This window comes from Nocardiopsis sinuspersici, from assembly GCF_001998325.1.
Taxonomy (GTDB): Bacteria; Actinomycetota; Actinomycetes; order Streptosporangiales; family Streptosporangiaceae; genus Nocardiopsis; species Nocardiopsis sinuspersici.
This window is the reverse complement of sequence record NZ_MCOK01000001.1, coordinates 5,389,047-5,504,389: the sequence shown is the minus strand read 5'-3', so window position 1 is coordinate 5,504,389 and position 115,343 is coordinate 5,389,047. Positions and strand designations below refer to the sequence as shown.

Here is a 115,343-nt window from a genome sequence, read left to right as displayed (position 1 = left end):
CGAACTTCGGGCACCGTGTCCGGAATCGGCAGCCCGACGGCGGGTCGGCCGGGCTGGGCACGTCGCCGGTGACGACGATCCGCTCCCGCGTCCGCTCCTTGACCGGGTCGGGCAGCGGGATGGCCGAGATCAGCGCCTGCGTGTAGGGGTGCGCGGGCGCCCTGAACAGCTCCTCGGTCGTCCCCGTCTCCACGATCTTGCCGAGGTACATCACGGCCACCCGGTCGGCGATGTGCTTGACCACCGACAGGTCGTGCGAGACGAACAGGTACGACAGGCCCAGGTCGTCCTGGAGGTCCTCCAGCAGGTTGATCACGCCCGCCTGGATGGACACGTCCAGGGCCGAGACCGGCTCGTCCAGGATGAGCACCTTGGGGTTGAGCGCCAGTGCGCGGGCGACGCCGATGCGCTGTCGCTGACCGCCCGAGAACTCGTGCGGGTAGCGCGAGCCGTGCTCGACGTTGAGGCCCACCAGCTCCAGCAGCTCCCTGACCCGCTTCTTGGCCTCGCCGTTGCGCCGGCCGTGGATCCGCAGCGGTTCGGCGACGATGTCCGAGACCGTCATGCGCGGGTCCAGGGAGGCGAACGGGTCCTGGAACACCAGCTGGAGGTCGCGGCGCAGCGGCCGCAACTGGCGCTGGGACATCGAGTGCAGCGGCTGCCCCCTGTACTCGACCTCTCCCGACGTCTGCCTGATCAACTGGAGCATGAGCCGCGCGGTGGTGGACTTCCCGCAACCGGACTCACCGACCAGGGCGAGCGTCTCGTGCTCGTACAGGTCCAGGGAGATCCCCGAGACCGCCTGCACCTCGCCGATCCTCCTCTTGAGCAGGCCCTTGGAGCGGATGGGGAAGTGCTTCACCAGGTCCCTGACGGTCAGGATGGCCTCCCGGCCGCTCCCGTCGGCGGTGTCCCCGGAACCGTCGGCCCGGGCGAGCGCCCGCTCGGCCTGTTCGGCCCGCTCCTCGCTCTCCGCCACGGACTCGGCGGTGCCACCGGTGTCGGCGGTGCCACCGGTGTCGGTGGTTTCGGCCCCCACCGCCGTTCCCCTGAACAGGTCGGTGGGTTGGGCGCCCTCCAACTCCTCGCTGAAGTGGCAGGCCGCCGTGTGCGCGCCGGTGTCCTCCACCGGGACGCGGACCCGCTCCCCGTTCTCGGCCGTCGCCAGCAGGCTCGGCTCCTGCTCGTGGCAGAGGTCCCTGGCCATCGGGCAGCGCGGCGCGAACGCGCACCCCCCGGGCAGGGTGAGCAGGGAGGGCGGGGTCCCCAGGATGGGGGTGAGCCGCTCGTTCCGGTCCTCGTCCAGCCGGGGCAGCGACCCCAGCAGTCCCAGGGCGTAGGGCATCCGCGGCCGGTAGAAGACCTCCTCCACCGGTCCCGTCTCCACGAGGCGGCCGCCGTACATCACACCGACCCGGTCGACGTGCCCGGCCACCACGCCCAGGTCGTGGGTGATCAGCACCAGCGCGGCGCCCGTCTCCTTCCGGGCCGACTCCAGGGCCTCCAGGACCTGTGCCTGGACGGTCACGTCCAGGGCCGTGGTCGGCTCGTCGGCGATGATGACGTCCGGCTCGTTGGCCATCGCGATCGCGATCACCACGCGCTGGCGCATACCGCCCGACAGCTCGTGCGGGTACTGCTTGAGCCGCTGCGCCGGGTTGGGTATGTCCACCAGCTCCAGCAGCTCCAGCGCACGGGCCATCGCGGCCTTCTTGCCCACCTTGTGGTGCGCGAGCACGGCCTCGGCGATCTGGTAGCCGACCGTGTACACGGGGTTGAGCGAGGTCAGCGGGTCCTGGAAGATCATCGCGATCCGGTTGCCGCGGACCTTGCTGATCTCGGCGTCGTCGAGGCCGACGACCTCCTGGCCCAGCACCTTCGCCGATCCCTCGACGCGGGCGTTCTTGGGCAGCAGTCCCATGATCGCCATGGAGGTCACGGACTTGCCCGATCCGGACTCGCCCACGATCCCCAGCGCCTCGCCCCGGCGCAGGACGTAGGACACCTCGCGCACGGCGGGCAGCGGCCCGTCGTCGGAGGGGAAGGTCACGCTGAGGTCGCGGACCTCCAGCACCACGTCGCCGGTTCCCGGCGAGGAGGTCTCCTCGTTGCTCATGTGCTCAGTCGTGGTCATCGCCGCACCATGCTCTGTCGTGGGTCGAGGGCGTCGCGGAGCCCGTCGCCGATGAAGTTGATCGTCAGGCAGATCGCCAGCAGCATCAGACCCGGCGGATAGAACAGCCAGGGCCGCGTGGAGACCGCCGTGCGCGCGTCGCTGATCATCTGGCCGAGCGAGATGTCGGGCGGCTGGATCCCGAACTGGAGGAAGGACATGCCCGCCTCCAGCAGGATCGCCACGGCGATCAGCAGGGTGGCCGCGACGATGATCGGTCCCGCGGCGTTGGGCAGCAGGTGGCGCACGATGATCCATCCGGGCGAGGCTCCCGACGCCCGCGCCGCCTCCACGTACTCCTGCTCGCGCAGGGACAGGACCACACCGCGCACCACACGGGCGATCTGCGCCCACGCGAAGAAGCTGATGATGAGGGCCACCGCGTACCAGGTGGTCCCGCCCCGCACGTTGCCCGCGATCGCGGCGACCATGACCAGCAGCGGCACGATCAGGAACACGTCGACGACGCGCATCATGAGCCCGTCGACGCGGCCGCCGTAGTACCCCGCGGTGGCGCCCCACAGGGAGCCGATGACGGTGCCCAGGACCGACACCGTGAACGCGACCTTGAGCGTCTGCTGGGTGCCGCGCATGAGCTGGCCCAGGACGTCGTGGCCCGCGGTGGTGGTGCCGAGCGGGTGGTCGGGATTGGGCGGCACGCTCGGCGGGACCTCCAGGTGGACGGTGTGGTCCCACCGCCAGAGGAGGGGTCCGACGAAGGTGAACAGCACGATGACGACCAGGACGGCCAGGCTGATCATGGCGGCCCTGTGCCGGAGGAACCGGGACACGATCATCTGGAACTGGGTGCGTTCGGCGCCCCCGACGCTCTCGGCGTCGGCGCTCCGCGGCGCTACGGGCGCCTTCTTCTCACTCATAGCGAATCCTCGGGTCGAGCACGCCGTACAGGAGGTCAGCGACGAGGTTGGCCAGGATGACCGTGACACCGCTGAGCAGCAGCCACGCCATCAGGGCGTACGAGTCGTTCGTCTCGATCGCGTTGACGAAGAACTCGCCCAGGCCGCGCCACTGGAAGACCTGTTCGGTCAGGACCGTACCGTCGATGACCCCGGCGATGCCGACGGCGACCACCGTGGTCAGCGGGATGAGGGCCGTGCGCAGCGCGTGGCGCCGGACGACGACGCGGTTGGGCAGGCCCTTGGCCTTGGCCAGGCGGACGTAGTCGCTGTTGAGCACCTCGAGCATGGCGGTCCGCTGGTACCGGCTCCACGACGCGAAACTGGTCAGCATCAACACGATCGTGGGCAGTGTCATGTAGGCGAGGGCGTTGGTGATCCTGCCCCACAGGTCCTCGCCCTGCGCCTGGTACAGGCCGTCGCCGATCGTGGCGAAGACCTGTTCTCCCACGAGGTCGTTGAAGCTGACACCCGCGTGCTGCATGATGCCGCCGAACCAGAAGACGGGCATCGACAGGGCCAGGAAGCCGATGAACGTGAGCGTGTAGTCGATCTTGGAGTACTGGCGCATCGCGCTGACGACACCGGCCAGGATGGCCAGGCCCAGCGCGAGGAGCATGGCCGCCCCCACCAGGCGCAGGGTGACCCCGAGGCGCTCGGCGAGCTGGGCCCCGATGTCGTAGCTGTTGCTCTGCGTGGAGGGGCCGAACTCGCCTTGGAGGAGTCCGATGTCCCCGTGGCCGCCGATGCCGGTCACCCAGAGCCAGTAGCGCTCGGGCATGGACCGGTCGAGGTAGAGCCGCTCCTCCTGGAGCTCGATGACCGAGGGGTCCGGAGGCGGCTGCTGCATCCTGAGCTGCGTGAGGGGGTCACCGGAGACGTCGATCAGCACGAACGTGAGCACGGACGCGAGGATCAGGATGGGTATCGTGCCCAGGACGCGCCGCACCGTGTAAACGAGCATGGGTGTGATCCTTCAGGGGTGAACGAGGACCGGCCCGGATCCGGGAGGATATCCCGGACCCGGGCCATGTACCTGAGCCGAGTTACTCGGCGATGTCCCACTCACCGATGTTGTAGGTGGCGCGGTAGCTGGACTGGAGGTTGTCCTCGACGTTGGCGAGCCGCTCGCTGGCGAAGAAGTAGTTGGGCTCGGCCATGATCGGGAGCACGTAGGCCTCCGGGACGATGGTCTCCACCGCCGTGTTGGCGTGCTTCGCCGCCTCGTCCAGGCCGGAGGCCGTGGCCGAGGCCTCGGCCGCCTTGTCCACGTCCTCGTTGGAGAAGCCGCCGAAGTTGCTCTCGCTCTCGGAGTGCCAGAACTGCTCGGCGTTGGAGGCGAAGTACTGGCTGCCGCTCCAGCCGAACTGGACGATGTCGAAGTCCTGCTCCCCGAGCATCGTGCCCAGGTCGTCGGTCATCTCGATGGTGGTCTTGACGCCGATCTCGTCGAGCTGCGCCTGGATCAGCTGGAGGGAGTTGCTGCGGGTGACGGTGTCGGTGCTGCGCAGGCGGAACGGACCGACCTCCTCGCCGTCGAGCGTGAGGGTGTCGCCGTCGAGCTCGTAGCCGGCGTCCTCCAGGATCTTCTTGGCGGCCTCGATGTCGCCGTCGCCCTGGGTGGTGTCGGAGAGGTGGTCCTCGAAGTACTCGCTCTGGCTGCTGAAGATGTGGTTGTTCTTCAGCTCGTAGTCGGGGTAGGTGGAGCCGAAGTTGCGGCTGGCGATCTCGTCGCGGTTGATCGCGGTGAAGACGGCCTTGCGCAGCTCGACGTCGGAGAGCCACTCGTTGTCGACGTTGATGTCGACGTGCTCCCAGATGTTGCCCTCGGCGATGCTGAGGGTCGCCTCCATGTCCTGGAGCTGGGTGACGATGTCCGCGCTGTACTGGGCGGGGTTGGCGCCGTCGATCTCACCGTTCTGGAAGGCGGGGATGAAGGTGCCCTCGTCGGTGTTGTACGGCATGACGATGCGGTCGAGTGCGGGCTGCGTCTCGCCGAACCACTCGGGGTTGGGCTCCTTGACGACCTGGTTCTTCAGGTCGCCGTCGACGATCTTGTACGGGCCGCCGGACCACTCGGGGCGCGTCTCGTGCAGCCAGGTGAAGTACTCGCCGAGCTGGTCGGGGTCCTCGACGTCGAAGCCCTGCTCCTCGGCCAGGTGCGCCGGGTAGAAGCCGCCCGCCACGCTGTGCGCGTCGAACATGCCCTTCCACTCGGGGTTGGCCAGGCCCTCCTTCAGCTTGAAGGTGGCGGTCTTGCCGTCGACCTCGACCGTGTCGACCATGTCGGCACCGGTGGTGCCGCGGGAGTCACAGGTGGTGCAGTAGCCCTCGTCGGGGGACGCGGACATCATCATGGTGACCCGCAGGTCCTCACCGGTCATCGGCGTGCCGTCGCTCCACACGGCGTCCTCGGCGAGGGTGAAGCTGAACTCGAACGGACCCTCGTCGGGGTTGTCGTTGATGAGCTCGGGCTCCTCGGCGAGGACGTCCATGTTGTACTCGTACGTCGCGTCGGGCTGGTACTGCCCGGTGAAGGGGATGACGCCGGAGAGCATCTGGATCACGTAGACGCTGCCGCCGGCGCTGCTGATGGCTCCCCAGGCGGCGGGAAGGCTGTTGATCACCCATGTGACCTCCTTCTCCTCCTCCGCGCCGTCACCGCCGCCGCCGGAGCAGGCGGTCAGCGCCATCAGCGCGGAGAGTCCCGCCGCCGCGAACGCGAGCGTCTTCCTTCGTTTGTGCATCAGTTACACCCTTGATCACTAATACGAGCCCGACCCCGGGGCTTGTGTGGTTCGCACACGCCCCGCAGAAATTAGGCGATTAGTCGTTCAGAAGACCATTGAGCGAAATGTCTGTATAGCCCCACTGCCGGATTCGTGACCCATCCGCAACCGGTTCGCGCTCATCGTCCCCCGGCAGCCGGCGCACCCCGCCGACGTCGGGAAACACCGTCGTTACCGCAGTTCAGGGGCCGGGGCCGGGGCGCACTCCCGCACTCCCCGATTCGGACAAGCCAGAAATACATTGCGGGTCGCTTACTTTGGTCAACGGTGTTTATAGTAAAGTAAACGCCGTTTAACTACACAACCGCCCCAGTTGACTACACAGAGGGAAACGGACAAAATACACCAAAGCTCACATATAACATGCAAGCTTCACCACGGGGCCCCTGGTGCTCCAGTAGTCAGTTCTCGGCGCACTTCGATGCGTGATTCATAGGATGATCTGATGATAATCAGATAGAGCTGACATAGAGCACGAAAGGTGCCAAAGCACGTAGATCCGGGTTGAAATCTGCGTACCCGGCTGTCCGAAACCACCGTGCGCGCAGCATCGGAGCAGATAAGGTTTCGTACGGCGATCGCCGTCACCCCACACGCAGTATCCAGCGAGAGAGGCCTCTGCCGTGTCCGAAACAGTCCGCCTGGTCTGCCCCGCGGGCCGCAAGCACGTGGAACTGTGGGCTGGTTACGCTCTGGTGGCACTGGGCGCCGTGGCGGTCGCGGTCGACCCCTCGCACTGGGCCAACGTCACCCTCGGCGTCCTCCTGGTCCTCGTGGGCGCCGCACTGGCCGTGCACGGCCACATGATCAAGTCCCCCGTGCTGGAGGTCTCCGACGGGGAGTTCCGCTACGAGCGCGGCCGCTACATCGTGCGCGTGCCCTTCCACGACATCGGCTCCTACCACGTCCTGCCGGGCCGTATCCGCTCCCTCGGGCTGTGCGACACCGCGGGCCGCCCCAAGCGCTTCCCCTCGCTGCAGAACCGCCGCACCTCGCGCGCGTACCTGCCGCTGACCGGGATGACCAGTCCGGCCAAGGTCGAGTCCTTCATGGCGGTGGCGGGCATCCCGCCGCGCAAACGCTCCCTGACCTCCTGAGGGCCCGCCGACGGGATCAGGGCAACTTCGGGCACAGCGGACAATTACTCACCACACGCCCCACGGACATACCACCGCAAGCCCGTGTCCTCTACTCTCGATGGGGTGAAGCAGTCCAGAATCACCGCCATCCTGACCGTAGCGGGGATGCTCGCGGCCATGTGGGTCTTCGAGGTCCTCGACAGCCTCCTGCTCCGCGGAACGCTCGACCAGCGACTCGGCCTGCGCTCCTGGGACTTCCAGGGGCTCTGGACCATGTTCACCGCGCCGTTCATGCACGGCAACCTCGAACACCTCATCGGCAACTCGCTGCCGTTCCTCGTACTGGGCGTGCTCGTCGCGTTCAGCGGCCTGGGGCGGTTCCTGCTCACCACGCTGATCATCGTCGTCGTCAGCGGCGTGGGCGTGTGGCTGTTCAGCTCGCCGACCTCCCTCACCGTGGGAGCGAGCGGCCTGGTCTTCGGCTACTTCGGCTACACCGTCCTGCGCGGCATCATCGAGCGCAAGACCGTCGACATCGTCATCATGATCTGCGTGGTGCTCTTCTACGGGACGATGATCTGGGGGGTCCTGCCCCAGTACCCCGGTGTCTCCTGGCAGGCGCACCTCTTCGGCTTCCTCGGCGGCCTGCTCGCCGCGTACCTGCTCCCCAAGCGCGAGAGGAGCAGGCAGCTCAACCAGGGCTACGGAGGCGCCCAGGGCGGCTACTACGCCCCCTGAGGCCGGCTCCGGCCCCGCTCGGGGCCGAGGACGCGCGAACGGGCCGCCCCCGCGAAGGGGAGCGGCCCGTCGGTGTTCACGGTCCCCGGTCCGGGGCCGGTCCCCGGAGGTCACACGAGGACGAGGACGTCCGGGAGCCGGGGCGGAGCCGGCCCCCGGAGTGAACCGGGGCGCCCGGCTCCGGGGCGAAGCGAAGCCCCTCCAGGGCGAAGCGAAGCGGAGCCCCGAAGCGAGCAGAGCCGGGCGCCGGCGGGGTCCTGGAGGAGCCGGAGGCGGGTTCGCGAGGAACGAGCCGACCCACCGGAGGCACCGAAGGTTCCCGCCCCTGTGGCGCACGGATCCGGGGCGAAGCGAAGCGGAGCCCCGAAGCGAGCAGAGTCTAGAACTCCAGGCCCTCGGCGTCCTCGCCCAGGGTGCGCTCCAGGAACTCGGGGTTGTCCGCGAGCCAGGCGCGGGCGCCCGCCTCGGGGTCGTCCTCGTGCTCCTGAAGGGTCAGGACCTCCAGAGTGGCCAGTTCCTCGTCGTTGAGCTCGAAGTTCTCCATCCAGCCCGCGAGCTCCGGGTAGTCCTCGCCGAAGCCCGTGCGGCCGACGGCGTGGATCTCCTCCGCGCCACCCATCAGACCCTCGGGGTCCTTCAGGTCCTTCAGGTCGTACTGGGCGTAGGCCGGGTGCGGACGCCAGAGGGTGACCACGATGGGCTCCTCCTCGGCGATCGCCGAGTCCAGCTCGGCGAGCATCGCGGCGGTGGAGGAGGTGACCAGTTCGAAGTCCTCGTCCAGACCGTAGCCCGGCATCGCTTCGTTCTGGGTGGTGGAGGTCAGCCCGGCGCCCGGGTCGATACCGATGATCTGGCCGCCCAGCTCGTCGGCGTGGTCGGTCAGGTCGGGGATGCTGTTCACGTCCTCCATGTAGGAGGGCACGGTGAGGGTCAGCTTGGCGTTGTCGTACCAGACGCCGAGGTCCTCCAGGCTGTCCCCGTAGTCCTTCCAGTAGTCGGCGTGCGTGGTGGGGAGCCAGGTGTCGAGGAACAGGTCGACGTCGCCGTTGGCCGCGCCCTGGTACATCGGGGCGACGTCCACGTCGGTGACCGTGACGTCGTAGCCCTTCTCCTCCAGGATGACCTTCCACATGTTCGTGGTGGCGATCGCCTCCTCCCAGGCGATCAGCGCGATGTTGATCTCCTTGTTCTCCTCGCCGCCGTCCTCGGGGCCGGTGAGGTTCTCACTGCTGCCGCCACCGCCGCAGGCGGTCAGGAGGAGAGCGGCGGTCATGCCGGCCGCGGAGAGGGCCGTCATTCGCTTGCGGCTGTACATCGTGGGAGTTCCTTCCCTCGGGGAATTCTGTGTGCGGACCCTGGTGTGCGGGGTCTTTGTGCGGGGCCCTGGTGTGCGTACGCGCCCGGGTCAGGCGGCCGATGCGCGCGGACCGTTGCGGGTGACGGCCACGGTGAGGCGGTCCAGGAAGATGGCCAGGATGACCACCGCGATACCGGCCTCGAAGCCGAGGGCGCCGTCGTTGCGGGTGATGCCCTCGTAGACCTCGCTGCCCAGGCCCCCGGCGCCGACCATGCCCGCGATGACGACCATGGACAGGCCGAGCATGATGACCTGGTTGACGCCGGCCATGATGGTCGGCAGGGCCAGCGGCAGCTGGATTCCGGTGAGGATCTTGCGGCTGGGGGCGCCGAAGGACTCGCCCGCCTCCACGAGCTCCCGGTCGATCTGGCGGATGCCCAGCTCGGTCAGGCGCACGCCGGGCGGCATCGCGAACACGATGGTGGCGACCACGCCGGGCACGGCGCCGATGGAGAAGAAGAAGATCGCCGGGATCAGGTAGACGAACGCGGGCAGCGTCTGCATCAGGTCCAGGATCGGCTTGGCGATCTTGCTGACCAGGTCGCTGTATGCGGCCAGGATGCCGATCGGGATCGCGATGGCCACGGCGATGGCGCTGGCCACGAGCACCAGGCCGAGCGTGTCCATGGCGTTGGTCCACTGGTCGACCGACGCCACCAGGGTGAGCGCGACGAGGCCGAACAGGCCCATCCGCCATCCGGCCACCGAGAACGCCAGGACGCTCAGCAGCAGGATCATCACCAGCGCCTTGGGGTTCGTGACCAGGGCGGGGAGGACGAGCCAGCCGAGCAGCACCAGCACCAGCCAGCCGCCCGCGACGACGCCGGTGCGGACGCGGGTGCCCTTGTCGAGCGCGCCCAGCACGGCGACGGCGACCAGGAAGAGCAGCGAGATGCAGAAGTAGGCGTCCACGTACTGCTGGTCGAACAGGTTCATCGCCCACAGGAAGACCTGCGGCGGCAGAACGTTGATGACGGTGTTACCGAACGCGAACTGCGCGTGCAGGACGTAGAGCGCCGAGACCGCGGCGACGATGGCCGCCAGCGGCACGCGCCGGGTGCGCAGCAGCGGGACGGCGATGATCACGGCGGCGATGAAGGCGAGCTGTCCCGCCGCGGGTTCGGTGAAGAACCCGGACAGGACCTCCACGGCCCAGCTGACGAACACGGCGATGGCGTCGAAGACGGGGCCGAAGTTGTTCTTGAGCCAGGAGTTGAGGGCCTCGAATCCGTCACCGATCGGCAGGCTCGGCGGGAAGTCGACGGGTGTCACGACGTCTCCTTTCCGGTCGCGAGCGCGGCGAGTACGGAGTGGCGCGTCACCGTGCCCAGCACGCTGCCGTCCTCGTCGACCACTCGGAGGTGGTCGGAGGCGGCCGCGCTGGCGTACAGGTCGGCGACCGGTGTGTCGGCGCTGACCTCGGGCGTGGAGGTGTCGGCCGAGGGCGCGTCCGGGTCGATCACCGATGCGGCGGTGAGCACGCGGGTGCGGTCGACGTCCTCGATGAACCGTTCGACGTAGTCGTTGGCGGGTTCGCTGAGGATCTCCTCCGCGGTGCCGACCTGGGCGACGCGGCCGTCGCGGAGCACGCAGATCCGGTCACCGAGGCGCATGGCCTCGTTGAGGTCGTGCGTGATGAAGACGATGGTCTTGCCCAGGCTCGCCTGGAGCTCCAGGAGCTGGGTCTGCATGTCCCGCCGGATGAGCGGGTCCAGGGCGCTGAAGGCCTCGTCCATGAGGATGATGTCGGTGTCGGCGGCCAGTGCCCTGGCCAGGCCCACACGCTGCTGCATACCTCCGGAGAGCTGCTGGGGGAGCTTGTCCTCCCAGCCGTCGAGACCCACCAGTCCGAGGGTCTCCTTGGCCTTGCGGACGCGCTCGGCGCGCGGCATTCCGCGCAGCTCCAGCCCGTAGGCGGCGTTCTCCAGGACCGTGCGGTGGGGCAGGAGGGCGAAGTGCTGGAAGACCATGCTGACCTTCTCGCCCCGCAGCTTCAGGAGGCTCTTCCTGTTGAGGGCGGTGATGTTCACGCCGTCGACCTCGACCGTCCCCGCGGTGGGTTCCAGGAGGCCGTTGAGCATCCGGATCAGGGTCGACTTCCCCGATCCGGACAGGCCCATGACGACGAAGATCTCGCCTGGTTCGACCTCGAACGACACGTCGACGACGGCCGCCGTCACGTCGAGGTCGGCGATGGTGTCACGGTGGCTGCCGTCGGAGAGCCGCTCGACGGCGGCTCCCGACTGTCTGCCGAACACCTTGTACAAGTGGTCTGCGCGTACTGCTGGCACGGTCTCCTCATGAGGGCTGTCCCGGCCGCGGGGCGCGCGGGGCACAGTTCGCCCCTTCGCCGGCCCGCGGTTGTCACAGGTAGTCGGCCCGCGCAGAGCCCTTTGCGTGCCCCTCACCAGGGCGGAACCGCTACCTGGTTCACGTCACAGGGCGCAACCCTACAGAGGTGCATACACGCAGTTCAGACGGCATGTAACCGGCAAATAACATGTTTAACCCGCATAAAAACCGTCTTCCGACCTGTGGCGGCGGATGCCGACTCCGCGAAGTGCCTATATGTGATCTATGCCACAGGCATGCATGAGGTGACCTTAGTCACATAAGAGAGACATGCGGGACATGCGACAGAAAGTGTCAGTTCATAACCGTACCGTAAGCGGTTTTTCCTGTCTTCCCCCGACTACTCCGGGTTGATACGGGTGCGGATGAAGTTCTGGTGGGACCTGGACGGCGTCGGCCCGCGTTGTCCCTGGTAGCGGGACCCGTAGCCCGCGGAGCCGTAGGGGTGCTCGGACGGGGAGGAGAGGCGGAACATGCACAGCTGACCGATCTTCATGCCCGGGTAGAGCTTGATCGGCAGGGTGGCCACGTTGGAGAGCTCCAGGGTGACGTGTCCGGAGAAGCCGGGGTCGATGAACCCGGCCGTGGAGTGGGTGAGCAGTCCCAGACGCCCCAGGGAGCTCTTGCCCTCCAGCCGGCTGGCGATGTCGTCCGGGAGGGAGACGACCTCGTAGGTGGAGGCCAGCACGAACTCGCCCGGGTGCAGGACGAAGGCCTCCTCGCCGTCGGTCTCGACCAGACGGGTGAGGTCCGGCTGCTCGGCCGCGGGGTCGATGTGGGGGTACTTGTGGTTCTCGAACACCCGGAAGAAGCGGTCCAGCCGCACGTCGATGCTGGAGGGTTGGACGAGTCCGGGGTCGAAGGGGTCGATCCTGACCCGCCCGGCGTCGATTTCTGACCTGAGATCACGATCGGAGAGCAGCACGCTCCGAACCTATCGCCTGGGGCAACGCTACGTAGTCGCGAGTCCCCCGCCCGGGCCTGGCCCGCGCCGACTTGCCCACGCGGTCCGGAGTTGGGCTAGGATGACATGCGTTGCCAGCCGGTACTCCCGGCGGGTGCGACGCGGATGTAGTTCAATGGTAGAACTTCAGCTTCCCAAGCTGATAACGCGGGTTCGATTCCCGTCATCCGCTCCAGACACACAGACGGCCAGGTCGTTCGGGGTTCTCCGAACACCTGGCCGAACTGCTTTCCGGGGGTTGGTCCCGGTCGCCGTGCCACACACGTGCCACACGCGCGGACGCCGACCTCAGCGACGGGCACCCGTGGGCGGCGGACCGTCGCCGTCATCCTCAGCCCGGTTCGCCCTCAGCTCCTCGGCCACCCTCTCCCCCAGCCTGTCCGCGATCTCGCGTTCGCGTTCGTCGCGCGCGTGGAGGTAGATCATCGCAGCGCGGGCACTGGAGTGGCCCATCCGCCGCATGAGTTCGCGCACGGAGGCACCGGCCTCGGCCGCGTAGGTGTTGCCGGTGTGCCGAAGGTCGTGGAGGTGGACGTCCTCCAGGCCCACGGCCGCGCAGGCGTCCGCCCAGTACTTCGAGAAGTTGCCCCGGCGGAGCTGGTTGCCGCGTACGCCGACGAACACGAACCCGTCCGGTCCGGGTGCCGAGTACTCGTCCAGGTGTCGGCGCAGGTCCGGGACGACCAGTTCGGGGAGGGACACCGTCCGGTGGCCCGCCCGGGACTTGGGTTTGCCCTTGTAGAGCCCGCCCACGTCCGAGACCGTCTCGCGCACGGTCACAGTCCGCTTGTCCAGGTCGAGGTGTCGGCGGCGCAGGCCCGCCAGCTCTCCCCATCGCAGACTGCCGAACGTCGCAAGCAGCACCAGCGCTCGGTACCGCGGTTTGATCGCCTCGGCCAGCTCGAAGACCTCGGACACCGAAAGCACCGGGCGTTCCTCGGTCTCCTCCAGGCCCGCGCCGTCGATCTGGCAGGGGTTCTCGCGGATCAGCCTGTCCTTGACAGCGGTGTTCAGCACGGCCCGCATCAGCCGGTACGCCTTGGGAATCTGGGCCTTCCCCCTCTTGCGCCGGAGCCGGGAGGAGCGCCAGCGGCGGATGTCGGCCTCCTTGATCTCGCTCAGGAGCATGTTGCCGAACGTCGGGGCCAGGTGGAGGCGGAGCAGGTCCTCATAGGTGCGCCTGGTCTTGCGCGTCAGGTCGCGGTGCTCGATCCACTCGGCCGCGTACTCACCGAAGGGCAGGGCGCCGGCCTCGGGGGCGAACCAATCCCCCTGGGCGATCTCCGCCTCCTTGAGCGTCAGCCAGCGCTGCGCGGCCTTCCTGGTGGCGAACGTGGTCGGGGCCGGTCGTGTGCGCCCGTCCGGACTGCGATAGCGGACCTGGAAGCGCCCCGAGGACAGAGGGCGGATGTTGCCGAAGGCCCGCGTCTTCCTGCCCGGCATCAGGCCGCCCCTCGTATGCGCAGACTGACCGGCTCGACGGTTCCGGCGGTGATGAACTCGTCCAGCGCCGATTCCGGGATGCGCACGTGACGGCCGACCTTCACGAAGGTGATGCGCCGCTCCTCGATCAGGCGACGGGGGTAACGCTCGGAGGTGTTGAGGCGTTCGGCCGCCTGCGCGACGGTCAGGAGACGGCCGGTCGGACGGGTCTTCTTGCTGGCCATCAGGCAGCCCTTTCCGTTGCCGAGGGGACGGGGGTTCGAACGGCGTCGAGTTGGGCGCGGCGTTTGAGGGCTTCACCCACCGCGCGGAGGAGGCGTTGTTCCCGGGGTGCCACGTCGGGGTCGGTGGGTCTGGCCAATTCCCACTCGAAAGAGCCCGAGGAGACCGAGGCCAGCACCGGAGGCCCGTTCTCCTCGTCGCCCTGGTCCTCGTCGGTGGCGGGATCGACGCCGAGGGTTTCCAGAACCCAGGCGAGCCGGTCCGCCTTGTGGTCAGCGAGCGTCTTGCCCGACCACTTGCGCGAGACCAGGACGCGGCGGCCCGCGTAACCCAGGTGTTCACGCCGGTGGGCTTTGGACCGGCAGAACCCGGGGCGAAGGCCCGCTTTGGGCTGGTCGGGTTGGATGCCGTAGCGCAGCCAGTTGGAGCACCGGGGCGAGCACGGCTCAAAGCGGAGAGCATCCAGGAGCCGGTCCACGTGCTGTTCCTGCGAGATCGTTTCGATGGTGTGGCAGTCGGCGATGTCCTTGGTCAGGTACTTGGCCAGGTAGCGCACACACCGGTTGGCGTCCTCGGAACCAGCCACGACCCCTTTGGCGTCCACCTGACGGCCGAACCGCACCACATGGAAGGGTTCCGCGTCCGGGTCATCATCGAGGGCATCCAGCGCCTCGTCCCACGTCGGAAGCACTTCGCCCGTGGTGGGGTCGAGGTAGGTCCCGGTGTCCTCGTCCCACGCGGGCAGGTGGTCGCCCTCGAAGCGGACCGTGTCGGCGGCAGGCCACCACACCTGGTGATAGGTGGCAGCAGCGATCTGGCGGAGTTCGGCCCGAGGAATCGTGCCCCGGGTGGCCATGTGCAGGTGCGGTGCCAGCCGTCGTTGGGGTTCCACGGCGGCGAAGTACTGGACATCGAACCCCGCGACGCGGCGAAGGTTCTGCACGAACCGGTCGATGAGTTTGGAGAAGTGCAGGGTGTCCCGTGCGGCCCGCCGGTAGTCGTACGTCGAGGGGTCGACCGGGGTTCCGTCCGAGCGCACCCGCCCGTAGGAGTCCAGCGTCAGGGTGATGAACAGCGAGGGCCGAAACACCTTGCCCGAGGCAGGGTCGGTGAAGGCCCGCCCGACCGTTTTCCTCGTCATGGGTCGCTTGGGCAGGTCGGGCACGTCCTGACGGCGTTTGGTGGAGCGAATCCGCCGCGCCCCCGACGAGCCCGAGGAGTCTGCGGAGCGGGTGATGGAGCCGCGTAGGCCGGAGGCGGTGATCTCCTCGTCCAGGTCAGTGATCGCCGCATCCAACGCGGAGAGCTGTTCGGGATCAGCGGCCCCCGTGGTGGCGAGGCGATCCCGTTCGGCGGTGACCATCGCCCGCTGTTCCACCCAGGAACGCTGTTCCTCGGACGGCGGGTCCGGTTGCACAACGGGTTCCTCGGCCAGGTGCCAGCCCTCTTCGCACTGGGTGCGCCGCAGCGACCTCTTGCGCTTGGCGCAGGCCGGGCAGCGGGATTCCAGGGTGGACCCGCAGGGGACGTCGATGACCTCGGTGGCACCGGTGGCGATGTTGGTGCGTCGGAGGGACACGGGGCGGATGCACACTCCGTGGTCAGCGGCGACCTGTTCGGCCACCTCACGGGCGAGCGGTTGCGCGAGGCGTTCGGCCCGGGTGGACTTACCGGTAGGAGTCGGCATCAGCCCACCCCCACAACCACAGAGCAGGAGCCTCCAACTACATGAAAGCTTCCTGGGAACCACTGTTGCTGTTCATGGCCTTGATCAACCTGGGAGGTGTGATCCTGTCCTTCGTGGAGGTGCTGGCCTTGCCAGGATTCATGTTCTTCAGCAACGCCTGGATCTTCTTCATACTGCTGAGCAGGATGAGGAAGCAGGCGAAACAGCACGCGCCTCACAACGTCCCTCCTTCAGCAACCCCGTAGCCGTCCGCCATTGCGGTGATGTCCCTGTCGCAGACGTAGGCAGCGCGCACCCGCACCGGAGTCGGGGAGCCCTCCAGACGGACGTAGGCCACCCCGGGAAGGGTGGGGTCGATCAGGTGGGCTTCTGCCCCGCGTTCGCGTGCTCCTTCGCCGAGGACCATGTCCACCTGTGATGCTTCGTCCAACCTCAGGGCGACTTTGTCGGGGAAGAAGTTGCGCAGGTTCATGACCTCCTTGCGTGGGTCCTGCAAGGCGGCCAGGACGGCGAAGCCGACCGAGCGGCCCTGTGAGGTCAGGGTGGCAATGGCGTTCTCCGCACGGCGGCGGATGTCGCGGTCGGGGTGGTAAGCGGTCAGAAAGGCGACCTCGTCCAGGAGCACGGCCACGAACGGGTCATCGGTGGTCGGGACGTGGGAGCGCTGTTTTCCGGCGTAGCGTTCGGCCCGCTCCTGCATCGAGGCCACCGCCTTTTCGAGGAGCGCCACCGCGGATTCGCCGGTGTCGGCGTAGCGGGCGAACAGGTCCCGCCCGTAGGCCAGTTCCATGCGTTTGGGGTCGATCGCCCACACCTCGGCCGTTCCATCGGCCAAGGCGGGGAGCATGGCGCGGACGGTGGACCAGATCACCGACCCCTTGCCGGCCCCGGTCACCCCGACCACGAGCACGTGGGTTCCGTGCAGCCGCAGCAGCCACGGGGAACCGTCCTCGCGTCGTCCCACGGGCAGGGCGTTGAGGTCCACGTGGTGGGTTATCGGGAAGGCGTCGAGAGGTTCGGCCAAGGTGTCGCGGCGGGGGAACTCCAACGTGATGTCACGCGGGCCGTTGACCACGACGCGGCAGGAGGGGGCGGCGAAGCCGTGCGCCAGCTCGGTGACACGGTGTTCGAAGTCGGCCGGGGAGGTGCCCGCGACGAGGGAGACGCGGACGTAGTCGGCCCAGGAGTTGCACCGGACACGTCGGATGCGGGGCAGGTAGCGGCGTTCCTGGTAGGACTCGGCCAGCCCGGAGATCACCAGGACCGGTTGCCAGTGTCGCTTGTAGACGAACAGGTGCCGCCACCAGGCCAGCAGTCGGAGCGTGACGCAGGTGCGGTAGGAGTCGGGCCAGGTCCGCCACCACACCAGGGACACCACGGAGGCAGCGGCCCACAGTCCGGCGAGGCCGGGCCAGTCCAGCCACCGCCAGGCCCCCGCCGAGGCGGTCAGGCAGGCGACCATGACGGGGAATCGGAAGGGCAGGGTGGCCAGGAAGCGGACCAGCCGCCATACCCAGGAGGCCAGCACGACGATGCCGGGGGTTTCCACGATCGGCGTGGTCCACCGCACCCCCTGCGCGGGCGTGGGCAGGGTCGGGGAGGACTGAGCGGCCCCCACCTTGGGTTGGCGCATCATGACAAGCCACCCCGCTTCTCGTTCTCGATCTGGGCCAGGAGCCGGTCACGGTCAGCGCGAGCACGGGCGGCGAAGACCGCAGCCGCAGGGTTCTCGTCCCGGTCGGTGAGGGTGGCGAACACTCGGGCCTTGAAGTCGAAGAACTCCGCACGCTCGGCGTCGGTAGCAGGCGGGGGGTTGGTCGCGTCCAGCAGCAGGCGGACCAGTTCCGGGCTGCTCAGCCCGGACAGGTCACGGGGGTCATCGGACATACTGAAGACACCTCTTCACGAAGCTTGTGCAAGGGCTTGGGGAGGGGTTCAAGGGGCGGCCGAGGTGCGCCAACACCAGGCCGCCCCGCTTCTTATCTGGGGTGGGTCAGGCGGCGTCCTTGGCCGCCGGAGCGCGACGACCACCAGCACCGCCGGGAGCCTTCACGCCACGGGCCCGCAGCGAGTACGCCACCCGGGGACGACGCCCGTTGTCGTCGACGTAGGGCATGACCGCCATCGCCTCGAACTCGATCGGCCGGAACGGCAGCCCGGGAACCTCGTCCGGCAGGGTTGGGCAGACCTCGGCGGCGACCTTGACCTTCACCGACTTGGCCTTGCCCCGCGCTTCGGGGTCGGCATCGATCACGTCCACCGCCCACAGCGGCAGGCCCGTGTCCTTGTCGAGCTGGGGCCGCTTGGTCTCGAAGTCGGTGATCGCCTCCACCCCCAACGCGAATGCACCATGCGGGAACACCGTCCCGAACGCGACGGGCAACGCACCCTGAATAGCCATGGGATGAGTCCTCTTCTCGTTGTTCGTGCTGTTCACGACCCTCGGCACGACCGACAGGCGATCGCCTCAACCGAGAATCGATACATGTATAGCATGTATCTAAGTTGGCAACCAGTGGTAGCCGCACGCTCCTGTTCGTCGCTGTCGCATCCGTCGCCGCTCTCGGGTGGCGGCGAGGGTTCCACCATCCCTGGCAGGGCCGGGACGGGATCACTACATGGCTGGACGTGTTCAGGACGTCTCGATAATGTGAGCGCGTCCCCAGACATCCAGCGAACCCCCGAGGTACATGCCGAACGAGAGGTTGCGAGCCGCGCTCCTCCAGCGCGGAGCCACCCCGGCCACTCTGGCCGAGGAGATCGGCGTGGACGCCAAGAGCGTGGAGCGCTGGATCACCCAGGGGCGCACCCCCTACCGCCGTCACCGCTACGCGGCAGCGGCCTACCTCGGCGTGGAGGAGACCTACCTCTGGCCCAAGGCCCTGTCCCCCGAGCAGAGCAAGGCCGCCTCACAGAGCGAGATCGTGGAGATCTACCCGCACCGGTGGAGCGTGCCGAACGATCTGTGGCGTCGCATCTTCGAGAACGCCCAGCAGGAGATCTCGGTCCTGGTCTTCAGCGGGTTTTTCCTGGCCGATGATCCGAGCATGATCAAGCTGCTGGCGGACAAGGCCAAGGCGGGGGTTCGTGTGCGCATGTTGTTGGGAGAACCCGACAGCGAGGCGGTGGCCCAGCGCGGCCGGGACGAAGGCTTGAACGAGCTGTTCGCGGCGAAGATCCGCAACGTCATCGTGCTCTACCGGTCGTTGCGCCAGGTGGAGGGCACGGAGTTCCGTCTCCACGGGACGACGCTGTACAACTCGCTCTACCGCGCCGATGACCAGTTGATCGTGAACACGCACGTCTACGGCGCGATGGCCTCGGAGGCCCCCGTCTTCCACCTGCGCAAGATCCCGGGCGGGGAGATGGTCAGCACCTACCTGGAGAGCTACGAGAAGGTATGGGGCGAGGCGACCCCACTCGACTGAGGGAAGAAGCCCATGGGCAAGAGGATTGACTACTACGACGACCCCCAGGCCCCGACCGCGAACAGCCTCGTCCCATCAGTGAACGTGTTCGTGGTCAACCACCGCGACGAAGTCCTGATGATCCGCCGCACCGACAACGACAACTGGGCCGTGCCCGGAGGCGCGGTGGACCTGGGCGAGTCCGTCCCGCAGGCCGCAGTGCGCGAGACGCTGGAAGAGACCGGCGTGACTTGCGAGATCACCGGGATCGTGGGCATCTACAGCGACCCGAGGCACATCATCTACTACACCAGCGACGGCGAGGCGCGGCAGGAGTTCTCGTTGGTTTTCACCGCCAGGCCGCTGGCAGGCGAACCGGCCCCGAGCGACGAGTCCAAGGAAGTCGTCTGGGCCCCCAAGGTCGAACTATCCGGGTACCGGATGGACCGGTCCATGCGGATGCGGGTGGACCAGTTCCTCAACGGAGGCCCTGCCCACATCGGGTGAGCGGTCAGCCGACCAAAGAGTGTCGTACCACCCCATTAATGTTGCGGCATGACACAGAACACATGGCCACGAGACAGATACACCGGCGCTGGTGGTGGGCTTTACACAGGAGCAGGTGGCGGCCTCTACACCGGGGCTGGTGGAGGGGCTTCCTCCGGGCCGGGTGGAGGTCTGTACAACGGACCCGGCGGAGGCCTCTACAACGGACCCGGCGGAGGTCTGTACAACGGACCCGGCGGAGGCCTCTACAACGGACCCGGCGGAGGCCTCTACAACGGACCCGGCGGAGGCCTCTACAACGGACCCGGTGGAGGTCTGTACAACGGGCCGGGTGGAGGTCTGTACAGCGGGGCCTGTGAGAGTCCGTATCGGAGCAACCAGCCGCCGATGAAATTCTTCATTGACTACCTGGAACGAAATGGGATGCATAATTATGCACGAGTACTGAAGCAGGCACACGGAATCGGTTAGGCGCCTAGAACCAGGACTGAACCCGAGAGAACCCAAGGGGGATTCTTGCCATTTTCCGACTGGCGCGAAGCGAATCGAATTCTTTCAAAGAAGATCCTACCTGTCTCCGATGAGCAGAGGAAGCTTGCCAATTTTGCGAACCTAGACTTGAGTCAGGTCAAGTTCCATATTGTCGCAGCAGCCATGCTAGAGGATCATCTGCACCCGATGATCTGGGGTGAGAATGGGTTTCAAGCTGCGACATCCCGGCAGCATGAGTTCCTTGCCGACCTGGGCTCTTGCGCCGCAGGAGACGCATCCCTGTCCACTAGACAGGCTTCCGCTTGGATCCAACTCCAACTGGCCTTGCTTAATATAAAATCTCTAGAATCCATGAAGCTCTTCACGGGAGACGTGGTCACCGAGAAGGATTTTGAATCTGCCGACGACCTAAAGTCCCAGTTGCTTCAATATAAATATACCGTTTCTAGAATTGGTCGAGACGGCCGAGTTTACTTCAAAGACGGTGGCGGAAAGTCGGCATGGGCCTATAAGTTGAAAAAGCATTCCGGGGGCTAAATGATAGTTACACCTGGAAGTGGGACAAACGTGCTTCTATATTTTTCACTGATGCCACCAGTACTGGTGAAGCGCGCGTGATGGAGCGGTGGACCAGGTCCTCAGGGGCGTAGCGCTCCAAGATCTCCGACAGGCGCCGTTCCACGGGCAGGTGTGTGCCGTCCGGGCCGGTGGTCATGTCCGCGTAGGTGAGCGCGTCCAGCAGGTCATCCGGTGGGGCGTCGAACTCGTCCTTGAGTGGAGCGAGCAGGCCCCGCTCCTCGGCTTCCACCACGGCGCAGGAGTGGTAGGCCACCAGGGAGACCAGGGCTTCATCAGCCTTCTGTGCCTCGCGCAGGTACCGGGCTCCGTCGAGGGGGTGGAAGCCCGTGGTCGCCAGGTCCGGGGAGTACCCGATGTCGTGCAGCCAGGCGGAGGCTTCCACCAAATCAGCATGTGCGCCGAGCACGCCTCGGAGAGACCGCGCCTGTTCGGCTACCCCCTGGGAATGCGCCCAGCGTCGGGGAAGCGGCTGTTCGAGCAGTTCTCGCGCGAGATTCCGCGCCCAGTGAACATGTCCCACATGTACCAGGCTAACCCGCGGTCGTTTCGGCCCCTTTGACGAACCGGCCCTTGCCGTGGACCGCGACGACGAGCCCCGTCCCTTCCAGCTCGGAGAGGGCCTGACGAGCCGTCCCGCGCGACACCGAGTACTGGCGGACCAACGCGGCCTCACTGGGCAGGGCGTCACCGGGGGCGAGGTCCCCGCTGGTGATGCGCTCTCGCAACTCGGCGGCGATGCGCCGGTACTGGGCAGACGGTGCGTTCGCAGGTGCGCTCTCACGCTCCTCGGTGGTACACACGACACGACCGGTCCCCGGAAGAGCCTTGATCAACCGCTCCGCCTCCAGTTCGGCCAAGGCGCGACGCACGGTGGTGCGGGAAACGTTGAACTCCTGGCGGAGAGCCGCCTCGGAGGGAAGCGCGTCACCCGGGGCGAGGTTCCCCGAAGTGATCCGCGAACGCAGAGCTTCCGCGATCTGGTGGTACGTCCCCCACGGGGTGCGCGGACTCAAGCAGGTTCCTCCGGGGTGAGTGCCAACATGCGACGGTTGCATTTTTAGACGTCAGAAAATCAGTATGCGCTGTCTGTTCGTACAGTGCGGACTGTACGTACAGACGTCCGCCGGTGCCGACCCAACCCGAGGGCCTTCCCCCGGTCGACACCAGCAGACGTCCCAACCGCAGAGCCAGCGTTAACGCACGAAGACGGTGGCACTGGCCTACGGTCGGCCTTTACCCCTGCCGTTAGCCAGTTTCGGCACGCGACTCGGTTGCGCGGAGGCGCTCGCTAGACAGCTCGGAGTTGCCGATCCCCGGAGGCGGATACTCCAACTGGTGGACGAAGACCTCCACGTCCTCCTCGATCAGCGTTGGCGCGTGCGTGATCTCGTGACGGATGGCAGTAGCGATCCACAGGCCCCCGTGGCGGCGGATCGACCACTGCTGTGCGTAGTGGCGTTGCAGGACATGGAGCAGAGTGTTCGGAACATCTCCAGTACTCATGCGGCGACAGCCTCCAAGCGAGAGATCTCCAAGAGCAGTTCCAGACCAAGCTGGGACCGGTCGGCCAGCTCCACCGGGCGATGCCTCGTGCCGTGCAAAACGTAGGGGCGGACCAGCCGCGCCAGTGGCGCAACGGGATGCTCTGGAGGTGGAAGAGTGAACGGGAGTCCCGTGCACGGTGTGGGCTTGGCAGCCCGAAGCCGTGTGGGTCCGCGTGTCCGAAGGTGTGGGATCAGGTTCCGCATGGTCACCCCTGGTCAGTCCGGGTGAGACTCACGGCGAGACGGAGGGAAGCGCCGGAGCCCTCTTACATGCGGAAACAATGCTCTGAGTGAGCGGACATGTGTACCACGTATCGGACAACTTGAGGGACGTCTAGGGACGTCTTCTGTTATCGTCGGGTTCCCGCACCCCGGAGGGCACCGACGTGAACGTTGCACTGCGCAAGGCACTGGCCGCGTCCCGACTCACCGAGATCGACGTGGCAGCACACCTCGGAGTCGATCCCAAGACCGTCCGCCGGTGGCTCTCCGGTCAACGGCCCTACCCCCGTCACCGCTGGGCTTTGGCTGATCTCCTCCAGGCCGAGGAAGACACTCTCTGGCCACCAAGCAGCCAGGAAGACGAAGCACACGCACCCGCGTCCAAGCACGTTCAACGTGTCTACGCACACCGCTGGCAAGTACCAAGAGAAGTGTGGTGGGACCTGTTCAACTCAGCGGAGCAGGAGATCGGCATCCTGGTCTACAGCGGCCTTTTCCTCGCTGACGACGCAGGCATGTTGGAGGTGTTGAGAACACGTGCCCGAGACGGCGTCAGCATCCGGATCCTGCTCGGGAACCCCGAGTCCAAACAACTTCAACAGCGAGGAGAGGATGAGGAGATTGGGGATGCTTTGCCCGCAAGGGCACGTAACGCCTTTTTGCTCTTCCGCCCACTTCAGGACATCGACGGCGTCGACGTTCGGACACATTCAACAGTCCTGTACAACTCCGTCTATCTGACGGAGAAGAGAATTCTCGTCAACCAACACGTCTACGGACTTCCAGCTGCGAAGTCCCCCGTGGTCGAAATCGATCGGGCCACTTCCCCAGAAATGGCCAAGGTCTACGTGCATAGCTTCGATCTTGCATGGAATACCGCAGGACCCATAGATCCATGATTATAGCAAAGGAATCCACTAATCACTTTCCTCTTTGGTATGATCTTGAAAAATGGGATAAAATGATTCGGCTCTAAATGTCCTTTCCATTGCGTCATGGAACACTAATTTATACCCACGCATCTTCCCCTGATTGAGGGATTTTGGAACATGAAATCCAAGCCGCTTTGATGTCGATCCCCCGGGTCCAACCTCAACCGGAAAATCTACTGGTTCAGACACGGAGTCTCTTTCTGAATCAGGGAGGTCGTGGCCATAGGGAATTACGAAATAGACTAGCATCCCATTTCCTTGATCGTAAAGCACTTCTAATTGAGCATCTGTCACCGAATTTGCTGACGTTGAGGGATTTCGGATTTTAACATCCAGGAGAAGGACCCTACCATCTTCGATTTCTTTGATGACTTGCTGACCAAAACTTGCACTCATTTGAATTTTACTTCGTGTATCTTGGTCGCGAAGCATTCGGAAGCTGCCATGGGCGACGATCGCAGAAGTCCCAGCAAAGAATGCGGAAAGCAAGGCGATTGCCAGGGAGATTAGAGATATCCATTCCTCTGTGCTTCTGACGCAGTCCAACATGAGAACGCCTTTGTGTTAATCCCTATAGAATTGCCGAATTGGGCTGTATGGGATCAAGGCGACGGCGCAAGCGCCGTCGCTGCGGCCCCGGCCGCCGCTCGGGCTGCGGGCTGCCGCCCGGTCCCGAGCGCACGGCCGTCGGCCGTGCGCTACATGGCTTCTCTCGGATAGGTCCGTACAGCGAGCGTGGCCAGAGCTACCCGAGAGAACCAAGTGATCCAGGCCATACCCTCTGCGCAGGAGTTTGAGTACCAACGGTTAATGACGCGCTCAGGTCCCGAGGCACCCGATAGCGCGACTCGAACTGTCTGGGGTGACCGGCCCCGGCGCTATCGGGCACCTCGGACCGGAACCGTGGTTGAACGCCACTGGGGTTGCTGGAGCGGCAGTGAAGGCAACAGGGAACCCGCATCGCCAGCGCTACGAAGCACTCCCGGCGTGCCACACACGTGCCACACGGGGCGGTCAACGGCGGGGAACCACGGGGAATCGCGGGTATACGGGCCGCGTCAGCGCAGGCAGACGAGTCACAAGGTCAGCCGCCAGAGGCGTTCTCGGCTTCCCAAGCTGATAACGCGGGTTCGATTCCCGTCATCCGCTCCAGACACACAGACGGCCAGGTCGTTCGGGGTTCTCCGAACACCTGGCCGCACTGCTTTCCGGGGGTCTGTCCCCGCCGCCGTGCCACACGCCCGAACACGGCAGACCGTCGCCGACCCCACCTTCCGACGCGCTCTCGTTTTCGGCGGCCTGTCCGGCCACCTCACGAACCAGCGCTTGCGCGACCCGTTCGACCCCGGTTGTCTTACCGATAGGCCCCCCGACAGTGAAGGCGCTCCCATGGACACAGATGACTGGAGACCCATAGTCACGAGCATCGGCATCACAGCCGCCATGGTCATCGTGATCGCTCTACCCATCGCCCTGCTGACCGACTGGCCTTTCTGGGTGCACCCGGTGATCGCGGGAACCATCGGCGGCATCGTCGGTCCCACCGTGAGCTCCCGGATCTGGTCTCAGCGAGAACGCCCTCGGAACCGCCCTCCACAGGACCATGCCGACCGGTAGCCGTCCGCCGGGGCGGGGAGCATGGCAAAGGCGGCGGGCCGGCGGACCACCGAACCTCCCTCGGGCCTCGGGCTGAACAGTCCCCACAACCACAGAACGGAAGCCCCACCATATGAAAGCTTCCTGGCAACCACTGCTGCTGTTCATGGCCTTGATCAACCTGGGAGGGGCGGTTCTGGCGTTCACCGAGGCTCGGGTGTTCCCAGGGGTCATGCTCCTCGGCAACGCGGGATCTTCTTCACGCTGCTGAGCAGGGCGAGGAAGCAGGCGAGGCAACAGGCACAACACGTCGCCGTTCCCGTGCCGGGAGCCGGAGGCGCGCCGGTAGGCGCACGGAGCCGAGGACCCTCATCGCACGACGCTCCCCGGCTCCGGCCCTGAGCAGGCCGGGCGGCTCCCAGGCACAAGCCGTCGGCCCCGTGCCCGGCGAAAACGGGTTGTCGTTCCATGTGCCGTGCTGAAGACTCCCGTCCCATGGAGGGTTTTCATCCCACGACCGGTTTCGGGCCGGACACGGCACGGCGCTACGACGACCGCCTCCGCGGCGACGAAGAGGCGACGGCCTCCTTCCTGGCAGAGTACGCGCGGGACGGGAGGGCCCTGGAACTCGCGATCGGTACCGGGCGTATCGCGCTTCGGCTGGCGGAACACGGTGTGCGGGTCGACGGCATCGAACTCTCACCGCACATGGTGTCCAGGCTGCGCGAGAAGGCAGGGGGCGACGGCCTTGACGTGGTCCTCGGTGACATGGCGTCTGAGACCACAGGCAGGACCTATCCGCTCGTCTACCTCGTCTTCAACACCCTCTACAACATCCTGACCCAGGAAGGCCAGGTCGAGTGCTTCGAGAACGCCGCCCGCCACCTGGGCGAGGACGGGGTGTTCGTGGTCGAGGCCGCTCCGCCCTGGGCATGGATCCGGGGTGAGCAGTTCGTCAACGTCGAGCGCGTCACCTCGGGGTCGGTGACCCTCGACGTGAACCGGTACGACCACGTCACGCAGATGCTTGACGAGAGCCATGTGAGCCTCAGTACCGACGGGATCGACCTGGCTCCCATCTCCTGCCGCCTCGTCTGGCCCTCAGAGATGGATCTCATGGCCCGGTCGGCCGGTCTGCGTCTCGTCGAGAGGTCGGGAGGGTGGAGCGGCGAGCGGTTCGACGCGTCGAGTCCTTTCCACGTCAGCGTCTACGGTCGGGCCTGACGTGGCGGCTGGATCGGGGCGCCGGTTCGTTCCATCGCCCGGATGCCGCCATCCGAGACGGGAGGTCCCCCGTCCACGCGGGCGCGGGCGGGAGGACCCGTTACTGCGACAGCCGCGTTCTGGCCTTGTGAGCAGCCAGTAGCGTCCCACCGGCAACGGCGATGCGGGCGGCGTTGACCCGGTACCAGGTCCGCAGCAACCGGTCCCGCTCATCCGCGCCGAGCGGCTGGTCACCGAAGAACAGCCTCAGGTTGACCGCCCGGACGAGGTACACGCTCGCCGCGCTGCCGGCGATCGAGCACGCGGCCGCCGTGGCAAGCCACGACCGGCTCTCCCGCCGGTCCCAGCCGCAGGCCGCCGCGGCGAGCACGGCCGGGGTCGTGGCCGGCATCGCCGCCGCGTAGTAGCGCACGGGACTGCCGGGACCGAGCGGCGACAACGCTCCCCCACGGCCTGGAACCCCGTCATGCCGCCCGAGGAGGTCGGGAACCCTCACGACGGCCTCATAGAGGTTCCCGAAGAACCAATGAGCGTGTCCGGCCTGAGCCAGCCCCAGAAGTCCGGCGGCGACACGGTGACGAGGCGACGGGCCATGTGCGGGCATGGGACGAGTATGTCAGAGGCCCGCGGAGGCACTCCGGAGGCGGCTCCACCGGGCCGCACCACCCGAACCGCCGCCCTCCGCCGCCTTCCGTCGCGAACTCCGACGCGCCCGAGGAGGCGAGCGCCACCGGCCTGCCGGCGACACCCCATGTGGTGTTCGACGGATCGCCGCACCGTCTCCTGCCGTGCACGGTCCTGGACTGGTAGCGGATCCCGTACCGGATACGCGCCGTCCGTGTCCTCGTCCGACACGCGTACCTGGTCAGACCATGGGCGCGTTTTGGCGGGGGCTTTGGGGGCAGGCGGAACGACAGGAGGTGGCCCCATGGAGACCGGAACCATTGTCATCATCGCCATCATCGTGGTAGCGGTGGTCGTCATCGCCGGAGGAATTGCGATCGCTGCGCGGTCCTCCCTCCTTCCGGGTCGGCGCACCACCCGACTGAAGAAGCGTTTCGGCGCGGAGTACGGCTACGCCGTGGAGGCCCACGGCGACGAGGCGGCCGCCGAACGCGACCTGTCCGAGCGGCTCCGCCACCGTAAGAACATGAAGCTCCGCGAGCTGAGCGACCAGCAGCGCGCGGCGCACACCGACACGTGGACCGTGGTGCAGCAGGAGTTCGTGGACGACCCCGTCCACTCCATCCGCAGTGCCCGCGGCCTGGTGGAAGCGATCATGATCGATCGCGGCTACCCCGACCACCCGTCGGGCGCCGATGACCCCACGGGCTTCGAGTCGCGCCTCAGGGACCTGTCGGTGGACCACCCCGACGCGGTCGCCGAGTTCCGCCGCGTGCACGCCGCCGGGCGTCCCGTCGAGGCGGACCCGACCGGCACCGAGCACATGCGTGAGGAGCTGGTGGCCTACCGCGGCCTGGTGGAGGCCCTGCTGGGCGAGCTGCCCGCCGCCGACGGAACGAACCACCGGACCGCACCGCGGCCGAGGGACGCGACGGAGCAGCAGCAGCGGGACCGGGACCCGAGGACACAGCGGTGAACGGCTCCGACGGCGCCTTGGCGCACACGGAGCGGGAACACCGACGACGAGACGAGGAGGCCGAGATGGTCGAGCGCGCGACGCGCTCCGAAGAGGACCGGGGGACGCGACCGGACGGGTACCGGTCGGACGCGGCCGAGGTGCCCGGGCCCCGAACGGACTCCGGCGCCCCGGGTGCGGTGGCTGTCGACGCGCAGGTGACCGATCCCGCGCGGGGGCGCTCCACCGCCGCCACGGACCGCGGGCCGTGGCGGCTCGGGCCGCGCGGTATGGATCCCGAGTCGGTACGGAAGCGCTGGAGTGAGGCGCAGAACAGGTTCGTCGACGATCCCCACGAGGCCGTGCGCGAGTTGGACGCTCTGGCCACGGAGGTCGCCGACGCCGTGGTCGCCGAGATCGAGTCGCGTCGCTCCGCGCTCCGGGCCGCCTGGAACGAGGACGGGGGCGCGGACACCGAGGAGCTTCGGCTGGCCCTGCGCGACTACCGCTCCTTCGTGGAGCACCTGGTCGGCGGCCGCGCCTGACCTGGGGCGTCCGCCGTGAGGCGCACTAGGCCTCCGTGACCGGTCGGCCGCGGCCGGGGAACTCCGTTCCTCGCGCCCCGGCGACCGGCGCGGTGGCCGCTGGAGGTCCTGGCCCCATCGGGCCGGGGCCTCCGTTCGTCCGGGACCCCTGTTCGTCCGTGGCCGTTGTGGCCGTCCGGTCGTGCGTTGTGCACGGTCCTCTCACAGCGGGGCCCTCGTCCGTCCGTGACGCACGGACCTCGGTCCCCTTCTCCGGATCTTCCCCGGATTCCGCTTTCCGCCGCAGCCCCGGTCGGCGACCCGGTCGGCGATCAGAATGCCGTGGCACACGTTGGCGGTGTGAAAGCGGAGGATCACCCCTATTTCATCCAGGGTCGCTCCGCATATTTTGGGAACTCTTTTCGGTCACCTATACGCCACGTATTTCGGCCACCGTTTCATGCGCCGAATACGGAGTGCGGTCCCGGACGGGAGCACCGCGGCACTCGGCCGCGAGCCCGTCCGGGACCGCTCTCGGAGTCGTACGGACGGCGGGTCTCCTCCCTGGCCCGCCGACACCGGTCCGCGTGTCGTGCACTCCCCACATGTCCACGACGACCGGCGTGGACCCTCCGGCGACTCCGAGGGGACGGGTGCCCGGCCCCACGGGGCGGGCACCCGGTTCGGGGGTTCCTAGACCAGGCCGTCCAGCAGGTCGGCGTCCTCGGTGTCGAGCGCCTCGCCGGTCAGGCCGCCGGTGGCCTCCTCCAGGCCGTCGGTGGCCTCGTCCACGGTGCCGGTGACGTTCGCGTCGGCGACCCCGCCGACGGTCTCCTCGACGGCGCCGCCGACGGGGGCCTCGGGCAGGGCGCCCGTGTCCACGTCGGCCGCCTCGGTCACCTCGGTCACCTCGGAGGCCTGGGAGACCTCGGCGGTCTCCGGCAGGTTCCCGACCGCGCCGTCGACCGCGCCGTCCGTGGGCAGGTCGGCGATGTCGATGACCTCCAGGTCGGCCGGGCTCACGTCGTTCGCCAGGTCCCCGGCACCGACCAGGGCGAGGCTCTCGACGCCGTTGAGCCCGGCGCCGAGACCGCCCACGGCCTGCTCGGCCACGGAGCCGAGCTCGTCGGCCACGGCCCCCGCGTCGCCCTGGGCCTCGTGCACGACGAACACGACCGGGACGAGGGTCTGCCCGGCGATCGTGGTCGCGTGCTCGGGGGCCGCACCGGCCTGGCCGAGCACGTCACCGGTGGCGACCGCACCGGTCACGTGGGAGGTGGTGCCCAGGGCGGTCGGCAGGACCGTGTGCTCGACGTGGGTCCGCGTCGGGTGGAGGGCTCCCCGGGCGCCGGCGACGTAGTTGTCGGCCTCGACCTGCGGCACGTGCGCCCGGGGAACGGGCACACCGGAGCTCCTGAGCCGGCCGTGGGCGGAGCCGAGGACACCGTTGGCCGCCGGCACGGCGCCGTTCAGGGAGGGCAGCGCGGCGGCGGTCGGGGCGGCCTGGCCCAGCTGGCCGAGGTGGCTCAGCGCGACGCCCCGGACGCCGTCGATCTCGGCGATCTCGGCCAGGGAGGCCAGCTCGGGGACCTGACGGAGTTCGGCGGCGCTCAGGACCCCGCTGTCCAGGACCTGCCCGAGCCCGGGAGCCCCGACCTGGTGCACGCGGGAGAGCCCGAGGCCGTCGGCGGGCAGCGCGGTACCGGCGGGCAGCACCGTGTTGGCGGGCAGCACGGTACCGGCGGGCAGCGCCGTGTCGGTGACGCCCGCGACCTGGGGGAGGCCGTTGGCCGGGAGGGTGGCGGCACCGGCCGCCTGCCCCGGGACGTCGCCTCCCAGCGCGCCGGTGACGTCCTTGACGGGGTCGGCGGACGCGAAGCCGCCGCTCAGGGCGACGAAGCCGGCGGCGCCCGCCGCGATGAGCAGGGTCCTGGCCTGGATACGGGTGTTGCTGGTCATGGGGATCCTTCCGGATTCTCGTGTGCTTCCGACTGGTCGGCCCGGGAGCATGCGGTGCTGCCCGTGGCCGGTGTGGTTCTCGACGGGGGATGTCAGTCCGTGGCCTGTGCCGGCCGCCGACTGACGAGAACTCCGCTGTCTTCGGGGAAAGCGGGGCTCACGACAGTCCCCAGCGCGTCCGGTCGGTCACGGACCGTGGGAGTCCGTGCCGGGTCTGGGAGAGGGCGTGTGCCGGCGTGGTGTCGCGCTCAGAGGCGACGGCGAAGACGGATCCCTAGTCGGGAGCGAAGGTCGGCTCGTCATCGGCCGCGCTGGGAAGCGCGTGCGAGGCGTGCCGTGCGGCCTGTGTCGGTCCGGGTTCCGGAAGGAGGGAACCTGCCGTGGTCAGGAAGCCCGCGACCACGGGAGCGGAGGCGCCGCTCGTGGCGGCGGAGTCCATGGTGATCGTGACGGCGGGGTCCGTCGTGGGCGCTTCCGCGGAGGGGGCTCCGTCGGTGGTCGCGCCGCCGGAGACGGCCTCGTCGGAGGCCGGGAACGGGAGCTCGGCGACCGCCCGCACGCCCTCCCGCGCGTCCGTGGAGTCCACGGGCTCGGTGCGGATGCTCTCGGCGCCGTGGTTCCCCGGCGCCTCGCGGCCTTCGGCCGACGCGTACACGGGCTCCCCGTGGCCGGACGGGCCGGTGGTGCCGAGCAGGGAGCCGACGCGGCCACCGAGTCCGGTCGCGGTCCCGTTCACGGCCCGGTTCAGGTGCCCGACCACCTCGGCGTCGCCCTCGGCCGTGTGCCGCGCGAGCGCCTCGGAGGTGTCGTGTCCGACCTCGGTGAGCCGGTGTCCCCCCTGCACCCCGGCTTCGAGGTGCCCGGTGGCGTGGCCTACCGGATAGACCGACTCGACGGGTCCGGTCGACGCCGCGGGCCGGATCGGCTCCTCTTCGGAAACGGCCGTCCCGACCGGCTCGGCCGACTCCGTCGCCACGACAGGCTCGGCCGGCTTCGTGGCCCCGGCCTCGGACTCCTCCGGTGCCTCCGGCTCCGCGCCGGGGAGCGCTTCCGTCGCCTGCTCGGCCGTCTCCCCCACGAGCGGGGCGTCCTCGGCCGCTCCGAGCGCCTCCGCCTGCTCGACGGTGCCCTCGGCCTGCGGCAGCTCGTCGGCCTGGGCGAAGGAGGTGCCGAGGAACCAGACCGCACCGATGGTCCCGATGAGGAGCCCGACGAGCGTGAGGGCGCGTCGAGCCGACGCGGACGCCACGGCGTCGGCGCCGGGGGCGCCGAGGAAGCCATGAGGTCCGGACATCGGAATTTCCTTCCACCGAGGGAGCGGTGCGAATACGTGGGGGAAGGGGGAAGGCCAAGACGAAACGGGAGGAATGGCGTGATGGGCGTGAGCCCATCTCATCGGGACAAGGCCCGAAATGACCGTCATCGTCTGACCGGAAATGACGCTATCACGCTGTGCCCCTCCGAACGCAAGCCGTGAACACGTCTTTTTCGGATCCGGTGTTCGGCCGTACGAAACCGGGACGCACAGGCCCAAAGGGAATGGCGGACAACCGGCACGGCGAGGACATGACCCATGCCGTGACCTGCCCTTTTCCTGGATCCCGCACGGGACCGCCCGGAGGGCTCCGAGCGGTCCCGTGGCCCTCGCGTGCTCCATGCTCACGGAAGGCCGGCCGTGCGCCCCGGCTCTCCCGTGCCCCGCGGGAGGCCCCGGTGGGCGGAACCTCCGCAGGTGGAGGGGGAGCCTGGAGACGTCCGGACCCCGCGTGAGCTGTAGCATCGGGGCCGGATTCTCCCCTGCCCGCGTGCTCCCCGCTCCCCCGGAGAAAGCCGTGCGGCGGGGCCTGCGACACATACGGGACACACACGGGAACGGACGTTCATGGACGCTGAAGAGACCCAGGTCTTGACCAGGACCGGCGAGTTCACCAGCACCACTCTGAGCTGGGACACCGCCGTTCACGGCCGTGTCGCCGCGGCGGTCGACCGCCTCACCGGTCCGCTGAACGAACTCATCGAACGCGACGCCAACGACGGCGACACCCGCATGCTCGTCGCCGACTTCTTCAGCGTCGGACTGAACTTCAGCAAGTACCAGGACATGACGACCGAGTACCGGACCAGCGGTGACTCGATCGACTACGCGATCGTGCTGGACGGCAAGCTCTTCGCGCCCGTGGAGGTGCGAAGGGTCGGCCAGGAGCTCGACCAGCGCAACATCCAGGTCTCCCGGCGCGTGGCCGCGGAGGAGGGCGCCGAGTGGGTGATCCTCACCAGCGGCCGCCTCTGGAAGGTCTACCACCTGCGCCCCGACGACAAGGGCGGCAACCGGCCGGTGGAGGTGATCAGCGTCGACCTCACGGACCCGGACGCCTACCAGCACAACATCGACGCCCTGTTCCACATCACCCGCGAGGCCGTCGACCACGGCCGGCTGGACGCGCTGCGCCGCTGGAAGGAGGCCGTCGAGGCGGCCCCGCTCGCGGAGGTCCTGCGCGGCGACGCCGTCGTCGAGGCGGTCCGCGCCGAGGTGCGCGCCGCCACCGGCCACCAGGGGCACACGGGCGACGCCGAAGAGGTGCGCCGCGCCCTGGTCGAGGAGGTCGTCGCCCGGGGCCTGCTCTCGGGCTGACCCCCTCGCCCCACCGCTTCCGTCCTCGGCCCCGTCTCCCGCACCGCCACCCCGCGCACCCGGTCTTCCCTGGTACGCGGGGTGTTCTGCTTACCCCCATTGACATGTGTGATGGGCGACACAAGAATGGTCATACTTTTGGGAGCGCTCCCAGTGCTTCCGGCCGCTTACCCCCCAGCGGAAGGACCCGACCCCCTTGAGCCCGGCACGAAGGAACACGGCGACGGTGCTCGGCACCGTCGCCGCACTCAGCGCGAGCCTCCTCGCGGCCTCCCCCGCCCAGGCCGACGACGCCCCCGTCGAACAGGTCACCAACGGCGACTTCAGCGACGGCACCACCGGCTGGTGGGCGACGGAGGGGATCGAACTCGCCGTCAACGACGACGGCGCCCTGTGCGTCGACGTACCCGGCGGCACCAGTGCGGCATGGGACCAGATCGTCGGCCAGAACGACATCCCCCTCGTGGCCGGGGAGTCCTACTCCCTCACGTTCACCGCCTCCGGAGCCGACGGACTCCCCGTCCGCGCCCTGGTCCAGGAGCCCGTGGACCCCTGGACCACCCATCTGGACGAGCGCCCCGTGCTCACCGAGACGGCCACCGGGTACGAGTACGTGTTCACCGCGTCGACCGACATGGAGGACGCCCAGCTCGCCTTCCAGATCGGCGGGTCCGAGGAGGCATGGACCTTCTGCCTGGACGACGTCTCCCTCCTCGGCGGCGCCGAACCCCCGGTCTACGAACCCGAAACCGGTCCACGCGTGCGGGTCAACCAGGTCGGCTACCTCCCGCAGGGACCCAAGAACGCCACCGTGGTCACCGAGGCCGAGGAGGCCCTGCCCTGGACGCTGGCCGACGCCGGGGGCGCGGTCGTGGCCGAGGGCAGCACCGTCCCGCACGGTCTGGACGAGTCCTCCGGGCAGAACGTGCACACCGTCGACTTCAGCGACTTCACCCGGACGGGTGAGGGCTACACCCTGACCGCCGACGGGGAGACCAGTCACCCCTTCGGCATCACCGCCGACCCCTACGCCACCCTGGCCACGGACGCCCTGGACTTCTACTACACCCAGCGCAGCGGCATCGAGATCCTCGACGAGCTCGCCCCCGGGTACGGCCGTGAGGCCGGGCACGTGGGGGTCGAGCCCAACCAGGGCGACACCGAGGTCACCTGCCACCCCTCCTCCCCCTGCGACTACACGCTCGACGTGTCCGGCGGATGGTACGACGCGGGCGACCACGGCAAGTACGTGGTCAACGGCGGCATCTCCGTCCACCAGCTGATGAGCGTCTACGAGCGCACGCACACCGCGCCGACCGGGAGCCCCGACCGGGTCGCCGACTCCACCCTGGCCGTCCCCGAGCGGGACAACGGCGTGCCGGACGTCCTGGACGAGGCCCGCTGGGAGATGGAGTTCCTGCTGTCCATGCAGGTCCCCGAGGGCGAGGAGCTCGCGGGGATGGCGCACCACAAGGTCCACGACGAGGCCTGGACCGGTCTGCCCCTGCTGCCCTCCGAGGACCCCCAGCCCCGCTACCTGCACCCGCCGTCGACGGCGGCCACGCTGAACCTGGCCGCGGCCGCCGCCCAGTGCTCCCGCGTGTTCGCGCCCTATGACGCCGGCTTCGCCGCCGAGTGCCTGGATGCGGCCGAGACCGCCTGGGACGCGGCCGGGGCCCACCCCGAGCGCTACGCCGCCGAGGGCGGCCAGGGCGGCGGCCCCTACGGAGACGGCAATGTGGCCGACGAGTTCTACTGGGCCGCCGCGGAGCTGTACCTGGCCACCGGGGACGACGCCTACGAGGAGGCCGTGACCTCGTCCGGGTCGCACACCGCCGACGTGTTCTCCGGGCACGGCTTCAGCTGGCAGAACACCGCCGCGCTGGGCCGCCTCCAGCTCGCCACCGTGCCCAGCTCCCTGGACGGCCGCGACGAGGTCCGCGCCTCCGTCGTCGAGGGGGCCGAGCAGTACGTCAGCGCCCTGGAGGCCAGCCCCTACGGCATCGCCTACGCCCCCGAGGACGGCGCGTTCGTCTGGGGCTCCAACAGCCAGATCCTCAACAACCTGGTGGTCGTGGCCAGCGCCTACGACATCAGCGGGGACACGCGCTTCCGTGACACCGTCCTGGAGGGCATGGACTACGTCCTGGGCCGCAACGCCCTCAACCAGTCGTACGTGACCGGGTACGGCGAGAACGCCGCGATGAACCAGCACAGCCGCTGGTACGCCCACCAGCTCGACCCGGATCTGCCCAACCCGCCCGAGGGAACCCTGTCCGGCGGGCCGAACTCCCAGCCCTCCACCTGGGACCCCGTGGCCCAGGCCAACCTGGACGGGTGCGCCCCCCAGTTCTGCTACATCGACGACATCGAGTCGTGGGCGACCAACGAGCTGACCATCAACTGGAACGCCCCGCTGGCCTGGGTGGCCGGGTTCGTCGCCGACCAGGGCGACGCCTCCGTGGCGGCCGGGGCCTCCTGCGAGGTCGACTACGTGGTCAACGACAAGTGGCCGGACCGCTTCAACGCCCAGGTGACCGTCCGCAACACGGGAGGCGAGCCCGTGACGGACTGGGAGCTGGAATGGTCCTTCACCGGCGCGCAGACCGTGGAGCACCACTGGAGCAGTGAGCTGACACAGTCCGGGCACACGGTGACCGCCCGGAGCCTGGACTGGAACGGCGACATCGCCCCCGACGGAGAGGTGACGTTCGGCTTCGTCGGCGAACTCCCGATCGGGGCCAACCCCGTGCCCGAGAGGTTCACCCTCAACGGCTCCGTCTGCGGCTGACCCCCACGGGCGGGCGCGAAGGGCGCCCGCCCCGCACACCCCCTCCGGGAAAGAGGACGGGGCCCCGCAGGAGAGCGTGGGGCCCCGTCCGCCGTCTTCGGCGGCACCCCGCCGGGCCTCCCGCGCGGTGCCCGGGCACTCCGCGGGGCGCCGCGCGCGACGGCGAGCGCCGGCTCCCCCGGCCCCTACTCCAGCGGCACCCTCAGGATGCGGTCGTCCTCCGCAACGGGATTGCCGAGAGCGTCGAGGTTGCTGGTGGTCAGCCACAGCCCGTCGCCGCCCGGAGCGGTCGCCACCGTGCGCAGGCGGCCGTACTCCTCCTGGTAGTGCGCCACCGGTTCGCCCAGCCCGTCCTCGGTGAGCGGCACCTCCCACAGGCGCTCGCCGCGCAGCGCGGCCACCCACAGGGAGCCGCCCGCGATCGCGGCGCCGCTGGGCGAGGCCTCCTCGGGACTCCAGGTCACCAGCGGGTCGACGTACTCGTCCCCGCCGCCGGGGCCCTCCACCTCGGGCCACCCGTAGTTGTTGCCCGCCTCGATCAGGTTGATCTCGTCGAGCTTGTCCGCGCCGAACTCGGTGGCGTACAGGTTCTCCTCCCCGTCCCAGGCCAGGCCCTGCACGTTGCGGTGTCCGTAGCTGTAGACGCGGTTGTCGAAGGGATTGCCCGGCGCCGGCTCCCCCTCGGGGGTGATCCGCAGGATCTTGCCCGCCAGCGAGTCGATGTTCTGGGCCAGGCGCGACCGGCCCGCGTCCCCGGTGCCCACGTAGAGCATGCCGTCGGGTCCGAACTCGATCCGGCCGCCGTCGTGGTGGGACGAGGAGGGAATGCCGTCGAGGACGACCTCGGCCTCCCCGAGCTCCCCGCTCCCCGGGTCGTACTCCATCCGGCTGATCCGGTTGTCGGACTCCGAGGTGTGGTAGGCGTACAGATACGGCTCGTCGGGGAAGTCCGGGTGCAGGGCCAGCCCCATCAGGCCGCCCTCCCCGACCGGCGAGACCCCCTCGACGGTTCCGACGTCCGTGACGGCGCCGTCCCCGGACACGCGGACGATCTCGGCCAGGTCGCGCTGGGAGACCAGGGCGGAGCCGTCGGGGAGGAAGGCGACCCCCCACGGCACCTCCAGGCCCGTGGCCACCACCTCGGGCTCTCCGGGATCGACCGCGGTGGCGCTGGCGGAACCGCTTCCGTATCCCCCGCCCCCGTTCTCCTCCGTTCCTCCGGTACCGCCCTCCTGGCCGCCGCATCCGGCGACCAGCACGAGGGCGCCGAGGACGGCGGCCACGCGGACCGCCGGTGTCCCGTTCGCTGCGGGTCCCATGTCCGCTCCCTTCCCCCGTCGTGTCCTGCCCGGGTACTCTCACGTACCTCCGCGCTCGCTGCGCTCGGTGTTCTCATGCCCCGCGTACAGTTCCTCGAACAGGCGCGCCATGTCGGTGAGCATCGCGCTGTGCACCGACCACAGTTCCTCGGTCCCGTACTCGTCGATGCGTTCGCGCGTCTGCGAGATCCTCTGGAACGCCTCTTTCAGACAGGACTCCAGATCGGGTGAGTACGTCTCGCGTTCGGGCTCGTCGGCGTCGTGCACGGCTTGGAAGGCGTCGGCGGCCGCGTCCAGGACCGGGGCGAACGCGCGCAGGAAGGCGTCGCTCGGCTCGGGGAAGCTGGAGTGGGAGGAACGCGCGAAGGCCAGGGTGCGGGTGAGGGACTGCAGGTGCCGCGAGGCCCGTCTCAGGCCGGTGATCCAGTCGCGGTAGGCCACCGGCCTGTCCTGCGGAGGGGGCCCGCTCACGAGTGTGCGCGGGTTCAGGCGCGTGCGGTACTCCTGCTGCGCGACCGTCTCCTGGGCGTTGTGCGCGGTGTCGTCGAAGCGGCTCGCGGTGCGCTTCCAGTAGTCGGCGTCTTCGAGCCCGTCCCTGCCCTCCCGGAACCCGTCCGCCATCTGCCGGGAGAGGTCGCCCAGGGCCTCGGCGAAGTCGAGCACGGCGTTCTTGGCGTCACGGAAGCGGATCGCGGGGGCGAAGACCGCGTTCGTCACGACGGCGGTCGCCGTCCCCACCAGGACCATGAGCAGCAGCGCCCCCAGGTTCGCGAGGCTGCCCGCGGTACCCCCGGCGAGTGCGAACGCCGCGACCACGGCGATCTGCTTGCCCTGTTCCCCGAAGACCGAGAGCTGTCCCACCAGCAGCGCGACCAGCACGACCAGCGCGAACAGCCAGATGCTCCTGCCGATGGGGATCCCGCCCGCGCCGGCGATCAGCGCGCCGAGGAGGACCGCGGCCACGTAGCGGCCGGACTGCAGCACCGACCCGTACACGCTGGGCGTCACGACCAGGAGGGCCGAGAAGGGCGCGAACCCGATCTGGGAGGAGCCCCCCACGAGCGAGCCCAGCACCCAGGCGACGGTCGAGGCGATGACGCTCTTGAGGATGATGACGGCGGTCTCGCGCTCGTATCCCCGGTACGCGAGGGCCCGGCGCACTCCTGTGAGCCAACGGCTGTCGGCCACGGCCTCCCTCAGCCGATCGATCATCGTCCCCCTCCACTCCCCTGGTGCTCTGCTTCGGCCGGTTTCCCTCCCGCGGCCGGCGCGGTGGCCGGGAGCCGGGCCGCTGACGGGCGCGCCGCCGAGGGGTCCGGCTCCGTCGGCGGTGGCTAGTCCCTCTCCTTCACCAGCTCGACTCCGTCGGCGCCCGCGAGGGACTCGGCGGCCTCCGGCCACCGCATGGGGGGCGGCATGGGCTGCCGCCCGCGCACCCGCGTCAGCTCGCGGTGGAACCGGGCGAAGACCGCGAAGTCGCGGGGGAAGGCAGACGGATCCGTGCCCAGGAACGAGCCCACCTTGGTGGCCCGGTCCAGTACGCGGGCCCACTCCTCGGCCCGCGCCAGTCCCACCGAGTCCACGCCGTGGGAGAACAGGGCCATCCGGATCTCCTCGTAGTCGGGCACCCGGTCCAGGTACTCCTCCAGGTTCCGCAGTGACGGCTCCTTGTTGAACACCGTCCAGAAGGGGACCGAGCCGGTGCGCAGGGCCCAGTAGGGCTCGACGAGCATGAAGGACTCCACCAGCAGCCGGTCCGGCGGCAGGCCCCGGCTCCGGTACCAGTCGCGGTACAGCTCCGCGACGGCCGGGCTGGGCGACTCCGGTTCCGCGTAGCGCAGCCGCCGCAGCGTCCACCCCTCCTCGTCGGCGAGTTCGCGCAGGTCGTCCATGAGCTCGGGGGCGAACCCCCACTCCGCCTCGGGGCCGTCGCCGTCCGGCTCCGGCCCGTCGAACTTCGTGTGGTCCGACCCCTGGGCGCGCAGGAACTCGCGGACGCGCTCGCTGCCGTACCGCAGCTCCTCCGGGGCGGCCCCGCCGAAGCCCCCGTGCTGGAAGACGTACCGGTCCGAGACCCGTGTGGTGGGCCACCGCAGGGCGCAGTCCGAGACGACGAGTGTGCCCCCGGGCACCAGACGCGAGCGCAGGAAGCGACGGTAGGCGTCGGGCAGCCGCAGCCACTTGACCCGGAAGTAGCACATGCCCGAGATCATGAGCCGGTCCTGGTTGGGGTCGTGCATGTGGTGCAGCCGCCAGTCGGGGTTGGCCCGCACCAGCTCCTCCCCGGTGGATCGCATCCTGCGCAGGTCGGCCGACGCGTCATCGGGGGGTACGCCGCCGCGGCGGACCGGGATGAGCAGGGTCTGCGGGAGCCACGGTGCCTCCAGCGCGGCTGCCAGGTGGGTGAGCGCCCCGTTGGAGGAGCCCACGAAGGCAACCTCGGACTGCTTCCCCGGGTAGTGGCCGGTGACCCAGGAGGCGAGCTCGTCGGAGTCGATCTCACCGACGCGCTGCCGCGGGACCGCCTCCGACCAGCCCGCCGCGGCGTAGACGCGTTCCTTCAGACGTCGGGGGGCGCGGTTGGCGGCCTGTGCGGCGAGCGCGACGGCTCCCTCCAGCGTGCCGGGCGCCTCCCCCGCGAGCGGGACGTCCCCGCCCGCGTTGTAGGACGACAGCGTCCGCAGCAGACTGGTGGCCGAGTCGAAGCCCGCCACGGACCGCTCCGGTGTCATCCGCCCGCGCCGTCTCATCGGACCGCCTCTCCGACGAAGTCGTGGACCAGGTCGGCGACCCGCCCGGGGGCCGCGGCGGTGAGCGCGTGGGGCTGCCCGGGAACGGTCACCAGACGTCCCCGGGGCAGCAGGCGGGTGACCTCCTCGGCCCAGTGCCCGGGACAGAGGGGGTCCTTGGTCCCGCGCAGGACCAGTGCGGGCCGCCCGACCTCGGGCAGGACCCGCTCGATCCGGTGGTCCCGGCTGGCCAGCCAGCTGCGGAGGACCCGGAGCGGTCCCGCCCTGCGGTAGTCGGTGACGCCGGAGACCACCAATGAGGGGCCCTCGCGGAAGTTGTCGAGCATGAGGCGCGCGGCCAGCACGGGCAGCGAGCGCAGCCGCGGGTCGACCGTCGGCCCCGCCAGCACCACCGATCCCACCTCGCCGGGCGCGCGTACCGCCGCCTCGACGACCACCTGGGCGCCCATGGAGACCCCCAGCAGGCAGGGCTCTGTGAGCCTTTGGGCCCGGACCCAGTCCAGGAGGGCCTCGGCGAGGCCGGTGACCGTGGGATCACGGTCCGGTGCGGTGCTCTCCCCGAACCCCGGCAGGTCGACGGCCCAGGCCTCCATCCGTCCGGAGAGGGCCCTGACCAGGGGAAGGGTCTGCTTGGAGGAGACGCCCGCGCCGTGCACGCAGACCAGCGGCGGCCCCTGCCCCGGTACACACCACGAGACCATGGTTCCGTGTACGAGCTCGTCCGTTCCCCGCCGCGGCTCCATACATCCCCCGGTTCTGCTCCCCGTGTCCTTCCGCCGGTGTGGTCCTCCCGCCGGTGTGGTGGTCACGACTACCCACGGGCCTCTCCGCCAACCCACGCCCGTGTCGGGCGTGTGGGAACGCGCGCACCGGTCAGAGGGGATACACGGCAGGTGCATGTGTGAAGGGAGCCAGGAGATGACCCGGAAGCCGGATTCCCCGCCCAAACGCCCCTGGATCAGGGGTGTCGTGCGCGGGGCCACGGGTGCGATGGCCATGACCGGTATGCGGCAGGCCGAGGTCGGCCTGGGATTCGTCAAGCGCACACCGCCCGACGCCATCCTGAAGGAGGGCGTGCCCGCCGTCCTGAAGAGCGTCCCCAAGAACCGGAGGAAGGCCGCCGTCGAACTGGCGCACTGGGGGTACGGGGCCACGGCGGGTGCCCTGTTCACCCTCCTGCCGAGGAGGCTGCGGCGTTCTTGGCTCGCCGGTCCGGTCTACGGGGTGATGGCCTGGGGGGCGTTCGAGCTGGTCATCGCCCCCGCTCTGGGCCTCGCCCACGCCCGTAGGTCCCGCCCCCAGGAGAGGGCGGCGCTCCTCGCCGACCACGTGGTCTTCGGGTTCGTCATCGGGGAGCCGCCCGAGGCCGAGGTGGCCGGGACGGAGGGGCCCGAGGACGCCCGGGGCGGTGGGGACACCGAGGACACCGGGGATGAGCGAGGCGGTGGGAAGCGGGAACGCCGCAAGCACAGGGAACGCCGTCGGCACGGTGAGCGCCGCGTGCGCGGTGAGCGCCGTCAGCACGGGGAACGGCGCGAGGGCGGAGAGCGCGGAGAACGCCGCGGGCGCGGGGAAGGCGGGGAACGCAGCAAGCACAGGGAACGCCGCGGGCGCGGAGAACGGCGCGAGGGCGGAGAGCGCCGCCGGTCCTGACGGCGGGGACGCCGGAAGGAGGCGGGGACGCCGGAAGGACCGGGCGGCCCCGGCGTGCGGCTCCGCGAGCTGCCCGCCTCGCCCCGGACGATCTTGCTCTCGGCGTCACTGTCGGACGTCGAGAGTGGCACTGGGAGCAAGATCAACGGGAGAGGGCACCCGGCGCCCTACTCCTGCGCCTTCTGCAGGCGTACGTACGCCAACTGGAGCCAGTCGGACACGGCCACGGAGCTGAACACCGCTCCTGCTCCCCTGGTGGCGTTCGGCGCGAACACCAGGCCGAAGGCGTACGCGGTGGCGATCCACTGCGCGGTGCAGAACGGGCAGGTGACCAGTTCACCGACGGCCCGGCGTCCGCCCTGGCCGCGTACCTCCTCGGCCAGCTCGGACGGCGCCGAGACCCCCTTGAACCGGGTGAAGAACGCCCGGAGGGGGCTGGTGACCGGGTCCTTGGCCACCAGGCGGGACAGCTTGTGCGTGGTCAGCGCCATGAGCACCAGGTCCCACGGGCCCACGTTCGCGGCCGCGCCGCCCCGGCGGGACCTGCGCGCCGCGAGCAGCCCCGCCCCCGCCAGGGCCGTGTAGACCGAGACCGTGGCGGCGTATCCGAAGAGGGGTTGATCGCTGTCGCCCCGGTAGGCCTCCGCCTCCTGGTGGAGCGTCTCCTTGATCTCGCCGGTGGTGTTGTCAGCCATCGCCTCTCGTTCCTCCTTCGTCGTCCCGCTCCGCTGCCCGGCCTGTCGTGCGTCCGGTCGTGCGGTGCGGCGCCGCCCGATGCGGCGCCGCCGGCGTGGTGGGCAGCGGGTGCGGTGAACGCGGGTACGGCGTTGCGGGAGGAAGCCGTGCTCGCCGGTGTGCACCGCGCTTCGCCCCGCCCGTCCCTCCGGACCCGTGCTGCCGTTGAGGGTTCCCTTCCGCTGGCGACTGCCCAGGGACGCCCACCGGGAAACAGCGGTTCAGAAGCTTGCCGTGACGTGTACATAACGGATGGTGCTCCCGGGTAGCGGGGACGGAGGGAGCAGCCGAGAGGCCGTGTCGACCTTGCGGGGAGGTGGCCGAGGTGGCCGGGGAACCGAGCAGCCAAGTCGTGGTGATCAGCGGGGCCAGCGCCGGAGTCGGCCGGGCGACCGCCCGTGAGTTCGCCAGGAAGGGATACGCCCTGGCCCTCCTCGCGCGGGGGCGGGCCGGGTTGGACGCGGCGGTGGAGGAGGCCCGTGCCGAAGGGGTGCCGGCGATGGCGGTGCCGGTGGACGTGACCGACGCCGGCGCGGTGCGCGAGGCCCTGGCACGGGTCGAGTCCGAGCTGGGACCGGTGGACATCTGGGTCAACTGCGCTTTCGCCTCGATCATCGCTCCGTTCATGGAGATCGAACCGGAGGAGTACCGCCGGGTCACCGACGTCTGCTACCACGGCTACGTGCATGGCACACAGGCCGCCCTGGAGCGCATGCTGCCCCGGGACCGGGGCGTGATCGTGCAGGTCGGGTCGGCCCTGGCCTACCGGGGCATCCCCCTCCAGGCCGCGTACTGCGGGGCCAAGCACGCGATACGCGGGTTCACCGACTCGGTGCGCTCCGAACTGGTCCACCAGGGCTCGCACGTCAAGGTGACGGAGGTGCACCTGCCCGCGGTCAACACCCCGCAGTTCACGTGGGTGCGCTCGCGCGTGGGGGGCCGTCCGCGCCCGGTCCCGCCGGTGTACCAGCCGGAGGTGGTGGCCGATGCGATCGTCTGGGGCGCCGAGCATCCGCGGCGGCGCCGGTACTGGGTGGGGGCCTCGACGGTGGTCACCGTCCTGGGGCAGCGGCTCGCGCCGCGCCTGGTCACCTGGCAGCAGGGGCGCAGCGGGTTCAAGGCCCAGATCCGCGACCTCCGGCCGCCCGAGCGGGACAACCTGTTCCAGCCCCTGGACGACGAGCGCGACTACGGCGCGCACGGCGAGTTCGACGGTGAGGCGCACGAGTCCAGTCCTCTCCAGGAGATGAACCAGCGTCGCCGCACCGCGGCCCTCGTGGGCGCCGCGGGTTTCGCGGCCGGGGCCGTGGGCTTCGCGGTCACCCGGGGCAGACGCCGGCGGGTCTGACCGCGTAGAACGAAGCCAAGCGAAGGGGGAAGAGATGGCTGAGCACGATCCCGTCGTCGAAGAGGTGTGGAACGACTTCCACTCGGTGGTGAACATGACCGGCCAGGAGTTGCGTGAGTGGCTGCTCACGAACGCCTCCGGTGAGAACGCCTTCAGCAACGACCCCGCCCACCCGGTGTGGAGGAGGGGCGAGGCGATCGTGAACCTGCTGAACAAGCGCCAGGTGGACGTGACCAAGGACGACGTCGAGCTGATGCGCGAGGTGTCGGAGTTCGTCCGCGACCGGTTGGCCGATCCCCACCGAGAGGACGCGGAGTGGCGGCACCGACTGATGTCGGTGGGACACGACCCGCTCAGCCCGGACTCGGCGCGGCCCGACGAGGAGGAGGACCTCGAGAGGTAGCGGGAGAGACGACGGGGACGACACGACGGGGACGACGCGGTGTCGGGGCGGGCGCGGTGCCCGCCCCGACCCGTGTGCGGCGCTGGTGGCGCCGGACCGTCACGGCCTCCGGCTCACCGGGATACGTCCGACGGCTGCACGGTCCGCCTCCTTCCGAGGACCAGGACCACCACCGCCGCCAGGAGGGCCGCCCCGCCCAGGGCGGGAGCCACCAGATGGAACGCGTCCGTGAACCGCTCGCCCTTCAGACGTCCTCCGGTGAGCACGGCCAGAGCGGCGCCGACGGCGGCGAGGGCGACCGTCTCCACGGTGATCCGGGTCGCGTTGAACACCCCGGCCGCGACGCCCGTCCGTTCGACGGGCACCACGCCCATGGCCATCCCGTCCACGGTCCCGTTGGTGAGGCCCACACCTGTCCCGATCAGCAGGAACGGTGCCAGCAGCCGCCACGGGCCGGTGTCCGGGCCCAGCGCCAGCAGTCCCATGGCACCGGTTCCGCACAGCAGGAGGGCACCGACCACGACCGCCGTGTGGGGCAGGCGCGCCGCCAGCTCCGCGCCCAGTGCGGGCAGAGGCAGCGTGGGAAGCGTGAGCATCAGCAGCCACAGACCGGCCCGGCCCGCGCCCAGGCCGACGACGGCGATCAGGTACGAAGGCAGGTACACCAGCAGCGGCACGAGCACCGCCATGAACGCGGCGGCGGCCAAGGCGTAGGCGACGAACCCGCGGTTGGCCAGCAGTCCCAGGTCCACCAGGGGTTCGCGTGCGCGCCGCTCGACGAGCACGAAGGCGACCACCAGGGCCGCCGACACCGCCAGTCCCCCGAGCACCGTGGGAAGCCCGTACCCGGGACCCTCCACCAAGACGGCGATCAGCGTGAGCAGCGCACACGTGAACAGGGCGGCTCCGGACCGGTCCACGGGCCTGCCGGTACCGCGCGAGGCGGGCACCAGGGGCACCAGGACGAGCACCAGTCCGGCGACCGCCGCCGGAAAGGCGAAGGCGGCACGCCAGCCGAGGGTCTCGACGATCAGGCCGGCGACGGCCGGGCCGAAGGCGGTGCCGGCCCCCAGGACCGTGCCCAGCAGGCCGAAGGCGCGTGTACGTGCCGGGCCGTCGAAGGCCGCGGCGATCATCGCACTGCCTCCGGCGACCGCCGCCGCGGCGCCGACACCGCCCGCGGCGCGCAGCAGGTTCAGGACCACGATGTCCTGGACGAACAGGCACAGGAGTCCGCTGACGCAGAACAGGGCGAGGCCGAAGGAGTAGACCCGGCGGCGGCCGACCGCGTCGGCGACCGACCCCGCGCACACCAGGAAGGCCGCGAAACAGGCGTTGTAGGAGTTGACGACCCACTGGCCGGCGGACAGGGTGCCGCCGAGATCTGTCTGGATGGAGGGCAGCGCCACCGAGGCGCCGGTGATGGCCAGCGGGAAGGTGAGTGTGGAGAGCAGGACGGCGAGGAGCAGTACCCCGCCGCGTTCGCGTGTGGACAAGAAGGGGCTCCGTGGCATCGGAAGCGGAGCCGGGCAGCACGCGGTGCCGCACCGGCATGGTCGCTGATGCGGCGGAGAACTCTGGGGTCGGCCGCCGCTAGGCGGCCACGTCAACCGATTCGGGCACGGACGGGAGCCTAGTCGATTCCCGGCTCACCGAACCAGCGGGTTCTCACGCTCGGAGGGACGGCGACCGTGCTCCACGACCGTCGCGAACGAGATGCCGACAACCGTGGCCGCACCGGGTCCCTCGCGCCGGTGAGGCCGCTGTGTGGCCGGAGTGGTCCTGGTCCGACGGTTCCGCCGGTTCAGCAGGTTCAGCCGAACAACCCGGTGAGGTGCTGGGCGAGGGCTCCCGATGCGGCAGCGAGGGCGTGGCAGGCCACCGTCCAGCCGACGCGGCGGCGGGGTTCGCGATGGCTCGTTGGACGGCGGGAACGGTCCGGCCTGCGCGGGAGCGGCGGCACGGGACACTGGCTGGGCGCCCCTTCACATACGTTCGTACCGGAGCGGGACTCCACGCACCGACGCCTGAGGTTCCTGTAGGCGGTTATGCCGCTGCGTCGAGTACCTCGGGCACATACAGGAGGCTCCGCCGTCCGGTCACTCGACTGCTCTCCCGACAGCGCCGATGCCCGAAAGAAGCGAGAGATCCCGTGTCCAACATCTTCACGAGCTTCCTGCGTGTCATCTCCCGTCCTGGTCGGAGTATCGGTCGCGACGAGGCCGTATGGATCATCGACCGGGTGCTCAACGAGCGCGGGTCGTACAACGTCCCGGTGGTGGTCCGGCGGACGGACGACGGAAGTCTCCTCGATATCCAGGCCGGCTGCGGGAAGAACCCGGGCTTCTACGACTTCTGGGAGGACCACCGCGACCAGTACGCCTGCATGTGGGAGCGCTTCTTCGACGATGGCGGTTTCCAGGACACCATCACGCACTTCGGCCAGGAAGGGGAGACCAGGCACGGCGCGTTCTGGTACGGGTTCGACGAGGTGCGAGTGCTCGGAGCTGCCGACCGCCTTCCCGACCTCGGCATGCCGTCCGTCTCCTGGGAGCCGGACGGCGACGGCGCCTGGCGTGTCGGCGTCACCGGCCGCTACCAGACCGGGAACGACCGGACCGACATCGAGAAGGCGGGGCCGTGCTCGACGGAGGTCGAGTGGGACCCGCCGGTCATGGACGTGGCCCCCGGCGGACTCGCCACACCGACGACTCCCAGTTACTGGAACGCGGAGATCATGGGGATGGAGCCGGACGGGCTGCACGGATTCGTGGAGCGCGGCTACCACGGCTCCGCGAGGGAGTCCCGTGTGGAGCGTGTGGAGCTTCTCTGGCGCGGACGCGTGGTGCACCGGGCGCAAATGGAGTACGACGCCCAACTCGATGAATACGACTGGGAGCAGCGCAGCGCCGACGACTGGGACAACTGCCTGAGCCCGGACTACCTTGCGAGCACGCGGAGCGCACGGCAACTCCGGCAGCACACCTGAGAAGACGGCCCGTGCGGTCGGCTCGCCTCGTCCGCTGTCACGCGCACCGGCCCGCTGGCTCGGAGCGGGAATGCACGGGCCGGAAGTCGAGCCGACTCAGACGATTCTGTCAGTGAGGTCGGGGGCGCGGCCGTCCACGATCTCGTAGGGTTCGGGGGTGCCTGGATGCCGTAGCCCTCCACAACACCGAAGTAGGTGGTTTCCCCTGGATTGGTTTCGGACCGCAGGGTGGACTCGACCTCCTTAGAACTACTGAAAGTCGTGGAGCGTTAGAGGCGTGCACCTCTGGATGAGGAGCGCCGGAGAAGGCGTAGCACGCCCAGACGTCGTGGTGAACGGCCACCTCCACAGCAACGTCCTCGAACAGCGGCGTCGTCTCCAGAAGGACGAGGCCGGCTTCCGTGTGAGTATCCCCCCAGGCGTCAATCCACGTACCACCACCGTGCGCCCGCAGCAGCTTCACCTGTGCGTCAGACGTATCCCGCGGACGTGAAGCCAGGATGCTCTGAGCACACTCAGGCGTGTTGACGGCTCCGGCAACCGGGACGGTCCGGTAGGCATCGGGCCTGCGGCTTCGGGGATGCTCCCAGCAAAACTCGACGGCTTCGACCTTCAGCAATCCGTGGCGGCGGAGGATCCCGGCGACGGTCCCCAGTGCGGAGAGGCATTCGAAGACACCTGCCTTCTCGCCCGTGCCGACGAACCACTCCCATGAACCGACAGCCTCCGGTGCTCTCAGGAGTTCACTCATCAACCACCCTCCTTGGAGATCTGCGCGCTCCGAGGAAGAACGATCACCTCATCAAACCACCACCCCCTGCCAGGTAGACCGGTGTCTCAGACAGGGGTTACTTCCGGAGAGTCCTGCGAACGAGAGGACGGTCGTTCTCATCGAAGCGGGCACCAAGCTCCCACGTTGTCCTCTGCACGAGGAGATCAAAGAAGAACTGAACCCTTTCAGGCCTTTCCGTCCATGTTGTTCCGTACACGTCTATGGAAGTCACGAAACCTTCGTATCCATCGAATTCTTCTACGTCTACCGCAAGGTCGCCAAACATATCCGAGATATCACTGAAGTAGAACTCGAAGACATCGCCATTCACTTCTTCAGAAGTGACTTCCGGGAAATCTCTAATCTTCTCGACGACTTCATTGACCCCTGCGGATACCATGATTGTTTCTACTTTCGCCACTGTCATCCCTACGGCCAGACGATGACGAAACCGCCACCGATAACGATCAGTTCGTCCAGGTCTCCACCATACCTGCGGAGTGGTGAACCCAATGCCGCCATGGAGTCTTCCTGACTCATCCCCGAAGGTCGCAGGTCAAGGACTAGACGACTTGACTGTTTACGTCCTCCCTTGATGTTCGATCGGATGGCGTTCGCGGACGCCGAGTCAAGAGTCTTAAATTCAACAGTGTGCCCGGTTCCTGAAATGACAGCTTCGGGCGACTTTTTGCCAGCCTCCGTGGACTCTGCCACCGATTGGACCTGAATCCCATATTCTTCAAGAAATTCTGCGATTTCCTTTTCCTTGGATTGGAAGTACTCCCAACCCTCACCGATCCGGCCTTCTCTGTGGAGATCTTCCACTGTGGGCTGACTGTAGCTCGCGGGACCAACGTCTTCAGGCCGAGGGACTCGACCGTCAAGTTCTACCTTGTCGGGAAAAACATCCAGCAGCCTCTCCGGGTTACCAGCTCCCGTATCGACTTCCTCATCGCCTGCGGCTTCGTCATCGCGCCCGTGGCTTTCGTCGTCTGCATTACCGTCGCCTCCGGTGCCGGTGCGGTCCTGGGGCGGATCGTCGCCACCGCCGCCGCCATCGCTGCCGCCGCCTGTGGCGGGTTCGGGGCGCCCCTGTTCCTCGCGCGGCCCGCCCGTACCCTCCTGCTCATCGTCGCGGCGCTGGGTCGGGTCGTCATCCTGACTGTTCTCGACATCCTCATCGCGACGCGGGGGACGCTCCCCGGGATCGTCCTCGCCGCGGGGCGCCTCGGTCTCACCCCGTTGGGACTCGCTCTCCGGACGCGGGGGCGAGGACGCGGCGCCGGGCTTCTCCTCGGGTCTGCTCGGCGCGTCCGCGACCTCCCCGTCAGGACGGGGCTCGGTCTGGTCGCCCTCGCCGCTCGGGCGGTCGGGTGGTGTGCCGCTGTCCTGGGGCTGTGGGGTGTCACCACTCTGCGGCGTGGTCGGCTTCTGAGAGGGCCGTTCGCCACCGGAATCGGGCGCGGGGGTGGAGGGCGTGTCCGGCCGGGGCGAGGGTGAAGGGTTCTCGCGGAACCGGTTCGGGTCCAGCAGCGACTCCCGCAGCACCGTGAGCGGGTTCTCGAAGCGCTCACCGGTGGGGCGGCTGCCCTCCCCGGCGTTCGGCAGCGGGCTGCTGGGCCACTCCCCCGTCCCCGGGCCGCCCTGCGACGTGGACTTGTCCGAACCGCCGGAGCCGCCGAAGTCACCAGAGCCCTCGGAACCCTCCGAGCCGTCGGAGGGCATACCGCCGGAGCCGCCCACACCGGTTCCGAGGACGATCTTGGCGAGCTTGAGGGGAAGCCCGCCGGTCATCAACGCCACGTTGGCGCCGATGGTGGTGTTGGAGTAGGCGGTGCCGTCCTCGCGCGTGGACCAGGCGGTGTGCCCCTCCCACAACTCGTCCTTGCTGGCGTCGAGGTTGTCGGTCCACCGGTCCCATCCCGCGCCCCACCCCTCCCGGCCGCCCGCTCCGGGGTCCCACAGCCATCCGTGGTCGTCGTGGATACCGATGAGGGCGGCCGCGTCCATCTTCGCGTCGTCCCAGGCCGCCTTGGCGTTCTCCCAGCGACCCGATGCGTCGAAGCGCCACCCGTTCTCGGGGTGCCAGTACCCGAGCTTGGTCGTCAGCCCCACCGCCGAGCCCCACAGCGCGTCGGTGACCACCGTGTCCCAGAGCGCCTGGCCCTTGTCGTTGCCCCAGTCCATCTGGGAGGGGTGGAACTCGCTGCCCGCCCACGCCGCGGCGTCGTTGGCGAAACTGTTGACGCCCTCGAAGCTGAAGGCGGTCTCCAGGGAGAGATCGCGCTCGCCGGCGTCGGTGGGCAGCCCGTAGACGAGCACGCCGTCCCCGCCCGCCTGGCCGGGCGAGGCGTAGGCGGGACCGCCGAACACCGCCGAGATCCGGGAGGCGCAGTCGTTCTCGGCCTCGTTGAACGTGGCCCAGGCGGCGTTGACCGCGTCCTTGAGGCGCATGTTCTCCGTCAGCGCCCACTCGTCGGTCTCCTCGTCCTCGGTCAGCCACCACACCTTCTCGTCGTGGTGCCGGTTCCAGAAGCCCTGGGCCTCGATCCGCAGGGTGTTGAGCGACCTCCGCGCGGTCTTGGCGGCCTCGGCCAGGTCCTCCAGCGCGGCGGCGACGGTGGCCAGGTCGCCGGAGATGTCCTCGCCCTTGGTCACCACCGGGTCCATCTTGGAAAAGAGCGCCTCGCTCTCGGGGGCCTCGTAGTGGGCCTGGAGGCCCCGCCAGGTGGAACGCATGTCCTCGGCCCCGCCGAAGAGGTCCTCACCGCCGGTGCGCAGCGTCTCGGCCGCGTAGTTGAGGGACCACACGTCGGTCAGGGGATAGGGGATGGCCTCGGGGTCGATGAGCGTGAACATGTTCGAGTCCACGCCGTCCTGGGGCTGGGTGGGTTCGAAACTCACCAGGGGGCCTTCCGTGGGGGCGGGGAGGGACAGGGAGGGATGGGGGAAGGGGCGGTGCGGGGAGGGACGGAGCGTCGGGTCAGAGGTCGAGGTTGTCGCCGGTGCCCGCCTGCCGCTGGGCCTCGGCGGCCATCTCCTCCTGGCCCTCGTTGTAGGCCAGGGTGGCGTCGTTGGCTCCCTGGAGACAGGAGAGGCTGCGGGTGAACATGGCGTCGGTCTTGCCGGTGAAGTGGTCGAGGAACCCGGCCAGGGCGGTCTCCACGGGCGGGCTCTTGGCGTTGTTCAGCGCCATGTCGATCCCGTCGGCGGTGGAGTCGATGGTGGCGGAGAACCCGCCTCCCTCCAGACCGAGCTGGTCGCCGAGGCCGGTCAGGACCAGCGCGACCCCGCCCACGTCGATGTCCCACTTGCTCATCGGTCGTCCCTCCCCGCCGGGGCGGTGAACCTGTGCGGGCGGAACGCGGCCCCGGGGTCGGCCGCCGAAGCGGAGGCGGCCGAGCGGTGGGCCTCCGCCATGCTCTGCTCGGCGACGTGGGCTTGGAGCAGGTTCAGCGAGGCACGCACGCCTTGGACCGTCCTGGCCATACGTTCCCCGACGGGCTTGACGGAGGTCTCGTCCGGTTCCGGTGCGGTGGGCGGTGCCCGTCCCGCCGGATCCTCGTCAGCGGGCGCCGAGTGACGGGGTCGTCGGGGTCCGGCGGCGGGGACACTCTCGGCCGACGGCTCGACCAGCTCGAACTTCATCCGGCGACACCTCCTGCGTTCGTTTCGTCGACATCCCACGCCCCACGGCCTCAGGGCACGGCTGTAGCAGTATGCGCATACGGGGTGACACTTCACGATCGGTTTTGGTTCGGGGGAAAACCGCGTTCGCGGTGATCAGGAGGTGGATTCCCGGCCGCCGGGCGAGAACGCGCAGATGAGGACGATGCGCGTGACACACGTCACTTTCACCGCACGGGAGAAAAGGCCCGGGCAACGGGGCCGTGTACGAGGGCCACGCACGTCCCTTTCCCGGAGGTCACTCCCGTCTCCTTGTCACCCTCGGGAGGCCGCGGTCAGGTAGGCGGTCTGCCTCCGCGTGAGCTCCAGTGCCCGCATGGGCGCGGCCGCGTCCTCCAGCACCGGGTACCAGGCGGCACGCTCCTCGCCCTCGCCGACGAGCGTGCCCCTGATCGGTCCCGCCTGGGCGCGGCCGGCCCCGACCCGGCGCAGGCGCTCCGGTCCGATCGCCAGCCCGACCGGAACCGCGGGTCCCGCCCACACCGGCACGTAGGTGGTGTCACCGCGCCCGGGAAGGCGGCGCACCCGCAGGCTCTCCAGCAGTCCCTCCTCCGCGAGCGCCTCCACCAGCTCCGGGAGCGCGTCGAAGGGCACGGATCCCTCGCCTTCGAAACCGACCACCACGGAGATCCTCTCCAGGGCGTGGGCCCCGCGCCAGGTGAGGCGGATCTGCCCGGAGAGGGGATGTCCCAGGCCCAGTGGCCCGGACAGGTACAGGATCGACGGCTCGGGCCTGCGCTGCTGGACGAAACCGGACAGCCGCTCGCGGTCCCAGGCCATGAGCGCGGGCTCGTACGGGCCCCACCCGGAAGGCGCGGTCCCGGCCAGGTGCTCGGCGACGACCTCCGCCGCACGGCCCGGACGCGGGGTGAGCGGGTCGCGGTGGAGCACGGACACGTCCACCACCAACTGCGTTCCGGCGGTCTCGGCGAAGTCCGCGAGGAAGCCCGGAACCGGCTCGGCGCCCGGTTCCTTCCCGGCCCAGTCCACCCCCGCCGGCTCCTTGGCCGGAATGAACCCGTACTCGGTGTCCCAGTGCACCGGAAGCCCGGTGATGCCGTCGTGGCAGTCACCGTCCTCGCCCCGTACCACCCAGCGCCCCAGCGGTCCGGCCAGGAAGGTCCGGGCCCCGTAGGTCAGCCGCGACGTCGCGGGGGTGAGCACCTGGAGCGTCCTCTCCCCGGTGTGCGTGGCCACCGCGTCGCTGAGCCAGGAGTCGAAGGGCACCACCGCGCGGTCCTGGACGACCAGGAGGGCTCGGGCCGCGGTGCGGTCGACGGCCGGGTGCCCCGGTTCCTCCCACAGGCCGAAGTCGGCCCCGCCCGAGGTCCACACCGCGCCTCCGAGCCGCAGCGCGAGCCCGTCGGCGAACCGGTGCGCCACCTCGCGGCCCCGCGCGTCGGGGCGGGCACGTGTCTCCACCCACCAGAACGTGTCCGGCAGTCCCGCCACGACCTCCGCACCGAGCAGGCGCACGACGTCGTCGGGGCGCTCCACCCGCCGCCCGGGTTCGAACGTGGCCAGGAGGTGACCGTCCCCGTCCCTGATCTGTAGGACGTCGGTGTCCCCGTGCTGGTGCAGCCGCAGCTTCGGGTCGACGTCTTGCAGGGCGTCGGCGACCGCCGGCTCGTCGGGTCTGTCGGCGACCAGGGCCACCACGTCGTAGCTCAACGGTTCTCCCGGTTGGAGGGTGGAATGGAGGGCGGGACGAAGGGGGCGGCCGGCGCCGCTCGGAGCGGACGAGGAGCGGGTCACCGTTCGCGGGCGAGCATAGCCAGTACGTCACCGACGAGTGGCTCCTACCCCCGTGCCGCTCTCCTGACCGTCCCGCCCCGGCCCTTCTGCCTCCCACCCGGGGCTTGTGGGACCGATCCGGGCCTGTGAGAGGCGCACGAGGCGCATGAAACGCACGAGGACCGGTCGCCACCCGTGGGGAAGCCGGAGGGCGGGCGGGGACCGCCACGGCCCCGCCCGCCCGGATCAGGCGTCCTGGTGCTTCTCTACCCAGGACGTGAGGGGTTGCCCCTGGATGGCCGCCGCCATCAGCTCGGGGAACGCGTCGGGGGTACAGGCGAACGCGGGCACCCCCATCTCGGCGAGCGCGGACGCGTTCCGGCGGTCGTAGAACGGCGCGCCCTCGTCCGAGAGGGCCAGCAGTACCACCACCTGGACCCCGGCCGCCTTCATCGCGGCCACCCTCCTGAGCATCTCCTCTCGGACACCGCCCTCGTACAGGTCGCTGATCAGCACGAACACCGAGTCGTTCGGCTTGCTGATCAGCCCCTGGCAGTAGGCGATGGCCTTGTTGATGTGCGTACCGCCGCCCAACTGGGTCCCGAACAGCACCTCGACCGGGTCGGTGAGCTGCTCGGTCAGGTCCACCACGGCGGTGTCGAACACGACCAGGGACGTGCGCAGGGTCTTCATGGAGGCCAGGACCGCGCCGAACACGCTCGCGTAGACCACGGAGGAGGCCATGGAACCGCTCTGGTCGATCGCCAGCACCACGTCCTTCTGCACCCCGCGGCTGCGGCGCCCGTATCCCACCAGGGTCTGCGGCACGATCGTGTTGTGCTCGGGCAGGTAGTGGGCCAGGTTGCGGCGGATGGTCGCGTTCCAGTCGATGTCGGCCGCCCGGCGCGGCCGGTGCGTGCGGGCCGAGCGGTCGATCGCCCCCTGCACCAGGGACCGCGTCTTCTGCGCCACCCGGCGCTCCAGGTCGTCGACCACGCGGCGCACCACCGCGCGGGCGGACTCGCGGGCCTGGTCGGGCATCACCCGGTTGAGGGAGAGGAGGGTGCCGACGAGGTGCACGTCCGGCTCGACGGCCTCCATCATCTCCGGCTCCAGGAGGAGCTGGTGCAGGCCCAGGCGGTCCATGGCGTCCTTCTGCATCACCTGCACCACGGAGGACGGGAAGTACTCCCGGATATCGCCCAGCCAGCGCGCCACCCGGGGCGCCGAACCGCCGAGTCCGGCGCTGCGCTCGCCGCTGGAGGACCCGTTCCCGGAGCCGTCGCCCCGGTTGTACAGCGCCTCCAGCGCCGCGTCCATCCCCTGGTCTGCGGTGCTGAGCCCGGAGGGGCACTGCGCCTCCCGGCCCAGCACCAGCCGCCAGCGGCGCTCCCGTTCGTCCACGGCGTTCATCCGCGGCTCCTTCCGTCGGTGAGGATGGCCAGCGCGGTGGCCAGGGCCGGGGCCGCGCGCTCGGTGTCCACGTCCACGCGGACCTGGACGCCGCCGTCGGCGGCGGGCTCCGACCCGAGCCGCAGGGCGGCCGCGCCGATCTCCTGGCGCTCGGGGCCGTCGAAGGCCCCGAAGGTGCGCCGCAGCAGCGGGAGCACGGCGGTGAACCGCTCCTCGGGCAGGGCGAGCAGCCAGGTGTCGATCAGCCCGAGCAGGTGGTCGTCGTGCACCAGGATCAGCCCGCTGCCCTGGAGGAACCCCTCCAGCCACGCGGCGGCCGAGGAGGGCTCGGCGCCCGGGGACATCGCCAGGCCGAGGCGGCGGCGCAGTTCGCCGGCCTCCAGCAGCCCGGCGTCGGACAGCATCCGGTTGACCCGTCCGGCGATCCGTCCCGGCAGGGTGTCCCGCCCGGCCAGGGTGACCAGGGCCGCGGTCCAGGCCCGCGCGCCCTCGCCGCCGAGGAGGGTGGCGGCGGTGTGCGTGGCGTCGATGAGCTTGACGAACCTCGCCGCCGCGTCGTCGTCCAGGCCGTGCACCGCCGGGACGAGTCCGACGCACACGCGGCGCAGGATCTGCTCGGCGACCGTGCGCAGGTGCGCGCCGTCGGTACCGCGCACGTCCCCGTACCGGGCCGAACGGGCCAGCGGGGGCAGCGCCTCCATCAGGTGGGTGACGTCGCTGTCGGTGGCCGCCCGGTCGGTGAGCAGGGACAGCACCCTGGGCAGGGCCCCGCCCAGGTCCGCGAACAGGCACCGCTCGGTGAGGGAGGTCAGCGCGGGCAGGGACGCGCCCTCGGCGAGGTCGGCCGCCCTGGCCGTGGCCGCCAAGGCCACGGTGGTGCCCCACCGGCTGGCCTCGATCAGCGCCACGTCCATGTCCGGGTCCCAGCGCAGCCGCCACGACTCCCGGAAGGTGCCCTTCTGCCCGCCCTCGGGCGAGCGGGGAACGCCCCACTCGACGCCGAGCAGCCGCAGCCGGTGCAGCAGCACGCTGCGTTCGCGCTGGCCGTCCTTGCGCAGGTCCAGGTCGACGTCGCGGTCGAAGGGTTCGGCCTTGAGCCGCAGGCGCTTGCGGATCGCGATGAGGTCGCGCTGGAGCGGGACCATGGGCGTGGACGGGGGCACCGAGCCCATCCGCTCGCCGAGGGCCATCCTCCGGTGGACGAGGGCGGCCCGCGTGGGCTCGCCCTCGCACAGGACGGCGGTGAGCGCCTCGGACACCTCGTCGAGTCCGGCGAGCGGGCGCCCGCGCAGCACCGCGAGGCTCTCGGCCAGCCGCACACCCTCGATGACGTGCGAGGAGGACACCGACAGCCCCTCGCCGCGGAGCATGCGGGCGGCGTCGGTCAGCCACCGGTGCACCGGCAGGTCGGGCGCGGTGAACAGGTGGTGGTACCAGCCGGGCGCGGCGACACCGGCGCCGTAGCCGCTGGCGGCCGCCAGGCGCCCGTGGGTCCACGGAACCCAGGTGGCGGTGACCTTCACCTTGGGCATGCCCCTGAGCAGCGAGGCGTCGTCCTTGACGGAGTAGTCGGCCAGGTCGCGCAGGGCGGGGGCGTGCCAGGCGCCGCAGACCACGGCGACCCGCTGGTGTCCCTCCTTGAGGGTGGCGCGCAGGGTCTGGCGCATGTACGCCTCCCTGCGCGCGTCCCTTCCCCGCTCGGGACCGGACTCGGCGCGGACGGCGGCCATGGCGTCGGCGATCGCGGGGAAGGGGGAGGGCTCCCCGTCGCGGCGCTGCTCGATGACGTCGTCCCACCAGCGTTCGGCGTCGTCGTAGCCCGCGGCCTCGGCGAGCACTCCGAGGGGGTCCAGCCGGACCCGCTCCGGTTCGCCCACCTCGCCGTTCTCGGTCTCCTTCGCGTCCGGTCCGCCGGACGCGGCGGCCCCATCGACGGAGCCGGCCCCGGCGTCCTCCTGTCCGGCCCCGGTCCGCTCCCCGGTCCCGCGTCGGCCGTCCTCCTGCTCGGCTCGCGCGTTCTCCTCCCCGGCCCGGCTCCGCTCCTCCGCCTCGGCGATCCGCTCGGCGAGGGTGTGCGCGGCGGGGAGGTCGCAAAAGCGCACCGGCACGTCGCCGGCCACCGCGTAGCGCAGCGCCTCCCACTCCGGGGAGAAGCTGGCGAAGGGCCAGAACGCCCAGCCCGCGTCCGTCCGCGCTCCGCTCCCCTCCCCCGCCTCGTCGCTCCTGGGCGTGTCGGCGAGGTAGGCCAGCAGTGCCACCGGCGGCTCCAGTTCGCCCACCAGGGAGGTGAGGGCGTCCGCCTCCGGCGGCCCCTCGATCAGCACGGCGTCGGGCTTGATCTCCTCCAGGGCCGCCCGGACGGCCCGGGCCGAACCCGGGCCGTGGTGCCGCACGCCCAGGACGTGCAGCCCGCTCGTGTCCAGTCGGGGTCGACCCATCAGGCGCCCACCTCGCGGCAGGCGCGGTAGAAGTCGCCCCAGCCGTCGCGCCCGCGCGCGACGGTCTCCAGGTACTCGCGCCACACCACGCCGTCGGACACCCGGTCCTGGACGACGGCGCCCTGGATGCCGGCGGCCACGTCGGCCGGACGCAGCCGCCCGTCGCCGAAGTGCGCGGCCAGCGCGATGCCGCTGGTGATCACCGAGATCGCCTCGGCGGTGCTCAGCGTGCCGCTGGGCGACTTGACCTTGGTGCCGTTGTCCTCGGTCACCCCCGAGCGCAGCTCGCGGAAGACGGTGACCACCCGCTGGATCTCGGTGAGGCTGGTCGGCACCTCGGGCAGCTCCAGGGAGCGGCCGAGCTGCTCCACCCTCTGGGTGACGATGCGGACCTCGTCCTCGGCGCTGTCGGGCACGGGCAGCACCACGGTGTTGAACCGGCGGCGCAGCGCGCTGGAGAGGTCGTTGACGCCCCGGTCGCGGTCGTTGGCGGTGGCGATGATGTTGAACCCGCGCCGGGCCTGCACCTCGATGCCCAGCTCGGCCACGGGCAGGGCCTTCTCCGACAGCACGGTGATGAGCCCGTCCTGTACGTCGGAGGGCATGCGGGTGAGTTCCTCGATGCGGCCGATGGAGCCGCGCGCCATGGCGGTCATGACCGGGCTGGGCACCATGGCCGCCTCGGAGGGGCCCTCGGCGAGCAGCCGCGCGTAGTTCCAGCCGTAGCGGACGGCCTCCTCGGAGGTTCCGGCGGTGCCCTGGACGAGCAGGGTGGAGTCACCGGAGACCGCGGCGGCCAGGTGCTCGGACAGCCAGGTCTTGGCGGTGCCGGGGACGCCGATGAGCAGCAGCGCCCGGTCGGTGGCCAGGGTCGCCACGGCGACCTCGACCACGCGGCGCGCGCCGATGTACTTGGGGGTGATCTCGGTGCCGTCGGGCAGGGTGGTGCCCAGCAGGTACCGGGTGACCGCCCACGGGGAGAGCCTCCAGCCCGGGGGGCGCTGCCGGTCGTCGGTCTTGGCGAGCGCCTCGAGCTCGGCGGCGTAGGTCTGCTCCGCGTGCGGGCGCAGGGCCTGCGCGGCGTCGGTCTGGACGGAGGGGGCGGAGGTGGTCAACTAGAACTCCCTGTGCATGTCGAGCCGGAACCGGAGGGTGTCCCGGAGCCGGAGGTAGGTGTCGGCGGAGGAACCGTCGATCGGTGGCTGTTCGTGCAGGTCGGCGAGGTGTTCGGGGGGCATGTGCTCGGCCGCGGCCCCGCAGACCTCCTGGTAGCCGTGGGGGTCGTGCTTGGGCCGCGCGGTGTGCAGCAGCCCGACCACCCGGGCGCTCAGCTCCCGGGTCCAGGGGCCGCGTGTGGCGCGCAGCAGCTGGGCCCAGCGGACGAGGGAGGCCTCGGCGCCGTCGAGCACACCGCACACGTGCGCGCAGCGCTCCTGGACGGGCAGCAGGTCCAGCAGTTTGTCCAGTTGGAAGGAGCCCCGGTCGCGGGCGGCCCGGAGGCCGAGCGTCCCGAGGACCGCCCTGGCCCACTCCGTGTCCCGCTGGACCGTGACGGCGTTGACGAAGGCGTCGAACAGTCCGTCGGATCTGGCCGCCTCTCCGCCCGCCGCCGCGAGGACTCCGGAGGGGTCGGTGCCGAGCAGTCCGGGCCACACGTCCAGGGGCGCGTGGGTGACCAGTGCCCACACCCGCTCGTGCCGTTGGTGCTTGGTCTCCTCGGGTCCGGTGGGCGCGGCCAGGGCGAGGTCGCGGTGGACGGCGGCGTCGCGCGTGTGGACGGAGTCCACCCGCAGGGAGCCGTCCCCCCGCTGTGACGCGTGCTCGCGGACGTAGCCGCGCAGCCGCTCCGCGTGGGCGCTCCCGGGCATCCGGGTGAGCAGGGACAGCGCGGTTCCGCGCACGTTGGCGCTCCGGTCGTCCAGCGCACCGCCGAGGAGGTCCTCGTCGCCTGGTCCGAGTCCGGTGGCGAGCGCCTCCAGGAGGCCGCGGCGCAGTTCGGCCCTGGCCAGGCCCGGCCAGGCGGCGGTGAGGAGGTCGCGGCCCCGGCCGGGGTCGGCGGCGCGCAGGGCGACGAGGGCGCGGCGCCGCTCGCCGGGGGTGCCGTGTTCCCAGTCCCGCTCGCCGAACCGGTCGGTGGGCAGCGGCTCGGCCAGGACGTAGGACCAGGAGGGCTCGAACCGGGCCATCCACTGGCCGCGCGTACCGATGGCGGCGGAGATCGCGGGGCGCAGCCGGCTGTGGCGCACGCCCTGGCCGAGGAGGGCGGGAAGGCTGGAGTGCGCGGCGCGCCGCCCGCCGGCGGCCACCAGCTCCAGCCACTCCGGGAGGAGGTCCTCCCGCCCCTCGACGATGCGCTCCAGGCAGTCTGTGGCGGCCCGGCCGGCCTCGGGGCGCTCGTCCTCGGTGTCGGGGGTGAGGGGCGTGATCCCCGTGGCGGGGGTGTATCCGGCCACGCGTCGGACGGCGGCCAGCGCCGCCCGGCACAGGAGGGCGTCGGCGCCCTCGTCCGCGGAGGCGCCGGGCAGATCGGGAAGGTCGGGGGTGTCGGGGACGGAGCGCCGGGAGGTGCCGACCAGGGCGGCGGAGACCAGGCGGCCCCAGGAGTCGGCGGGGGCCAGGGGATCGGGGGATGCTGGGGCGCGGGTACCGGTCACAGGGAGACCGCCTTTCCGTTCCGGTCCCATACGGCGATGGGGGTGAGGCCCTCCGCGGGGGACCACTCGGCGGCGACGGTGGCGGGGTGGCCGCCGGTGACCGCGAGGAGCCGCCAGGGTGGGGCGGGGGCCAGGGGCAGTGCGGTGCCGTCGGGGTCGGTGAGGTACCACCGGCCCTCGCGGGCGGGCGCGGCGCGGTCGAGCACGACCGGCCAGGTGTCGCACCAGGGGTCCTCGGCGACGGCCGCGGCGAAGGCGTCGAGCGCCTCGGTGACCGTGCCGCCCTCGGGCGGGGCCGCGGGGGCGGTGTCGCCGTCGCGGACGGGGACGACGCGGTGCCCGTCGGGGTAGAACGCGAACTCGGCGGTCACCTCGGTACCGGCGCGGAAGGGGGTGAGGGGGGTCTGTCCGGAGCGGGCGAAGGTCAGTGACAGGGCGGTGCGCCCGGTCCGGGCGCCGCGCAGCCACAGGCGGCGGGCCCGCATGTCGGCCTCGGGGGCGGTGGTGTCGCGCCAGCCCAGGACCCGCCAGGTGTCGTGGACGCGCTCACCGGTCGCGAGGACGTCCTCGGCCCTGGTGGTGATACCGACGCGGGCGCGTACGACGCCGCGGGTCCGCTCGTCGAGGGCGTCACCGGCTCGGTAGGCACTGGCCAGCAGGTGGAGGAGGCCGAGCCTTTCGAGCAGGCGCTCGGGCCAGCCGTTCCCGCGGGCCGCTCCGGGCAGTTGGGAGACGAGGGCGGACGCGCCGCCCGCCTTGGCGTCGACCAGGCGCTTGGCCATGCGGTCCCAGTGGCCGTAGCCGTACTTGGGGACCTCGGCCAGTCCCGCGTCGACCTGGTCGCGCAGCCAGAGCCGGAGCTCGTCCATCCCGGCCCCGACCGACTCCTCCCTCTCCCTGAGGGTGGCGGCCGCCCTCTCCGGGTCGGCGGGGGCCGCGGAGGCACCGCTCTCCGCGCGCGTCCGGCGGGCGGCCCGGCCGGAGAGCCACTTGGCGACCCATTCCGGCCTGTCCTCGCGAGGCGCCACCTGCTCCTGGGACCACAGGGCGAGCAGGGCCAGGGCGTGCTTGCACGGGATCTTGCGGCTGGGGCAGCTGCACTTGTAGGCGGTGCCTTCGGCTCCGTCCAGGTGGACGGCGGCCAGGTAGGGCTTGGATCCGCTGCCCTTGCACTCACCCCACACGGCGGAGGTGCCGCCCGAGGGGGCGGTGACAGCTCCGCGCTCGGGCCAGGACCCCTCCTTGGCCACCTTGAGGGCGGCCTTCCGGGAGGAGGCGTCCGGAGCCAGAGCCCATACGTCGTCGGTACTCCATCGATCGCTCACACAGAGAACACTACGGACCGGTGGTGACAGAAACGGGGGCTCCGGAGGGCGCTCGGGCGGCCTTTTCCGAACGGCCTTACGAGCCCTTCACGGGCCTCTGGAACTGTCGCACCCCTGTGACAGACTCGGGCCGCGGAGTGGTCCCCGTGGAGCACGGACGCCCTGCGCATACGGCGTTTCGCGTGCCTGAATATCTTTTTGCGTTTTATGGACTGTTTATCCAGGTATCGGAATCCCGGAATCGTGCATTTCCCCAGGCGTGTTGAAAAGGAACTTCCGCACTTCTAGAATGCCACGACCAGGGAACCGTCACCCGACGGGCCACCGACGAACCGTTCCGCACCGCTTTCGGGAACGGCCCCGCTTCCCCGCCTCCCGCCGCACCAGCACGACATCTTCCCGAAGGGAGGGAAGCGGCTCCCGCTCCCCGGGTACCGCGCACCCGATGACGAACGCCCACCCCGTCGAGGTCACCCGGCTCTACGGCACCACCCCCGGCGCCGGCCGCGACGACCTCTGGAACGCGCTGCGCGAGCACCACGGCCCCGTCGCCCCGGTGGAGTTGGAGAGCGGCGTGCGGGCCTGGCTGCTGCTGGGCTACCACGAGAACCTCGCCGTCCTACAGAACCAGCACCTCTTCTCCCGCGACACCCGGCGCTGGAGCGAGGTGGCCGCGGGCCGCGTCGACCCCGCCACCGCCCGGCCCACCCTGTCCTGGCGCCCCAACGCCCTGTACGCCGACGGAGCCGAGCACGCACGGCTGCGCTCGCCCATCGTGGACAGCCTGGCCAGGGTGGACATGAGCGCCACCGCGCGCACGGTCCGCCGGATCGCCGACGAACTGGTCGACGCCTTCGTCGCCGACGGCAGCGCCGACCTCGTCTCCGAGTACGCCGACCCGCTGCCCGTGCTGGTGGTCAACAGCCTGTACGGGCTCCCCGACGGCTACGGGTACATGCTCGGCGACCTCACGGCCATCGTCCTGGGAGAGGACTCCAGACGTGGCGAGGAGGCCGTCGCCCGCATCCACCAGTACTTCTCCGAACTGGTCGTCCGCAAGCGCGAGCGCCCGGGGCCGGACCTCGTGTCGTGGATGCTGGAGCACCCGGCCGGGTTGAGCGACGACGAGGTCGCCCACCAGGCCGCGCTCATCAACAACGCCAGCCACCAGGCCACCACGCACCTCATCGGAAACACGATGCGCACCCTGCTCACCGATGCCAGGATCCGCACGGCGCACACCGACGCCCTCCTGCCGACCCATGAGCTCCTCGACCACGTGATGTGGACCGACGCGCCCTGTCAGATCCTGCCCGCCAGGATCGCCCTCCAGGACACACGCATCGGCAACGCCGAGATCCGGGCGGGCGACGCCCTGCTCATCGGCTTCGCCGCCGCCCACCTCGATCCGGCCGTGCGGTGCGACCGCGACGGCGGCACCGGGGTGTCCAGCGGCCGCCGGGCCCACCTGATGTTCGGCGCCGGACCGCACGCCTGCCCCGCCCGCGAACTGTCCAGGATGATCGCCGTGATCGCCGTCACCGCGCTCCAGGAACGGCTGGCCGGGATGCGGCTGGCCGTGGCGCCCGAGGAACTGCGCTGGGTGCCGTCGCCGTTCACACGCGGACTCCGCGAGCTGCCGGTCACCTTCACACCGGGCGAGCCCGTCGCCCCGCCCCGCCGGGAGTCCGCCGAGCCCGGAGGCGCCCCGGAGGCCGAGGAGGCCGACGCTCCCGAGGACGACCTGCTGGGGCGCCTCCTCCACTGGTGGCACGACCTGCGCGTCTAGGGCGTGCTTCCTTGGAGCTGCGTCGCGCTTCGTTTCCTTGGAGCTGCGCCGCGCTTCGCCCCGTGCCCGGACTCCGCGGGCACGGGAACCCTCGGCCCCCGCGGCGCGCCCGCTCGTAGTATCCGCGGAACCTCCAGAACCCCGTCGACGCCCCGCCGCCCCCGGCGGCACAGGACCGAGTCCACCGGACAGGCCCCGGACCGTGTACGGCGGGTACCCGCCCTGCCGCGCGACGCCCCGGCGGCACTCACCGCACACGCCCCGGGCCGCTTCCCCGGACCACCCGCGCTCGCGGCCCCCGGTCCGCCCCTCGCCGTGGCGGCGACGCTCATGGAGCACGACCGGGCCGAGCCGCGCTTCTCGTCCCGCGGGAGGGGGCCGTGCCCCGACACGCCAAGCGCGACGAACGGCCCCGCGGGCGAGGAGTGACGTCGGATCTGGACGGTGGGCACTTGACATGACGGCATCTATGGCGTCATTATGACGTCATGGATCTGATGCCGTATGTCGACGAACTCCGCCGCCAGCTCCTGGTGGCCGCCGAAGCCGGGGACGAGGACACCCGGGTCATCGCCGAGCGCCTGAGCACCGCACTGGAACCCGCCGCGCGCCTGACCCTGTTGGACGCCCTGTCCGCCGCCGCGGACGAGATCACGAGGGACCTCGCACCCGGATCGGTCGAGGTGCGGCTGCGCGGACGGCAGACTGACTTCATCGTGACGTCACCCGAGTTCGACGACGCCGGAGACGACAGCTTCGCGACGTCACACACGCACCAGGGTGACGCCGGAGAGGGAGTCCTCGCGAGTCAGCTCCGGGCCGAGGCCGAGGACGGGGGCACGTCGCGGATCACCCTCCGCATGCCCGACCGCCTCAAGCCGCTCGTCGAGGAGGCGGCCCGCGGCGAGGGACTGTCGGTCAACGCCTGGCTGGTGCGCGCGGTGGCCTCGTCGCTCGACGGCGGCAGGCGCCGTCCGGACACCCGGGCGCGCCAGATCGGCCGCGGCTACACCGGCTGGGTCCGCTGACCGGACCCGACCGCCCAACCTCCACCACCACGTCTCCCACCAGCGGAGACGACCACCAACGCCACGCCTGGGAGACAGCCATGCCAGTTTTCGACACCCCCGAACCGATCACCGCCGACATCACCCTGGTGGCCGGCGCCGTCCAGGTCAACGCCGGAGACGGTGCCGAGACCACCGTCGAGGTCCACCCGCGCGACCCCGACAAGGACGCCGACGTGCGGGCCGCGGAACAGGTCGAGGTCGCCTACGCGGGCGGCCGCCTCGAAGTGCGGGAGCCCCAGCTCTCGGGTCTGGGCCGGATGATCGGGCGCAAGGGCATGGTCGACATCACCGTCGAGCTGCCCGCGGGCTCGCGCGTCCACGCCACGGGCGGCTTCGGCGGCATCCGCTGTGAGGGGCGCCTGGGCGCGTCCCGGATCGACTTCTCCAACGGCAACATCGCCGTCGACCGCGTCACCGGCAACGCCGAGCTCACCACGGGGCACGGCTGGATCCGGGCGGGGGAGATCGACGGCTCCGCCGTCGTCAAGTCCACCGGCGGGGCCCTCACCCTCGGCACGGTGACCGGGGAGCTGCGGGCGAACTCCGCGCACGGCGACATCACCGCCGACCGGACCCGGGCCTCCGTCACCGCGCGTACCACCCACGGCAGTATCCGGCTCGGCCAGGTGGTCCGCGGCAGCGTCGACGTGGAGACCTCCTACGGCGAACTGGAGATCGGTGTCCGCGAGGGCACCGCCGCCTGGCTGGACGCGGTGTCCAAGAAGGGCGTCGTGCGCAGCTCGCTGGAGGCCGCGGAGGGCCCCGGCCCCGTCGAGGAGACCGTCGAGGTCCGCGCCCGCAGCGTCTACGGCGACGTCGTGGTCCGCCGGTCCTGACCAGAGAGAAACGAGGCAGACATGGCACAGCACACCCCCCGCACGGCCATCACGGCCACCGGGTTGCGCAAGTCCTACGGCGACCACGTGGTGTTGGACGGCGTCGACCTGGAGATCCCCGCGGGAACCGTCTTCTCACTGCTGGGACCCAACGGGGCCGGCAAGACCACCATCGTGAAGATCCTGTCCACACTGATCGGCGCCGACGGCGGCCGGGCCCGGGTCCTGGGGCACGACGTGGCGACGGAGCCCGACGCGGTGCGCGCCGCGATCGGCGTCACCGGGCAGTACTCGGCGGTGGACGGCCTGCTCACCGGGCACGAGAACCTGATGCTCATGGCGAGGCTGCACCGCCTGGACCGGGCCCGCGCCCGGCGGCGCACCGCCGAACTGCTGGAGCGGTTCGACCTGGTCGACGCGGCGGGGAAGCCGGCCTCCACCTACTCCGGGGGAATGCGGCGCCGCCTCGACCTGGCGATGACCCTGGTGGGCGAGCCGCGGCTGATCTTCCTCGACGAACCCACCACCGGCCTGGACCCGCGCAGCCGCCGCGGCATGTGGGAGATCATCCGGGGCCTCGTGGCCGACGGGGTCACCGTCTTCCTCACCACGCAGTACCTGGAGGAGGCCGACCAGCTCGCCGACGGGATCGCGGTCCTGGACCACGGCACGCTGGTGGCCGAGGGCACGGCCGCGGAGCTCAAGCGCCGCATCCCCGGAGGCCACGTCCGCCTGCGCTTCACCCGGGCCGACGAACTGGAGTCGGCGGCCCGAGCCCTGGGCGGCGAGACCGACGACGACGCGCTGGCGCTGAGGGTTCCCGGCGACGGCGGGGTCGCCTCGCTGCGGTCCCTCCTGGACCGCCTCGACACCGCGTCGATCACCCCCGAGGAGCTGTCGGTGCACACCCCGGCCCTCGACGACGTCTTTCTCGCCCTCACGGGCCACCGGGGCACGGACGAAAACGAACGGAAGGCAGGCCGATGAACACCCTCACCCACGCCGTCGGCGACTCGGCCACGATGGTGGGCCGCCAGTTCCGGCACATGGTGCGCTACCCGTCCCTGACGCTGATGCTCGCGGGCCAGGCCATCGTCCTGCTGCTGCTGTTCGTGTACGTCTTCGGCGGTGCCATGGGCACGGGAGCCGGCGCCGCCACCAGTCGCGCCGACTACCTGGAGTACATCACTCCCGGGATCATGATGATCGCGGTGGCCAGCGCGGCCCTGGGAACGGCCATCTCGGTGGCCACGGACATGACCGAGGGCATCGTCGCCCGGTTCCGGACCATGGCCATCGCCCGCGTCTCGGTCCTGACCGGGCACGTCGTCGGAAGCCTCTTCCAGGCACTGCTGTGCGTGGCCCTGGTCACCGGGGTGGCCCTGCTCCTCGGGTTCCGGCCCACCGCCGGTCCGGGAGGGTGGCTCGCGGCCCTCGGCCTGGTGCTGATGGTCTCCTTCGCCCTGGTCTGGCTGTCGGTGGCGCTGGGCCTGGTCTCCAAGACCGTCGAGTCCGCCAGCAACCTGCCCATGCCCCTGGTCTTCCTGCCCTTCCTCAGCAGCGGCTTCGTGCCCACCGAGACGCTGCCGACCGGTCTGCGGTGGTTCGCCGAGTACCAGCCGTTCACGCCCGTCATCGAGACCCTGCGCGGACTGCTGATGGGCACCGGGACCGGTGGCAGCGGGGTCGCCGCGGTCGCCTGGTGCGCGGGTGTCACCCTGGTCTCCTACCTGTGGGCCAGGAAGCTGTACAACCGCGACCCGGCGGCCTAGCGGACCGACCGGTGGCGTCGCCGGCGCGACCGGGGCCGCTCCACCCCCGGATGGTCCTGTACCCACGAGCGCCGAAGCGCGCTGTGGGTACGGGACCACGGCTCGGGGGGACGAGCCGGTGCACCTTCGCGGTCACCGCGCTAGGCACTGTTTTGTGAACGGGTCAGGTCACGGAGCCAGATTCGGATCGAGGCGACCTGCACGGTCCCGTCGAAGATCGCGGCCCGCTTGTCGTAGCGGGTCGCGACCGCCCGGTTCTGCTTGAGCAGGTTGATCGCCCGCTCCACCGTGTTGCGGTCGCGGTAGGCCACCTGGTCGAAAGCCGGGGGCCTACCGCCTGCCGACCCCTTGCACCGGCGGTGCTCACGCTGGTCGCGGGGCTGGGCGATGGTCGCTTTGATCCCGCGGCGCCTCAGGTGGTCCCGGTTGGCGCGGCTGGAGTAGGCCTTGTCGCCCAGGACCCGGTCGGGGCGAGTACGCGGCCGACCGACGCTGCGAGGCAGCCTCAGCGATCGCATCAGGGGCTCGAACATGGGACTGTCCCCGCGCTGGCCCGGGGTTGTGGCCAGCACCAGGGGCCGCCGACGGGAGTCGGCGAGTAGGTGGATCTTGGTGGTCAGCCCGCCTCGGGAGCGCCCCAGTGCTTCGCGTCCGTCCGGTTCGTCCCGCGCCGTGTCCCCTTTTTCGCTGCCCCGGCCGCGTGCTGATGGGCTCGAACCGTGGTCGAGTCCACGCTCGCGATGAGCTCTTCGCCGCTGGCCGCGTCGATCCTGAGCCGGTCGGCGATCCTCTGCCAGGTGCCGTCCATGCACCAGCGACGGTGCCGCCCGGCGGCGGTCTCCCAGGGCCCGTAGCGCTCGGGCAGGTCCCGCCAGGGGATCCCGGTGCGGGTGCGGAACAGGATCGCGTTGATGACCTTGCGGTGATCGGCCCATTTCTTGCCCTTGGGCGCATCGTCGGGCATGAGCGGGGCGAGCAGGGCCCACTCGGCATCGGTGAGTTCATGACGGCCAGGCACGTTCACCAAGCCTGCCAGGGCAGACCCTGCTCCGCTCCCACTTCCAAAAAACAGTGCCTAGGGCGTGTGTGGTGGATGCCGCCCGTCGCAAGCGGCGTATCCAGTGGTGGCCTCGCAAGGCCGAAGAAGGAGGCATCCTGGTTTGGCTGTTGACTGATGAGAACGCAGTGAGGGTGCCGCTGGGGCGTCGCGCAGCAGGGTGAGTATTCGCCATACATGCCCTAGATCGGGGACACCCCCATGTTCCGGATCGGTTCGTACAGCTCCCTCTCGAAGAAGTCGAAGAACCCCGCCGGATCGGGGCCCGCGTTGATCAGGCACAGGTGGTCGAACCCGGCGGAGGCGAACTCGCGCACCACCTCCAGGTGCCGGTCCGGGTCCGGCCCGTACCCGAACACGTCGCGCATCGCGTCCCTGTTGACCAGGGCGCTGGCCGCCTCGAAGTTGACCGGGTTGGGCAGCTCGGACTGCACCTTCCACCCGGTCAGGGCGAAGCGGAACATGTCGCGCGCCGAGTCCAGCGCGTCGCCCTCGTTGGTCGCCCAGGCCAGGGGCACCTCCGCGTAGCGGGGGCCGGTGCCCCCGGTGTCCCCGTAGATGCGGGAGAGCGTCTTGCTGGGCTCGGTGCAGAACATGCCGTCGCCCATCTCGGCGGCGAGCAGGACGGCCTCCTCCCCGCCGGCGGCCACGATGATCGGCGGCGACTCGTCGGGCAGGTCGAACACCTGGGCGTCCTCCAGCGTCAGGTACCTGCCGTCGTAGGAGTGGTAGCCGCCGGACCACAGCAGGCGGATGATCTGGATCGCCTCCCGCAGCATCTCGTGGCGCCTGGTCGCGTTGGGCCACCCCTCGCCGACCACGTGCTCGTTGAGGCGCTCACCCGCGCCCAGCCCCAGGGTGAACCGGCCCTCGGACAGGATGGCGGTGGTGGCCGCGGCCTGCGCGACGATCGCCGGGTGCACGCGCAGGATCGGACAGGTGACACCGGTGGCCAGCCCGACCCGGTCGGTGCGCTCGGCGATGGCGGCGAGCATCGACCACGCGAAGCCGGAGTGGCCGTGGCTGAACAGCCACGGGTGGAAGTGGTCGCTGATCTCCACGAAGTCGAATCCCGCCTGTTCGGCGCGGATGGCCTGGTCCACGATCTCCCGGGGACCGAACCCCTCGGCGAACAGCTTGAAGCCGACCTTCATGACGTCCCTCTCCCCTTGATCACGCTGGCACCGACGCGGTGGGCCGGTCCCAGTAGCGGTGTGCTCCGAGCAACCGGGTGAACTCGGCGACGCTCTCCTCCCCGGCCTCCGGTGAGACGACCACGCCCAGCTCCGTCCGGGCGGTGCCGGCCGCCGCCGAGGTGACCTCGTCCGGCAGCGGGGGTGCGAGCAGGTCGGTTCCCGCGCCGACCGCCGCCACCGGCTTGTGGTGCTTGTACGCCTCCAGGACGAAGTGCCGTGCGCCCCCGTCCCCGGCCAGCGTCCGGGCCGACTCCGGTCCCCCCGGGACCACGACCGCGTCGTAGAGCACCGAGGAGACGGTGGTGTAGGCCCGGTCCACGGTGACCACTCCCCCTTCGGAGGTACGGACCGCGCCGTCGGTGGCCGCCAGGAGTTCGACCACGGCTCCGGCCCCGACCAGGGGCTCACGGAACGCGTCCACGGCGGCCTCGTCCACCCCGTCGGCGACCAGGACGGCCACCTTGCGGCCGACCACGGGACCGAACGTGGTGCTGAGCTGGCTGACGGCGGGCGAGGAGCGCCCGTGGTTGGGCCCGGCCTCCTCCTCCGGGGGTTCGACGCCGATCCCCTCCGCCACCCGCACGGACAGTCCGTGGTCCACGTGGTTGAGGTTGGCGACCACCCGCTGGCGCACCTCCAGCTCCTCGCAGTGGCCCAGTTCGAAGCGGAACGCCTCCACCAGGTGCTCGCGCTCCCAGTCGGCGAGGCTGTTGTAGAAGAGCGTTGCCTGTGAGTAGTGGTCGGCGAAGCTCTCGCTGCGCACCCGGACCTTGTCGCCCTCCACCTTCTCGGTGTAGTGGTGGTAGACGCCGCTCCCCCCGCCCAGGGCCGGGCAGCCGCCGCCCAGGCTGTTGCCGAAGTAGGAGGTCCTCCCCCGGTGCACGCGGTGCTGGGCGAAGCCGTCCCGCTGGTTGTTGCTCACCGGGGCGACCGGGCGGTTGACCGGGATCTGCTGGAAGTTGGAGCCGCCCAGGCGCAGCAGCTGGGTGTCCAGGTAGGAGAAGTTGCGGGCCTGGAGCAGGGGGTCGTTGGTGAAGTCGATGCCCGGCACCACGTTGGCGGTGTGGAAGGCGACCTGCTCGGTCTCGGCGAAGAAGTTGTCCGGGTTCCGGTTCAGGGTCAGCTTGCCGATCGGGCGAACCGGAACCTCCTCCTCCGGAATGATCTTGGTGGCGTCCAGCAGGTCGAAGTCGAACTTGTGCTCGTCCTCCTCCGCCACGAGCTGCACGCCCAGCTCCCACTCCGGGAACTGGCCGCGCTCGATGGAGTCCCACAGGTCGCGCCGGTTGTAGTCGGGGTCGTTGCCCTGGATGCGCTGTGCCTCGTCCCAGACCAGGGAGTGCGTGCCCAGCATCGGCTTCCAGTGGAACTTGACGAAGGTGCCGCGCCCCTCGGCGTTGACGAAGCGGAAGGTGTGGACGCCGAAGCCCTGCATCATCCGGTAGCTGCGCGGGATCGCCCGGTCCGACATCAGCCACATCATCATGTGCATGGTCTCGGGCTGTAGTCCCACGAAGTCCCACAGGGTGTCGTGCGCGGACTGCGCCTGCGGGATCTCGTTGTGGGGTTCGGGCTTGACCGAGTGCACGAAGTCGGGGAACTTGACGCCGTCCTGGATGAAGAAGACGGGTATGTTGTTGCCGACCAGGTCGTAGTTGCCCTCCTCGGTGTAGAACTTCGTCGCGAACCCGCGCACGTCGCGCACCGTGTCGGCGGAGCCGCGCGACCCGGCGACCGTGGAGAAGCGCACGAAGACCGGCGTGACGACGTCGGGGCCGCTCAGGAAGTGCGCCGCGGTCACGTCGGAGAGCCCCTCGTAGGGGCGGAAGTGCCCGTAGGCGCCCGCGCCGCGCGCGTGCACCACCCGCTCGGGGATGCGCTCGTGGTCGAAGTGGGTGATCTTCTCCCGGGCGTGGAAGTCCTCCAGCAGTGTGGGCCCCCGCGCGCCCGCGCGCAGCGAGTTGTCCGTGTCGCCCACCTTGACCCCGGTGTCGGTGGTCAGGGGCCGGTCGGAGTCGACCCGGTCCCCGTCGAGCTGTCGGTCCTTGGCGTCGCGCTCATCCGCGGCCATGGCGAATCCTCCGTGGTTCGGCGTGCTCCGTGGTCGGGGGTCCCTGCCTCCCGTCCCTCTGACCGACGCGGTTCGCGGACAAACGTGGTTGACCCCGTTTTGGAGCGGCGTTCACCGCCTCCCGGGCCGGGCAAAGGAAGGTTCCGTGATCGCGCCGGGCCTGAGTCGGAGGAGGCGAAGCGGGTAGGGGCGAACGCGCGAAGGACCCAGATGACACGGGGGGAGACGACCATGCCCGAGAAACCGCTTCCGGCACAGAGCCAGCCGTACCCGGGACGGACCGAGCCGATGGACCCGAGGCCCAGGGACGAGATGCGCGACTACGAGGGTCGCGGCCTGCTCGAGGGGAAGCGGGCGCTGATCACGGGAGGCGACTCCGGGATCGGCCGCGCCGTCTCCGTGGCCTTCGCCAAGGAGGGGGCCGACGTGGTCTTCGGCTACCTCGACGAGGAGGAGGAAGAGGACGCCCGGCACACGGAGGAGCTGGTCCGGGAGCAGGGGCGCAAGGCCGTGAGCGTGCGCGGTGACGTGGCCGACGAGTCGTTCTGCTCCCACCTGGTCCGGCGCGCGGTCGAGGAGCTGGGCGGGATCGACGTCCTGGTCACGCACGCCGGGACCCAGAAGCCGGTCGACGACTTCACCGGGCTGAGCACCGAGCAGCTGCGCCGCACGTTCGACGTCAACGTGATGGGGGTGTTCTGGACCGTCCGCGAGGCCCTGGAGCACATCCCCGAGGGCGGATCGATCGTCATCACCGGATCGGTCAACGGCCTGCGCGGCAACAAGTCGCTGATCGACTACGCGGCGAGCAAGGCCGCGGTGATGAACCTGTCGTCCTCACTGGCACAGACGCTCATGGGCCGGGGCATCCGGGTCAACTGTGTGGCGCCCGGACCGGTGTGGACCCCGCTCATCCCCGCCACTCTCGGGGAGAGGGGCACCGAGGGCTTCGGCGGGCAGGCGCCGATGGGCCGGGCCGCCGACCCGGACGAGATCGCGCCCTCGTACGTGTTCTTCGCCAGCGGCCGGACGTCGTCGTACTACAGCGGCGAGACCCTGGCCCCGATCGGCGGGGAGATCCAGTCGAGCTGAGCCCGCGCGGAGCCGGATCCGGGTGGGGGCGGGACCCGCGGGACCCGCCCCCACCGCTTCGCCCGGCGGGGACCGCACGCGGCAAGGGCCGGCCCCCTCCACCCGCGTGGAGGGGGCCGGGTCAGAGCGATGGGCCGGAACCGGCGGCGGGTCAGGACGAACGGGCCTTGGCGGTGCGCCGGGCGTTCTCCTTCTCCAGCGCCTTCACGAGCTGTTCCTTGTTCATCGAAGAGCGTCCCTCGACACCGAGCTTCCTCGCCTGCTCGTAGAGGTGCTCCTTGCTGGCGTTGGCGTCCACTCCCCCAGCGGTCTTCTTGTCCTTGCCCCGGCCGGGGCCCGCCTTGGGGTTGGACGCCTGCTCGTCCGAGGGGCCCGAGCGCTGCTTGGGCACCCAGCGGTCGCCCTGCTTCTCGAACTCGTGCTTGACGGCCGCGAAGGCGACGCGGTGCGCGCGCTCGCCCTCGCCGTACTCCTCCACGGCGGAGTCGTGCGCCTTGATCCAGGTGCGCTGGGCCTTCTTCGGAGACCGTTGGAGAGTCGACGGAAGTTCGCTGGCACCAGGCATGGTTCTCACTCCCTCGTCGTACGCCTACACGACCCGCCTGCCCCTGAACACGCCACCGAAAACACCGAATCACTCACAATTCGGCCCATACCATCCCCGTGAACTGCGCTCCGTCACTACTGGTGATTCAACGGATGCACGTTTACCGAAGCGACACCATAGTGAAATCACGAACGAAGGGAGGTTGGTTTTCGGCACCCGGTTCCTTTCCCTCTCCCCCCATGAGAGGGCGGGTCGCCTGATGGCGGTCGGCGTACCGAAACCCCTGTAGTACGGGTAGGCCGACTGTTACCCCCCACGGGAAACCCCCTGGTCCGCGACGCGAGACGCGGATTCCCGCTGCACGAGAAAAGGAAAAAGGCGTGCGAAATTATCCCCTTGCCCCCGAAACCGACGGCGCCCGCCGCAGTCCCCGCTCCCGGGTGTCCCGCATCGCCGCCCGGGCGGCACTGACCCTGACGCTCGTGGCGGGCGTCACCGGCGGTGTCGTCGCCCCGGCCCAGGCCGCCAGCCCCTACGAGCGCGGACCCGCGCCGACGGAGTCGAGCGTCACCGCGACCCGGGGGTACTTCGACACCGACACCGAGAGCGTCTCCTCGTGGGTGAGCGGCTTCGGCGGCGGCACGATCTTCTACCCCAGCGACTCCAGCCAGACGTTCGGCGGCGTGGTCATCGCACCCGGCTACACCGCCAGTTCGTCCACGATGGAGTGGATGGGGCACCGGATCGCCTCGCAGGGCTTCGTGGTGTTCACCATCGACACCAACACCCGCTACGACCAGCCCGACAGCCGGGGCCGCCAGCTCGAGGCCGCCCTGGACTACCTGGCCGACGACAGTGACGTGTCCGACCTGGTGGACGGCGACCGCATGGCCGTGATGGGCCACTCGATGGGCGGTGGAGGTACGCTCGCGGCCGCCGAGGACCGGCCGGAGCTGCGCGCGGCGATCCCGCTGACCCCCTGGCACACCCAGAAGAACTGGGACGACGTCCAGGTCCCCACGATGATCATCGGCGCCGAGAACGACAGCGTCGCCTCGGTGCGCTCGCACTCCATCCCGTTCTACGAGAGCCTGGACGACAACCTCGAGAGCGCCTACGTGGAGCTGGAGGGCGCGAGCCACTTCGCGCCCAACATGTCCAACACGGCCATCGCCAAGTACAGCATCTCCTGGCTGAAGCGCTTCGTCGACGAGGACGAGCGCTACGAGCAGTTCCTGTGCCCGCCCCCCAGCACCGGACTCTTCTCGGACTTCTCCGACTACCGGGACACCTGCCCGCACCTGACCTGATCCGGCGCCCCGGTCCGCGCGGAGACGGCGCGGACCGGGGCCCGAGACACCGCGGCGGCCCGGAGGGACCATCCTCCGGGCCGCCGCCCTGTGCGCCGGAAGCCCCGTGTATCGGAAGCCGCGGACCCCGGGACGTCGGCGGTGCCGGAAGCCGCGCGTGCCGGAAGCCCCGTGTACAGGAAGCCGCGTGTGCCGGGAACCTCTGTGCGCCGGAAGCCCCGTGTATCGGAAGCCGCGGACCCCGGGACGTCGGCGGTGCCGGGAGGCCGTCGGCCCGGGAGCGGAGCCTCCCGGAGGCGCCGGGGTTCCGCGGAGGGGACCGGGGGACCGGGGACCGGCCACGCACGCCGGCCTTCCGCGCCCGGCCGGCCGCCGTGTGAGGGCTCACCCCGACCGCCCGCGCAGCACCCGGGACGCCGCCGTCCTCCCGGTCGGCGCCTTGGAGAACCTCGCCTCCGACCCCTCAAAACCCACGGTCCCCGCGACTCCCTGGATTCCAGGGTGTCGCGGGGACCGCCAGAACCCGCGAAGCCCGCGGGGCCGAGGCCGACAGGTACCGGAGCGGCCGTGGGGGTCAGGGCGGGCCGTCCGGCACCGGCGCCTCCCGGAGGAGGCGCCGGTCGGGGGTCAGTCGTGGAAGACCAGCTCGTCGGGGCCGAGGGGCTGGAAGTCGGTCTCCTCGATGGGACCGCCCTCACGGTCGGTCACACGCGTGTCCTGGACCATCTCGACGGTGCCGCCCTTCTGGTACTGGACGACGTACACACCCTGGTGGCCGCCGTGGTCGCCTTCGCTGGAGGCGAAGGGGACGGGGCTGGGGCCCTGCCACTCCTGGGACTCCAGTGCGTCGATCAGCGACTGGCGGGTGAGGTCCTCGCCCGCCGACTTGAGCGCCTGGGCGAACATGACGGCCTGGGTCATGCCGTAGACGTGCGTGTTGGTGACCGTGCCGCCCTCGCCGTACTCCTCGTACACGTCGAGGAAGAACTGGGCCCACTCGTCGTCCGGGTCCTCCACACGCGGCATGTAGCTCGTGATGAGCATGCCGTCGAGGAAGGTGTCGGCGGGGACGCCCTCGGCGTCGGTGTCCTGCGTGAACTGGGACAGCAGCCCCTGGAGCGTCGCGGTGTCACCGCCGATGCTGGAGACCACCCACTGCGGCTCGTAACCGATACGTGCCGCCTCCAGCATGCTGAGCGCGACGAACGCCGGGATGCAGGAGCACACGACCACCTCGGCCTCGGAGCGCTCCAGCTCGGCGATCTGGGCGCTGAGGTCGGTCACCTCGGACTCGTAGTGCTCCCTGGCCACGACCTCGTCGTCGAGGTACTGGTCGAGCCCGGCCTGGGAGTCCTCGCCGATGTCGTCGTTCTGGTACAGGTACCCGACGCTTTGGCCGGCGAAGTTCTCGGCGATGTACTGGCCCTGGACCTTCGCCTCCTTCGTGTAGTCGGTCTGCCATCCGTAGGTGAGGGGGTGCTCCTCGGGGTTGTTCCACGCCAGCGCGCCCGAGGACGGGAAGACGTCGGGCACGCCCTGCTCGTTGAGGTAGTCGACGACACCGCTGTGGGTGGGCGTGCCGAGGCCGCCCACCATCGCGAAGATCTCGTCCTCCAGGACGAGCTTGCGGGTCACGTCGATCGTCTGCGCGGGGTCGTAGGCGTCGTCCTCCACCCGGTAGTCGATCTCGCGCCCGTTCACACCGCCCTGGTCGTTGATGTACTCGTACACGGCGCGGGCGCCCTGGGAGATCGAGAGGTACCCCGGGGCGGCCGGCCCCGTCAGGGGCTGGTGGGAGCCGATGACGACGGAGTCATCGGTGACGCCGGTGGAGACGTTCAGGTCGACCTCGGCGTCCTCGGTGACCTCTCCCGCGCCGCTGCACGCGGTCGCGAGCATCGTCAGGGCCAGGGCCGCCGCCAGGGCGGTTCTGGTGCCGCTGCGGTTTCGCATGGTGTTCTCCTTCGTTGGGGGGTCGGACGTGTCGTTCGGGCGCGGCGGGGTTCTGGAGGTGCCGGAGGTGGGACTGCGAGGAACGAGCCGTCACACCGCAGGCGCCGGGGGTCCCCGCCTTCGGGGCGCCCGAAAGGGCACTGCTAGCGGGGCTGGTCGGGTCTGACGCGTGAGGCCAGACGTTGGAGTGCGCCGTGGATTCCCAGGGGCCAAAAGCGCAGGACGAGGATGAGGAGCACGCCGAAGAACACGACCGGGAGGTTGTTCTCCGCGTCGCGGCTCAGGCTCAGGGCACCGGCCAGGTCCGAGATCCAGACCTCCAGGTAGACGATGGCGACCGAGGCCCACAGCGCGCCCCAGAGGCTGCCGATGCCGCCCAGGACGAGGGCCGCGAGCAGGGTCAGGGACAGCGCGAGGGTGAAGGTGCTGGGAGTGGCGGTGCCGAGCACGTAGGCCTGGAGGCCGCCGGCGAGGCCGCCCGCGGCCGAGGCGATGACGAACGCGACCACCTTGGTCTTGCCGACGGGGATCCCGGCCATGGAGGCGGCGGTCTCGTCGTCGCGGATGGCGCGCATGCGGCGGCCCAGGCGCCCGGTGGAGACGATGGCCAGTACCGCGAGGCCGATGACCACCACGGTCCACACGGCCAGGGCCTTCCACTCGCTGTCCGAGACCAGGCCCTGGAGGAGGGGCGGCGCGCCCGCGGTGCGGATGTTGAGGCCGTTGCTGCCGCCGAGGAGGTCGTGGTAGCGGTGGGTCAGCCCGGGCAGGCCGACGGCGAGGATGAGGGTGGCGCCCGCGAGGTAGGGGCCGTGCAGGCGTGCGGTGGCGGCACCGACCGCGATCCCGGCGACCACGGCCACCGCGACGATGATCAGCATGTTCACGGCCAGGGGCAGCATGGGCTGGTACAGGACGAGCAGCGCCATCGTGTAGGCGCCGATCATCATGAACGCGCCGTGCCCCAGGGAGACCTGGCCGCTGCCTCCGACGAGCAGTTGCAGTCCGGCGACGGCCAGCATGGTGTAGCCGATGGCGGCCACGCGCAGCGCGACGAGGTCACCGGTGACGAACAGCAGGCCGGTGACGGCGGCGAGCCCGAGCGCGGCCAGCAGCAGGTGGCGCAGTGGTGAGGGCAGGGACCGCCAGCGGCCCTCGGAGGGGGCGGCGGGCGGGTTCGCGGGGGCGGCGGCGCGTTCCGCGCGCTGCCGGGTGGGTGAGGACATCGGCTACACCTTTCGCGCGGTCGGGCGGGACAGGATTCCGTCGGGGCGCACGCTCAGGACCACGACGACGATGGCGAGGGCGGTGAGGGTGGCCAGCTCGGGCCCGGCGTAGCCGGACACGTAGGACATGCCGAGGCCGATGAGCATCCCGCCGAGGACGGCGCCGAAGGGGTTGTCCAGGCCGCCGATGACGGCGGCGGTGATGCCGTAGACGAACACGACGTCGAAGACGTTCGGGGAGATGAACGGGGGTCCGGCGAGCATGCCCGCCAGCGCGCCGATGCCGGAGGCGATCGCCCACCCCGCGGTGAGCATCAGGCCGACCTTCACACCGCTCAGGCGGGCGGCCTCGGGGTGGAAGGCGGCGGCGCGCATGCGCAGGCCCAGCGGGGTGAACCGGTACAGGGCGAACAGCAGCAGGGCGACGGCCCCGACGGACACCAGGGCGAACATGTTGGCGGGCGAGAAGCGGCCCACGTAGCTGAACGCGTACCCGAACCCGTGCTGCTCGTTGCCCCAGATGACGCCGACGAGTCCCTGGATGACCAGGAGGAGGCCGAGGGTGACGATGATGGCGTTGAGCTGGGAGGTGCGGGCGATGGGCCGGACGATGAACCGCTCGACGAGGGCACCGGAGACCAGGCCCGCGGTGAGGGCGGCGGCGAAGCCGATCCAGTACGAGCCGGTGAGCTGGGTGACGGTGTAGGCGGTGTAGACCGCGATCAGGGCGAGCGCGGGCTGGGCGAAGTTCACCAGGCGGGTGGCCTGGTAGATGATGACCAGGGACAGCGCCAGCGCCGCGTAGGTCGCCCCGGACGCCAACCCGTTCAGGGTCAGGTTGATGAAGTGGTCCATGGAAGATCCCCTCAGAAACCGAGGTAGGCGTGGCGCGTGCGGTCGTCGGAGAGCAGGTCGGAGGACGGGCCCTCCGCGACGACACGCCCCTGGTTGAGGACGAACCCGGTATCGGTGACCGCCAGGGCCCCGGCGGCGTTCTGCTCGACCAGGACGACGGTGAGTCCGGTGCGGTCGCGCAGGTCGCGCAGAAGGGTGAAGATCTGCTCGGTGATCAGGGGTGCCAGCCCGAGCGAGGGCTCGTCCAGCAGCAGCACCTTGGGCCGGGCCATGAGGGCGCGGCCGATGGCGAGCATCTGGCGTTCGCCGCCGGAGAGGGTGCTGGCGGACTTGCCGCGCCGCTGGGCCAGGGGCGGGAAGAGCTCCAGTACCTCGTTCAGGGTGGACTTGTCGCGGCGGTCGGAGCGCCACAGCCCGCCCAGGCGCAGGTTCTCCTCGACGGTGAGTTCGACGATGACGCCGCCGCCCTCGGGGACGTGGGCGAGGCCGCGGGTGATGACCTTCTCGGCGGGCAGGCGGGTGATGTCCTCGCCGTCGAGCAGGACGCGTCCGGAGGTGGCCGGGTGGAGTCCGGTGAGGGTGCGCAGCAGGGTGGTCTTGCCCGCGCCGTTGGCGCCGAGGACGGCGCACACGCCCTTGGCCGGAACGGTCAGGGAGACGCCGTCCAGGGCTCGGACGGCACCGTAGGAGGCGCTGACCTCCTCCACGGACAGGAGGGGCTGTGCGGTCATCGGGCGGCTCCGTTCACGTCGCCGGAGGTGTCGGCCGGTGTGCCGAGGTAGGCCTCGGTGACCTGCGGGTCGGCCTGGACCTCCTGGGGGGTTCCGGTGGAGATGACCCGGCCGAAGTTGAGCACGACGATGTGGTCGCAGACCTCCATGACCAGGTCCATGTGGTGCTCGACCAGGACGACGGCCATGTCCCGGCTGAAGCCGCGGATCTGGTCGGCCAGGGCGCCGATCTGCTCACCGGACAGGCCGCTGGCGGGTTCGTCGAGCAGGAGGAGTTCGGGCTCGCTGACGCAGGCGCGGGCGAGGGCGACCTGCTTCTGCAGGCCGTAGGGCAGGGTGCCGGGCATCCGGTGGGCGTACTCGGCCACGCCGAAGCGCTCCAGTGCGGCCATGGCGCGTGCGCGGAGCTCGCGCTCGTCGCGGTGGTGCCGCCCCAGGCCGGTGATCAGGGAGAACGGCCCCCCGGTGGCGAGGCGGTCGGCCCCGGCGACGACGTTGTCCAGGACCGTCATCATCGAGAAGAGGTTGAGGCCCTGGAAGGTGCGGGCGATCCCCGTGCGGGCGAGGTGGTGGGTCCGGCGCCCGGGTGGCGGAGCGCCCTTCCAGGTGATGGTGCCCGCCGTGGGGCGCAGGACGCCGGACAGGACGTTGAACAGGGTGGTCTTGCCCGCGCCGTTGGGACCGATGAGCCCGACGACGGATCCGGGCGCGACCTGGAGCCCGACGTCGTCGAGCGCGGTGAGGCCCCCGAAGCGCACGGTCACCCCGTCCGCTCTCAGGAGGTGCTCCGTTGCGGTCGTTGTCATCACTGCCTTTCTCGCGGAATCCGTACCGACCAGTTGGTATGAGGGGGTTGTCAGTGACACCGGCCCCACTCCGACCGGGGTCAGTTGAACATGCGGGCCAGGTCCACGCGGGACCTGATGTTGAGCTTGCGGAAGATGCCGCGCAGATGGTGTTCGACCGTGCGCGGGCTGATGAACATGTGTGCGGCCACCTCCCGGTTGGTCGCCCCTTCGGCGACCAGTCGGGCGATCTGCTGCTGTTGCGCGGTCAGCTCGCTCGTGGAGGAGGGATCGGGGCCGCGTTCGGCGGTCCCGATCGCGCGCAGCTCGGCGCGGGTCTGTCGCACCCACAGCCGTGCTCCGAAGCGCTCGAAGGTCTCCAGCGCGTTGTACAGGTGCTCACGGGCCCGCCCGGGCAGGCGGATCCGGCGCAGGTGGGCGCCGAACAGCAGTTGGGTGCGCGCGTGCTCGACGTCGTCGTCGCCACAGGCCCGGTGCAGGGCCAGGGCGCTCTCGAAGTGGTCGGCCGCCTCCTCGCCCGTGGCCAGCAGGCCGGAGCCGCGGGCGGCCAGGGCCAGCGTGCTGGGGTTGCCCACCGACTCGGCCCAGCGCCGGTATCCGGCCAGGGACGTGTGCGCCCACTCGGTCTCGCCCATGCGGGTGGCCGCCTCCACGAAGTGCGGGGCGGTGAGCAGCCGCATGGTGGGGTGGCCGTGCCCGGGGGTGGCGTGCACCAGGGCGCGCAGCCGGAAGAACGCCTCGGCGGCGTTGCCCCGGGACAGCTCCAGGACGGCCAGCGCCCACGCGGCCAGGGCGGCGGCCAGCCCGAGGCTGTTCTCGCTCGCCTGGGCGGCGACCGCGCGGGCCCGGATACGGCAGGTGTCCACGTCGCCCTGGATGGCGGCGATCATCGCCAGCGAGGCCAGGTGCTGGGTGGCCCAGACGGTCTGGCCGCTCTCCCGGGAGACCCGCAGGCCGGTGAGCGCGGTCCCCGCGGCCGAGGGGAAGCGCCCGCTCCAGAACTCGGAGAAGACCAGGAAGCCCAGCGCGGCGGGCATGGTGGCCTGCTCGCCCCGGAGGCGGCCGAGCTCGACCGCGCGGGAGGTCGCCGACCGCACGAAGGGCGCGTCGCCCAGGCGCAGTCCGCTGACGCCCGCCCAGATCAGCTCGGAGGGCTTGGCGATCTCGGCCAGCCCGGTGGCCTCGCGCAGCAGGGGGGTGGAGCCGGGGTAGTCGCCCCTGAAGGAGATGGCGCACCCCTCCAGGAAGGAGGCGACCATGCGCATGGGCTTCGGGTCGTCCGGGCGGACCAGGGGGAGCGCGATCTCGGCGGCGCGGCCGTGGAGGGCCGCGTCCCCGGCCAGGGAGGCGGAGTCGGCCGAGCGCACCAGGGCGCGCAGTGCCAGGGAGCGGTCGTGCGGGACGAGTTCCTTGCCGACGGTGAGCAGGCGCTCCGCGACGTCCAGGGCGTTTCCGCCGCGCATGGCGAGCTGGGCGTCGATGTAGTCGGCGGTCACGCGGCGCCGGTCGGACACGGCGAGGGGCCGCGCCCTGGCCAGCAGGCGGGAGGCGCGGTCGGAGTTCCCGGCCATGTAGGCCTCGTAGGAGGCGGTGGTCAGGCGGCACGCGCGCTCGTCGGAGTCGGGCGAGAGGTCGGCCGCGCGCTCGAAGGCGTGGGAGGCGCTGAGGCGGCCCGAGAGCCTCCGGGCGCGGTGGGCGGCCTCGGACACCGTGTCGGCGAGCGCGGCGTCGGGGGTGCTGGTGCCCGCGGCGGCGTGGCGGGCGAACTCCACGGGCGAGAGCTCGGGGTCGCACACTCCGGCCAGGGCGTGGTGGGCCGCGCGCAGCCGCCCGGCGGGAGCGTCCTGGGCGATGGCCTCGCGCGTCAGGGGGTCCGTGAAGACGACGGTGTCGCCCTCCACACGCACCAGGCCGCGCTCCTCGGCGGGTTCGAGTGCGCCGACGGTCGCCTCGGGTTCCCCGGAGGCCTCCAGCAGCATGTGGAGGCGGGAGGTCTCGTTGAGCGAGGTGAGCAGGAGGAGGTGGCGGGTCTGTTCCGGCAGCTCGTGGTAGGGGACCAGGAACCCGGCGCGCAGGCGGCCGGGCAGGCGCGGCGGCTCGGGGAGGGGCTCCTCGCCCAGGAGCTGGGCACGGGACAGCCCTCGCAGGAAGCCGAGGACGGCGGCGGGGTTGCCGTGGGCGGCGCGGACCAGGGCCGAGCGCACGGCGGCGGGGAGGGTGAACGGCGCCCTGTCGGTGAGGATGTCGTGTATCGCCCGCTCCTCCAGGGGCGGGAGGAGGTGCTCGGCGATACCGGGGACGAGCGCGTCGGGCGTGGGTTCGGCGGCGGTCTCGGGCAGTCGGGACCCGGAGGGCTTGCCGTGGCCCTCGCACGCGGTGAACACGACGGCGACGGGGGTCCCGCCGAGGCGGCGCGCGGTGAAGGAGAGCGCGTCCAGGGAGGGGGCGTCGAGCCGGTCGGCGTCGTCCACGCACAGCAGCAGGGGCCGGCCGAGGTCGGCGGCGGTGCGGGAGAGCAGTTCGAGCAGCCCGGTGTAGAGGGCGAGGCGGTCGGCGTCGGCGACGGTGCCCCGGGTGAGGGCGTCGCGCAGCGGACCGCACCAGGGGTCGGGGAGCCGGTCGGCCACGTCCGCGAGGGGGTGCAGGAGTCGCTGGAGTCCGGCGAAGGGCAGATCCGCCTCGTCGTCGATCCCACTCGCGTGGAGCACGGTGAAATCGCCTGCGGACACACGGGTGTCGTCCAGGAGGGCGGTCTTGCCCCGCCCGGGGCCGCCGGAGACGAGCAGGGACGCGCCTTGGCGGGCCCTCGCCCGGTCCAGGACGTCGGTGAGGACCCGCTGCTCCGTGTCACGACCTCGGAGGCGGACTCTGGGGGGTTCCGTGTTCCTGCCAGTCACCTGCTCACATTCGCACAGCGAGTCCTCGTAGCGGCAGGTGTGAGCAGGGACACTGGTGGTTTCACGGATACCCGCACGGAGTCGCACGGATCCGTTCGGACGCGTCCCCCAGGGGGTACGCCGGGGGTACGCGGAACATGTGCCCGGACGCGGAATCCCGGTGCCCACCTGCGCTTCCCGCGCCCGGGAGAGTGATGGGGGTCACGCCGGAGGGGGTTCGCGGACCCGCCGCCGGGCCGCCGCGGCCCCGGAGGTCGGTTATCAAGTCGCAACGTGCGCGCAACAACACACCCGCGATACCGACAAACAGGACAAAAGAGCACATAGATATCTTTTTGTCTTCTTCAGAACACTGTCGAAACCGCGTTCCCGGGGGACATCCAGTCCGATGGCACCTCGGGGAGGGTATCCCGACCGCAGGAGGGACCGACGCCCATGGAGCAGCACTCCACGGCAGCGGGGAACCGCTCCACGACGGCACACGGGGGGCGTCCGGCGTCCGCCGACACCCGTGCCGGGAACCGTACGGCACCGCCCACGTTCGGTGTCGAGGAGGAGTTCTTCGTCGTCGACCCCCGCACCCGGGGCATCCTGTCCCGGGGATCCGAGGTGCTCGCCGACGCCCGGCTGGCGGACGGCCGTCCGACCGGGGAGTTCAGCCGCGCGCAGGTGGAGGCCAACACCCCCGTGTGCGACGGGGCCGGCGAGGCCCTGCGCTCCCTGCGCGCGGCCCGCGAGGAGTTCGGCCGCTCCGCCGGTGCGGCCGGCCTCTCCGTCGTCGCCTCCGGCACCCCGGTCCTGGGCGATCCCGCCTCCGCGCTGGTGAGCGAGGACCGCCGCTACACCAGGATCGCCGCGCACGTGGGCGCCCTGCGGGAGGCGCTCGTCGTGTGCGGCTGCCACGTGCACGTGGGCATCCCGGACCGGGAGACCGCCGTGGCGGTGAGCGACCACCTGCGCCGGTGGCTGCCGTTCCTGCTGGCTGTGTCGGCGAACTCGCCCTTCCACGCCGGACGCGACACCGGGTACGCCAGTTGGCGGACGGTCACGTGGAACCGCCTGCCCTCCGCCGGGCCGCCCCCTCTGCTGCGCTCCCCGGCCGAGCACGACCGGATCGTGCGGGCCCTCGCCGACACCGGGGCGATCCTGGACCAGCACATGGTCTACTGGGACATCCGCCCCTCCGACCACCTGCCCACGCTGGAGATCCGGGTGGGCGACGTGGCCGCCACCGCGGAGGAGGCGCTGCTGCTCGCCTGCCTCACCCGCGGCCTGGCCGCCGGCGCGCTCACCGACGTCCACCGCGGTGTCCCCGCTCCGGACATCCCCGACCACGCGCTGCGCGCCGCCGTGTGGCGGGCCGCCCGGGACGGGCTGGAGGGCGTGGTGCCCGACCCGCTGACCGGCGAGGCGCTGCCGGGGGCGTCGGCCGCCGACCGGCTGCTGCACGCCGCGCTCCCCGGGCTGCTCACCAACGGCGACGCCGACCTGACCGCCTCACTGCTGGACCGCGTACGCGTGTCCGGAACGGGCGCGGCGCGCCAGCGCGCCGTCCACGCCCGCCGGGGCAGCCTGGCCGACGTGGTGGACCACCTCGTCGCCGAGACCCGTGAGGGCCTGGCCTGAGGCGGCACCCGTGTCCGGCCCCGACCGGCGAGGTCCCGTACCCGTGGCGGGGCCGGGCGCCGGAGACCGCGACGGGTACGGGGACATCGCGGGAGGCCTCTGCCCACACCGGCGGCGGTTCCGGCCGGTCCGCTAACGCTCCACGAGCTCCTCCGGCTCCTCGCCTCGGCCCGCGAGCTCGTCCATGGTGGGCGGGTCCGCGCCCTCCCGGGTCACCGTGACCGCGGCGACGGAGACCGCGAACCCCAGCAGGTCCTCCAGGGCGGCCTCGTCCAGCCCGGCCAGCCGCGCCCGGGGCTCCTCCCCCAGCAGGCCGTGGCGGTCCAGCCAGTTCAGCAGTGCGCCCATGAAGGAGTCGCCCGCGCCCACGGTGTCGGCCACCTCGGCCCGGGGCGCGGCCACCGACACCTCCGTGCCGTGGGAGACCGCGAGGGCTCCGTCACCGCCCATGGTCACCACCACCAGCGCCGGGCCCAGCGCGGCGACGGCGTGGGCCGCCCGCACCGGGGACAGGTCCGGGTAGAGGAACGCCAGGTCCTCGTCGCTCGCCTTCACCAGGTGCGCCTGCGCGGCGTGCCGCAGGGCCAGCGAGCGGGCGTTCCCCGGATCGCCGATGACGCCCTGGCGGATGTTGGGGTCCAGGGTGAGCGTCACCCGTCCGCGCCCGTGCTCACGGCGCAGCAGCGCCTCGATCATGGTGGCGCCGGGCTCCCGGAACAGCGCTATCGACGCGGCGTGCACCGCGCGCACCCCCGGCTCCAGCTCCTCGGGCAGCTCCCCCGGGCGCCAGCGCCAGTCGGCGGCGTCGTCCATGCGGAAGTCGTAGCGGGCCGACCCGTCCGGGCCGAGCGTGGCCATGGCGAGCGCCGTCGGCTCCTCCGCGGCGATCAGCCCCGAGGGGTCCAGGCCCTCGCCGAGCAGGCGCTCGCGGATCAGGTCGCCGAAGCCGTCCGCGCCGATGCGCGCGAGCAGGCGGGTGGGGGTACCCAGCCGGGCCGCCGCGACGGCCGTGTTGGCCGGGCCGCCGCCGGGCGCCGCCCGCAGCACGTCGGCGCCGTGCGCGGTCGGCAGCAGGTCCATGACGTTCTCGCCGATCACGACCAGCCGCGGGTCCCCTCCCCCGGCCCGCTCCCTCGCGGGGGCCTGGATGTCCTGTGTGTTCTGGGTGGTCACGCGTCCCCTCCGGGGGTGTGTTCCGACGCGGGCGCCAGCGCGGCCGCGATGGAGGTCGACAGTTCGACCTGGGGCAGGAGCACCGCCTGGTAGGCGTGGTAGACGTCCGGCTTGCCCGACCACACGCCTCCGGCGGGCCGGTTGCCGGGGTCCAGCTCGTGGTGCCAGCTACCGTGCTCGCGGTCCACGTGGTGGCGGTCGGCGTAGGCCCACCAGCGGTCGTACAGGTCGGCGTAGGAGGGCTCCCCCGTGTGCTCGCCCAGCGCCCGGGCGGCCATGGTGGCCTCGGCCACCACCCAGTGCATGCGCTGGCGCACGACCGGGCGGTCCTCCCAGTCGAGGGTGTAGACGAACCCGTCGGCGCCGTCGACGGCCCAGCCCCGGCGGACCGCGCCGGCGAACAGCGACTCGGCGTCGGTGCGCAGCCAGGCGGGAACGGGCTCCCCGGCCCGGGTGAGCGCGATCTCCAGGTGGACCAGGAGCCGCGCCCATTCGAGCAGGTGGCCGGTGGTGCTGCCGAAGGGCCGGAAGGGGTGGTCGGGCTGGTCGCGGTTGTAGTCCGGGACCGGCTCCCAGCGGGGGGTGAAGTGCTCGGGCAGGCGCCAGTCGTGCTCGGCGGCCACCCCGTGGATCAGCCGTTCGGCGATGGAGAGCGCGCGCCGGGTCCACAGGGTGTCACCGGTGGCGTCGGCGGCGGCGAGGAAGGCCTCCACCGCGTGCATGTTGCTGTTGGCGCCCCGGTACTCCTCGGTGGCGGTCCACCGGCCGTCCCAGCTCTCCCGGAGCGCACCGGCGGACTCCTCCCAGAAGCGGGTGTCCACGACGCGCAGCGCCTCGTCGAGCAGCTCACGGGCTCCGGGACGCCCGGCGGCGGTGGCGGTGGAGGCGGCCAGGACCACGAACGCGTGCTCGTAGGCGGACTTGCGCGGGAGTTCATGGGAGCGCTCCCGTAGCGTGTCCGGACCGGACGCCGCGGGTACCTGGTCGAACCATCCGCCCGCCGCGGTGTCGTGCAGGGGCCCCTCCGCCAGGGCCGCGACACCGTGGTCGGCCAACCGTCCGGCCTCGGCCGAGCCCCGCAGGTGCGCGAGGGAGAACACGTGCGTCATCCGCGCGGTGATCCAGGCGGCGACGGGCCGGTCCTCCACCCGTCCGTCCGCGTCGAGCCACCCGAAGCCGTCGGAGACCGCGGACCCCGCGGCGAAACCGCACAGGCGCCGCTCCTCCGCACGCAGCCACTCGGGGCTCCCCGGGACCGGGTGTGTCGATGCTGTCAATCCACTGCCTCCTCAGGGCGTCGGTTCGCGGGACCACGCTATCCCGCCGTCTCGACACGGCGGTAGACCGGGGACCCGGATCGGCGCGGCACCCGCCACCAGCGGAGTCGAGCGCTTCGGGCCCGGACGGGACGGCCCCGAAAACCGGATGCGCCGGAGACCCCCCTCTGCCAGAGTCACTCCCTCCCGACCACGTCACAGGCAGGAGAGCCGTCATGACCCACTCCCACCCCGCGGCGCGCCCCGGGGAGGACGACCTGTCCCGCGACCCGCTTCCGCTGCGCGGCCGGACCGCCCTGGTCACCGGGGCCAGCAGGCGCGGCGGTATCGGCTACGCCGTCGCCCGCCGCCTCGCCGCCCACGGCGCCTCCGTGATGCTCCACCACCACCGGCCGCACGACGAGGAGATGCCCTGGGGCGGCGACGACCTCGGCGAGGTGATCGACGGTGTGCGCGCGGTACTGGGTGACCCGGGGGCCCGTGTGGCCGACGTCGGCGCGGACATGGCCGATCCCGGGTCGCCCGCCCGGGTCGTCGGGGCGGCCGTCGCCGAGTTCGGCCGCCTCGACGTCCTGGTGGCCAACCACGCGCGCAACGGCGGGGACGCGTCACTCGCCGAGGTGACCCCGGACATGCTCGACGGACACTGGGCGGTCGACGCCCGCGCGCCCATCCTGCTGGCCCAGGCCTTCGCCGCCCGGCACGACGGACGCCCCGGCGGCCGGGTGCTGTTCATGACCTCCGGGCAGATCCACGGCGCGATGCCCGGCGAGGTGGCGTACGCGTCGGCCAAGGCGGTCCTGGCCCAGATCACCCCGACCATCGCCGCCGAGCTGGGCCCGCGCGGCATCACCGTGAACGCCGTCGACCCCGGTCCCGTGCAGACCGGCTACATCGACGACGAGCTCCTGGGCCACGTCCTGCCCCGCTTCCCGGCGGGACGGGTGGGCGTGCCGGCCGATCCGGCCAGACTGCTGGTGTGGCTGGCCACCGACGAGGCCGAGTGGGTCACCGGCCAGGTGATCAGCTCCGACGGCGGCTTCAGCTGCTGACGGACCGTCCGGGGCAGGTGCGGGGCCGGGTCCGGAACCCGGGTCGGGATCAGGTCCCGGACTCCGTGCGCCGGGCCCTCCCCGCCGCGTTGCGCGCGGCGGCCCTGGGGCTGCCCAGGTCGGCGGCGCGGCAGGTCCACCGGATGTGCTCGGCGGCCGTGACCGGATCGTCCGCCATGGGGATGTGCCCGCTGCCGATCAGCGAGACCATGCGCGCGTTGGGCACCCGGCGGTGGGCGTGCGCGGCGCTGGACGGCAGCAGCGTCCGGTCGCGGTCGCCCCAGGCGATGGTGACCGGGCACCCGATCGGCCGGGCGGTGAACTCGTACTCGGCGATACGCGACACCATCCGGATGAAGGGCGAGCCCTTCCGCAGTCCCCGGACGCTGAACCGGGTGGCCTTGGCCGTGGGCGACCTGGGGTCGCCGCGCAGCGCGGTCCGCGCGAGGGCCCTGGCCGGCGCGGTGTCGGCGAGGCGTTCCTTGACCGGCATCGGGACACGTGTGGCGAGCCGGGAGAGGCCGCCGACCGCGCGCATCCCGAGCTTGGCGACGTCGTCGGAGAACCCGGCCGGGGAGAACACCGTCACCGACGCGGCCAGGCCCCGCACGCCCAGTTCCAGGGCGATCGACCCGCCGAGCGAGTTGCCGGCCAGGTGCGGCCGGTCCAGTCCGTGCAGCTCGCAGAACGCGTGGATGTCGTCGGTCAGGCTGTACACGTCGTAGGGCTCGTCGGGGGCGGGTGCCGGGGTGGCGCCGAATCCGGGCAGGTCCACGCAGACGACGCGGTAGTCCGCCGCGAGCCGGTCCACCACGGCGGTCCAGCTCTGGCGCCGGTCACCGAGGCCGTGGAGGAGGACCAGAGGGCGGCCGCTCCCCCGCTCTTCGAAGGCGATACGTTTCGGGTCCATAGTGCCTGGTCTACCCGATACCGCCTGTCCCAGCGCCCCACGGGGCGCGGAAGCGGGCGGGGACGCGGAACGGACGCGGCAGGACCCAGGGCGCGGACCGCGGTCCGCCCCCGCCGAAGTCCCGGGTCAGCGTCACGCCCACCAGCACCGCGAACAGGCCGAGCAGCGGAACCGGGCCCAGTCCCAGGCCGGACACCGTCAGCGTCAGCATCCCGCCGCCGACCAGCGCCGCCGCGGCCAGGGCGCGCACCATGCCGGGGGAGCCGTCCAGCGCCTTCGGCGGGTTCTCGAACCGCACCGCCCAGTGCGCCAGCGGCACGACCAGGGGCAGCACCGCCGCGACGCCCAGCACGCCCCACAGGAACCACAGGCCCGTCAGCGGCTCCGGGGTGTCGATCCCCAGCCCGAACACCAGCGTGCCCGCCACGACGCTGACCGGCAGCATGTGCCACAGGTAGACCGTCATCAGCTGCGGGCAGATCCGGTCCAGCAGCCGCGCCGGCCCGGGACGCTCCGACCACGCGCTGATCCGCTCGCGCAGCAGCACCGCGACACCGACCTGCGCCACGCCCAGTGCGGCGAGGACCAGGGTTGGCGGGGAGACGTTCGAGGTCTGGGAGGCGAACACGCCCGTCATGTTCAGCGAGTACGGGCCGACCAGTGCCAGGCCCAGGGCGGTGGCCGCGCCTCCCACCGCCATCCAGGCGGCGTAGCGGAGTCGGATCGCCCCCGTCGCGTAGCGAAGCCCCAACTGGTGCACGCCCAGCCACACGAACGCCACGTTCAGGTAGCCGGCCCAGTCCGTACCGGTTCCGAACCGGACCAGGTCCACGGCCGCGGCGGCGGCCAGGAGAGCGGCCGGGACCCACCAGCCGAACCGCTCCTGGGCGCCCACCAGCACCGGGGTCGCCACGACCACCAGCACGTACACGGCCAGGAACCACAGCACCATGCCCGCGGCCTCCGCGCCCACGAGCACGGCCTGGGCCGGGGCCCCGCCCAGGACCAGCAGGTGTGAGCCGACGATCCACACGGCCGCCAGCGGCACCACGGGCCAGGCGAGCCTGCGCAGCCGCCTGGCGTACCAGGTCGGTACGGACACGCCCCGGCCGGAGGCCGCGCGCCAGCTGATGAGGTTGGCCGCGCCGCCGACGAAGAAGATCAGCGGCATGACCTGAACGACCCACGTCAGAGCGAAACCGCCCTCGATGGCCAGGACGCTCCCCGCGCTGAGGGTGTCCTGCTCGTGGACCAGGACCGGCAGCCACCAGTGCTGCAGGACCACCAGGGCCATGACGAACAGCCGGATGACGTCGAGGAACCTGTCCCTGCCCGCGCCGGGGCGCGGCGCCCGGCCGCTCCGGGGAAACGTCGCTACGGCGGTACCGGAGGGATACGCCGACGACGTGCCTCCGTGTCCCTTCCCAACGGTCACGGTCATCGGTCGCTCCTTGGTCTTCCCGCGCACGGGCCCTGGCACGGTGGGGGGCGCCGGGGCCCGGTCGACCGGGTTCAGGGGGTGGCGACGCGTTCTCGAACGCGCCCGGTGGCGTGGCCGCGTCGGTTCAACGGATGATGATGACGCGTCGTCAACGACCCTAGGGCGGGCCGGGGGGTGGTCGCTATGGATCTGGCGCCCCTCTTGGAACGGCGGTGCGCCCACCCGGAAAAGGTGGTGCCCGCACCACCGCGCACAGGAGCGCGGCGGTGTAGGCCCTGCTCGGACGGGCCGTCCGGAAGGAGGGGCCCGTGCGGGGCGGCGCCCCTGGAACCCGTGAAGGTTTTCCACACGGTACCCGGACGAACGCGCGTCCGGAACGGTCTCAGGGGGCGGTGGGGAGTGCGCGCTTGTGGGCGGTGGCGCGGTAGCGGTCGACCAGGGTGGTCTCCACGTGCCCGGGCACGGGCAGGCCCTCCAGGAAGTCGTCGATCTGCTCGTAGGTCAGGCCGAGCGCCTCCTCGTCCGGCTTCTGCGGGGTGAGCGTCTCCAGGTCGGCGGTGGGCACCTTGTTCACCAGGTCGCCGGGGGCGCCGAGCGCTGCGGCGACCGCGCGCACCCGGCGCTTGGTCAGGCCGGCCAGCGGCACGAGGTCCACGCCGCCGTCGCCGTACTTGGTGAAGAACCCGGTGACCGCCTCGGCCGCGTGGTCGGTGCCGACCACCAGGCCGCGCAGGCCTCCCGAGACCGCGTACTGGGCGATCATCCGCTGCCTGGCCTTGACGTTGCCGAGGACGAAGTCCCTGGAGGAGTCGTCGGCGTAGGCCATCCCCGCGTCGTCGAGGGAGGCGGCCATGGCGTCGGTGGCGGGTCCGACGTCCACGGTGAGGCAGCGTTCCGGCGCCGTGAACGCCACGGAGCGGGCCGCGTCCTCCTCGTCCTTCTGCTCGCCGTAGGGCAGGCGCATGGCGACGTACTCGCACTCGTGACCGCTCTCCCGGGCACGGTCCACGGCCAGGCGGCACAGGCGGCCCGCGGTGAGCGAGTCCACACCGCCGCTGATACCGAGGACCAGCGCCCTGGATCCGGTGGCGGTCAGCCGGTCGGCGAGGAAGGCCACGCGCCGTCCGATCTCGGCGTCCGCGTCGAAGTGCGCGGGTACTGCGAGGTCACGGATGATGTCGCGACGGGCCTGGCTCAGCTCGGTGTCGGTCACTGCGGTCCCCCGTGGGTGTGGTGCGCGTACCCGTTGATTATCGCCTGTCCCGCGGCACGGGGCGAGCCCGGGAGGGGCGGAAGGGGAGGGGGCGCGAGGGTTCAGGCGTCCGTACGCAGGCGGCGGGCGAAGCGCTCGTAGTCGACGACCACGCCGTCGCCGTCCACCGACAGCCGGTACTCGCCGTGCAGCGGATCGCGGTAGGTGTAGCGCTCCAGGCCGTCCTCGGCCGGGTGGCGGGTGTAGCGCTGCCTGACCCGGCGCACCCGCAGGGAGGGGATGTCGATCCAGGCCACCACGATGTCGCGGTACTCGCCCGGGCGCAGGCCGAGGCGGCGGATCGGGAGGGTGTTGGTGAGCGGGGTGGCGGCGACGTCCACGTCCAGGCAGCCCACGAGCTCGGGGAGGGGGACCCCGTCTGCGTCGGCCCAGTGGCCGCCCCTGACGCTGAGGACGACCGACTCCAGCCCCTGGGCGGACAGGACCTCGGCGCGTACACCCCGGGTCGTCCACGCCAGGTCGGTGCGGACGGTGAACCGGGTCAGGAAGCGCTCCTCGCCCACGACGACGGTCTCCCCGGCCTCCAGCCGGTAGCCGTCGGGTTCGGGGATGAGCGTGCCGAGGCCGAGCCCCTCGGGGACGTCGGTCCGCGCCCACACGGCGGGGTGTTCCGTCAGTGACGACATGTCACCGTTCTACCGTTCCGGGGACGGGTGCGCCAGAGCGGCCCGGGCCCGCACCGCCTGTGCGGTACGGGCCCGGGGCGCGGAGCCCGGGGAGGGAGGTCCGTCCCGGGCCGGCGGCCGAACGCGTGTTCCGGTCCTCGTGGTCGGACGGCGCCGTCGGACCGTGCGGCCGGCGGAGCGGTCAGACCTTCGCGGCCTCGCCCTCGGCGGGGCCGGACCTGGCCGCGCGGAGCTCGGCCTCGACCCGGTCGAAGTCGCTCTCCATCTGCGGGCTGACCCTGGCCAGGCCGTTGAAGACGAAGATCGCGGCGACGCTGAGGATCACGGCCGGGACCATGGCGTACAGGCCGGTGCCGAAGTACGCGGCGTCGAGGATGTCCCACACGATCGCGGTGGTACCGCCCGCGATCATTCCCGCGAGGGCGCCGGACCAGGTCATGCGCTTCCAGAACACGGAGAGCACCAGGATCGGGCCGAAGCCGGCGCCGAATCCGGCCCAGGCGTAGCCGACGAGGTCCATCACCGACTGGTTGCCCCACAGGGCGATGGCCGCGGCGCCCAGGGCCACGGCGATCACGGTGACGCGGCTGATCCACAGCAGCGTCTTCGGGCTGGCGTCGCGGTCCGCGAAGGCCTTGTAGCCGTCCTCGGTGAGCGCGGACGCGGCGACCAGCAGCTGGGAGTCGGCGGTGCTCATGACGGCCGCGAGGATGGCGGCGAGCAGCAGGCCGGCGACCAGCGGGTGGGTGAGGGCCTCGATCAGGAGCGGGAAGACCTGCTCGGAGTTCTCCAGCGGGGCGTCGAAGTAGGCGATGCCGATGAAGCCGACCACCACGGCCAGGAACATGGCGGTGACCGCCCAGGCGACGCTGACGATCCCGGCCTTGGGGATGTCCTGGACCGAGCGGATGCCCATGTAGCGGGAGAGGATGTGCGGCTGGCCGAAGTAGCCGAGGCCCCAGGCCAGTCCGGAGACGATGACGACCCAGCCGAGGGTCTCGGTGCTCACCCACTGGCCGGCCTCGGGGTCGAGGGCGGTGCCGCCGACGGCCGAGAGCAGGCCGGTGCTCTTCTCGGAGACGCCCTCGGTCAGGCCGCCGAGGCCGCCGAGCGCGGTGACCGCCATGACCGGGACGACCAGCAGGGCGATCCACATCATCGCGGCCTGGATCACGTCGGTGTAGGACACGGCGAGGAAGCCGCCGAGCACGGTGTAGAGCACGACGATGCCCACGCCGATGGCGATGGCGGGCGCCGGGCTCAGGCCGAGGACCTGGTCGAACAGGGCGGCCATGGCCACCAGGCCCGAGGCCACGTAGAAGAAGTAGAAGACGAGGATCAGCACCGCCGAGACCCCGCGCAGCAGCCGGGTGGGGTCGTTGAAGCGGTTCTCCAGGAAGGAGGAGAGGGTCAGGGAGTCGGAGTCCCCGCCGGAGCGGGCGTCGGTGACGCGCTCGGTGTACACGCGCAGGCGGGGGGCGAGGAGCACCCAGCTTCCGGCGAAGCCGCAGGCCAGGCCCACGGCGATCCAGGCCTCCCCCAGGCCGGAGACGTAGATGGCACCGGGCAGGCCGAGCAGCAGCCACCCGCTGAAGTCGCTGGCGTTGGCGCTCAGACCCGCCACCCAGCTGTTGAGCTGCCGTCCTCCGAGCACGAAGTCCGACTGCGAGACGGTGCGCTTGTAGGCCCAGAGGCCGATGGCCACCATGATGGCGAGGTACACGCCGAAGGTCGCGATGGACCAGACCACGGATTCGCTCAAGACCGTCCCCTCCCTTCCTTGCGCGCGACGGAGTCCCTTACGCGCTGGTTGTGAACATTGTGGGAGATCATTGCCCCTTGTTCGACGAGTCACAACGGCCTTGCGTGGAACAACACCGCTTCGATACCTCGCCGAGTCCTTGACCAGGCACGATTGTCCGCCAGGCCATGCCCCGGCGCCGGTGTTTGTCGGATCGGACATACGGGGGAACCCATGATCGGGCCTTCGGACGTCTTCCGTGACGCGTGTCCCGGTACCACCGGAAACTCCGTGGAGCGGCGGAGCGGTCGGGCTTCTCCTGGTTCACCCGCCACCCGAGGGGGAACGAGTCCTGGACAGAGCGGATCGGAAAGAGGTCCCCCGAACGTGGCCACCCCCCATATCTCCCGTGGCCTACAGCCACACGAGCCCCCGTGGCAGATGCGAGTGCTCGACGAGTACGACGTCGTGGGCGGAGCCGTACTCCTGTCCCCCGGTCTGCTGATCACGTGCGCGCACGTCGTCAACGCCGCACTCGGCCGCGACGGGGACAAGGAGGAGCACCCCGGCTCGGAGGCCACCGTGCGCCTCCAGTCGTTCGACGACCGGGTGTGGAGCGCCAGGGTCGACACCCAGTTGTGGTCCGCGGGTCCGGAGAGCCGCGACCTGGCCGTACTACGGCTGCCCGGCGCGGGGCAGCCCGACACCACCTTCCCCGTGCTGAGGGACTGCGCGAGCCTGTCACCGGACCAGGCCCTGTCCACGACCGGCTATCCGGAGGGCATGCGCTCCCTCCAGGCCTCACTGGTCTACCGGGGCCCGGGCGGACCCACCGGGGTCACCCACCAGGTCGAGACCCCCGGGTCCCGGCGGGTGCAGATCACCGGCGGGTTCAGCGGCTGCGCCGTGCGCACCGAGACCGGCGAGCTGGCGGGCGTCATGCAGAAGAACCACCACTACGTGTGGAACGACCCCGACCGGCCCTCCGGCGTCGCGTTCATCCTGCCGGTGGAGGAGCTCGTGGGGGTGCGGGACGGCGGTGAGACCGTCTCGGTCCAGCGCCTGGCGGACGAGTCGCTGTGCGGCAGGCAGACCTACGACAGGCTGCACGACCTGCTGGACTCGATCTCCCTGGAGGACGTTCCACCGGACGAGCTGCTGCGTCCCCACGAGCAGCGCCAGCTCAGGCGGCACGGTTCGGGCTCCACGGCGTGGCGGGTCCTCACCGCGCTGTGGGACCTGATCCCGCCCTTCGGTGAGCCGCCGCCCCGGGTGGCCTGGGTGCACCACGTCTACCAGCGGATCAGGCACCAGCGGCCGCTCCCGCCCACGGTGTGGTCGTGGATCAGGCAGGAGGCCTCTCCGACGGGGCGCGACTGGGAGGAGGCGCTGACCCGGGACCGGGACCGCAGGCTCCTCAGGAGCAGGGAGCCCGACGCGCCCGCCGCGCTCCCCGACCACGGCGAGGAGCCGCCCGACACGGTGGTGCTCTTCGAGCTGGAGCCGGTGACGGGCGGCTACAAGCTCTCGCACAGCGTCGTCCACATGAAGGAGGAGAGGTACGACCTCCTGCCGCAGGGCACGAAGCTGGTCAGCGAGCCGGAGATCCGCGACGAGATCGGCGACCTCATGGGCGAGGCGACCATGCAGAGGCTCGTCACTCCGGAGGAGGAGTCGCTGCGGCTGCGCTTCCTGCTGCCGAAGGACCTGCTGCACCTGAACCTGGGCCAGGCCACTCCCCACCGCGACCTGCTGGAGTTCCCGCCCCAGCTCTGCACCATGTACGAGATCGTCTACCACGTCCGCGAGCGGGTCCGGATATCGGGTTACCTGGGGACTCCCCCCGGCCGCTGGCGCCTGCGTTCGGGGAGGCAGCGGGCCAGCCCGCTGGTGGAGGACCGCAACGCCCTCAGCACCTGGCGGCAGGAGGTGAGCGAGGTGACGCACGCCCTCACCAACGAGGACGTCACCTTGGTCGTGACGGACTCCGACAACAAAGACGTCCATCATGTGTACGACACCGCGTTACACCACGGCATCCCCACTATTATCAGGGGTCCCAGAAAAGCGGTGATCAGCCTCGCCGACGAACTCCTCAACCGGGAGCCCGGCTCGCGCGTGAGGATCTCCGGCCTGCCCCGCTATCTTCGCGATCGGGCAAGAGATAATTCGGACAGTCGAGAAATAGCTCTAATCCATGACCTATTTGAGGATCCCCTCTTCCGGGAAGTACTCCGGGGCCCAGAAGGGCCCGAGAGCCCGGTCTCCTCTTGATCAATCCGCGATCTGAGGGACCATGGGAGGGAGCGCCGCAAGCCGGGACGGGCTCCTCGACGCACCGCGCATTCGTGACTCCGGACCGTCACCTACCCCCTTCCGCCTCCTCGTCTCCACCGACACGGATATTTCCCCACGGGAAAGTGAAGCCGGTTCCAGCAAGTCGCTTCCGCGACCACTCAGCGCCTTCGCTAGGATCTGTATCTGTCTGGTCGGTTTCCTAGCCTGAGAAGAACTTGCAGGAGAGCAGAAACAGGCCCACAGAACCAAACCATGGTCCATTAAGGGCAAAAACGACATCATGGATGATTTGTCGCACAGGTATCATCATGCTCTCAGCAACCTGACAGGCGGGCCGTCCCGCCTGGTCGTGCTTGTCGACTCCTCGCCCCTGATGGCCCTGCACCAGCACACCGTCGGCCGACTGGTCGAGGAGGCCGAACGCGCGGGATCATCCGTCGTCCGCTTCGATCCCGGCCGCCCCACGCTCCCCGGCACCCCGCACGACGCGTCGGCGGCCGTCATCGTCACCGACACCCAGGACCGGGGCTGGCGCCGGCCGAGGCTGCGCGCGTCACTGGCCTCGCTCGCCGCCCGCGTGCCGACCGCCCTCCTCCACCTCCTCGACCGCTCCGTCTGGTTCCGGGGACCACTCGCCCCGCAGCCGATGCGCATGACGGGCCCCAGCCCCGCCTCCCCCTCCTCCTGGTCACCCGTGAGCACCCAGGACGACACCGCCGGCACCGTCCTCCCCCAGGACGCGGCGGTACTGCCGGTCCTGGAGTCCGGCCCGAACGCCCTCACCGAGTGGGACGCGGCGGTGCACGGCCGGAGCAGCGCGTGGGAGGCGGACGTGTGCGTCCTCCCGCCCGACGGCGCCCGGCCGCCGAGCGCCCTTCCCTGGGACCCCGACCCGGTGTCGCGCTTCCTGTCCCACGCCTCACGCGGGGCGCGCGAGCTCGCCGTGCGCCTCGCCCAGGCGCCGGTGAACCTCCCGGTGGCCGAACTGATCCAGCGCAACATCCCGCGCGCGCCCCGCGACGAGCGCGCCGCCGTCACCGAGATCGCCGAGGTGTTCGGCGGTGAGCTGATGGACCCGACCCTCCCGCTGGGCGACCTGGACGACCCCGCCGGCACCGCCCTGGACTTCCTGCCCGGCGTGCGACGGGACCTCCTCGGCCGCTTCGGCGACCTCAGCGTGATGCGGTCGGTCTACTACTCGCTCGGCATCGAGTTCAAGGACTCCGCCCTGATCTACCAGTGGCTCTCCCGGATCGAGACCGGAGCGCCGCTGGTCCCCTCACTCGACGGTGAGGAGGACCTGGCCAGGGCCATGCTCCCCGCGCTGTCCGAGATGCCCGGAGAGTACCGGCGTTTCGCCGAGCACATGCGCGCCGCCCTGGACGGGACGCCCGGCCAGGACACCACAGCTCCCCGGGGCGCCGACGCCTCCCCCGGTACCGCCGCTCACCGACCGACGCCAACCGCCCCCCGAGAGGAACCGAGCTCGACCGTGACCGACTCCCAGATCTCCGAGCCCACCCCTTCGGAGCCCACCGCCCTCCGTCCCGGGAGGAGGCAGGCTCGGGGCAGGAACCTGGCCAAGCTCCGCGGCGTCCCTCCGCACAACCTGAACTTCACCGGCCGCGAGGAGATCCTCACCCGCGTCCACGACCTGCTCACGGAGGCCTCGGGCGGCGTCTACCTGCTGTCCGGCGGAGGCGGCATCGGCAAGACCCAGATCGCCACCGAGTACGCGCACCGGTACAGGGACGACTACGACCTGGTCTGGTGGATCCCAGCCAACAGCTCCGCCGACGTCCACCAGTCCTACCTGCGCCTGGCCCGGCACCTGGGCCTCGTCGAGGAGAGCGGCAACCTGGAGAAGACCGCCCAGCACGTCCGGGACGTACTGGAGAGCGATCCCGAGGTGGGGCACTGGCTCCTCGTCTTCGACGACGTACCCGACCTGGACCGGCTGGACGAGGCGGGCCTTCCCTCGAACGGTCCCGGCGACGTCGTCATCACCTCCCGCGACCAGAGCTGGATCCCCAGCGGACGCAGCGAGGGATCGGTCGTGCCCAGCCTGACGCCGGAGGAGAGCGTCGCCCTGCTCCGCAAGGTCTGCCCCCAGGGGCTGGAGGACGACACGGACGCCCTGCGCATAGCCGAGCGGCTGGAACACCTCCCCCTGGCCCTGGCCCAGGTCGGCGCCTACCTGCGCGACTCCCTGATGGACGTCGGGGACTTCCTCCACATGCTCGAGGACAAGTTCGACGAGCTCGTCTCGCACGTGGAGCCGGAGGACCTGTACCCCCTGCCGCTGGCCGCCGCCTGGAACATGCAGCTCGACGACCTGCGGCGCGGCACGGGAGGAGGGGACCGCGCCCTCAAGAGGATGGTCCGCGAGTTCGTCCAGCTGTGCGCGTTCTTCGGCCCCCGGCCGCTGGCGCGTACCCTGTTCCACCGGGCCCGGGGACTGAGCGCCAACCCCGAGCTGGCGCAGATCCTGGGCAACGAGATGGCCCTGTCGAAGGTGCTGCGGTACGTGAGCAGGCACAGCCTCGCCGAGCTCGACCGGACCAACCACACCTTCCAGATGCACGTCACCTTCCAGACCGTCGTCCAGAGCACGCTGGGCGACGAGGCCCGTGTGCGCTACCGGGACCTGGTCCACCGGCTGCTGGCGCAGAGCGACCCGCTCGGCCCCGAGCTCCCGCAGAACTGGCCCGAGTACCAGCTGCTGTTCAGCCACGTGGCCGCCTCCGAGGCCTGGCGCAGCCACGACCCGCAGGTCCGCGGACTGGTCCACAACGTGATCACGTACCTGGTGGAGACCAAGAACGAGAACGCCGCGCTGGAACTGGCGGACCGGGCCATCGAGGCCTGGTACGACGACACCGCCCAGCGCTTCCAGATCCAGCTCATCCGCACCAGGATCCTCCGGCTCCGGGGCGACAGCGACGTCGCCCTCGCCGAGGCGGAGCGGATGTACGCGGAGCAGGTGGAACTGGACGGCCCGGAGAGCGAGGAGGCCCTGGACGCCAACCGGGCGCGGGCCATCGCGCTCAGCAATCTCGGCCACTACGGCCAGGCCCTGGACATGTTCGAGGAGATCCACCGGGTCAGGACCAACCGGTTCACCGAGGAGGACGAGAAGACCCTGGTCATCGCGCACGACATCGGGGACTGCCTGCGCCGCCTGGGCCGGTTCCAGGACGCGCTGGACATGGACCGCCGCACCCTCGAACAGCGCAAGTACCTGTTCGGGGCGAACGGCATCCCGACCCTGCGCACCCGGCTGTCCATCGGCCTGAGCCTCATGGCCCTGGGCCACCTGCAAGATGCCGGGGAGACACTGGAGGACTGTCAGAGGCGCTTCGAGGCCACCGAGGCGGACGCCAGCACCCACACCGAGGAGATCCCGGTCTTCCTCTCCGTGATCAACCGCAGGCTCGGCAACCACGAGACGGCCCTGGAGCTGTCACAGCAGGTGTGCGAGGTCAACAGCGCGCGCTACGGGGCGCATGCCAAGCCGACGCTGCACGTCAACAGCATCCACATGGTGAACCTGGCCTTCAACAACCGGGGGGAGGAGGCCCGGGAGCTGGCCGAGGACCTCCTGACGCACATGGAGGACAAGTTCCCCGACCGCCACCTCTTCCCCTGGGCGTCCCGGGCCAACGCGGCCATCGTGCTCCGGGTGGTGGGGGACTACGAGCGGGCCCACGAGCTCGACCGCTCCGCCCTGTCGGAGATCCGCCGCCTCTTCCCTGACGCGCGGATCACCCTCGCCGCGGTCGAGGTCAACCTGGGCAACGACCTGTTCTCGCTGGGGCGGCTCAAGGAGGCCCGGGCCCAGGACGCGGCGAGTGTGGAGCTGTGCCTGGAGGTCCTGGGCGAGCACCACATCTTCCTGACCACCGCCCGGCGCAACCTGCTGGTCAGCCGGCGGGCACTGGGAGAGGACGTCCGGGAGGAGTGGGAGGCCCTGCGCGACCTGTACGCCGCCCGGTTCGGCCCCGAGCACCGCTTCGTGACCACGATGGCGGACTTCGTCCGGCTGGACACCGACATCATCCCGGTCGGTAGCTGAAACGTGGAATCCGGGATCCCGGACCGTTCGACGCGGTGTTCAGGGCAGGGACGAGAGCAGCGACAGCCACTCGCGGGCACGGAACCGCAGGACGTGTCCGTCGGGGTGGTGGGAGTCCCGGAAAAGAACCGCACCTGGTTCGCCCAGGGAGGCCTCGCAACAGTCGGGTTGTGCCCCGGACCTCGACGACTTACGCCATCCGACGCCGTCGCTTCCGTCCCGCCAGGTGGCACGTGCGTCGTCTCGCCCGGTCATCACTGGTTCGTCCCACCGTTTCCTCCGCGCGGACGGCAGCGGAATCTCCTCTTTTCCGGACATCTCTCAGTATTTTACTTTCCGAATCCCTCCACAGGAATGGCAAGTCCCCCTACAAGAACCCCTGAGGTCAACGTGAACAAAGTGATCGACTTCGTCACCGATGACGGCACCGTGGTCAGTATCGAATCCGTCCCGGCCCGACGGGAGGGCGCCTCCAACGTCTCCAAGAGGTCCGAGGACACCACCGGCGACAGAAGGCTCGACTCGGTCCTGCTCCGCATCCGCAAGGTCGCCGAGGCCGTTTCCGGCCAGTTGCGAGAACTGTCCGAATCCTCCCGCGCCCCCTCGGAGACGGAGGTCGAATTCGGGGTGAGCGTGACCGCCGAATCCGGGGCCGTGGTCGTCAAGGGAGGCGCGGAGGCCACCTTCAACGTCAGGATGACCTGGTCGGGCCAGAGCTGAGAAAGGCCGACGGCCCGGGTCGCGCACCTCGACCCGGGCCGTCCGCGGGAGGACCGCTCCCCCTGGGGAGCCCTCCGCCGGGCGGAGCGGGTCGCCCGCTCCGCCGAAGCGGGCGACCCCGTCCGGTGGATCAGTCCCAGTCCAGGCCGCCACCGGTCTGGTACTCGATCACACGGGTCTCGAAGAAGTTCTTCTCCTTCTGGAGGTCCATCATCTCGCTCATCCACGGGAACGGGTTCTCCGTCTCACCGAAGATGGGCGCCAGGCCGATCTGCTCGGCGCGGCGGTCGGTGATGAAGTGCATGTACCTCTCGCACAGCTCCGAGTTGAGGCCGAGCACGCCGCGCGGCATGGTCTCGCGGCCGTAGGCCACCTCCAGCTCGCAGGCCTCGGCGAGCATCCCCCTGACCTCGGCCTGGAACTCCTCGCCCCACAGGTGCGGGTTCTCGATCTTGATCTGGTTGATCACGTCGATGCCGAAGTTCAGGTGGATCGACTCGTCGCGCAGGATGTACTGGTACTGCTCGGCGATGCCGACCATCTTGTTGCGCCGGCCCAGCGACAGGATCTGCGCGAAGCCGGTGTAGAACCACATGCCCTCGAAGATCACGTAGAAGGCCACCAGGTCGCGCAGGAACGCCTGGTCGGCCTCCGGGGTCCCCGTGCGGAACTCCGGGTCCTCCAGGTTCTGGGTGTACTTGAGCGCCCAGGCGTCCTTGGCCGTGATCGACGGGACCTCCCGGTACATGTTGAACAGCTCGCCCTCGTCCAGGCCGAGGCTCTCGCAGATGTACTGGAAGGTGTGGGTGTGCACCGCCTCCTCGAAGGCCTGGCGCAGCAGGTACTGGCGGCACTCGGGGTTGGTGAGCTGGCGGTACACGGCCAGCACGATGTTGTTGGCCACCAGCGACTCGGCGGTGGCGAAGAAGCCGAGGTTGCGCTTGAGCATCAGGCGCTCGTCCTCGGTCAGCCCGTCCTGGGACTTCCACAGCGCGATGTCGGCCTGCATGGCGACCTCGGTGGGCATCCAGTGGTTGTTGCAGCCCGCGAGGTACTTGTCCCACGCCCACGTGTACTTGAGCGGGAGCAGCTGGTTGACGTCGGCGCGCGCGTTGATCATCGCCTTGTCGTCGACGTTGACGCGCTCGGCGTCGCGTTCGATCTCACCGAGGCCGCTGGTGGTGCTCGCGCTGTTCTCGGAAACTGCGGTCATCCTGGGGTTTCTTCCGTTCTCCGGCCGTGCCGGGCACGTCGTTTCTGGGGCGGGGCCGCGGAGGAGGCTCCGCGGCCCGTGGGCCGTCGCCCGGAAGGGGCGAGGGGCGGTCCGGAACCGGACCCGCCCGGCCGCCGGCGGCCGTTCGCCCGGGAGGGGCGCCCGGCCGCCGGAGCGGCGGGGTTACTGGCAGGCCTCGCACTCGGGGTCGTCGATCGAGCAGGCCTGGCCGTCGACGACCTCGAACTCGTCCTCCTCCGCGGCGCTCGCGCCGCCGGTGCCGGGCGCCGGGTTCGGGGAGGGGGCCGGTGCCGGGCTCGGGCTCGGGGACGGCGCGGGCGAGGCGGAGGGGCCGGCCCCCGGGGTGGCGGCGACCGCGTTGAGGCGGCCGTCGGTGCCCTTGAGCGTGCTCTTCTCCACGTGCGTGGCGCTCTGCGAACGCAGGTAGTAGGTGGTCTTGAGGCCGGAACGCCACGCACGGCGGTACAGGGAGTCGAGCTTCCTGCCGCTGGGCGCCGCCATGTACAGGTTCAGCGACTGGGCCTGGTCGATCCACTTCTGACGGCGCGAGCCGGCGTCCACCAGCCACTCCGGGTCGATCTCGAACGCGGTGGCGTACAGGGCCTTGAGGTCGTCCGGGACACGGTCGACGGCGCCGAGGCTGCCGTCGTGCATCTTCAGCGCGGAGACCATGTCGTCGTCCCACAGCCCGCGCGCCTTGAGGTCGCGCACCAGGTAGGGGTTGACCACGGTGAAGTCGCCGGACATGTTCGACTTGACGTACAGGTTGCGGTAGACCGGCTCGATCGACTGGCCCACGCCGGTGATGTTGGCGATGGTCGCGGTCGGGGCGATCGCCATCACGTTGGAGTTGCGCATGCCGGTGGCCTTGACGCGCTCGCGCAGCGAGTCCCAGTCCAGGGTCTCGCCCCGGTCCATGTCCAGGTCGCCCTCACGCGCCTCGGCCAGCAGCCGCAGCGAGTCGATCGGCAGCACGCCCCGGCTCCACAGCGAGCCCTCGAAGCTCTCGTAGGAGCCGCGCTCGGAGGCCAGCTCCATGGAGGCCTCGATGGCGTAGTAGCTGATCAGCTCCATGCTCTCGTCGGCGAACGTCACCGCGCCCTCGGAGGCGAAGGGCGTGCGCAGCTTGAACAGGGCGTCCTGGAAGCCCATCAGGCCCAGGCCCACGGGGCGGTGGCGCATGTTCGCGCGGCGCGCCTCGGGGATCGTGTAGAAGTTCACGTCGATGACGTTGTCGAGCATGCGCACGGCGGTGCGGACGGTGCCGCGCAGGCGCTCGACGTCCAGGCCGTCCGGGCCCACGTGCTGGGCCAGGTTGACCGAGCCCAGGTTGCAGACCGCGACCTCGTCGGCGCTGGTGTTCAGCGTGATCTCGGTGCACAGGTTGGAGGAGTGCACCACGCCCGCGTGCTGCTGCGGCGAGCGCAGGTTGGCCGGGTCCTTGAAGGCGATCCACGGGTGGCCGGTCTCGAACAGCATGGTGAGCATGCGCCGCCACAGGTCGACGGCCGGGATCTTCTTGGAGACCTTGATCCGCCCGGCCTCGGCCTCGGCCTCGTAGCGGACGTAGGCCTCGGCGAACTCGGTGCCGTACTTGTCGTGCAGCTCGGGGACCTCGTCCGGCGAGAACAGGGTCCAGGTGCCGCCCTGCTCCACGCGCTTCATGAACAGGTCCGGAACCCAGTTCGCGGTGTTCATGTCGTGGGTGCGGCGGCGCTCGTCACCGGTGTTCTTGCGGAGGTCGAGGAACTCCTCGATGTCGATGTGCCAGGTCTCCAGGTAGGCGCAGACGGCGCCCTTGCGCTTGCCACCCTGGTTGACCGCGACGGCGGTGTCGTTGGCGATCTTCAGGAACGGGACGACGCCCTGGCTCTTGCCGTTGGTCCCGCGGATGTGCGAGCCCAGGCCGCGCACCGGGGTCCAGTCGTTGCCGAGGCCGCCGGAGTACTTGGACAGCATCGCGTTGTTGCTGATGCCGTGGAAGATGGCCTGCAGGTCGTCGCCGACGGTGGTGAGGAAGCAGGAGGACAGCTGCGCCCGCACGGTGCCCGAGTTGAACAGGGTGGGCGTGGAGGCCATGAAGTCGAACGAGGACAGCAGCTCGTAGAACTCGATGGCGCGGGCCTCGCGGTCGTCCTCGTTGAGGGCCAGGCCCATGGCCACGCGCATGAAGAACGCCTGCGGCAGCTCGTAGCGGACCTCGTCGCTGTGCAGGAAGTAGCGGTCGTAGAGGGTCTGGATGCCGAGGAAGGTGAACTGCTCGTCGCGCTCGGGGCGCAGCGCGGCGCCCAGGCGGTCCAGGTCGAACCCGGCCAGCGCCGGGTCGAGCTGGCCGAGGTCGATGCCGCGGCTGACGTAGGCGGCGAGGTAGGAGGCGTAGCGCTCGCCCATCTCGGACTGGCCGGCGGCGTCGGGGGAGCCGCTGATGAAGGTGAGGGCCTCGCGGCGCAGCTTGTCCAGCAGCAGGCGGGCGGCCACGTAAGAGTAGTCGGGGTCCACCTCGACGAAGCTGCGGGCGGCCATGACCAGGGCCAGCTCGATCTCGGCGTCGGACATCCCGGGGTAGAAGCCGCGACGGGCCTCGGTGAGGACCTTCTCCGCCGAAACACCGGTGAGCCGCGCGCAGGCCTCGGCCACGACGTGCTCGATCCGGTCGACGGCGGCGGGGGGACTGCCGTCGTTGGTCGGTGCGGACCGAACGGATGCGGGCACGGCTTCGACGTCAAGGGTCATACAGCGGCTCCAAAACCTCAATAGAAGAGTCCCGGCGGGGAGGGGACCGAGATGCGAGGCGCACGGCGCCCACCGGTGGACCGGCGCACTGGGTGCGTACGGTCGTCGACCGGTGGATCGCGGCGGCTCACCCTCGAAGCCCCGTCGTCGGCACACGCTCACGTGCGCACCGGTGGCAGGTCTTCGGGCTTGTGGAGGTCACCGCTCCGGGATGTCCTCGGGGGTTCCCGGCGCCTGTGGCGGCCTCGTCTCCACTCACCGCTGCGGGGCAGCCCCGGTTTCGCACCGGATTCCCTCTTGCCTCACCCCAGGAGGTGAACCACCAGCGGGAGAGATACTACATCTAGGGGATGGAGGGTTGGAACACCGCAAGATGATGGCGTGTCACTGATTTCTCAGATGCTTCGACGACTGTCGGACACACACTCAGAGCGTGGTATCGGGGCCCGTTTCCACCCGCTCACCGCAGGGATCACGCCTCGTGGGGCAACGTTCGGGGGTGACTCGACACAGCCTAGGACGTCGCCGGGGCCGCCCGCGCCGAGGCGTCCTCCACGGGCCCGGAGAACCCGCCTGCGGCACGGCTCGGGTGCGTTCGCGGAACCCGGCGCACCCCGTCCGGAGGCCGCCTGCAAGGGCCCTGCGCGGGGACGGCACGCGTCGGCGGCCGGCTCCGGGCGTGTCGCACGCCCCCCGTGGACGTCGGAAAGCTCACCCGCCTGCTTCCCCGCCGACCCGAGGGGTTCGGGCGGCGGTCACCCCTCGTCGAGCCGCCGGTCCAGGGCGTCCTCGTCCAGCCCCAGGTCGACGCGGATGCGGAAACGGATCCGCAGCAGTTCCATCAGGAGGTCGCGGACGTAGGGCGAGGAGGCCAGGCCGAGGAAGCGGCCCGCGCCGACCGTCGCCCACCGCTCGGCCCCCTCCATGTCGTCGTGGGCGTACAGCGCCTCGGCGACGTGGATGTAGGTCTGCAGGCCCGGGGGATCCTCCGCCTCCAGGCGCTTGAGGTGCGCGTAGGCCTGCTCGGACTCGTCCAGGTGCAGCAGGGCCCCGGCGCTGAGTGCGCGCGCGTCGATCACCGTGGGCCCTCCGTCGTCGATCGCCCGCTGGTAGGCGGCGCAGGCGCGCTCGAACTCCTGGGCGATCTCCCACTGTTCTCCCGCGCGCACGAACAGCTCCGCGCGGGAGATCTCGCTTCCGGCGTCGACCTGGTTGGCCAGGTCCAGGAGTTGGGCGGCGACCGGTCCGTGCTCACCCGACCGAACGGCGTGGAATTCCAAACGGTCGAGTTCTGCCGTCGTCACGTGGGTCAACCGCATCGCCCCCATCCCCCTACTCGCACTCCCATGCTCAAGGTCAGGGTCTGGCGCGCTCCAGTGCCTGCCAGAACCCCTGGCGCAGTCCGTCCCGAACCTCGTCACGCAACAGGTGGTCGATCGGCAGCGAGGAGCCCTGAAGCAGACGCGCCTCCAGGTCGGAGGGCATCCTGGGTCTGCGGGCGAGGACGGCCTCGACCCACAGAGCGGGCGCCTCGCGAGCGATCGACTCCGCGAAGTCGTTCCCTTCTTTGTGCGCAACATGCACCGCTTCGTCAACGGTATGCGCGCCGGAGTGCGTCTGCTGGGGATATCCAGGACTGGGACGCGGTTCCTGGTAGTGGCCGGCGTCGAACCGGTCGGCGTGCTCGGGACCAGTAGGCGGCGGCCCTCCGTAGGAGGAGACCGCCCCACCGCGGTGGGCGGTGTCAGTTTCCGTACTGGTCCCATAGGTAGGGTTTGCGTCGGACGCACCCCCGAAGCCGGGATTGTCCCCGGCACCGAACCTGGGGTCCTGTGGTGGTCCGTTTCTCTGCGGTGGTGTGTGCCCCGGCTGTCCGTGCTGCCCGTCCTGGGCGAACGAGCGCTGCGCCCCGGTCTCGTGCGCGAAGGACTGCTGAGAGCCGGTCCCGCCGTTGAAGGCCTGTTGCGGCCCCGTCATGTGCTGTCCCTGGCCGGGTCCCGGTCTCGCCGGCAGCCCGTAGCCCGACTGGTCGGCGCCGCGCATCGACGGGTGGCTCCCGGTGGGGGGATATCCCCCCTGGCCGTTCGGAGCCGGGTGGCCCCCGGTCATCGGGGCACCGGGATAGGCGCCGTTGCCCCCCACGTTCGGCGGGGGCTGCCCTCCGGAGGGGAACCCGTTGGCGTCGATGGCCCCGTGCTGCTGGCCGTCCGCGCCGGATCCGGCCAGGTGGTCGCCTCCGCGCTGCTGCTGGGCCAGGCTCCGGCGCATGGCGCGCAACTGGTCCATGGCGTTGCCCTGGGGGACGGGCTGCCCGCCGGTCCCGGCGAACATCGCCTCCAGGCCCGCGTCCGAGGAGGCGGCCGGCTCGACCCGGTTCCCGCCGGGCTGGGCCGCGACGGGCTGCCTCGGTGTCTCGGGCGCCGAGCGGGCGCGGCCGTTGGCGAACGGCGTGGTGGTCTTGGCCGCCGTCTCCTGGGCGGAGCCGCCGCTGGAGAGGAGGTTGACGTGCGGGCGCAGGTGTCCCGCGCCGATCTCGATGAGGTCGTCGCACTCCCGGCGCAGGGCGCGGGAGATGGTCCAGTTCCCCTCCACGGAGATGTGCACGACGGTGACGCGCACACCCATGTCCTGTACGTCCGCGACGACGGAGGCCATGTCCTCGTCACCGCTGACCAGGACGGCGTCACACAGGACGCCGGTGCGGGCCAGCGTGGTGAGGTCGCGCTGGACGTAGCTCTCCATGCCCTCGCGGCGGCCCGGCCTTATCCGCGCGCCGCGGAACTTGACGCCGGGGATGTCGGCGATGCCGTCCTGTTCCTGGGACCGCCGGTCGTCGGCGACGGCTTCGTACCAGTAGCAGCGCAGGAGCGGCAGGCCGGTGCGGTCCCGCGCAACCTCGTTGAGGAACTGGACGAGACCGGTGTAATCCCAGGAGACGGAGTCCCGGTTGCGGGTTCCGTGCACGGCCATCGCGCCGTCCGCGAGAAGGTATCCCGCGTCAACGAACAACGCGCAGCGGTCCACTCACACCGCCCCCTTCCCTGTTGTCTCTGGGCCATGTCCATGACCGGGGCACAGCCTAGCCAAGTCTGTATGGTTTTGCGTGCCCCTTGTGGACACAGAGAGTTACGGTCTTACTACCCAAAGGCGATTCTTCGGGGTGATCGTGAACTCACCCTCCGCGGGAGTGCCCCGAAGAATCCGTGCGGAATCCGGACCTCAGGTACGCGTGGGAGCCGTGGGAACCACGGCTCCCACCACTACGGAGCCCTGGTCAGAGAGGATTCGGATATCCGTTTCCCGGCCGAGCGCGGGGGCGAATCAGACCGCGTCAGTACCGAGCGCGTGAGGGGCACGCGCTCCCCGGACCTAACCGGCGAACGCGCTGCCGGTCTCCCCGTATCCGTGGGCACATCGCCCGGCGCACTCGCGCTCCCGTCAGGGTTCTCTCCGAGCTCTTTTTCCCCAGTGGTCACATCTTTCTCGAAGGGTGCTTCCGGTCCCGGATCCGGCTGTTCCTATCCGAGGGTTCTGAAGCGTCCGATGTCCGTCATCGGGGCGGGGGATTCGGGGAGCGGCACGCGAGCACGGGCCGCCGGACCCACGCGGAAGGCCGGCGGTCCGGAGCCGTGCCACGGGCGGCGCCGAAGCGGGGACCGTGCGGTCCGCTCCCCGGGGCACCGGTCGGCGGCCGTGGCCCCGGCCACGGGCTCAGCCGAGGTTGAGCCGTCCTCCGGTGGCGGCGAAGACGGCGCGCCGCCAGGGAGAGGCCGGGATCCTCTTCACGGCGGCGATCCGCTGCTCGTACCCGCCCGGAACGGGGGTGTGCCCGTCGCTCACCACCTCGATCCAGGACTCGATCCCCGGGACCCCCGGCTGCGCGGGCTCCGGCTGCACGGGATCCGGCTGCACGGGATCCGGCTGCACGGAGGCGTCCGAAGGGCCGGATGGTCCTCCCCGGAGCGTGCCCCGGACCTGTTCCGGGCGCTGCGTGTCCGTCCGGTGCGCGTCCGGAGCGCCCTGGAAACCGTGCGGCCCCGACTCCGCGCCGTCCTCGGAGACGGCGGTGGAGGGCACGGCCTCCGGGGACGCGGGAAGTGCCGCCGCTCCGGCGCCCGCCTCCCCCGCCTCGGGGGCGGGCGGGGAGGAGTCCCGGGACGCCGGGGAGTCCCCGCCCTCCGGGCTCTCCCGCTGCTCCCTCTCCTCCCTCTCCTTCCGGGCTCGCCGGTCGGCGCTGAGGACCAGGAAGACGTCCGTCTCCTCCGCGTCGGGGTCGGGTGAGTCCTCCTCACCCCACGGGCTGACGGTCGGCGGATCGGCGGGACGCGGCGGGCCGACCTCCCGGGGCCCACGGCTCTGCTTGGAGGCCCTCCGGGAACGTGACGCGTCGGAGCGCGATGACTTCCCGAACCACGCGCGGGCGGGCGGGACCTCCTTCTCGCGTTCCGGCGCGGGGGAGGGCTCCCGGCCGCGCGCCGGCTCCTGGGCCGGAGGCTCCGGAGGCCGCGCGGGCGGAGCCGCCGGAGGGGAGGGCGGAGCGGCCGCCGCGCCCTGGTGCGAGGGCACGTCGGCGTCCGGCCCCCGCCACGGCTGCTGGGTCGGGGGCTGCGGACCCGACAGCGGCTGACGCGGTTGAGTCCCGTGGGGCTGCTGCAGGCCTGACGGCACCCCGTGTTGCTGGTGCGGTTGAGGCTGATATGGCTGCTGCGGACCCGACAGCGGCCGGTGTGGCTGCTGGGGTTGCTGCTCTTGATGTGGCTGCTGCGGACCCGACAGCGGCCGGTGCGACTGCTGTGGCTGTTGGTGTGGCTGCTGCGGACCCGACAGCGGCTGCTGGTACGGCTGCGATTGATGTGGCTGCTGCGGACCTGACGGCGGCCCGTACTGCTGGGGACGCTGCGGGGCCATGGGAGGCGCCGGGGGCCGCTGGGACGGTGGCGCGGGCATGGGTGTCCCAGCCAGGAAGGCCTCGGCCACCGAGTCCTGGGCGAAGGCACGCGGAGGTGTCGCGCCCCCGGGTGCCGCCGGGGGCCGCTGCGGCCCCGAGTGGCCCGACCACGGCGCCTGGTTCGGGCCGGTGGGCTCGTGCGGCCCGGGCGGCTCGACGGCGTAGGGAGCCGGGGGGAGCGGGCTCCGCAGCGGCGCCGGCTGCGCCCCGCCCGGCATCCCGCCGGGCGGAGTGCCCTGGCCGTGCGCCTGCTCCTCGGGAAACCACGCGCCGGTCCCGGGAGCCTGGGGCCCGCTGGGACCCGCGTACCCCTGCGGGCCGGGCTGGGGCGGTGTACCCGCCTCCGGCTGCTGGAGGGGTCGCCGGCCACCGGACGGCACGCCCCGCCCGTGGCCCTGTCCGCCCGGTGGCCCGGGCGGAGCCCCCCGCCGCGGGACGTCCTGGCCGGCGGCGGGCCGCGGACCGCCGGGCGCGGCGGTGCCCCACTGCGGGGCGCTTCGTCCACCGGGCGGTGTGGGCTGTCCGGCACCCGTCCGGCCCTGCTGTTCCCCGCCGTCCCTCTGGGGCGCGCCCTGGGCGGGGTCCTGCCCGGATGCGTGCTGGTCCGGGCTCCCCGGCCGGCCGCCGGGAGGAGTCCCGTGGTCCGGCTGCTCCGCCTCCCGGGGGGAACCCTCCTCCGGATCGGGTCGCTGGTGCTGGTCCATGGCCTACTCCCCTCCTTCCGCGCGTGCCCGCCCGAACCCGGCACCGCCGACGGCCCGGTCCAGGGCCTCGGCGGCCACCAGCTGAACGGTCCGGTGGGTGGCCTCGCCGATCAGCCGCGGGTACACGGACGTCCCCTGCGCCAGGTGCCGGTCGTACGGCAGGACGATCACGCCCGCACCGCTCTCGGAGATGACGCGGGCGGTACGCGCCACGTCCAGCCCGGGGTCCTCGCGCCGCCGCTCCTCGAAGAGGACCACCACGGTCCGCTCCATCTCCTCCTGTCGGCCGCTTCGCACCAGTGCGTCCAACTCCCGGCCGACCCTCAGGGCGGCGTCCCGTGTCGCGCGGACCACCCGCACCCGGGCGTGCGCCCCCGAGCCGACGGCCTCCACGAAGGACCCTCCCGACTCCCCCGCCACCAGGGTCACCCCGAAGAAGCGGGAGATCGGCAGCAGACCGGACATGTAGGCTCCCGCGCCGTCGGGGGCGGCCCGCACCGTCCACAGGCGCGCGGTGACCTCGCCCAGGCTGTCGCGCACCGAGTCGAAGGAGGCGGAGTCGACCCCGTCCAGGTCGCCGGCCCCGTCGGCGCCGAGCCGCTCGGCCAGCGCCGGGCCCCGGGCGGTGGCGTCCACGGCCAGCACCCGGTCGTGGCGGAAGTGGGCCAGGGAACGGGCGACCAGGGCGGTCACCACCGCGGCGTCGGCGCCCGAGCCCAGGTCGTCCACGACGATCCGCCGGCCGGTCGAGGTGGGGCGCTGCAACCGCGTTCCCAGCGCGATGGCGTCGGCCACCTCGTCCACAGGGCGAAACGGCCGCAGGACGGCGCGCCCGGCCCGGCGCACCCAGCGGTCTCCGGGGACCGGCCGGGATCCGGCCGGGCTCGCGGAGGCCGGCGCGGCCGCGGACGCGGCTCCGGTCTGGGAAGTGTTCATCGTCCCCCGCTCAGAAGGTCGTGAGGAGCCGCTGGAAGGTACCGAACGCACCGATCGCCAGGGGCACGAGCACGACGACGGCGATCGCCTCGAACCTGCTGGTGACACCGCGCAGCCGCGCACGCACGTGTTCGGGCTGCTCGATGGACAGCACCACCGCCGGGATGGCGGCGACCGCGACCGTGATCCCCAGCGCGGGCCACACGCCCCACGCCACGGCGTTGGCCCAGGAGAGCAGGAAGGCCACCAGCACCACCAGGCTCGCGGCGACGAGCACCGACTTCTGCGCGATCAGCGGGAACAGCCGGGCCCGGCTGGCCACCACGAGCGCCAGCACCACCGACAGTCCCGCCGTCCACCAGTCGAAGTGGGTGGCCAGGCCGATCCCCGCGGTGGCCGCGGCGACCGCGACCGCGACCGTGGCGATCACCAGGCTCCGGTGGGCTCCCGCCACCGAGGTGAGCACGTCGCCCCGGGCCACCGCCTCTCCGGAGCTGCGCCGGTCGTCCAGGACCGCCAGTCCCGAGAACATCAGCGCCAGCCGCAACAGCAGGCTCAGCAGGATCACGCAGGCCACCGCCATGATGACGGCGACCTGGTACGTGGGCAGGCCCAGTGCCGCGCCCACCGTCCACACCGCGGCCAGGGCGAGCCCGACACCGCCGCCGGTCAGTCCGCCCCGGCCCAGGTCCGAGGTGAGTCCGAGCAGCAGGATCAGGCCGGCGACCAGGGCGGCGCCGCCGCCCCAGCGGACCCACTCGGGCCAGCCGAGGTGGTCGCAGGCCAGCCACAGCGCCAGCCCGCCGACCGCGGTGCCGCTGATCGCCAGCGCCGTGCCCAGGGGCTCCCGCCAGGCCGGTCCGATCACCGCGCCCGTCGCCACCAGCACGGCGGCGACCACGGCCAGCCCGGCGAGGCCGCCGGTGCCGGAGAAGTACTCCTGCACGATCCAGCCCGCGCCCAGGGTGAGGGCGACCAGCGACACCGTGGCGGTCCACCTGGCCGCGTCCGGTGACCAGCGCCCCTGGTGGTCGTCCAGGGCCATGGAAACCGCTTCGGGGACCTCGTGCACCACCGGTGCGGGCACCGGGTCCTCCGCCCGGACCAGCCGCAGCACGGCGCCGTCGGCGACCTGCCGGTCCGCGAGGGTCGTGTCGCCTTCCAGGACGATCCCGGAGGCGGTCACCAGGTGCCGCAGTCTGGCCGGGTTCTCCACCTGGTCCCCGAGGAGGTCGAGCACCTCCGGCATGAGAGCGCCCACGGGTTCGCTCGCGGGCAGGACCGCGTCGACCCTGCGCTCCTCACCGACGAGCGTCACCCGGCTCCAAGCGGTCATTGCCTTCCCATCCTCACTGCTGCGTCTTCCGGTGGCGGGTGCCCACCGTTGTCGGGTCCGGACCCCTCGCTCCCGGACCACATCGGTCGCACTTCCTAGCCGGGCACGTCGTTCACCGCGATGCGCTCCAGGTAGCCGTGGCCGATCAGCCAGCGGACGGTCGGGGCCGGGGGGACCTCGCTGAAACCGGCCGTGTCGAGGGTGAAGCGGATGCCTCCGCCCGGGTGGTCCTCGTGCGAGGGAGCGCTGGTGGCACTCACCTGGAAGGGGTGGATGACACGGTAGCGGTGGTAGAGGTCCTCGCCGTCGGGGCCGGTGCGGGCGTAGTCGGGCAGGCCGCGCTCTTCGAAGGGGGTGCCGTCGGGGAACAGGTAGCGGCCGCTCTCCTGGCCGAAGGCGTCCACGACGTCGCCGACCTCCAGGCTGTGCAGGTAGGAGCCGCCGCTGCGCTGCTCCAGGTTCTCGCGCACCTCGGTGTCCATCTCCGCCACGGCCTCGGCGGTCTCCCTCTCCTCCGCCTGGGTGAGGACGACCGGTTCGGGCTCGGTGGTGGCCAGCTCCTGGTAGAGCCAGCGGGCCGCCTGGTCCTCGGTGGTGAACTCCGTGCCGGGGCGGCCCTGGTCGAAGTCGATGACGGCCGCGGACAGGTAGCCCTCGGCGTCCTGGGTGAGCAGGTAGTAGCTGTCGATGGTCCCGGGTTCGGGACGGGTCTGCCCGGGCAGCACGTACAGGCTGTCGGGGACCCCGGCCGCGTCCAGCTCCCCGCGCAGGTCCTCGAACGTGACCTGGGAGCCGACCCAGTCGCCGGGGATGGGCGGGACGGCGTTGCTCGCCGGACCGGACGACGCCTGCTCCTGCTCGACCCGCTGGGTGCTGAGCTGGTTGCTGACGAAGGACCAGCCGACGGTACCGCCGCAGATGACCGCGGCGAGGCAGGCGCTGATCGCCACCTTGCCGAAGTTCTCGTCCAGGCGGCGCCTGGTGCGCTGGCCGCCGAAGAGCACCGCCTCGCGCAGGCGCTGCCGGCGCACGGCGACGGACTCCAGCAGCTGACTGTCGTAGTCGCGTGCCAACCGTGCTCCTCGCTGCCTCTCGTGGTGTCGTCGTCCCGCCCGGGACCGGTCAGATGTTCTGGACCGCGGCGTTGGCGCGGCTCAGGGCCTCCTGTGCGGTGGAGTCGTTGGTCTCCAGCGTCTCGCGCACGAGCCGGATGATCTCGCGGACCTCGTTACCGGCGTTGTGCCACTTGAGCTCCTTGGAGCTGTACTCCTCGGAGACACCGGTGGCCTCGAACTCGGCCATGGCCTGGTTGACGTCCGTGTCGTGCTCGCCGATCAGCGTTTCGAGGCGGTTCATGATCGTGTTGATGTTGCCCTGGGCCTCCTGGGAGGCGCCGACGTCGTAGGCGTTGTTGCTCACGGGTGCTCCTTCCGGGGGATCAGCGGAACTTGGCGGCGTCGAAGTTGGCCGAGCCCATCTTCTGGTTGGCTTCGTCGGCCATGGTCTCGGCGCCGGTGCTGAAGGCGCTGTTCATGCCCGTCTGGCCTTCCTGGATGGAGCCGAGGCCGGCGCGCAGGTCGGCGGTGATGCCGTCGGCCCTCGCCTTGAAGGAGTCGAAGGCGGCCTTGCCCGCGCCGTCGAACTTGCCGGCCAGGGGTTCCGCCGCCTGGACGAGCTGCTGGATGAGGCTGGTCAGCTCGTCACCAGTGGTTCCGGTGTTCTGGGACAGGGCGGTCAGGGTGTTGCTACCGATTTCCCAACGTGACAACTGTTCACCTGCTTTCCGGGGGTCCTCGCGAGGCTGTCGCCTCCCGTTGGGGAGGATGCACGCGGAGTGCCCGTGGTTCGGAAGGGGGCCCGCGACCGGACAACGGACTCGATCCCGCTAATAGGGAGGATCTGCATCATACAAGTGGCCCCCGACGGAGAAACAGGCACGATCCGCGCCTGTGGACGGCGGGGAGCGGGACCACGGGGAGCGTCCTGGCGGGAACGGAGTCCGTGGCCGGATCCGGCCACGGCCGGGTACGTCGTTCCCCCCGTTCCCGGGATCGGACACGCCGTGCCCTCCGTTCCCGGTTCGGTAGGGTTTCCCCGCCCGCGACACCCCCGAAGGAGTCCTCGTGAGCCACGACGTGGTCGCACTGCTGGCCGAGGCCCCCGCCCGGCGCAGCCTCATCGACGCGCTGGTCGAGGCCGGCCCGGACCTGCGTGTGCGCTCGGTCTCCGAGGGCGCGGTGATCGAACTGCGCGACGGCTCCGGCAGGCTCGTGGCCGCCATGCAGGCCGCCCAGAAGCTCGCGCTTTCCGCCGAGGCCGACCGGCTGCTCACCGAGGGCGTCGGCGACGACCTGCCCGCCCAGCCCTACTGGGTGGAGGCCCGCGGCGCCGAGCTCGCCGACGCCGACACCGCTGCGATGGTCCACCGCTTCGCGCGGAACCTGGTCGACCGGCACGGCGGCGCGGTGTGGGTTCCCGAGTCCCGCATGGCCAGGGACGACGGCCACCTCACCGGCGCCACGGACCACCCCGCGGTCACCACTCTGACCGAGAAGGCCTTCGTGGTCGTCCAGGACCGCCCGCTGGTCCCCTTGAGCGGCTGGCTCGTCGACGCCACGGCCGCGTACGGCCGCGGGGGCCGCCACCTGCAGCTGGTCACCCCCTCGACCAGCCGCATCACCCACGCGCTGCGCTCCCTGCTCGCCAGGCCCGCCGCCCGGTGGGTCGTGCGCGACGGCGACGGCGGCTACTACGACGGCTTCTCCGGGGTCCCCCTGGTCTGGGATCCGGAGTCCGCGTTCACCGTGGACCCGGACGCCTCCGCCGCGGAGGGCCCCCACCCCGACTTCCGCTGGTCCGAGGCCGACGGCGCGCCCGGCACCCAGCTGCTGGTGGACCTGCAGGTCCTCCACCCCGCCGACCGGGGCCTGCTCCTGGGCGGCGCGGCCGAGATCCTGGCCGAGTACCTGGCCGGTTCCACCCCCGCCCTGTGGGGCACCAGCGAACCCCTCGCCCACGCCTGGAACCGGGGCAGGATGACCGGCCTGTGCCGCCGCCGCGCCCCGGGGTCCACCTGGATCGCCCTCACCGGCCGGCCGGAGGG

The 115,343-nt window shown here is 70.8% G+C and carries 95 protein-coding genes, 1 tRNA gene and 1 riboswitch (2 of these 97 cut by a window edge); of the genes, 30 read left to right on the top strand and 66 right to left on the bottom strand.

What is annotated here, in order from left to right; all coding sequences use genetic code 11:
* From NOSIN_RS23745 to NOSIN_RS23730, 4 genes are all read right to left on the bottom strand, one after another.
* Nucleotides 1-2,134, bottom strand: partial view of an ABC transporter ATP-binding protein gene (locus NOSIN_RS23745; protein WP_077692862.1) — the 5' portion only. 119 nt of this gene lie to the left of the window's left edge; 2,134 of the gene's 2,253 nt are visible here — the first part of the coding sequence; the start codon lies at nt 2,132-2,134; its stop codon lies off the left edge, out of view.
* Nucleotides 2,131-3,051 (bottom strand): ABC transporter permease, encoded by a 921-nt coding sequence (locus tag NOSIN_RS23740; protein WP_077692861.1) that lies wholly within the window; start codon nt 3,049-3,051, stop codon nt 2,131-2,133. The genes NOSIN_RS23745 and NOSIN_RS23740 overlap by 4 nt, the downstream gene beginning before the upstream one ends.
* Nucleotides 3,044-4,054 (bottom strand): ABC transporter permease, encoded by a 1,011-nt coding sequence (locus tag NOSIN_RS23735; protein WP_077692860.1) that lies wholly within the window; start codon nt 4,052-4,054, stop codon nt 3,044-3,046. The genes NOSIN_RS23740 and NOSIN_RS23735 overlap by 8 nt, the downstream gene beginning before the upstream one ends.
* A gap of 82 nt (nt 4,055-4,136) precedes the next feature.
* On the bottom strand, nt 4,137-5,837 hold the full coding sequence (locus NOSIN_RS23730; RefSeq protein ID WP_077692859.1) for an ABC transporter family substrate-binding protein: 1,701 nt from the start codon (nt 5,835-5,837) through the stop codon (nt 4,137-4,139).
* 665 nt (nt 5,838-6,502) lie between these two features.
* On the opposite strand from NOSIN_RS23730, the gene NOSIN_RS23725 reads away from it, so the two are divergent.
* The gene (locus tag NOSIN_RS23725) at nt 6,503-6,976 is read left to right on the top strand and encodes a hypothetical protein (protein ID WP_170293602.1); all 474 of its coding nucleotides are present in this window, start codon (nt 6,503-6,505) and stop codon (nt 6,974-6,976) included.
* Between the two features lie 105 nt (nt 6,977-7,081).
* Nucleotides 7,082-7,696, top strand: coding sequence for a rhomboid family intramembrane serine protease (locus NOSIN_RS23720; protein ID WP_077692858.1), 615 nt, complete (start codon nt 7,082-7,084; stop codon nt 7,694-7,696).
* Nucleotides 7,697-8,075: 379 nt separating this feature from the next.
* On the opposite strand, the gene NOSIN_RS23715 is transcribed toward NOSIN_RS23720, so the two are convergent.
* The 4 genes from NOSIN_RS23715 to dcd all read right to left on the bottom strand — a co-directional run bounded on the left by NOSIN_RS23715 (nt 8,076) and on the right by dcd (nt 12,330).
* Nucleotides 8,076-9,011, bottom strand: coding sequence for a glycine betaine ABC transporter substrate-binding protein (locus NOSIN_RS23715; RefSeq protein ID WP_077692857.1), 936 nt, complete (start codon nt 9,009-9,011; stop codon nt 8,076-8,078).
* 90 nt (nt 9,012-9,101) lie between these two features.
* A complete protein-coding gene (locus tag NOSIN_RS23710) occupies nt 9,102-10,325 on the bottom strand; it encodes an ABC transporter permease (protein WP_077692856.1) in 1,224 nt (407 codons plus the stop codon).
* Nucleotides 10,322-11,320 carry a quaternary amine ABC transporter ATP-binding protein gene (locus tag NOSIN_RS23705; RefSeq protein ID WP_077692855.1) on the bottom strand — a complete coding sequence of 333 codons (999 nt, stop codon included), beginning with the start codon at nt 11,318-11,320 and terminating at the stop codon, nt 10,322-10,324. The genes NOSIN_RS23710 and NOSIN_RS23705 overlap by 4 nt, the downstream gene beginning before the upstream one ends.
* A 425-nt stretch (nt 11,321-11,745) precedes the next feature.
* A complete protein-coding gene (dcd, locus tag NOSIN_RS23700) occupies nt 11,746-12,330 on the bottom strand; it encodes a dCTP deaminase (protein ID WP_077692854.1) in 585 nt (194 codons plus the stop codon).
* Nucleotides 12,331-12,470: 140 nt separating this feature from the next.
* On the opposite strand from dcd, the gene NOSIN_RS23695 reads away from it, so the two are divergent.
* Nucleotides 12,471-12,544 (top strand) — tRNA-Gly (locus NOSIN_RS23695).
* A 113-nt stretch (nt 12,545-12,657) separates the two neighbouring features.
* Here NOSIN_RS23695 and NOSIN_RS23690 read toward each other — a convergent pair.
* From NOSIN_RS23690 to NOSIN_RS23660, 7 genes are all read right to left on the bottom strand, one after another.
* Nucleotides 12,658-13,812 (bottom strand): tyrosine-type recombinase/integrase, encoded by a 1,155-nt coding sequence (locus NOSIN_RS23690; protein ID WP_077692853.1) that lies wholly within the window; start codon nt 13,810-13,812, stop codon nt 12,658-12,660.
* Complete coding sequence (locus tag NOSIN_RS23685; protein ID WP_077692852.1) at nt 13,812-14,036, bottom strand: helix-turn-helix domain-containing protein; 225 nt, start codon at nt 14,034-14,036, stop codon at nt 13,812-13,814. The genes NOSIN_RS23690 and NOSIN_RS23685 overlap by 1 nt, the downstream gene beginning before the upstream one ends.
* A complete protein-coding gene (locus NOSIN_RS23680) occupies nt 14,036-15,721 on the bottom strand; it encodes a replication initiator (RefSeq protein WP_077692851.1) in 1,686 nt (561 codons plus the stop codon). Before NOSIN_RS23680 ends, NOSIN_RS23685 begins: the two co-directional genes overlap by 1 nt.
* On the bottom strand, nt 15,721-15,939 hold the full coding sequence (locus tag NOSIN_RS26970; protein WP_143832989.1) for a hypothetical protein: 219 nt from the start codon (nt 15,937-15,939) through the stop codon (nt 15,721-15,723). The genes NOSIN_RS23680 and NOSIN_RS26970 overlap by 1 nt, the downstream gene beginning before the upstream one ends.
* Nucleotides 15,936-17,357 (bottom strand): FtsK/SpoIIIE domain-containing protein, encoded by a 1,422-nt coding sequence (locus NOSIN_RS23670; protein ID WP_077692849.1) that lies wholly within the window; start codon nt 17,355-17,357, stop codon nt 15,936-15,938. Before NOSIN_RS23670 ends, NOSIN_RS26970 begins: the two co-directional genes overlap by 4 nt.
* Nucleotides 17,354-17,608 carry a hypothetical protein gene (locus NOSIN_RS23665; RefSeq protein ID WP_077692848.1) on the bottom strand — a complete coding sequence of 85 codons (255 nt, stop codon included), beginning with the start codon at nt 17,606-17,608 and terminating at the stop codon, nt 17,354-17,356. The genes NOSIN_RS23670 and NOSIN_RS23665 overlap by 4 nt, the downstream gene beginning before the upstream one ends.
* A 106-nt stretch (nt 17,609-17,714) precedes the next feature.
* Complete coding sequence (locus NOSIN_RS23660; RefSeq protein WP_077692847.1) at nt 17,715-18,122, bottom strand: plasmid replication, integration and excision activator; 408 nt, start codon at nt 18,120-18,122, stop codon at nt 17,715-17,717.
* A gap of 289 nt (nt 18,123-18,411) precedes the next feature.
* Between NOSIN_RS23660 and NOSIN_RS23655 the strand changes: the two genes are divergently transcribed.
* From NOSIN_RS23655 to NOSIN_RS26965, 3 genes are all read left to right on the top strand, one after another.
* Entirely contained in the window at nt 18,412-19,149 is a 738-nt protein-coding gene (locus NOSIN_RS23655; protein ID WP_077692846.1) for a DUF5919 domain-containing protein, read from the top strand.
* 12 nt (nt 19,150-19,161) lie between these two features.
* Complete coding sequence (locus NOSIN_RS23650; RefSeq protein ID WP_077692845.1) at nt 19,162-19,635, top strand: NUDIX hydrolase; 474 nt, start codon at nt 19,162-19,164, stop codon at nt 19,633-19,635.
* 516 nt (nt 19,636-20,151) lie between these two features.
* Complete coding sequence (locus tag NOSIN_RS26965) at nt 20,152-20,664, top strand: hypothetical protein (RefSeq protein ID WP_143832988.1); 513 nt, start codon at nt 20,152-20,154, stop codon at nt 20,662-20,664.
* A gap of 7 nt (nt 20,665-20,671) precedes the next feature.
* Here NOSIN_RS26965 and NOSIN_RS23640 read toward each other — a convergent pair whose 3' ends face one another.
* The 3 genes from NOSIN_RS23640 to NOSIN_RS23630 all read right to left on the bottom strand — a co-directional run bounded on the left by NOSIN_RS23640 (nt 20,672) and on the right by NOSIN_RS23630 (nt 22,209).
* Nucleotides 20,672-21,187 carry an HD domain-containing protein gene (locus tag NOSIN_RS23640; RefSeq protein WP_077693744.1) on the bottom strand — a complete coding sequence of 172 codons (516 nt, stop codon included), beginning with the start codon at nt 21,185-21,187 and terminating at the stop codon, nt 20,672-20,674.
* A 49-nt stretch (nt 21,188-21,236) separates the two neighbouring features.
* On the bottom strand, nt 21,237-21,719 hold the full coding sequence (locus tag NOSIN_RS23635; RefSeq protein ID WP_077692843.1) for a GntR family transcriptional regulator: 483 nt from the start codon (nt 21,717-21,719) through the stop codon (nt 21,237-21,239).
* 232 nt (nt 21,720-21,951) lie between these two features.
* Nucleotides 21,952-22,209 (bottom strand): hypothetical protein, encoded by a 258-nt coding sequence (locus NOSIN_RS23630; protein ID WP_077692842.1) that lies wholly within the window; start codon nt 22,207-22,209, stop codon nt 21,952-21,954.
* A 427-nt stretch (nt 22,210-22,636) separates the two neighbouring features.
* On the opposite strand from NOSIN_RS23630, the gene NOSIN_RS23620 reads away from it, so the two are divergent.
* On the top strand, nt 22,637-23,371 hold the full coding sequence (locus tag NOSIN_RS23620; protein ID WP_236743431.1) for a helix-turn-helix domain-containing protein: 735 nt from the start codon (nt 22,637-22,639) through the stop codon (nt 23,369-23,371).
* 18 nt (nt 23,372-23,389) lie between these two features.
* Here the strand turns inward: NOSIN_RS23620 and NOSIN_RS26960 are convergent, their stop codons facing one another.
* Entirely contained in the window at nt 23,390-23,953 is a 564-nt protein-coding gene (locus NOSIN_RS26960; protein WP_143832987.1) for a DUF4352 domain-containing protein, read from the bottom strand.
* Between the two features lie 1,542 nt (nt 23,954-25,495).
* On the opposite strand from NOSIN_RS26960, the gene NOSIN_RS23610 reads away from it, so the two are divergent.
* Complete coding sequence (locus NOSIN_RS23610; protein WP_077692840.1) at nt 25,496-26,224, top strand: class I SAM-dependent DNA methyltransferase; 729 nt, start codon at nt 25,496-25,498, stop codon at nt 26,222-26,224.
* A 100-nt stretch (nt 26,225-26,324) separates the two neighbouring features.
* Here NOSIN_RS23610 and NOSIN_RS23605 read toward each other — a convergent pair whose 3' ends face one another.
* Nucleotides 26,325-26,636 (bottom strand): hypothetical protein, encoded by a 312-nt coding sequence (locus NOSIN_RS23605; protein WP_077692839.1) that lies wholly within the window; start codon nt 26,634-26,636, stop codon nt 26,325-26,327.
* 516 nt (nt 26,637-27,152) lie between these two features.
* Between NOSIN_RS23605 and NOSIN_RS23600 the strand changes: the two genes are divergently transcribed.
* Together NOSIN_RS23600 and NOSIN_RS27925 are read left to right on the top strand one after the other, a co-directional pair.
* Nucleotides 27,153-27,824 (top strand): hypothetical protein, encoded by a 672-nt coding sequence (locus NOSIN_RS23600; RefSeq protein WP_077692838.1) that lies wholly within the window; start codon nt 27,153-27,155, stop codon nt 27,822-27,824.
* Nucleotides 27,821-28,348: a hypothetical protein gene (locus NOSIN_RS27925; protein ID WP_236743430.1), complete on the top strand. Its 528-nt coding sequence runs from the start codon at nt 27,821-27,823 to the stop codon at nt 28,346-28,348. Before NOSIN_RS23600 ends, NOSIN_RS27925 begins: the two co-directional genes overlap by 4 nt.
* Before the next feature lie 672 nt (nt 28,349-29,020).
* Here NOSIN_RS27925 and NOSIN_RS23590 read toward each other — a convergent pair.
* Both NOSIN_RS23590 and NOSIN_RS23585 read right to left on the bottom strand, forming a co-directional pair.
* On the bottom strand, nt 29,021-30,286 hold the full coding sequence (locus NOSIN_RS23590; RefSeq protein WP_077692837.1) for a hypothetical protein: 1,266 nt from the start codon (nt 30,284-30,286) through the stop codon (nt 29,021-29,023).
* 274 nt (nt 30,287-30,560) lie between these two features.
* Nucleotides 30,561-31,580, bottom strand: a complete 1,020-nt coding sequence (locus NOSIN_RS23585) for a hypothetical protein (protein ID WP_077692836.1) — start codon at nt 31,578-31,580, stop codon at nt 30,561-30,563.
* Nucleotides 31,581-32,168: 588 nt separating this feature from the next.
* Between NOSIN_RS23585 and NOSIN_RS23580 the strand changes: the two genes are divergently transcribed.
* On the top strand, nt 32,169-32,918 hold the full coding sequence (locus NOSIN_RS23580; protein ID WP_077692835.1) for a hypothetical protein: 750 nt from the start codon (nt 32,169-32,171) through the stop codon (nt 32,916-32,918).
* A 196-nt stretch (nt 32,919-33,114) separates the two neighbouring features.
* Nucleotides 33,115-35,709, top strand: a complete 2,595-nt coding sequence (locus NOSIN_RS23575) for a glycoside hydrolase family 9 protein (RefSeq protein ID WP_077692834.1) — start codon at nt 33,115-33,117, stop codon at nt 35,707-35,709.
* Nucleotides 35,710-35,894: 185 nt separating this feature from the next.
* Here NOSIN_RS23575 and NOSIN_RS23570 read toward each other — a convergent pair whose 3' ends face one another.
* From NOSIN_RS23570 to NOSIN_RS23555, 4 genes are all read right to left on the bottom strand, one after another.
* Complete coding sequence (locus NOSIN_RS23570) at nt 35,895-37,028, bottom strand: PQQ-dependent sugar dehydrogenase (protein ID WP_077692833.1); 1,134 nt, start codon at nt 37,026-37,028, stop codon at nt 35,895-35,897.
* A 39-nt stretch (nt 37,029-37,067) separates the two neighbouring features.
* Nucleotides 37,068-38,240, bottom strand: a complete 1,173-nt coding sequence (locus tag NOSIN_RS23565) for an FUSC family protein (protein WP_077692832.1) — start codon at nt 38,238-38,240, stop codon at nt 37,068-37,070.
* 122 nt (nt 38,241-38,362) lie between these two features.
* Nucleotides 38,363-39,742: a hypothetical protein gene (locus tag NOSIN_RS23560; RefSeq protein WP_236743429.1), complete on the bottom strand. Its 1,380-nt coding sequence runs from the start codon at nt 39,740-39,742 to the stop codon at nt 38,363-38,365.
* 32 nt (nt 39,743-39,774) lie between these two features.
* On the bottom strand, nt 39,775-40,479 hold the full coding sequence (locus NOSIN_RS23555) for an alpha/beta fold hydrolase (protein ID WP_309232704.1): 705 nt from the start codon (nt 40,477-40,479) through the stop codon (nt 39,775-39,777).
* Nucleotides 40,480-40,696: 217 nt separating this feature from the next.
* Here NOSIN_RS23555 and NOSIN_RS28140 point away from each other — a divergent pair, with 217 nt between their 5' ends.
* Nucleotides 40,697-41,431, top strand: a complete 735-nt coding sequence (locus tag NOSIN_RS28140) for a hypothetical protein (protein ID WP_309232703.1) — start codon at nt 40,697-40,699, stop codon at nt 41,429-41,431.
* A 167-nt stretch (nt 41,432-41,598) separates the two neighbouring features.
* Here the strand turns inward: NOSIN_RS28140 and NOSIN_RS23540 are convergent, their stop codons facing one another.
* Complete coding sequence (locus NOSIN_RS23540; protein ID WP_077692828.1) at nt 41,599-42,126, bottom strand: DUF1360 domain-containing protein; 528 nt, start codon at nt 42,124-42,126, stop codon at nt 41,599-41,601.
* 365 nt (nt 42,127-42,491) lie between these two features.
* Between NOSIN_RS23540 and NOSIN_RS23535 the strand changes: the two genes are divergently transcribed.
* Nucleotides 42,492-43,514, top strand: a complete 1,023-nt coding sequence (locus NOSIN_RS23535) for an SDR family oxidoreductase (RefSeq protein ID WP_077693740.1) — start codon at nt 42,492-42,494, stop codon at nt 43,512-43,514.
* Between the two features lie 34 nt (nt 43,515-43,548).
* Nucleotides 43,549-43,917: a DUF3140 domain-containing protein gene (locus tag NOSIN_RS23530; RefSeq protein ID WP_077692827.1), complete on the top strand. Its 369-nt coding sequence runs from the start codon at nt 43,549-43,551 to the stop codon at nt 43,915-43,917.
* Between the two features lie 113 nt (nt 43,918-44,030).
* On the opposite strand, the gene NOSIN_RS23525 is transcribed toward NOSIN_RS23530, so the two are convergent.
* The gene (locus NOSIN_RS23525; RefSeq protein WP_077692826.1) at nt 44,031-45,413 is read right to left on the bottom strand and encodes an MFS transporter; all 1,383 of its coding nucleotides are present in this window, start codon (nt 45,411-45,413) and stop codon (nt 44,031-44,033) included.
* Between the two features lie 656 nt (nt 45,414-46,069).
* On the opposite strand from NOSIN_RS23525, the gene NOSIN_RS23520 reads away from it, so the two are divergent.
* On the top strand, nt 46,070-46,906 hold the full coding sequence (locus NOSIN_RS23520) for a hypothetical protein (protein ID WP_077692825.1): 837 nt from the start codon (nt 46,070-46,072) through the stop codon (nt 46,904-46,906).
* An 848-nt stretch (nt 46,907-47,754) separates the two neighbouring features.
* Here the strand turns inward: NOSIN_RS23520 and NOSIN_RS23515 are convergent.
* From NOSIN_RS23515 to NOSIN_RS23470, 10 genes are all read right to left on the bottom strand, one after another.
* Nucleotides 47,755-48,099, bottom strand: coding sequence for a hypothetical protein (locus NOSIN_RS23515; protein WP_143832986.1), 345 nt, complete (start codon nt 48,097-48,099; stop codon nt 47,755-47,757).
* 8 nt (nt 48,100-48,107) lie between these two features.
* Nucleotides 48,108-50,582 (bottom strand): hypothetical protein, encoded by a 2,475-nt coding sequence (locus NOSIN_RS23510; protein WP_077692823.1) that lies wholly within the window; start codon nt 50,580-50,582, stop codon nt 48,108-48,110.
* Nucleotides 50,583-50,661: 79 nt separating this feature from the next.
* Nucleotides 50,662-50,997, bottom strand: coding sequence for a DUF6507 family protein (locus tag NOSIN_RS23505; RefSeq protein ID WP_077692822.1), 336 nt, complete (start codon nt 50,995-50,997; stop codon nt 50,662-50,664).
* Nucleotides 50,994-51,326 (bottom strand): hypothetical protein, encoded by a 333-nt coding sequence (locus tag NOSIN_RS23500; protein ID WP_077692821.1) that lies wholly within the window; start codon nt 51,324-51,326, stop codon nt 50,994-50,996. The genes NOSIN_RS23505 and NOSIN_RS23500 overlap by 4 nt, the downstream gene beginning before the upstream one ends.
* 294 nt (nt 51,327-51,620) lie before the next feature.
* Nucleotides 51,621-53,036, bottom strand: coding sequence for a DUF6177 family protein (locus tag NOSIN_RS23495; RefSeq protein WP_077692820.1), 1,416 nt, complete (start codon nt 53,034-53,036; stop codon nt 51,621-51,623).
* Between the two features lie 309 nt (nt 53,037-53,345).
* Complete coding sequence (locus NOSIN_RS23490) at nt 53,346-54,512, bottom strand: VWA domain-containing protein (RefSeq protein ID WP_077692819.1); 1,167 nt, start codon at nt 54,510-54,512, stop codon at nt 53,346-53,348.
* Nucleotides 54,509-56,950: a DUF5682 family protein gene (locus NOSIN_RS23485; RefSeq protein WP_077692818.1), complete on the bottom strand. Its 2,442-nt coding sequence runs from the start codon at nt 56,948-56,950 to the stop codon at nt 54,509-54,511. Before NOSIN_RS23485 ends, NOSIN_RS23490 begins: the two co-directional genes overlap by 4 nt.
* A complete protein-coding gene (locus tag NOSIN_RS23480) occupies nt 56,950-58,065 on the bottom strand; it encodes an ATP-binding protein (RefSeq protein WP_077692817.1) in 1,116 nt (371 codons plus the stop codon). The genes NOSIN_RS23485 and NOSIN_RS23480 overlap by 1 nt, the downstream gene beginning before the upstream one ends.
* A complete protein-coding gene (locus NOSIN_RS23475; protein WP_236743428.1) occupies nt 58,066-59,604 on the bottom strand; it encodes a DUF5691 domain-containing protein in 1,539 nt (512 codons plus the stop codon).
* The gene (locus tag NOSIN_RS23470) at nt 59,601-60,854 is read right to left on the bottom strand and encodes an SWIM zinc finger family protein (RefSeq protein WP_077692815.1); all 1,254 of its coding nucleotides are present in this window, start codon (nt 60,852-60,854) and stop codon (nt 59,601-59,603) included. Before NOSIN_RS23470 ends, NOSIN_RS23475 begins: the two co-directional genes overlap by 4 nt.
* Before the next feature lie 520 nt (nt 60,855-61,374).
* On the opposite strand from NOSIN_RS23470, the gene NOSIN_RS23465 reads away from it, so the two are divergent.
* The 5 genes from NOSIN_RS23465 to NOSIN_RS23445 all read left to right on the top strand — a co-directional run bounded on the left by NOSIN_RS23465 (nt 61,375) and on the right by NOSIN_RS23445 (nt 66,396).
* Nucleotides 61,375-62,718 carry a cytochrome P450 family protein gene (locus NOSIN_RS23465; protein ID WP_077692814.1) on the top strand — a complete coding sequence of 448 codons (1,344 nt, stop codon included), beginning with the start codon at nt 61,375-61,377 and terminating at the stop codon, nt 62,716-62,718.
* 488 nt (nt 62,719-63,206) lie between these two features.
* The gene (locus NOSIN_RS23460) at nt 63,207-63,746 is read left to right on the top strand and encodes a histidine kinase (RefSeq protein WP_309232701.1); all 540 of its coding nucleotides are present in this window, start codon (nt 63,207-63,209) and stop codon (nt 63,744-63,746) included.
* An 80-nt stretch (nt 63,747-63,826) separates the two neighbouring features.
* Nucleotides 63,827-64,624, top strand: a complete 798-nt coding sequence (locus NOSIN_RS23455; protein WP_077692813.1) for a DUF4097 family beta strand repeat-containing protein — start codon at nt 63,827-63,829, stop codon at nt 64,622-64,624.
* A gap of 21 nt (nt 64,625-64,645) precedes the next feature.
* Nucleotides 64,646-65,611, top strand: coding sequence for an ATP-binding cassette domain-containing protein (locus NOSIN_RS23450; RefSeq protein WP_077692812.1), 966 nt, complete (start codon nt 64,646-64,648; stop codon nt 65,609-65,611).
* The gene (locus NOSIN_RS23445; protein WP_077692811.1) at nt 65,608-66,396 is read left to right on the top strand and encodes an ABC transporter permease; all 789 of its coding nucleotides are present in this window, start codon (nt 65,608-65,610) and stop codon (nt 66,394-66,396) included. The genes NOSIN_RS23450 and NOSIN_RS23445 overlap by 4 nt, the downstream gene beginning before the upstream one ends.
* Nucleotides 66,397-66,536: 140 nt before the next feature.
* Here the strand turns inward: NOSIN_RS23445 and NOSIN_RS23440 are convergent.
* The 3 genes from NOSIN_RS23440 to NOSIN_RS23430 all read right to left on the bottom strand — a co-directional run bounded on the left by NOSIN_RS23440 (nt 66,537) and on the right by NOSIN_RS23430 (nt 70,720).
* Nucleotides 66,537-67,360, bottom strand: a protein-coding gene (locus NOSIN_RS23440) for an IS5 family transposase (protein ID WP_375539650.1) whose coding sequence is annotated in 2 segments (ribosomal slippage) — nt 66,537-67,043 and nt 67,046-67,360 — 822 coding nt in all. Because the reading frame shifts where the segments join, the coding sequence is not laid out codon by codon here.
* Nucleotides 67,361-67,635: 275 nt separating this feature from the next.
* Nucleotides 67,636-68,607 carry a TIGR03557 family F420-dependent LLM class oxidoreductase gene (locus NOSIN_RS23435; protein WP_077692810.1) on the bottom strand — a complete coding sequence of 324 codons (972 nt, stop codon included), beginning with the start codon at nt 68,605-68,607 and terminating at the stop codon, nt 67,636-67,638.
* A 19-nt stretch (nt 68,608-68,626) separates the two neighbouring features.
* Nucleotides 68,627-70,720 carry a catalase gene (locus NOSIN_RS23430; RefSeq protein WP_077692809.1) on the bottom strand — a complete coding sequence of 698 codons (2,094 nt, stop codon included), beginning with the start codon at nt 70,718-70,720 and terminating at the stop codon, nt 68,627-68,629.
* A 231-nt stretch (nt 70,721-70,951) separates the two neighbouring features.
* On the opposite strand from NOSIN_RS23430, the gene NOSIN_RS23425 reads away from it, so the two are divergent.
* Complete coding sequence (locus tag NOSIN_RS23425; RefSeq protein ID WP_077693738.1) at nt 70,952-71,812, top strand: SDR family oxidoreductase; 861 nt, start codon at nt 70,952-70,954, stop codon at nt 71,810-71,812.
* A gap of 151 nt (nt 71,813-71,963) precedes the next feature.
* Here NOSIN_RS23425 and NOSIN_RS23420 read toward each other — a convergent pair whose 3' ends face one another.
* Nucleotides 71,964-72,377 (bottom strand): ChaB family protein, encoded by a 414-nt coding sequence (locus NOSIN_RS23420; protein ID WP_077692808.1) that lies wholly within the window; start codon nt 72,375-72,377, stop codon nt 71,964-71,966.
* A 362-nt stretch (nt 72,378-72,739) separates the two neighbouring features.
* On the opposite strand from NOSIN_RS23420, the gene NOSIN_RS23415 reads away from it, so the two are divergent.
* Nucleotides 72,740-73,669: a dienelactone hydrolase family protein gene (locus NOSIN_RS23415; protein WP_077692807.1), complete on the top strand. Its 930-nt coding sequence runs from the start codon at nt 72,740-72,742 to the stop codon at nt 73,667-73,669.
* A gap of 627 nt (nt 73,670-74,296) precedes the next feature.
* On the opposite strand, the gene NOSIN_RS23405 is transcribed toward NOSIN_RS23415, so the two are convergent.
* The 6 genes from NOSIN_RS23405 to NOSIN_RS23380 form a co-directional block, all read right to left on the bottom strand.
* A complete protein-coding gene (locus NOSIN_RS23405) occupies nt 74,297-75,622 on the bottom strand; it encodes an ABC transporter substrate-binding protein (RefSeq protein ID WP_077692805.1) in 1,326 nt (441 codons plus the stop codon).
* 143 nt (nt 75,623-75,765) lie between these two features.
* Nucleotides 75,766-76,848 carry a branched-chain amino acid ABC transporter permease gene (locus NOSIN_RS23400; RefSeq protein WP_077692804.1) on the bottom strand — a complete coding sequence of 361 codons (1,083 nt, stop codon included), beginning with the start codon at nt 76,846-76,848 and terminating at the stop codon, nt 75,766-75,768.
* Nucleotides 76,849-76,851: 3 nt separating this feature from the next.
* Nucleotides 76,852-77,703, bottom strand: a complete 852-nt coding sequence (locus tag NOSIN_RS23395) for a branched-chain amino acid ABC transporter permease (protein ID WP_077692803.1) — start codon at nt 77,701-77,703, stop codon at nt 76,852-76,854.
* An 11-nt stretch (nt 77,704-77,714) separates the two neighbouring features.
* The gene (locus tag NOSIN_RS23390) at nt 77,715-78,434 is read right to left on the bottom strand and encodes an ABC transporter ATP-binding protein (protein WP_077692802.1); all 720 of its coding nucleotides are present in this window, start codon (nt 78,432-78,434) and stop codon (nt 77,715-77,717) included.
* The gene (locus NOSIN_RS23385; protein WP_077692801.1) at nt 78,431-79,240 is read right to left on the bottom strand and encodes an ABC transporter ATP-binding protein; all 810 of its coding nucleotides are present in this window, start codon (nt 79,238-79,240) and stop codon (nt 78,431-78,433) included. Before NOSIN_RS23385 ends, NOSIN_RS23390 begins: the two co-directional genes overlap by 4 nt.
* Nucleotides 79,241-79,320: 80 nt before the next feature.
* On the bottom strand, nt 79,321-82,137 hold the full coding sequence (locus NOSIN_RS23380; RefSeq protein WP_236743427.1) for a helix-turn-helix transcriptional regulator: 2,817 nt from the start codon (nt 82,135-82,137) through the stop codon (nt 79,321-79,323).
* A 435-nt stretch (nt 82,138-82,572) separates the two neighbouring features.
* Between NOSIN_RS23380 and NOSIN_RS23375 the strand changes: the two genes are divergently transcribed.
* Nucleotides 82,573-83,763, top strand: a complete 1,191-nt coding sequence (locus tag NOSIN_RS23375; protein ID WP_077692800.1) for a carboxylate-amine ligase — start codon at nt 82,573-82,575, stop codon at nt 83,761-83,763.
* A 132-nt stretch (nt 83,764-83,895) separates the two neighbouring features.
* Here the strand turns inward: NOSIN_RS23375 and NOSIN_RS23370 are convergent, their stop codons facing one another.
* Together NOSIN_RS23370 and NOSIN_RS23365 are read right to left on the bottom strand one after the other, a co-directional pair.
* Nucleotides 83,896-84,936 carry a carbohydrate kinase family protein gene (locus NOSIN_RS23370; RefSeq protein WP_077692799.1) on the bottom strand — a complete coding sequence of 347 codons (1,041 nt, stop codon included), beginning with the start codon at nt 84,934-84,936 and terminating at the stop codon, nt 83,896-83,898.
* Nucleotides 84,933-86,213, bottom strand: coding sequence for an AGE family epimerase/isomerase (locus NOSIN_RS23365; protein WP_077692798.1), 1,281 nt, complete (start codon nt 86,211-86,213; stop codon nt 84,933-84,935). The genes NOSIN_RS23370 and NOSIN_RS23365 overlap by 4 nt, the downstream gene beginning before the upstream one ends.
* A 215-nt stretch (nt 86,214-86,428) precedes the next feature.
* Here NOSIN_RS23365 and NOSIN_RS23360 point away from each other — a divergent pair, with 215 nt between their 5' ends.
* Complete coding sequence (locus tag NOSIN_RS23360) at nt 86,429-87,265, top strand: SDR family oxidoreductase (RefSeq protein WP_077692797.1); 837 nt, start codon at nt 86,429-86,431, stop codon at nt 87,263-87,265.
* Between the two features lie 49 nt (nt 87,266-87,314).
* Here the strand turns inward: NOSIN_RS23360 and NOSIN_RS23355 are convergent, their stop codons facing one another.
* The 5 genes from NOSIN_RS23355 to putP form a co-directional block, all read right to left on the bottom strand.
* Nucleotides 87,315-88,175, bottom strand: a complete 861-nt coding sequence (locus tag NOSIN_RS23355) for an alpha/beta fold hydrolase (RefSeq protein ID WP_077692796.1) — start codon at nt 88,173-88,175, stop codon at nt 87,315-87,317.
* A 10-nt stretch (nt 88,176-88,185) separates the two neighbouring features.
* On the bottom strand, nt 88,186-89,616 hold the full coding sequence (locus tag NOSIN_RS23350; RefSeq protein WP_077692795.1) for an acyltransferase family protein: 1,431 nt from the start codon (nt 89,614-89,616) through the stop codon (nt 88,186-88,188).
* 382 nt (nt 89,617-89,998) lie between these two features.
* Nucleotides 89,999-90,829, bottom strand: coding sequence for an ammonia-dependent NAD(+) synthetase (nadE, locus tag NOSIN_RS23345; protein WP_077692794.1), 831 nt, complete (start codon nt 90,827-90,829; stop codon nt 89,999-90,001).
* Nucleotides 90,830-90,930: 101 nt separating this feature from the next.
* A complete protein-coding gene (locus NOSIN_RS23340) occupies nt 90,931-91,515 on the bottom strand; it encodes a putative glycolipid-binding domain-containing protein (RefSeq protein ID WP_077692793.1) in 585 nt (194 codons plus the stop codon).
* 181 nt (nt 91,516-91,696) lie between these two features.
* Nucleotides 91,697-93,265: a sodium/proline symporter PutP gene (gene putP / locus NOSIN_RS23335; RefSeq protein ID WP_077693736.1), complete on the bottom strand. Its 1,569-nt coding sequence runs from the start codon at nt 93,263-93,265 to the stop codon at nt 91,697-91,699.
* Between the two features lie 378 nt (nt 93,266-93,643).
* Between putP and NOSIN_RS23330 the strand changes: the two genes are divergently transcribed.
* Nucleotides 93,644-95,530: a S1 family peptidase gene (locus tag NOSIN_RS23330; protein WP_236743426.1), complete on the top strand. Its 1,887-nt coding sequence runs from the start codon at nt 93,644-93,646 to the stop codon at nt 95,528-95,530.
* A gap of 304 nt (nt 95,531-95,834) precedes the next feature.
* Entirely contained in the window at nt 95,835-99,629 is a 3,795-nt protein-coding gene (gene fxsT, locus NOSIN_RS23325; protein WP_077692791.1) for an FxSxx-COOH system tetratricopeptide repeat protein, read from the top strand.
* Nucleotides 99,630-99,668: 39 nt separating this feature from the next.
* On the opposite strand, the gene NOSIN_RS23320 is transcribed toward fxsT, so the two are convergent.
* Complete coding sequence (locus tag NOSIN_RS23320) at nt 99,669-99,884, bottom strand: DUF397 domain-containing protein (protein ID WP_077692790.1); 216 nt, start codon at nt 99,882-99,884, stop codon at nt 99,669-99,671.
* A 144-nt stretch (nt 99,885-100,028) separates the two neighbouring features.
* Between NOSIN_RS23320 and NOSIN_RS23315 the strand changes: the two genes are divergently transcribed.
* Entirely contained in the window at nt 100,029-100,349 is a 321-nt protein-coding gene (locus NOSIN_RS23315; protein WP_077692789.1) for a CU044_2847 family protein, read from the top strand.
* Nucleotides 100,350-100,479: 130 nt separating this feature from the next.
* Here NOSIN_RS23315 and NOSIN_RS23310 read toward each other — a convergent pair whose 3' ends face one another.
* The 5 genes from NOSIN_RS23310 to NOSIN_RS28065 form a co-directional block, all read right to left on the bottom strand.
* Entirely contained in the window at nt 100,480-101,562 is a 1,083-nt protein-coding gene (locus NOSIN_RS23310) for a ribonucleotide-diphosphate reductase subunit beta (RefSeq protein ID WP_077692788.1), read from the bottom strand.
* A 183-nt stretch (nt 101,563-101,745) separates the two neighbouring features.
* Complete coding sequence (locus NOSIN_RS23305; RefSeq protein WP_077692787.1) at nt 101,746-104,316, bottom strand: ribonucleoside-diphosphate reductase subunit alpha; 2,571 nt, start codon at nt 104,314-104,316, stop codon at nt 101,746-101,748.
* Between the two features lie 157 nt (nt 104,317-104,473).
* Nucleotides 104,474-104,655, bottom strand: a riboswitch (cobalamin riboswitch).
* Between the two features lie 416 nt (nt 104,656-105,071).
* Complete coding sequence (locus NOSIN_RS23300; RefSeq protein ID WP_077692786.1) at nt 105,072-105,644, bottom strand: hypothetical protein; 573 nt, start codon at nt 105,642-105,644, stop codon at nt 105,072-105,074.
* A 28-nt stretch (nt 105,645-105,672) separates the two neighbouring features.
* Nucleotides 105,673-107,340: an NYN domain-containing protein gene (locus NOSIN_RS23295; protein ID WP_077692785.1), complete on the bottom strand. Its 1,668-nt coding sequence runs from the start codon at nt 107,338-107,340 to the stop codon at nt 105,673-105,675.
* Between the two features lie 687 nt (nt 107,341-108,027).
* Nucleotides 108,028-108,882 (bottom strand): hypothetical protein, encoded by an 855-nt coding sequence (locus NOSIN_RS28065; RefSeq protein WP_143832985.1) that lies wholly within the window; start codon nt 108,880-108,882, stop codon nt 108,028-108,030.
* Nucleotides 108,883-108,996: 114 nt separating this feature from the next.
* On the opposite strand from NOSIN_RS28065, the gene NOSIN_RS23280 reads away from it, so the two are divergent.
* On the top strand, nt 108,997-109,188 hold the full coding sequence (locus tag NOSIN_RS23280) for a hypothetical protein (protein WP_143832984.1): 192 nt from the start codon (nt 108,997-108,999) through the stop codon (nt 109,186-109,188).
* Nucleotides 109,189-109,971: 783 nt separating this feature from the next.
* Here the strand turns inward: NOSIN_RS23280 and NOSIN_RS23270 are convergent.
* The 5 genes from NOSIN_RS23270 to NOSIN_RS23250 all read right to left on the bottom strand — a co-directional run bounded on the left by NOSIN_RS23270 (nt 109,972) and on the right by NOSIN_RS23250 (nt 114,008).
* Entirely contained in the window at nt 109,972-110,904 is a 933-nt protein-coding gene (locus tag NOSIN_RS23270) for an ATPase (RefSeq protein WP_077692780.1), read from the bottom strand.
* A 10-nt stretch (nt 110,905-110,914) separates the two neighbouring features.
* Nucleotides 110,915-112,240, bottom strand: coding sequence for a type VII secretion integral membrane protein EccD (gene eccD / locus NOSIN_RS23265; RefSeq protein WP_077692779.1), 1,326 nt, complete (start codon nt 112,238-112,240; stop codon nt 110,915-110,917).
* Between the two features lie 95 nt (nt 112,241-112,335).
* A complete protein-coding gene (locus NOSIN_RS23260) occupies nt 112,336-113,313 on the bottom strand; it encodes a TNT domain-containing protein (protein WP_077692778.1) in 978 nt (325 codons plus the stop codon).
* 49 nt (nt 113,314-113,362) lie between these two features.
* A complete protein-coding gene (locus NOSIN_RS23255) occupies nt 113,363-113,659 on the bottom strand; it encodes a pore-forming ESAT-6 family protein (RefSeq protein WP_077692777.1) in 297 nt (98 codons plus the stop codon).
* Nucleotides 113,660-113,678: 19 nt separating this feature from the next.
* Nucleotides 113,679-114,008 (bottom strand): hypothetical protein, encoded by a 330-nt coding sequence (locus NOSIN_RS23250; RefSeq protein WP_077692776.1) that lies wholly within the window; start codon nt 114,006-114,008, stop codon nt 113,679-113,681.
* Nucleotides 114,009-114,363: 355 nt separating this feature from the next.
* Between NOSIN_RS23250 and NOSIN_RS23245 the strand changes: the two genes are divergently transcribed.
* Nucleotides 114,364-115,343 carry the 5' portion of a DUF6177 family protein gene (locus NOSIN_RS23245; RefSeq protein WP_077692775.1) on the top strand. 439 nt of this gene lie beyond the right edge of the window, so only the first 980 of its 1,419 coding nucleotides appear in the window; its start codon is at nt 114,364-114,366; the stop codon falls past the right edge of the window.

Coding starts and splice junctions, on each gene's coding strand:
- NOSIN_RS23655 (WP_077692846.1), top strand. CDS start 18,412: ATGCCGAACGAGAGGTTGCGAGCCGCGCTCCTCCAGCGCGGAGCCACC.
- NOSIN_RS23670 (WP_077692849.1), bottom strand. CDS start 17,357: ATGATGCGCCAACCCAAGGTGGGGGCCGCTCAGTCCTCCCCGACCCTG.
- NOSIN_RS23305 (WP_077692787.1), bottom strand. CDS start 104,316: ATGACCCTTGACGTCGAAGCCGTGCCCGCATCCGTTCGGTCCGCACCG.
- NOSIN_RS23540 (WP_077692828.1), bottom strand. CDS start 42,126: ATGGCTGACAACACCACCGGCGAGATCAAGGAGACGCTCCACCAGGAG.
- NOSIN_RS23735 (WP_077692860.1), bottom strand. CDS start 4,054: ATGCTCGTTTACACGGTGCGGCGCGTCCTGGGCACGATACCCATCCTG.
- NOSIN_RS23660 (WP_077692847.1), bottom strand. CDS start 18,122: ATGGCTATTCAGGGTGCGTTGCCCGTCGCGTTCGGGACGGTGTTCCCG.
- NOSIN_RS23590 (WP_077692837.1), bottom strand. CDS start 30,286: ATGACCAGCAACACCCGTATCCAGGCCAGGACCCTGCTCATCGCGGCG.
- NOSIN_RS23320 (WP_077692790.1), bottom strand. CDS start 99,884: ATGACCGGGCGAGACGACGCACGTGCCACCTGGCGGGACGGAAGCGAC.
- NOSIN_RS23565 (WP_077692832.1), bottom strand. CDS start 38,240: ATGATCGATCGGCTGAGGGAGGCCGTGGCCGACAGCCGTTGGCTCACA.
- eccD (WP_077692779.1), bottom strand. CDS start 112,240: ATGACCGCTTGGAGCCGGGTGACGCTCGTCGGTGAGGAGCGCAGGGTC.
- NOSIN_RS23385 (WP_077692801.1), bottom strand. CDS start 79,240: ATGACAACGACCGCAACGGAGCACCTCCTGAGAGCGGACGGGGTGACC.
- NOSIN_RS23580 (WP_077692835.1), top strand. CDS start 32,169: ATGGACGCTGAAGAGACCCAGGTCTTGACCAGGACCGGCGAGTTCACC.
- NOSIN_RS23405 (WP_077692805.1), bottom strand. CDS start 75,622: ATGCGAAACCGCAGCGGCACCAGAACCGCCCTGGCGGCGGCCCTGGCC.
- NOSIN_RS23360 (WP_077692797.1), top strand. CDS start 86,429: ATGACCCACTCCCACCCCGCGGCGCGCCCCGGGGAGGACGACCTGTCC.
- NOSIN_RS23450 (WP_077692812.1), top strand. CDS start 64,646: ATGGCACAGCACACCCCCCGCACGGCCATCACGGCCACCGGGTTGCGC.
- NOSIN_RS23390 (WP_077692802.1), bottom strand. CDS start 78,434: ATGACCGCACAGCCCCTCCTGTCCGTGGAGGAGGTCAGCGCCTCCTAC.
- NOSIN_RS28140 (WP_309232703.1), top strand. CDS start 40,697: ATGACCCGGAAGCCGGATTCCCCGCCCAAACGCCCCTGGATCAGGGGT.
- NOSIN_RS23650 (WP_077692845.1), top strand. CDS start 19,162: ATGGGCAAGAGGATTGACTACTACGACGACCCCCAGGCCCCGACCGCG.
- NOSIN_RS23465 (WP_077692814.1), top strand. CDS start 61,375: ATGACGAACGCCCACCCCGTCGAGGTCACCCGGCTCTACGGCACCACC.
- NOSIN_RS23610 (WP_077692840.1), top strand. CDS start 25,496: ATGGAGGGTTTTCATCCCACGACCGGTTTCGGGCCGGACACGGCACGG.
- NOSIN_RS23485 (WP_077692818.1), bottom strand. CDS start 56,950: ATGGGTCGACCCCGACTGGACACGAGCGGGCTGCACGTCCTGGGCGTG.
- NOSIN_RS23400 (WP_077692804.1), bottom strand. CDS start 76,848: ATGTCCTCACCCACCCGGCAGCGCGCGGAACGCGCCGCCGCCCCCGCG.
- NOSIN_RS23730 (WP_077692859.1), bottom strand. CDS start 5,837: ATGCACAAACGAAGGAAGACGCTCGCGTTCGCGGCGGCGGGACTCTCC.
- NOSIN_RS23455 (WP_077692813.1), top strand. CDS start 63,827: ATGCCAGTTTTCGACACCCCCGAACCGATCACCGCCGACATCACCCTG.
- NOSIN_RS23680 (WP_077692851.1), bottom strand. CDS start 15,721: ATGCCGACTCCTACCGGTAAGTCCACCCGGGCCGAACGCCTCGCGCAA.
- NOSIN_RS23665 (WP_077692848.1), bottom strand. CDS start 17,608: ATGTCCGATGACCCCCGTGACCTGTCCGGGCTGAGCAGCCCGGAACTG.
- NOSIN_RS23685 (WP_077692852.1), bottom strand. CDS start 14,036: ATGGCCAGCAAGAAGACCCGTCCGACCGGCCGTCTCCTGACCGTCGCG.
- NOSIN_RS23420 (WP_077692808.1), bottom strand. CDS start 72,377: ATGCCTGGTGCCAGCGAACTTCCGTCGACTCTCCAACGGTCTCCGAAG.
- NOSIN_RS23585 (WP_077692836.1), bottom strand. CDS start 31,580: ATGTCCGGACCTCATGGCTTCCTCGGCGCCCCCGGCGCCGACGCCGTG.
- NOSIN_RS23445 (WP_077692811.1), top strand. CDS start 65,608: ATGAACACCCTCACCCACGCCGTCGGCGACTCGGCCACGATGGTGGGC.
- NOSIN_RS23570 (WP_077692833.1), bottom strand. CDS start 37,028: ATGGGACCCGCAGCGAACGGGACACCGGCGGTCCGCGTGGCCGCCGTC.
- NOSIN_RS23500 (WP_077692821.1), bottom strand. CDS start 51,326: ATGAAGTTCGAGCTGGTCGAGCCGTCGGCCGAGAGTGTCCCCGCCGCC.
- NOSIN_RS26960 (WP_143832987.1), bottom strand. CDS start 23,953: ATGTTGGACTGCGTCAGAAGCACAGAGGAATGGATATCTCTAATCTCC.
- NOSIN_RS23715 (WP_077692857.1), bottom strand. CDS start 9,011: ATGTACAGCCGCAAGCGAATGACGGCCCTCTCCGCGGCCGGCATGACC.
- NOSIN_RS23350 (WP_077692795.1), bottom strand. CDS start 89,616: ATGACCGTGACCGTTGGGAAGGGACACGGAGGCACGTCGTCGGCGTAT.
- NOSIN_RS23270 (WP_077692780.1), bottom strand. CDS start 110,904: ATGAACACTTCCCAGACCGGAGCCGCGTCCGCGGCCGCGCCGGCCTCC.
- NOSIN_RS23300 (WP_077692786.1), bottom strand. CDS start 105,644: ATGGGGGCGATGCGGTTGACCCACGTGACGACGGCAGAACTCGACCGT.
- NOSIN_RS23740 (WP_077692861.1), bottom strand. CDS start 3,051: ATGAGTGAGAAGAAGGCGCCCGTAGCGCCGCGGAGCGCCGACGCCGAG.
- NOSIN_RS23690 (WP_077692853.1), bottom strand. CDS start 13,812: ATGCCGGGCAGGAAGACGCGGGCCTTCGGCAACATCCGCCCTCTGTCC.
- NOSIN_RS23395 (WP_077692803.1), bottom strand. CDS start 77,703: ATGGACCACTTCATCAACCTGACCCTGAACGGGTTGGCGTCCGGGGCG.
- NOSIN_RS23425 (WP_077693738.1), top strand. CDS start 70,952: ATGCCCGAGAAACCGCTTCCGGCACAGAGCCAGCCGTACCCGGGACGG.
- NOSIN_RS23375 (WP_077692800.1), top strand. CDS start 82,573: ATGGAGCAGCACTCCACGGCAGCGGGGAACCGCTCCACGACGGCACAC.
- fxsT (WP_077692791.1), top strand. CDS start 95,835: ATGGATGATTTGTCGCACAGGTATCATCATGCTCTCAGCAACCTGACA.
- NOSIN_RS23340 (WP_077692793.1), bottom strand. CDS start 91,515: ATGTCGTCACTGACGGAACACCCCGCCGTGTGGGCGCGGACCGACGTC.
- NOSIN_RS23630 (WP_077692842.1), bottom strand. CDS start 22,209: ATGAGTACTGGAGATGTTCCGAACACTCTGCTCCATGTCCTGCAACGC.
- NOSIN_RS23505 (WP_077692822.1), bottom strand. CDS start 50,997: ATGAGCAAGTGGGACATCGACGTGGGCGGGGTCGCGCTGGTCCTGACC.
- NOSIN_RS23600 (WP_077692838.1), top strand. CDS start 27,153: ATGGAGACCGGAACCATTGTCATCATCGCCATCATCGTGGTAGCGGTG.
- NOSIN_RS23490 (WP_077692819.1), bottom strand. CDS start 54,512: ATGAACGCCGTGGACGAACGGGAGCGCCGCTGGCGGCTGGTGCTGGGC.
- NOSIN_RS23530 (WP_077692827.1), top strand. CDS start 43,549: ATGGCTGAGCACGATCCCGTCGTCGAAGAGGTGTGGAACGACTTCCAC.
- NOSIN_RS23555 (WP_309232704.1), bottom strand. CDS start 40,479: ATGGTCTCGTGGTGTGTACCGGGGCAGGGGCCGCCGCTGGTCTGCGTG.
- NOSIN_RS23355 (WP_077692796.1), bottom strand. CDS start 88,175: ATGGACCCGAAACGTATCGCCTTCGAAGAGCGGGGGAGCGGCCGCCCT.
- NOSIN_RS23430 (WP_077692809.1), bottom strand. CDS start 70,720: ATGGCCGCGGATGAGCGCGACGCCAAGGACCGACAGCTCGACGGGGAC.
- NOSIN_RS23435 (WP_077692810.1), bottom strand. CDS start 68,607: ATGAAGGTCGGCTTCAAGCTGTTCGCCGAGGGGTTCGGTCCCCGGGAG.
- NOSIN_RS23310 (WP_077692788.1), bottom strand. CDS start 101,562: ATGACCGCAGTTTCCGAGAACAGCGCGAGCACCACCAGCGGCCTCGGT.
- NOSIN_RS23460 (WP_309232701.1), top strand. CDS start 63,207: ATGGATCTGATGCCGTATGTCGACGAACTCCGCCGCCAGCTCCTGGTG.